This is a genomic window from Pseudomonas sp. GW823-FHT02E01, assembly GCF_058797535.1.
This window is the reverse complement of record NZ_JBXAJS010000008.1, coordinates 1-113518: the sequence shown is the minus strand read 5'-3', so window position 1 is coordinate 113518 and position 113518 is coordinate 1. Positions and strand designations below refer to the sequence as shown.

101 protein-coding genes, 6 tRNA genes and 1 pseudogene (1 of these 108 cut by a window edge) are annotated in these 113518 nt (G+C 57.6%); 52 read left to right on the top strand and 56 right to left on the bottom strand.

Annotated elements, in window-relative coordinates; genetic code table 11:
- The 3 genes in view from AC1RDQ_RS20080 to mfd are tightly spaced (at most 10 nt apart) and all read right to left on the bottom strand, a layout consistent with a single transcriptional unit that may run on beyond the window.
- Window positions 1-1036: the 5' end (the start) of an SNF2-related protein gene (locus AC1RDQ_RS20080; RefSeq protein ID WP_349736682.1), read on the bottom strand. It extends 1658 nt beyond the left edge of the window; only the first 1036 of its 2694 coding nucleotides appear in the window; it begins with the start codon at window positions 1034-1036; the stop codon falls past the left edge of the window.
- A 6-nt stretch (window positions 1037-1042) separates the two neighbouring features.
- Complete coding sequence (locus tag AC1RDQ_RS20075; RefSeq protein WP_492587960.1) at window positions 1043-1621, bottom strand: CsiV family protein; 579 nt, start codon at window positions 1619-1621, stop codon at window positions 1043-1045.
- A 10-nt stretch (window positions 1622-1631) separates the two neighbouring features.
- Window positions 1632-5081, bottom strand: a complete 3450-nt coding sequence (gene mfd / locus AC1RDQ_RS20070; RefSeq protein WP_349736681.1) for a transcription-repair coupling factor — start codon at window positions 5079-5081, stop codon at window positions 1632-1634.
- 363 nt (window positions 5082-5444) lie between these two features.
- Here mfd and AC1RDQ_RS20065 point away from each other — a divergent pair, with 363 nt between their 5' ends.
- From AC1RDQ_RS20065 to sthA, 3 genes are all read left to right on the top strand, one after another.
- Window positions 5445-6908 (top strand): glyceraldehyde-3-phosphate dehydrogenase, encoded by a 1464-nt coding sequence (locus AC1RDQ_RS20065; RefSeq protein ID WP_090454111.1) that lies wholly within the window; start codon window positions 5445-5447, stop codon window positions 6906-6908.
- A 295-nt stretch (window positions 6909-7203) separates the two neighbouring features.
- On the top strand, window positions 7204-8241 hold the full coding sequence (locus tag AC1RDQ_RS20060) for an FAD:protein FMN transferase (protein ID WP_492587959.1): 1038 nt from the start codon (window positions 7204-7206) through the stop codon (window positions 8239-8241).
- 207 nt (window positions 8242-8448) lie between these two features.
- Window positions 8449-9843: a Si-specific NAD(P)(+) transhydrogenase gene (gene sthA, locus AC1RDQ_RS20055; RefSeq protein WP_007984277.1), complete on the top strand. Its 1395-nt coding sequence runs from the start codon at window positions 8449-8451 to the stop codon at window positions 9841-9843.
- A gap of 42 nt (window positions 9844-9885) precedes the next feature.
- Here the strand turns inward: sthA and AC1RDQ_RS20050 are convergent, their stop codons facing one another.
- Both AC1RDQ_RS20050 and AC1RDQ_RS20045 read right to left on the bottom strand, forming a co-directional pair.
- Window positions 9886-10608: a glycerophosphodiester phosphodiesterase gene (locus AC1RDQ_RS20050; protein WP_218496690.1), complete on the bottom strand. Its 723-nt coding sequence runs from the start codon at window positions 10606-10608 to the stop codon at window positions 9886-9888.
- A gap of 14 nt (window positions 10609-10622) precedes the next feature.
- The gene (locus tag AC1RDQ_RS20045; protein ID WP_150812437.1) at window positions 10623-11204 is read right to left on the bottom strand and encodes a PilZ domain-containing protein; all 582 of its coding nucleotides are present in this window, start codon (window positions 11202-11204) and stop codon (window positions 10623-10625) included.
- Window positions 11205-11298: 94 nt separating this feature from the next.
- Between AC1RDQ_RS20045 and AC1RDQ_RS20040 the strand changes: the two genes are divergently transcribed.
- The 3 genes from AC1RDQ_RS20040 to AC1RDQ_RS20030 all read left to right on the top strand — a co-directional run bounded on the left by AC1RDQ_RS20040 (window position 11299) and on the right by AC1RDQ_RS20030 (window position 14551).
- Window positions 11299-12549: a lipoprotein-releasing ABC transporter permease subunit gene (locus tag AC1RDQ_RS20040; protein ID WP_102668916.1), complete on the top strand. Its 1251-nt coding sequence runs from the start codon at window positions 11299-11301 to the stop codon at window positions 12547-12549.
- A gap of 7 nt (window positions 12550-12556) precedes the next feature.
- Window positions 12557-13240, top strand: coding sequence for a lipoprotein-releasing ABC transporter ATP-binding protein LolD (gene lolD, locus AC1RDQ_RS20035; protein ID WP_173677889.1), 684 nt, complete (start codon window positions 12557-12559; stop codon window positions 13238-13240).
- A gap of 66 nt (window positions 13241-13306) precedes the next feature.
- Entirely contained in the window at window positions 13307-14551 is a 1245-nt protein-coding gene (locus AC1RDQ_RS20030; RefSeq protein WP_090454120.1) for a lipoprotein-releasing ABC transporter permease subunit, read from the top strand.
- A 106-nt stretch (window positions 14552-14657) separates the two neighbouring features.
- Here AC1RDQ_RS20030 and AC1RDQ_RS20025 read toward each other — a convergent pair whose 3' ends face one another.
- The gene (locus tag AC1RDQ_RS20025; protein WP_492587957.1) at window positions 14658-16007 is read right to left on the bottom strand and encodes a heavy metal sensor histidine kinase; all 1350 of its coding nucleotides are present in this window, start codon (window positions 16005-16007) and stop codon (window positions 14658-14660) included.
- Window positions 16007-16687, bottom strand: coding sequence for a heavy metal response regulator transcription factor (locus AC1RDQ_RS20020; RefSeq protein WP_057715640.1), 681 nt, complete (start codon window positions 16685-16687; stop codon window positions 16007-16009). The genes AC1RDQ_RS20025 and AC1RDQ_RS20020 overlap by 1 nt, the downstream gene beginning before the upstream one ends.
- 155 nt (window positions 16688-16842) lie before the next feature.
- Between AC1RDQ_RS20020 and copI the strand changes: the two genes are divergently transcribed.
- Complete coding sequence (copI, locus tag AC1RDQ_RS20015; RefSeq protein WP_492587955.1) at window positions 16843-17364, top strand: copper-resistant cuproprotein CopI; 522 nt, start codon at window positions 16843-16845, stop codon at window positions 17362-17364.
- Between the two features lie 61 nt (window positions 17365-17425).
- Window positions 17426-18256 carry an NADPH-dependent 7-cyano-7-deazaguanine reductase QueF gene (queF, locus tag AC1RDQ_RS20010; RefSeq protein WP_090454128.1) on the top strand — a complete coding sequence of 277 codons (831 nt, stop codon included), beginning with the start codon at window positions 17426-17428 and terminating at the stop codon, window positions 18254-18256.
- Between the two features lie 106 nt (window positions 18257-18362).
- Here queF and AC1RDQ_RS20005 read toward each other — a convergent pair whose 3' ends face one another.
- Window positions 18363-18626 carry a DUF4404 family protein gene (locus AC1RDQ_RS20005; RefSeq protein ID WP_057715637.1) on the bottom strand — a complete coding sequence of 88 codons (264 nt, stop codon included), beginning with the start codon at window positions 18624-18626 and terminating at the stop codon, window positions 18363-18365.
- Between the two features lie 112 nt (window positions 18627-18738).
- On the bottom strand, window positions 18739-19359 hold the full coding sequence (gene pcrP / locus AC1RDQ_RS20000; protein ID WP_057715636.1) for an HAD superfamily inactivated hydrolase PcrP: 621 nt from the start codon (window positions 19357-19359) through the stop codon (window positions 18739-18741).
- A gap of 202 nt (window positions 19360-19561) precedes the next feature.
- On the opposite strand from pcrP, the gene AC1RDQ_RS19995 reads away from it, so the two are divergent.
- The 3 genes from AC1RDQ_RS19995 (at window position 19562) to rssC (ending at window position 22304) form a co-directional block, all read left to right on the top strand.
- Window positions 19562-20251, top strand: a complete 690-nt coding sequence (locus tag AC1RDQ_RS19995; RefSeq protein WP_057715635.1) for an MlaA family lipoprotein — start codon at window positions 19562-19564, stop codon at window positions 20249-20251.
- A gap of 389 nt (window positions 20252-20640) precedes the next feature.
- Complete coding sequence (gene rssB, locus AC1RDQ_RS19990) at window positions 20641-21822, top strand: two-component system response regulator RssB (protein WP_057715634.1); 1182 nt, start codon at window positions 20641-20643, stop codon at window positions 21820-21822.
- Window positions 21822-22304 carry an anti-sigma factor antagonist RssC gene (rssC, locus tag AC1RDQ_RS19985; protein ID WP_057715633.1) on the top strand — a complete coding sequence of 161 codons (483 nt, stop codon included), beginning with the start codon at window positions 21822-21824 and terminating at the stop codon, window positions 22302-22304. The genes rssB and rssC overlap by 1 nt, the downstream gene beginning before the upstream one ends.
- 205 nt (window positions 22305-22509) lie before the next feature.
- Here rssC and tal read toward each other — a convergent pair whose 3' ends face one another.
- Window positions 22510-23436 carry a transaldolase gene (gene tal, locus AC1RDQ_RS19980; protein ID WP_492587954.1) on the bottom strand — a complete coding sequence of 309 codons (927 nt, stop codon included), beginning with the start codon at window positions 23434-23436 and terminating at the stop codon, window positions 22510-22512.
- A 472-nt stretch (window positions 23437-23908) separates the two neighbouring features.
- Between tal and AC1RDQ_RS19975 the strand changes: the two genes are divergently transcribed.
- Together AC1RDQ_RS19975 and AC1RDQ_RS19970 are read left to right on the top strand one after the other, a co-directional pair.
- Entirely contained in the window at window positions 23909-24277 is a 369-nt protein-coding gene (locus tag AC1RDQ_RS19975) for a hypothetical protein (protein WP_492587952.1), read from the top strand.
- 116 nt (window positions 24278-24393) lie between these two features.
- Window positions 24394-24978 carry a hypothetical protein gene (locus tag AC1RDQ_RS19970; protein ID WP_057716642.1) on the top strand — a complete coding sequence of 195 codons (585 nt, stop codon included), beginning with the start codon at window positions 24394-24396 and terminating at the stop codon, window positions 24976-24978.
- A 38-nt stretch (window positions 24979-25016) separates the two neighbouring features.
- Here the strand turns inward: AC1RDQ_RS19970 and AC1RDQ_RS19965 are convergent, their stop codons facing one another.
- The 16 genes from AC1RDQ_RS19965 to AC1RDQ_RS19890 all read right to left on the bottom strand — a co-directional run bounded on the left by AC1RDQ_RS19965 (window position 25017) and on the right by AC1RDQ_RS19890 (window position 43157).
- Window positions 25017-25478, bottom strand: a complete 462-nt coding sequence (locus tag AC1RDQ_RS19965; RefSeq protein ID WP_090454133.1) for a phosphohexomutase domain-containing protein — start codon at window positions 25476-25478, stop codon at window positions 25017-25019.
- Between the two features lie 68 nt (window positions 25479-25546).
- Window positions 25547-26380 (bottom strand): UTP--glucose-1-phosphate uridylyltransferase GalU, encoded by an 834-nt coding sequence (gene galU / locus AC1RDQ_RS19960; protein WP_057715631.1) that lies wholly within the window; start codon window positions 26378-26380, stop codon window positions 25547-25549.
- 120 nt (window positions 26381-26500) lie between these two features.
- A complete protein-coding gene (locus tag AC1RDQ_RS19955) occupies window positions 26501-26890 on the bottom strand; it encodes a VanZ family protein (RefSeq protein WP_057715630.1) in 390 nt (129 codons plus the stop codon).
- Window positions 26887-28971: a YjbH domain-containing protein gene (locus AC1RDQ_RS19950; protein WP_492587951.1), complete on the bottom strand. Its 2085-nt coding sequence runs from the start codon at window positions 28969-28971 to the stop codon at window positions 26887-26889. The genes AC1RDQ_RS19955 and AC1RDQ_RS19950 overlap by 4 nt, the downstream gene beginning before the upstream one ends.
- On the bottom strand, window positions 28968-29735 hold the full coding sequence (locus tag AC1RDQ_RS19945) for a capsule biosynthesis GfcC family protein (RefSeq protein ID WP_492587950.1): 768 nt from the start codon (window positions 29733-29735) through the stop codon (window positions 28968-28970). Before AC1RDQ_RS19945 ends, AC1RDQ_RS19950 begins: the two co-directional genes overlap by 4 nt.
- Window positions 29732-30391 (bottom strand): YjbF family lipoprotein, encoded by a 660-nt coding sequence (locus tag AC1RDQ_RS19940; RefSeq protein WP_057715627.1) that lies wholly within the window; start codon window positions 30389-30391, stop codon window positions 29732-29734. The genes AC1RDQ_RS19945 and AC1RDQ_RS19940 overlap by 4 nt, the downstream gene beginning before the upstream one ends.
- Before the next feature lie 13 nt (window positions 30392-30404).
- Entirely contained in the window at window positions 30405-31517 is a 1113-nt protein-coding gene (locus tag AC1RDQ_RS19935) for a polysaccharide biosynthesis/export family protein (RefSeq protein WP_218496867.1), read from the bottom strand.
- Between the two features lie 639 nt (window positions 31518-32156).
- Window positions 32157-32891: a WecB/TagA/CpsF family glycosyltransferase gene (locus AC1RDQ_RS19930; protein ID WP_492587949.1), complete on the bottom strand. Its 735-nt coding sequence runs from the start codon at window positions 32889-32891 to the stop codon at window positions 32157-32159.
- 14 nt (window positions 32892-32905) lie between these two features.
- Entirely contained in the window at window positions 32906-34138 is a 1233-nt protein-coding gene (locus AC1RDQ_RS19925; protein WP_218496646.1) for a DUF6369 family protein, read from the bottom strand.
- Window positions 34135-35265, bottom strand: coding sequence for a glycosyltransferase (locus AC1RDQ_RS19920; RefSeq protein WP_218496644.1), 1131 nt, complete (start codon window positions 35263-35265; stop codon window positions 34135-34137). The genes AC1RDQ_RS19925 and AC1RDQ_RS19920 overlap by 4 nt, the downstream gene beginning before the upstream one ends.
- Window positions 35232-36389 (bottom strand): polysaccharide pyruvyl transferase family protein, encoded by a 1158-nt coding sequence (locus AC1RDQ_RS19915; RefSeq protein WP_492587948.1) that lies wholly within the window; start codon window positions 36387-36389, stop codon window positions 35232-35234. The genes AC1RDQ_RS19920 and AC1RDQ_RS19915 overlap by 34 nt, the downstream gene beginning before the upstream one ends.
- On the bottom strand, window positions 36379-37635 hold the full coding sequence (locus AC1RDQ_RS19910; RefSeq protein WP_492587947.1) for an MATE family efflux transporter: 1257 nt from the start codon (window positions 37633-37635) through the stop codon (window positions 36379-36381). The genes AC1RDQ_RS19915 and AC1RDQ_RS19910 overlap by 11 nt, the downstream gene beginning before the upstream one ends.
- 37 nt (window positions 37636-37672) lie before the next feature.
- The gene (wecC, locus tag AC1RDQ_RS19905; RefSeq protein ID WP_218496638.1) at window positions 37673-38908 is read right to left on the bottom strand and encodes a UDP-N-acetyl-D-mannosamine dehydrogenase; all 1236 of its coding nucleotides are present in this window, start codon (window positions 38906-38908) and stop codon (window positions 37673-37675) included.
- Window positions 38909-38996: 88 nt separating this feature from the next.
- The gene (gene wecB, locus AC1RDQ_RS19900) at window positions 38997-40115 is read right to left on the bottom strand and encodes a non-hydrolyzing UDP-N-acetylglucosamine 2-epimerase (protein WP_492587946.1); all 1119 of its coding nucleotides are present in this window, start codon (window positions 40113-40115) and stop codon (window positions 38997-38999) included.
- Window positions 40116-40454: 339 nt separating this feature from the next.
- Window positions 40455-42680: a polysaccharide biosynthesis tyrosine autokinase gene (locus AC1RDQ_RS19895; protein ID WP_492587945.1), complete on the bottom strand. Its 2226-nt coding sequence runs from the start codon at window positions 42678-42680 to the stop codon at window positions 40455-40457.
- A gap of 36 nt (window positions 42681-42716) precedes the next feature.
- Entirely contained in the window at window positions 42717-43157 is a 441-nt protein-coding gene (locus tag AC1RDQ_RS19890) for a low molecular weight protein-tyrosine-phosphatase (protein ID WP_492587944.1), read from the bottom strand.
- 654 nt (window positions 43158-43811) lie between these two features.
- Between AC1RDQ_RS19890 and rfaH the strand changes: the two genes are divergently transcribed.
- A complete protein-coding gene (rfaH, locus tag AC1RDQ_RS19885) occupies window positions 43812-44318 on the top strand; it encodes a transcription/translation regulatory transformer protein RfaH (RefSeq protein WP_154863131.1) in 507 nt (168 codons plus the stop codon).
- 481 nt (window positions 44319-44799) lie between these two features.
- Here the strand turns inward: rfaH and AC1RDQ_RS19880 are convergent, their stop codons facing one another.
- The 4 genes from AC1RDQ_RS19880 to AC1RDQ_RS19865 form a co-directional block, all read right to left on the bottom strand.
- Window positions 44800-46194, bottom strand: a complete 1395-nt coding sequence (locus tag AC1RDQ_RS19880) for an undecaprenyl-phosphate glucose phosphotransferase (protein ID WP_090454165.1) — start codon at window positions 46192-46194, stop codon at window positions 44800-44802.
- A 352-nt stretch (window positions 46195-46546) separates the two neighbouring features.
- Window positions 46547-47233 carry a winged helix-turn-helix domain-containing protein gene (locus AC1RDQ_RS19875; RefSeq protein ID WP_090454167.1) on the bottom strand — a complete coding sequence of 229 codons (687 nt, stop codon included), beginning with the start codon at window positions 47231-47233 and terminating at the stop codon, window positions 46547-46549.
- Between the two features lie 34 nt (window positions 47234-47267).
- Entirely contained in the window at window positions 47268-48011 is a 744-nt protein-coding gene (locus tag AC1RDQ_RS19870) for an EAL domain-containing protein (RefSeq protein WP_492587943.1), read from the bottom strand.
- A gap of 29 nt (window positions 48012-48040) precedes the next feature.
- Window positions 48041-48781, bottom strand: a complete 741-nt coding sequence (locus AC1RDQ_RS19865) for a winged helix-turn-helix domain-containing protein (protein ID WP_492587942.1) — start codon at window positions 48779-48781, stop codon at window positions 48041-48043.
- 525 nt (window positions 48782-49306) lie between these two features.
- Here AC1RDQ_RS19865 and AC1RDQ_RS19860 point away from each other — a divergent pair.
- Window positions 49307-50140: an undecaprenyl-diphosphate phosphatase gene (locus tag AC1RDQ_RS19860; RefSeq protein ID WP_057715616.1), complete on the top strand. Its 834-nt coding sequence runs from the start codon at window positions 49307-49309 to the stop codon at window positions 50138-50140.
- A gap of 54 nt (window positions 50141-50194) precedes the next feature.
- Here AC1RDQ_RS19860 and dusA read toward each other — a convergent pair whose 3' ends face one another.
- Window positions 50195-51199 (bottom strand): tRNA dihydrouridine(20/20a) synthase DusA, encoded by a 1005-nt coding sequence (gene dusA, locus AC1RDQ_RS19855; protein ID WP_492588006.1) that lies wholly within the window; start codon window positions 51197-51199, stop codon window positions 50195-50197.
- A gap of 53 nt (window positions 51200-51252) precedes the next feature.
- Between dusA and AC1RDQ_RS19850 the strand changes: the two are divergent.
- Window positions 51253-51528, top strand: a pseudogene (locus AC1RDQ_RS19850) (hypothetical protein); the annotation flags it as partial.
- Between the two features lie 55 nt (window positions 51529-51583).
- On the opposite strand, the gene AC1RDQ_RS19845 reads toward AC1RDQ_RS19850, so the two are convergent.
- The 8 genes from AC1RDQ_RS19845 to AC1RDQ_RS19810 form a co-directional block, all read right to left on the bottom strand.
- Window positions 51584-53227 carry a hypothetical protein gene (locus AC1RDQ_RS19845; protein WP_492587941.1) on the bottom strand — a complete coding sequence of 548 codons (1644 nt, stop codon included), beginning with the start codon at window positions 53225-53227 and terminating at the stop codon, window positions 51584-51586.
- Between the two features lie 383 nt (window positions 53228-53610).
- Window positions 53611-54750, bottom strand: coding sequence for a dTDP-4-amino-4,6-dideoxygalactose transaminase (rffA, locus tag AC1RDQ_RS19840; RefSeq protein ID WP_489340121.1), 1140 nt, complete (start codon window positions 54748-54750; stop codon window positions 53611-53613).
- Between the two features lie 14 nt (window positions 54751-54764).
- A complete protein-coding gene (locus AC1RDQ_RS19835) occupies window positions 54765-55517 on the bottom strand; it encodes a class I SAM-dependent methyltransferase (RefSeq protein WP_492587940.1) in 753 nt (250 codons plus the stop codon).
- A 17-nt stretch (window positions 55518-55534) separates the two neighbouring features.
- Window positions 55535-56497 carry a lysylphosphatidylglycerol synthase transmembrane domain-containing protein gene (locus AC1RDQ_RS19830; RefSeq protein ID WP_492587939.1) on the bottom strand — a complete coding sequence of 321 codons (963 nt, stop codon included), beginning with the start codon at window positions 56495-56497 and terminating at the stop codon, window positions 55535-55537.
- 141 nt (window positions 56498-56638) lie between these two features.
- On the bottom strand, window positions 56639-56875 hold the full coding sequence (locus AC1RDQ_RS19825; RefSeq protein WP_057715611.1) for an acyl carrier protein: 237 nt from the start codon (window positions 56873-56875) through the stop codon (window positions 56639-56641).
- A 295-nt stretch (window positions 56876-57170) separates the two neighbouring features.
- On the bottom strand, window positions 57171-57797 hold the full coding sequence (locus tag AC1RDQ_RS19820; protein ID WP_492587938.1) for a hypothetical protein: 627 nt from the start codon (window positions 57795-57797) through the stop codon (window positions 57171-57173).
- A complete protein-coding gene (locus AC1RDQ_RS19815; protein WP_492587937.1) occupies window positions 57797-58693 on the bottom strand; it encodes a DapH/DapD/GlmU-related protein in 897 nt (298 codons plus the stop codon). The genes AC1RDQ_RS19820 and AC1RDQ_RS19815 overlap by 1 nt, the downstream gene beginning before the upstream one ends.
- Before the next feature lie 2 nt (window positions 58694-58695).
- Window positions 58696-59646 carry a glycosyltransferase family 2 protein gene (locus AC1RDQ_RS19810; protein ID WP_157858931.1) on the bottom strand — a complete coding sequence of 317 codons (951 nt, stop codon included), beginning with the start codon at window positions 59644-59646 and terminating at the stop codon, window positions 58696-58698.
- Between the two features lie 412 nt (window positions 59647-60058).
- Between AC1RDQ_RS19810 and AC1RDQ_RS19805 the strand changes: the two genes are divergently transcribed.
- Entirely contained in the window at window positions 60059-60280 is a 222-nt protein-coding gene (locus AC1RDQ_RS19805) for a hypothetical protein (protein WP_349736649.1), read from the top strand.
- A gap of 68 nt (window positions 60281-60348) precedes the next feature.
- On the opposite strand, the gene AC1RDQ_RS19800 is transcribed toward AC1RDQ_RS19805, so the two are convergent.
- From AC1RDQ_RS19800 to AC1RDQ_RS19775, 6 genes are all read right to left on the bottom strand, one after another.
- Window positions 60349-61134 carry a transporter substrate-binding domain-containing protein gene (locus AC1RDQ_RS19800; RefSeq protein ID WP_492587936.1) on the bottom strand — a complete coding sequence of 262 codons (786 nt, stop codon included), beginning with the start codon at window positions 61132-61134 and terminating at the stop codon, window positions 60349-60351.
- 90 nt (window positions 61135-61224) lie between these two features.
- Window positions 61225-62148: a copper homeostasis membrane protein CopD gene (gene copD / locus AC1RDQ_RS19795; RefSeq protein WP_492587935.1), complete on the bottom strand. Its 924-nt coding sequence runs from the start codon at window positions 62146-62148 to the stop codon at window positions 61225-61227.
- 3 nt (window positions 62149-62151) lie between these two features.
- On the bottom strand, window positions 62152-62535 hold the full coding sequence (gene copC, locus AC1RDQ_RS19790) for a copper homeostasis periplasmic binding protein CopC (protein WP_090454177.1): 384 nt from the start codon (window positions 62533-62535) through the stop codon (window positions 62152-62154).
- 52 nt (window positions 62536-62587) lie between these two features.
- A complete protein-coding gene (locus tag AC1RDQ_RS19785) occupies window positions 62588-63451 on the bottom strand; it encodes a copper resistance protein B (protein WP_492587934.1) in 864 nt (287 codons plus the stop codon).
- A 10-nt stretch (window positions 63452-63461) separates the two neighbouring features.
- Window positions 63462-65168 carry a copper resistance system multicopper oxidase gene (locus tag AC1RDQ_RS19780; protein ID WP_492587933.1) on the bottom strand — a complete coding sequence of 569 codons (1707 nt, stop codon included), beginning with the start codon at window positions 65166-65168 and terminating at the stop codon, window positions 63462-63464.
- Window positions 65169-65275: 107 nt separating this feature from the next.
- Window positions 65276-65977 carry a murein L,D-transpeptidase catalytic domain family protein gene (locus tag AC1RDQ_RS19775; RefSeq protein ID WP_057715601.1) on the bottom strand — a complete coding sequence of 234 codons (702 nt, stop codon included), beginning with the start codon at window positions 65975-65977 and terminating at the stop codon, window positions 65276-65278.
- 81 nt (window positions 65978-66058) lie between these two features.
- On the opposite strand from AC1RDQ_RS19775, the gene AC1RDQ_RS19770 reads away from it, so the two are divergent.
- Window positions 66059-67813 (top strand): L,D-transpeptidase family protein, encoded by a 1755-nt coding sequence (locus tag AC1RDQ_RS19770; RefSeq protein ID WP_492587932.1) that lies wholly within the window; start codon window positions 66059-66061, stop codon window positions 67811-67813.
- A 168-nt stretch (window positions 67814-67981) separates the two neighbouring features.
- On the opposite strand, the gene AC1RDQ_RS19765 is transcribed toward AC1RDQ_RS19770, so the two are convergent.
- Window positions 67982-68449, bottom strand: coding sequence for a hypothetical protein (locus tag AC1RDQ_RS19765; protein ID WP_090454186.1), 468 nt, complete (start codon window positions 68447-68449; stop codon window positions 67982-67984).
- A gap of 208 nt (window positions 68450-68657) precedes the next feature.
- Here AC1RDQ_RS19765 and AC1RDQ_RS19760 point away from each other — a divergent pair, with 208 nt between their 5' ends.
- Together AC1RDQ_RS19760 and AC1RDQ_RS19755 are read left to right on the top strand one after the other, a co-directional pair.
- Entirely contained in the window at window positions 68658-70229 is a 1572-nt protein-coding gene (locus tag AC1RDQ_RS19760) for a sensor domain-containing diguanylate cyclase (RefSeq protein ID WP_492587931.1), read from the top strand.
- A gap of 112 nt (window positions 70230-70341) precedes the next feature.
- Window positions 70342-71748, top strand: a complete 1407-nt coding sequence (locus tag AC1RDQ_RS19755; protein ID WP_407515325.1) for a DUF1254 domain-containing protein — start codon at window positions 70342-70344, stop codon at window positions 71746-71748.
- Window positions 71749-71783: 35 nt separating this feature from the next.
- Here the strand turns inward: AC1RDQ_RS19755 and AC1RDQ_RS19750 are convergent, their stop codons facing one another.
- The gene (locus AC1RDQ_RS19750; protein WP_429521225.1) at window positions 71784-72110 is read right to left on the bottom strand and encodes a hypothetical protein; all 327 of its coding nucleotides are present in this window, start codon (window positions 72108-72110) and stop codon (window positions 71784-71786) included.
- A gap of 347 nt (window positions 72111-72457) precedes the next feature.
- Between AC1RDQ_RS19750 and AC1RDQ_RS19745 the strand changes: the two genes are divergently transcribed.
- Together AC1RDQ_RS19745 and AC1RDQ_RS19740 are read left to right on the top strand one after the other, a co-directional pair.
- Window positions 72458-73252 carry an exodeoxyribonuclease III gene (locus tag AC1RDQ_RS19745; protein ID WP_492587930.1) on the top strand — a complete coding sequence of 265 codons (795 nt, stop codon included), beginning with the start codon at window positions 72458-72460 and terminating at the stop codon, window positions 73250-73252.
- A gap of 114 nt (window positions 73253-73366) precedes the next feature.
- On the top strand, window positions 73367-74197 hold the full coding sequence (locus tag AC1RDQ_RS19740) for an arylamine N-acetyltransferase family protein (RefSeq protein WP_489340135.1): 831 nt from the start codon (window positions 73367-73369) through the stop codon (window positions 74195-74197).
- Window positions 74198-74252: 55 nt separating this feature from the next.
- Here AC1RDQ_RS19740 and AC1RDQ_RS19735 read toward each other — a convergent pair whose 3' ends face one another.
- Complete coding sequence (locus AC1RDQ_RS19735; RefSeq protein ID WP_090454198.1) at window positions 74253-74558, bottom strand: BrnA antitoxin family protein; 306 nt, start codon at window positions 74556-74558, stop codon at window positions 74253-74255.
- 3 nt (window positions 74559-74561) lie between these two features.
- A complete protein-coding gene (locus AC1RDQ_RS19730; RefSeq protein ID WP_492588005.1) occupies window positions 74562-74843 on the bottom strand; it encodes a BrnT family toxin in 282 nt (93 codons plus the stop codon).
- Between the two features lie 254 nt (window positions 74844-75097).
- On the opposite strand from AC1RDQ_RS19730, the gene AC1RDQ_RS19725 reads away from it, so the two are divergent.
- Window positions 75098-76615, top strand: a complete 1518-nt coding sequence (locus AC1RDQ_RS19725) for a nucleobase:cation symporter-2 family protein (protein ID WP_090454202.1) — start codon at window positions 75098-75100, stop codon at window positions 76613-76615.
- Window positions 76616-76749: 134 nt separating this feature from the next.
- Here AC1RDQ_RS19725 and AC1RDQ_RS19720 read toward each other — a convergent pair.
- Window positions 76750-76825 (bottom strand) — tRNA-Asn (locus AC1RDQ_RS19720).
- A 227-nt stretch (window positions 76826-77052) separates the two neighbouring features.
- On the opposite strand from AC1RDQ_RS19720, the gene AC1RDQ_RS19715 reads away from it, so the two are divergent.
- Window positions 77053-77283 (top strand): hypothetical protein, encoded by a 231-nt coding sequence (locus AC1RDQ_RS19715; protein WP_057715591.1) that lies wholly within the window; start codon window positions 77053-77055, stop codon window positions 77281-77283.
- Here AC1RDQ_RS19715 and AC1RDQ_RS19710 read toward each other — a convergent pair.
- Together AC1RDQ_RS19710 and AC1RDQ_RS19705 are read right to left on the bottom strand one after the other, a co-directional pair.
- Window positions 77280-77489: a hypothetical protein gene (locus tag AC1RDQ_RS19710; protein WP_057715590.1), complete on the bottom strand. Its 210-nt coding sequence runs from the start codon at window positions 77487-77489 to the stop codon at window positions 77280-77282. The genes AC1RDQ_RS19715 and AC1RDQ_RS19710 overlap by 4 nt on opposite strands.
- A gap of 232 nt (window positions 77490-77721) precedes the next feature.
- Window positions 77722-78918, bottom strand: coding sequence for an amino acid aminotransferase (locus AC1RDQ_RS19705; RefSeq protein WP_057715589.1), 1197 nt, complete (start codon window positions 78916-78918; stop codon window positions 77722-77724).
- Window positions 78919-79253: 335 nt separating this feature from the next.
- Between AC1RDQ_RS19705 and uvrB the strand changes: the two genes are divergently transcribed.
- Window positions 79254-81269: an excinuclease ABC subunit UvrB gene (uvrB, locus tag AC1RDQ_RS19700; protein ID WP_057715588.1), complete on the top strand. Its 2016-nt coding sequence runs from the start codon at window positions 79254-79256 to the stop codon at window positions 81267-81269.
- Window positions 81270-81386: 117 nt separating this feature from the next.
- On the opposite strand, the gene AC1RDQ_RS19695 is transcribed toward uvrB, so the two are convergent.
- Both AC1RDQ_RS19695 and AC1RDQ_RS19690 read right to left on the bottom strand, forming a co-directional pair.
- Window positions 81387-82937, bottom strand: a complete 1551-nt coding sequence (locus AC1RDQ_RS19695) for an MDR family MFS transporter (protein WP_090454206.1) — start codon at window positions 82935-82937, stop codon at window positions 81387-81389.
- The gene (locus tag AC1RDQ_RS19690) at window positions 82927-84015 is read right to left on the bottom strand and encodes an HlyD family secretion protein (RefSeq protein WP_492587929.1); all 1089 of its coding nucleotides are present in this window, start codon (window positions 84013-84015) and stop codon (window positions 82927-82929) included. The genes AC1RDQ_RS19695 and AC1RDQ_RS19690 overlap by 11 nt, the downstream gene beginning before the upstream one ends.
- A gap of 230 nt (window positions 84016-84245) precedes the next feature.
- Here AC1RDQ_RS19690 and gltX point away from each other — a divergent pair, with 230 nt between their 5' ends.
- The 10 genes from gltX to AC1RDQ_RS19640 all read left to right on the top strand — a co-directional run bounded on the left by gltX (window position 84246) and on the right by AC1RDQ_RS19640 (window position 90269).
- The gene (gene gltX / locus AC1RDQ_RS19685) at window positions 84246-85727 is read left to right on the top strand and encodes a glutamate--tRNA ligase (RefSeq protein ID WP_057715585.1); all 1482 of its coding nucleotides are present in this window, start codon (window positions 84246-84248) and stop codon (window positions 85725-85727) included.
- A gap of 203 nt (window positions 85728-85930) precedes the next feature.
- Window positions 85931-86006, top strand: a tRNA-Ala gene (locus AC1RDQ_RS19680).
- Between the two features lie 79 nt (window positions 86007-86085).
- Window positions 86086-86161 (top strand) — tRNA-Glu (locus tag AC1RDQ_RS19675).
- A gap of 53 nt (window positions 86162-86214) precedes the next feature.
- A tRNA-Ala gene (locus AC1RDQ_RS19670) sits at window positions 86215-86290 on the top strand.
- 80 nt (window positions 86291-86370) lie between these two features.
- Window positions 86371-86446 (top strand) — tRNA-Glu (locus AC1RDQ_RS19665).
- A 193-nt stretch (window positions 86447-86639) separates the two neighbouring features.
- On the top strand, window positions 86640-87179 hold the full coding sequence (locus AC1RDQ_RS19660; RefSeq protein WP_057715584.1) for a TetR/AcrR family transcriptional regulator: 540 nt from the start codon (window positions 86640-86642) through the stop codon (window positions 87177-87179).
- 29 nt (window positions 87180-87208) lie between these two features.
- Entirely contained in the window at window positions 87209-88042 is an 834-nt protein-coding gene (locus tag AC1RDQ_RS19655; protein WP_057715583.1) for an alpha/beta fold hydrolase, read from the top strand.
- A gap of 49 nt (window positions 88043-88091) precedes the next feature.
- Entirely contained in the window at window positions 88092-88529 is a 438-nt protein-coding gene (locus AC1RDQ_RS19650; RefSeq protein ID WP_057715582.1) for an acyl-CoA thioesterase, read from the top strand.
- Between the two features lie 201 nt (window positions 88530-88730).
- Entirely contained in the window at window positions 88731-89690 is a 960-nt protein-coding gene (locus AC1RDQ_RS19645; RefSeq protein WP_492587928.1) for a tRNA dihydrouridine synthase, read from the top strand.
- A gap of 132 nt (window positions 89691-89822) precedes the next feature.
- Window positions 89823-90269, top strand: a complete 447-nt coding sequence (locus tag AC1RDQ_RS19640; RefSeq protein WP_057715580.1) for an Hsp20 family protein — start codon at window positions 89823-89825, stop codon at window positions 90267-90269.
- A 46-nt stretch (window positions 90270-90315) separates the two neighbouring features.
- Here the strand turns inward: AC1RDQ_RS19640 and AC1RDQ_RS19635 are convergent, their stop codons facing one another.
- Window positions 90316-93594, bottom strand: coding sequence for a PAS domain S-box protein (locus AC1RDQ_RS19635; RefSeq protein WP_429521221.1), 3279 nt, complete (start codon window positions 93592-93594; stop codon window positions 90316-90318).
- A gap of 65 nt (window positions 93595-93659) precedes the next feature.
- Window positions 93660-94550, bottom strand: coding sequence for a LysR family transcriptional regulator (locus AC1RDQ_RS19630; RefSeq protein WP_057715578.1), 891 nt, complete (start codon window positions 94548-94550; stop codon window positions 93660-93662).
- A gap of 148 nt (window positions 94551-94698) precedes the next feature.
- Between AC1RDQ_RS19630 and leuC the strand changes: the two genes are divergently transcribed.
- The 17 genes from leuC (at window position 94699) to AC1RDQ_RS19545 (ending at window position 113517) form a co-directional block, all read left to right on the top strand.
- On the top strand, window positions 94699-96117 hold the full coding sequence (gene leuC, locus AC1RDQ_RS19625; protein ID WP_057715577.1) for a 3-isopropylmalate dehydratase large subunit: 1419 nt from the start codon (window positions 94699-94701) through the stop codon (window positions 96115-96117).
- Between the two features lie 11 nt (window positions 96118-96128).
- Complete coding sequence (gene leuD / locus AC1RDQ_RS19620) at window positions 96129-96773, top strand: 3-isopropylmalate dehydratase small subunit (RefSeq protein ID WP_015095895.1); 645 nt, start codon at window positions 96129-96131, stop codon at window positions 96771-96773.
- A 144-nt stretch (window positions 96774-96917) separates the two neighbouring features.
- Window positions 96918-97685, top strand: coding sequence for a class I SAM-dependent methyltransferase (locus AC1RDQ_RS19615; RefSeq protein WP_492587926.1), 768 nt, complete (start codon window positions 96918-96920; stop codon window positions 97683-97685).
- Between the two features lie 50 nt (window positions 97686-97735).
- Window positions 97736-98818, top strand: a complete 1083-nt coding sequence (gene leuB, locus AC1RDQ_RS19610; RefSeq protein WP_492587925.1) for a 3-isopropylmalate dehydrogenase — start codon at window positions 97736-97738, stop codon at window positions 98816-98818.
- A gap of 66 nt (window positions 98819-98884) precedes the next feature.
- Window positions 98885-99997 carry an aspartate-semialdehyde dehydrogenase gene (gene asd, locus AC1RDQ_RS19605; protein WP_057715575.1) on the top strand — a complete coding sequence of 371 codons (1113 nt, stop codon included), beginning with the start codon at window positions 98885-98887 and terminating at the stop codon, window positions 99995-99997.
- 254 nt (window positions 99998-100251) lie between these two features.
- The gene (locus AC1RDQ_RS19600; RefSeq protein WP_492587924.1) at window positions 100252-101262 is read left to right on the top strand and encodes an aspartate-semialdehyde dehydrogenase; all 1011 of its coding nucleotides are present in this window, start codon (window positions 100252-100254) and stop codon (window positions 101260-101262) included.
- A 206-nt stretch (window positions 101263-101468) separates the two neighbouring features.
- Entirely contained in the window at window positions 101469-104087 is a 2619-nt protein-coding gene (locus AC1RDQ_RS19595) for a motility hub landmark protein FimV (RefSeq protein WP_492587923.1), read from the top strand.
- 281 nt (window positions 104088-104368) lie between these two features.
- Window positions 104369-105193: a tRNA pseudouridine(38-40) synthase TruA gene (gene truA, locus AC1RDQ_RS19590; RefSeq protein WP_032829430.1), complete on the top strand. Its 825-nt coding sequence runs from the start codon at window positions 104369-104371 to the stop codon at window positions 105191-105193.
- A 63-nt stretch (window positions 105194-105256) separates the two neighbouring features.
- Entirely contained in the window at window positions 105257-105883 is a 627-nt protein-coding gene (locus AC1RDQ_RS19585; RefSeq protein ID WP_492587922.1) for a phosphoribosylanthranilate isomerase, read from the top strand.
- A gap of 191 nt (window positions 105884-106074) precedes the next feature.
- Window positions 106075-106995, top strand: coding sequence for an acetyl-CoA carboxylase, carboxyltransferase subunit beta (accD, locus tag AC1RDQ_RS19580; RefSeq protein WP_492587921.1), 921 nt, complete (start codon window positions 106075-106077; stop codon window positions 106993-106995).
- The gene (gene folC, locus AC1RDQ_RS19575; protein ID WP_492587919.1) at window positions 106992-108299 is read left to right on the top strand and encodes a bifunctional tetrahydrofolate synthase/dihydrofolate synthase; all 1308 of its coding nucleotides are present in this window, start codon (window positions 106992-106994) and stop codon (window positions 108297-108299) included. Before accD ends, folC begins: the two co-directional genes overlap by 4 nt.
- A complete protein-coding gene (locus AC1RDQ_RS19570) occupies window positions 108283-108951 on the top strand; it encodes an SPOR domain-containing protein (protein WP_057715569.1) in 669 nt (222 codons plus the stop codon). The genes folC and AC1RDQ_RS19570 overlap by 17 nt, the downstream gene beginning before the upstream one ends.
- A gap of 98 nt (window positions 108952-109049) precedes the next feature.
- Window positions 109050-109610: a CvpA family protein gene (locus AC1RDQ_RS19565; protein WP_007975669.1), complete on the top strand. Its 561-nt coding sequence runs from the start codon at window positions 109050-109052 to the stop codon at window positions 109608-109610.
- Window positions 109611-109651: 41 nt separating this feature from the next.
- Window positions 109652-111157 carry an amidophosphoribosyltransferase gene (gene purF, locus AC1RDQ_RS19560; protein WP_007975670.1) on the top strand — a complete coding sequence of 502 codons (1506 nt, stop codon included), beginning with the start codon at window positions 109652-109654 and terminating at the stop codon, window positions 111155-111157.
- 81 nt (window positions 111158-111238) lie between these two features.
- Window positions 111239-112450, top strand: coding sequence for an O-succinylhomoserine sulfhydrylase (locus AC1RDQ_RS19555; protein ID WP_057715568.1), 1212 nt, complete (start codon window positions 111239-111241; stop codon window positions 112448-112450).
- A complete protein-coding gene (locus AC1RDQ_RS19550) occupies window positions 112447-113223 on the top strand; it encodes an SDR family oxidoreductase (protein ID WP_090454230.1) in 777 nt (258 codons plus the stop codon). The genes AC1RDQ_RS19555 and AC1RDQ_RS19550 overlap by 4 nt, the downstream gene beginning before the upstream one ends.
- A 218-nt stretch (window positions 113224-113441) precedes the next feature.
- Window positions 113442-113517, top strand: a tRNA-Val gene (locus AC1RDQ_RS19545).
- The last annotated feature ends 1 nt before the right edge of the window (window position 113518 follow it).

Sequence of the window (113518 nt, the reverse complement as noted above, 5' to 3'; positions counted from 1 at the left end):
GCGGGCCGTGTCCGGAGTTCGGGCGATTGGGGATATTGACCAGGATCAGCTCGTCGTCGCGGCGTCGGGCAAGGCGCTCCGGGTTGAGGATTTCGGTGTGGGAGCGCATCAGATTGAGCAGGATCGGCAACAGGCTCAGGCGTTCGCCGTTGACGATGATCCCCAGTTCCAGGTCGAACCAGTCTCGCTCCGGTGCCTGGTCGACCGTGGCGTACCAGTCGTCTACCGCCGTCAGGTCGAAACCGAAGTCCTCGTCGATCTGCAGTTCCCAGCCCTGGGTGCGCAACTTCGGCAGTTCATTGAGGGTAAAGGTCAGCCAGGCGCTGTCATTGACCATCTCGAACAGCTCGCCGGCACTTTCCGGCAGGGCCTTGCTTTGCCGGGTGGCGATTTTGAAACCGAGGATTCGCAGTTGCTCTCGGTAGGACTGTTCCACTTCCGGGTGGCGTTTGATCCGCAGCGTCTGGGTTTCCTGACGAATCAGGATGTCGGTGTTTTTCTGCCCGGAAACGTACTCGTCCAGGTAACTGAAAGACAGCGCCGCGCGATGCTGGATGTAACGCTGCATTCGACCGTTGCGCGGTTCGAACGCGCTGAACTCGATGCTGGCCAGCCACAGGCGCGGAACGGGTTGCACATTGTCCACCAGCACTTGCGGCGGTGCTTTCGGACTGCGGTTTTCCAGGACTGCCTGGAGTTTTTCCAGGAGTTCGGCATCTTTGGCGGCAGCGGGGTAGTCGAGGGTTTCCTGCACTTGCAGGAGCACCGCCGCGCAATGTTTGCAGTTGCTGTGGACCGGGCAGGAGCAGGTGGCGTCGACCATCAGCAGAGTGCCCTTGGCTGACTCGCGCAGGCGAATGGTCTGACGGTAAACGTTACCGCCCGAGCCTTCACACGCGGCGACGATGGTTGCGTCGCCGGCTTCGACGATCCTGACACGATTCTCCAGCGCATAGCGGCGGCCACGCTCCAGGCTCTGTTCCTTGAATCGGCTGACCCAGGACGGTGCCAGGGGTTTGCTCAGGGTCGCGGACATTGGGAATCAGTCCGGAATTTCTTCGGGAGCTGCTCGGGGGGCGGGGGCGGTCAGCGAGGTGATCTTGATCAGCAGGCCGAGGTGGCCGTTGTCGAGGAAGTTCAATTGGCCGTTTTTGGTGTGGCTTTCCTGTTTCAAGCGCTCGCTGGCGGTCACCATGCCATTGGCATCGATCTGGTTGACCCAGAAATCGGCGTCGACGTCGGTAAAGCGCCCCAGTTTCATGTTCAGTGTGCCCTCGATCGGGTACTGACCATACTGTTCCTTGCCGTCGCTGATCGCCACTTTGCTGGCGGTTTCGCCGAGGGGCTGTTGCCAGGCCTTGTGCAGCAACACCGTGTAATCGGCGCTGTTGGTGAGTTTTTCCACCTCGCCATTGAGGCTTGGCGTGCGCAGGCTGTCGGGGCTGACCGGTTGGGCGCCAGCGGCCCAGTCTTCCGGCGCGGCGCGGCTGACGATTGCCGGTACGGCGTTTTGACGGACCAGAATCATTTCGACCTGATACAGGTCATCGGCATATGCCGTGGGTGCGACCAGCGCTGGCATCAGCAGGGTCAACAGGGTCAGTGAGCGAAACAGGCGCATGCGGCGTCCTTCAAGCAGTTTTCGGAACGAGGCGCTCGAAAAGCGCCTCTACAGTATTAAAGCGCTCTTCCGGGCGCTCCATCGGAACCATGAATTTGAACATCGTGGCACCTTCGAATTTGTAGCGTTTTGGCTGGCTCTGGATCAGTTTGATCAGGGTCAACGGGTCGACCGGCGTCTGTGCGGCGAACTCGACGCGACCGCCTTGGGGGCCGCCATCGACTTTCTTGATGCCCAGTTGCTCGGCCTGCAATTTCAATGCAGTGATGCGGATCAGGTTCTTGGTCGGTTCCGGCAGCAGGCCGAAACGGTCGATCATCTCCACCTGCAAATCCTTGAGGCCGTCCTCGTCGGTGGCCGAGGCAATGCGCTTGTAGAGAATCAGGCGAGCGTGGACATCCGGCAGGTAGTCTTCCGGGATCAACGCCGGTACCCGCAAGTTGACTTCCGGACCGCCGCCAAGCGGTTGATCGAGGTTTGGCTGCTCGCCCTTGCGGATCGACTTCACCGCGCGCTCGAGCATTTCCATGTACAGCGTGAAGCCGACGGCCTGAATCTGCCCGCTCTGGCCGTCGCCGAGCAGTTCGCCGGCGCCACGGATTTCCAGGTCGTTGGTGGCAAGCACGAAGCCCGCGCCGAGGTCCTGGGTGTTGGCAATTGCTTCCAGGCGCTTTTCCGCGTCCGGGGTGATTTGCTGGCGTGGCGGCGTCAGCAGGTAGGCGTACGCCTGGTGGTGGCTGCGTCCGACCCGACCGCGCAACTGGTGCAACTGTGCCAGGCCGAACTTGTCGGCACGCTCGATGATAATGGTGTTGGCGCTCGGTACGTCGATGCCGGTCTCGATGATGGTCGAGGCAATCAGCACGTTGAAGCGCTTGTGGTAGAAGTCGCTCATCACCTGTTCGAGTTCGCGTTCGCGCATCTGCCCGTGGCCGATGCCGATCCGTGCTTCCGGCACCAGTTCGGCCAGATCGGCAGCGCATTTCTCGATGGTCTTCACGTCGTTGTGCAGGTAGTAGACCTGGCCGCCACGCAGCAACTCACGCAGCAAGGCCTCTTTGACCGTGCTCTTGTTCTGCTCCATGACGAAGGTGCGTACCGACAGGCGACGGGCCGGCGGCGTGGCGATGATCGACAGGTCGCGCATGCCCGACACCGCCATGTTCAGCGTGCGCGGAATCGGCGTGGCGGTTAGGGTCAGGATGTCGACTTCGCTGCGCAGGGCCTTGAGCTGTTCTTTCTGACGGACACCGAAACGGTGCTCTTCGTCGATGATCACCAGCCCGAGGTTTTTGATCTTCACGTCGTCCTGCAGCAGCTTGTGCGTGCCGATGACGATGTCGATCTTGCCTTCGGCCAGGTCTGCGACCGCTGCATTCACTTCCTTGGCCGACTTGAAGCGGCTCATCACTTCCACGCTCACCGGCCAGTCGGCAAAGCGGTCGCGGAAGCTGTTGTAGTGCTGCTGGGCGAGCAGGGTGGTCGGCACCAGAATCGCCACCTGGCGACCGCCGTGCACCGCAATGAACGCGGCGCGCATTGCCACTTCGGTCTTGCCGAAGCCGACGTCGCCGCACACCAGGCGATCCATCGGCTTGGGCGCAAGCATGTCTTCGCGCACCGCTTCGATGGTGGTTTGCTGGTCCGGGGTTTCTTCGAACGGGAAACCGGCACTGAACGTGGCGTAGTCGGCCTTCGGATCGGCGAAAGCGTAGCCTTCGCGGGCAGCGCGACGTGCATAGATGTCGAGCAACTCGGCGGCCACGTCACGCACCTGTTCGGCGGCTTTGCGCTTGGCTTTCTGCCAGGTCTCAGAGCCCAGGCGATGCAACGGGGCCAGGGCATCGTCGCTGCCGGTGTAGCGGGCGATCAGGTGCAGGTTGGCCACCGGCACATAAAGCTTGGCGCCTTCGGCGTATTCCAGGGCGAGGAATTCAGCGGTCTGGCTGTCGATTTCCAGGGTCGCCAGGCCCAGGTAGCGGCCGACACCGTGGTCGATGTGCACCACCGGCGCACCTTCGCGCAGCTCGGTGAGGTTCTTGATGACGGCATCGTTGTTGGCATCGGCGCGTTTTTCGCGGCGACGGCGCTGCATCACGCGCTGGCCGAACAGCGGGCTTTCGGCGACGAGGGCCAGGGCCGGGTCATCGAGCAGCAAGCCTTCGTCGAGCGGGGCGATGGTGATCGCCAGCCGTTCCTTGCCGGCGACAAAGTCCGGCCAGCTGTCGACGGTTTTCGGTCGCAGCTTCAGGCGTTCCAGCAGCTCCAGCAACACTTCGCGGCGGCCTGCCGATTCGGCGGTAAACAACACGCGACCGGGGAATTCGTCGAGGAAGCCAGCCAGTGCCGCTAATGGCTGGGTGGCCTTGGCTTCGATGGCCAGGTTCGGCAGTTCTCGAGCCGGGAAGCGCTCGCGGCCGCCACCGCTTTCAATGTCCTGTTGGCTGGCCACTACGCGCGGCCAGTTCTTCAGGCGCGCGAAGCAGTCTTCCACTGGAAGGAACAACTCGGCTGGCGGTAATAAAGGACGGGAAGGATCGACACGGCGTTCTTCATAGCGATTGCGCACATCGTTCCAGAAATTCTCGGCGGCCTGTTCGATGCCCGGCAGGGAAAACACTTGCGTGTCCTGTGGCAGGTAATCGAATAGCGTCGAGGTTTCTTCGAAGAACAATGGCAGGTAGTACTCGATACCGGCCGGGGTGATCCCGCTGTTCAAGTCCTGGAAGATAGGGCAGCGACGGAAATCGACATCGAAGCGCTCGCGAAAACGCGCCTTGAAGCGGGTCACGGCTTCTTTCTCCAGCGGGAACTCCTTGGCCGGCAGCAGTTTGACCGAGTCGACCTTGTCGATGGAGCGTTGATTCTCCGGGTCGAAGGTGCGCAGGGTTTCGATTTCGTCGTCGAACAGGTCGATGCGGTATGGAAGTTTGCTGCCCATCGGGAACAGGTCGATCAACGAGCCGCGGACCGTGAACTCGCCATGCTCGTACACGGTATCGACATAGCGATAACCGGTGGCTTCAAGCCGGGTGCGCATTTGCTCGACGTCTAGCTTCTGGCCGACATCCAGCACCAAACTGCTGCCGAGCAGGAATTTGGTGGGCGCCAGGCGGTGCAGGGCCGTGGTGATCGGCACCACCAGCACGCCATGGCTCAGTTCCGGCAACCGGTACAGGCTGGCGATGCGCTGGGAAATGATGTCCTGGTGCGGTGAGAACAGGTCGTAGGGCAGGGTTTCCCAGTCGGGAAAGTGCAGTACGGGCAAATCCGGGGCGAAGAAAGCCAGCTCCTGTTCCAGCCGTTCGGCACTTTGGCTGTCGGCGGTCAGCAGCAGGGTAAAGCGCTTGGCAGCGCTGGCGGCCTCGGCAATGGCCAGGCTCAGGGCGGCACCGGGCAGGTTGCCCCAGTGCTGTTTACCTGCCGCGGCAGGGAGAAGCGGTAGACGCAGAACGGGCACGGAAGGTTGAGCTCCAAGCGTTGCGACAAAGTCGGTAATTGTAGCGGTCTACGATGCCGCCTGTCAGTTGCTGACTGTGTCTAAAGCACGGGTTTGGCGAAATGTAGTGGTAAAGACAAAATTCTGCGCTTTTTTACCTAAAATTAATGAATATGTAGTGGCAAAAACAACGAGTGTTACGGAGGGTTACGGATAACGAGACTTTGGCTCCAAAAAATTGACTGTGCTGAAAGCCCCGGTTTTACTGGGCTGGAGCGAGGCGTAATTTTTTTGAACGACGATTTGTTACGTAAAGCACGACGGGCGCGCATTGCTACGGCCGTCACTCGGCGGCATAATGTAGCCCCTTTTTTCTGCCCCTACATGTGGAAGGTTCCCGTGACTCAGAAGCCCGACCAGTGTCTTGGTGAATGGATCGACCGTGAAGCACTCGCAGAAGCGATGATTCCGCTTATCGGTCAGCTCTACCGCAATAACAACGTGGTGAGCTCGATCTATGGCCGCAGCCTGATCAACCGCTCGGTGATTTCGATCCTCAAAGCGCACCGCTTTGCCCGTCATCGCCAGACCGACGAAACCGAACTCTCCGTCCACGAAACATTCCCGCTACTCAAGGCGATGAGCGAGCTCAAGCTCGGTGCCGCTTCGGTAGACCTGGGCAAGCTGGCGGCCAAATACAAGGCCGAAGGCAATGGCCGTAGTGCCGAGCAGTTCGTCCGTGAAGAGATGGCCGACGTGGTTGGCCAGCAGAACGCTTCCGCCCGCAAAGGCACCGACGTTGTCCTGTACGGCTTCGGTCGTATCGGCCGTCTGCTGGCGCGCATCCTGATCGAGAAAACCGGTGGTGGCGACGGCCTGCGTCTGCGCGCCATCGTGGTCCGCAAGGGCGCCGAGAACGACCTGGTCAAACGTGCCAGCCTGCTGCGCCGTGACTCGGTCCATGGCCCGTTCGATGGCACCATCACCATTGATGAAGCCAACAACACCATCACCGCCAACGGCAACCTGATCCAGGTTATCTACGCCAAGAGCCCGGCCGAAGTCGACTACACCCAGTACGGCATCGAAAACGCTCTGATCGTCGACAACACCGGTGTATGGCGTGACGCCGATGGCCTGGGCCAGCACCTGGCTTGCCCGGGCGCTGCCCGCGTAATCCTCACCGCACCTGGCAAGGGCGCGCTGAAGAACATCGTGCACGGCATCAACCACGGCGAAATCACCCCTGACGACAAGATCATCTCGGCCGCTTCGTGCACCACCAACGCCATCGTGCCGGTGCTCAAGGCTGTGAATGACAAGTACGGCATCGTCAACGGCCACGTCGAAACCGTTCACTCGTTCACCAACGACCAGAACCTGATCGACAACTTCCACAAGGGCAGCCGTCGTGGCCGCGCCGCGCCGCTGAACATGGTAATCACCGAGACCGGTGCCGCCACTGCAGCCGCCAAGGCTCTGCCAGTGTTGAAGGGCAAGCTGACCGGTAACGCGATTCGCGTTCCTACGCCGAACGTGTCGATGGCTATCCTGAACCTGAACCTGGAAAAGGCCACCACTCGCGAAGAGATCAACGAGTACCTGCGCCAGATGGCCATGCACTCGGATCTGCACAAGCAGATCGACTACGTCAGCTCCCAGGAAGTGGTTTCCACCGACTTCGTTGGCTCGCGCCACGCAGGCGTAGTGGACGCTGAAGCGACCATCACCCAGGATAACCGCGTTGTGCTGTACGTCTGGTACGACAACGAGTTCGGTTACAGCTGCCAGGTGGTTCGCGTGATGGAAGATATGGCCGGTGTAAACCCGCCAGCATTCCCGCGCTAAGCCTTAGCTGCACATGAAAACGCCCCGGCCTTGGTCGGGGCGTTTTTGTTTGTGCTGCTTTTGTCTGTTGGGGGATGTGTTGTTCGCACTGGCCTCATCGCGAGCAAGCTCGCTCCCACAGGGTATGGTGGTGTTTGCACGGTAGTGATCACGCCAGCTATCCAATGTGGGAGCGAGCTTGCTCGCGATAGCGGTCTGAGAGAGATATCAATGCTGAATGTGATGGCTTCTTCGCGAGCAAGCCCGCACCCACGGTTCTATCGCATAATGGCTGGCCCTGGCGGTGTGTCAGGGGATGCATTGGGGAGCTCGGAAATTGTTGATCAGGTGGCAGAGGGTGGCATTTTTGCTGCTCGGCGCACTATCAGGCTGCGGCAACGACGACACTCTGGAGAGCTTCGGCGGCCCGACCATGGGCAGCACTTATTCGATCAAGTATGTGCGCCATGCCGACCTTCCGGCGCCGGACGAAGTCCGTGTCCAGGTCGAGCAGATCCTCGCTGACATTGACCGGCAAATGTCGACCTACCGCAGCGACTCGGACATCGAGCGCTTCAATGCATTACCGGCCAACGGCTGTCAGGCAATGCCGGCGTCGATCCTCGAATTGGTCCGCGTGGGCGAGCAACTGTCAGCGCAAAGCGACGGTTCCTACGATTTGACGGTTGAGCCGTTGCTGAATCTCTGGGGATTTGGCCCGCAGGCCCGCGGGGAAAAAGTCCCGACCGCCGAGGCGCTCGCCGAAGCCCGCAAGCGCGTCGGCCATGAACACTTGCGCATCGATGGTGACCGGTTGTGTAAGGACGCCGCCGTGGAGGTCGACTTCAACAGCATCGCCGCCGGTTATGCGGTGGACACGATTTCCGCAAGACTCGAGGCGATGGGCATCCATGACTACCTCGCCGAGGCCACGGGTGAGCTCAAGGCGTCCGGCAAGAAAGCTGACGGCTCGCCGTGGCGCATTGCCCTGGAAGAGCCGCGGGATGACCGGCAGGTGGCGGAACGGGTCATTGTCGTCGACGGCTATGGCCTGTCCACTTCCGGCGACTACCGGAATTATTTCGAGCAGGACGCACAGCGTTTTTCCCACACCTTTGATGCCCGCACCGGTGCGCCAGTCTCACACAGCCTGGCGTCCGTCACAGTGATTCATCCTTCTGCGTTGATGGCCGATGGCTTATCGACGCTGTTGCTGATTCTCGGCCCGGAGCGCGGTTGGGACTACGCAGAAAAACACGATATCGGCGCATTTTTTGTGATTCGTGCCGATACAGGTTTCGTCACACGCAGCAGTCGCGCTTTTGAACGCATCAGTGGCAAAAAAACCGAATGATTTCGGCGATTTGAGCATTGAAAACTGGCGTTGTAGCGCAGGCAAAAGTAGCCTACGACGCGACCAAGGGTTAATGTGCGCGGCGTTGACGCTTCTATAGACTGTGTCCGGGTTCTGCACTGGCCCCAAATTGTTCCTTCATGCCACGCATTGGCGTGATTTAGCCGCAGGTGCCGAGGGTACCGCGGCCTGTTCTGAGGAGTACGCATGGCTGTCTACAACTACGACGTGGTGGTGTTGGGTTCCGGCCCGGCAGGGGAAGGCGCGGCAATGAACGCCGCCAAGGCAGGGCGCAAGGTGGCGATGGTCGATAGCCGTCGCCAGGTCGGCGGCAACTGCACTCACTTGGGCACCATCCCGTCCAAGGCACTGCGTCACTCGGTGCGGCAGATCATGCAATTCAACACCAACCCGATGTTCCGGGCCATTGGTGAGCCGCGCTGGTTCTCGTTCCCGGACGTGTTGAAAAGCGCCGAGAAAGTCATCTCCAAGCAAGTCGCTTCGCGTACCGGCTACTACGCCCGTAACCGCGTCGACGTATTCTTCGGCACCGGCAGCTTCGCCGACGAGCAAACCATCGAAGTGGTCTGCGCCAACGGCGTGGTCGAGAAACTGGTGGCCAAGCACATCATCATCGCCACCGGTTCGCGTCCTTATCGCCCGGCGGACATCGATTTCCACCACCCGCGTATCTACGATAGCGATACCATCCTCAGCCTCGGCCACACCCCGCGTAAACTCATCGTTTACGGCGCCGGCGTGATCGGTTGCGAATACGCCTCGATCTTCAGCGGTCTGGGTGTATTGGTTGAATTGGTGGACAACCGTGGGCAACTGCTGAGCTTCCTCGACTCGGAAATTTCCCAGGCCCTGAGTTATCACTTCAGCAACAACAACATCACGGTTCGCCACAACGAAGACTACGACCGTGTCGAAGGCGTGGACAACGGCGTGATCCTGCACCTCAAGTCTGGCAAGAAGATCAAGGCCGACGCCTTGCTCTGGTGTAACGGTCGTACCGGTAACACCGATCAGTTGGGCCTGGAAAACATCGGCGTGAAGGTCAACAGCCGTGGCCAGATCGAAGTCGACGAGGCGTACCGCACCTGCGTGCCGAACATCTACGGCGCCGGCGACGTGATCGGCTGGCCGAGCCTGGCCAGTGCCGCCCACGACCAGGGCCGTTCGGCCGCTGGCAGCATCGTCGATAACGGTAGCTGGCGCTTTGTGAATGACGTGCCGACCGGCATCTACACCATTCCGGAGATCAGCTCGATCGGCAAGAACGAGCAGGAACTGACCCAGGCCAAGGTGCCGTACGAAGTGGGCAAGGCCTTCTTCAAGAGCATGGCGCGGGCGCAGATCGCCGGCGAGCCGCAAGGCATGCTGAAGATCCTGTTCCACCGTGAAACCCTGGAAGTGCTGGGTGTTCACTGCTTCGGTTATCAGGCGTCGGAGATCGTGCACATCGGTCAGGCGATCATGAACCAGCCGGGCGAACTCAACACGTTGAAGTACTTCGTCAACACCACGTTCAACTACCCGACCATGGCCGAAGCCTATCGGGTAGCCGCGTACGACGGCCTCAACCGGCTTTTTTGACGGGCTCCGGCCGGTGGCCTGAGCCGGCCGGGGAGACCGATTTCAGCAATTCTCGAGCGTGGCGGTGGCCAAACCGGGAAAGTCTGTAATCAGGCTGTCAACGCCGAAGTCGGCGAGTCTGCGCATCAGCGCGGGCTCGTTGACGGTCCATACCGACACATGCAGCCCCTGACGTTGCGCCCTTTGCAGGCGTTCCGGCGTGCACAGGGTCCAGTTCAGCGCCAGAATCTCACAGCCATAGCTGGCGGCGACCTTCAGTGGGTCAAGCCAGGCATACTCGGCCACCAGCCCGCGGGATACGTCCGGCACCAACTCCAGCGCAGCCTTGAGCACTTCACGGGAACTCGAGGTGATGGTCACCTTGTCCATCAGGCCATGACGCTGCACCATTTCACGAATCGCCAGCACAGTGGTCGCGGCACGCATCCTTGATGCGCTTTTGACTTCCAGCTGCCAGTGGTCGAAGTCGCATTGCTCGAACAGCTGTTCCAGCGTCGGAATCGGGCATGGCTTGATCCAGCCCGGGCCACCCTTGCGTGCGTCATACGTCACAAGCTCGGCCGCCGTGTGTTCGACGACCTTGCCGCGACGGTCAGTGGTGCGCTTGAGGCTCGGGTCGTGGATGACCATCAGCTCGCCGTCCATGGACAGGTGCAGGTCCAGTTCGCAGCGACGCACGCCGTGCTTGAGACATTCCTGAAAGCTGGTCAGGGTGTTTTCCGGTGCTTCGCCCTTGGCGCCGCGATGGCCGTAGATGAGGGTCACGGTTCTTCCTTAATTTAATTGCCTGATTCGAGTTGGTCGCGGGCCAGGCGTCGTTCCTGGGCCTGCTTTTGCAAGATGTGGCGGGCCAGCAGTTGGCGTTGGGCGTCGGTCAGGTGTTCGAACTCGGTGCCGACGTCATAGCCGTCGCCCTTGCGGTCGCAATGGGTGACGCGGGCGCGCAGCAGCAGGCCCAGGGCCTGCGGCATCAGCACCAGTTTGACCGACAGGCGTGCGCCGGCGGCAATGGGCGATGGATGCTGAAAGTCGATGCCGCCTTCGGAGATGATCACCGGCTGCGGTTCGCCGATCTGCCCGAGCACGGTGATGGCGATCACCTGGCTCAGCAAGTCGATGCGTTTGTTCTGGGATTTGAGGAACGCCGCGAGGTTCCGGTCGCGTTCGCTGATCTGGCGCAACAGGTGTTGCGACTCGAATTCGCTCAGGTGCAGTTCGCTGAGCAAGTTGAAGAGCGGGGAAGCATCCTGCAACACTTCCTGGCCTGTGGCTTCAGTAGCGGACAGGGGCCGAATTTCCAGTGCGATCGTATCCTCGATACGGTAGTATTCGCGGCGATCTTCTTCATCTAATGTCGACATGGCGAACCCATGGTAGCGGCGGTGGTCTGAGTGTAAAGCTGGTTATCGACCCCCGCCACAAGGACGTTCCTTTTCCCTCCGAACAAGCCCCGACATGTTCAGACCTCTCTTCGTATTTATCGGCACGCGTTACACCCGTGCAAAGCGTCGCAATCATTTTGTGTCATTCATTTCCCTGACTTCGATGATCGGGCTCGCCCTTGGCGTGGTCGTGATGATCGTGGTGCTGTCGGTGATGAACGGCTTCGATCATGAGATGCGCACCCGCGTGCTGGGCATGGTGCCCCACGCGACCATCGAGTCCGGTGAGGCGATCAGCGATTGGCAAGGCCTGGCCGCGAAGGTCAAGCAGAACCCGCAGGTGACGGCCGTGGCGCCGTTTACGCAAATGCAGGGTTTGCTGACCAATAACGGCAAGGTCTCGAAAGTCCTGCTCAATGCCATCGACCCGGCGCAAGAGCGCCAGGTGTCGATCATCGATCAATTCATGACCCAGGGAAAACTCGACGACCTGGTGCCGGGTGAGTTCGGCATCGTCATCGGCGACAAGGCCGCGGCCAAGCTCGGTGCGGCCATCGGCGACAAGCTGACCTTCGTCGCGCCCGAAGTCACGGTGACCCCGGCCGGGATGTTCCCGCGCATGAAGCGCTTTACCGTGGTCGGCATCTTCCATGTCGGCGCCGGTGAGCTCGATGGCTATCTTGGCGTCACCAACCTGCAGGATCTGGCCCGGCTGCACCGCTGGAAACCGGATCAGGTCCAGGGCCTGCGCCTGAAGTTCGACGATCTGTTCCAGGCGCCGCGCACCGCGTGGAGCATCGCCCGCGACCTCGGCGAAGACCGCTACTACGCCCGCGACTGGACCCGCACCCACGGCAACCTGTACCAGGCGATCCGCATGGAAAAAGCCATGATCGGCCTGTTGCTGCTGCTGATCGTTGCCGTCGCTGCGTTCAACATCATTTCCACGCTGGTGATGGTGGTGAATGACAAGAAGGGCGACATCGCGATCCTGCGCACGCTGGGCGCCACACCGGGCACGATCATGCGCACGTTCATGGTGCAAGGCACTGTCATCGGCGTAGTCGGTACCGCGATCGGCGCGGTGGTCGGGATCTTCGCCGCGCTGAACGTCAGCGCCGCGATCTCGGCCCTCGAAGGCCTGATCGGGCACAAGTTCCTCAACGCCGACGTGTACTTCATCGATTACCTGCCGTCGCAGGTGCAGAGCCAGGACGTCGTAATGGTCTGCTCCGCGGCGTTGGTCCTGAGTTTCCTCGCCACCCTGTATCCAGCCTGGCGTGCCGCGCGCACCCAGCCTGCGGAGGCGCTACGTTATGAGTGAGTCGGGCATGAGTGATAAAGCAATCTTGAGCTGCCGCAGCCTGGGCAAATCCTACGAGGAAGGCCCGGAATCGGTGGAAGTGTTGGCCGGCCTGCAACTGGAGTTGCACCCGGGCGAGCGTGTGGCGATTGTCGGTAAGTCGGGCTCGGGCAAAAGTACCTTGCTCAACCTGTTGGGCGGCCTCGATACACCGACCAAGGGCAGCGTCTGGCTCGACGGTGAAGAACTGTCGGCGCTGAGCGAGAAGAAACGCGGCCTGCTGCGTAATCGCGCCCTCGGCTTCGTGTATCAGTTCCACCACCTGCTGCCGGAATTCACCGCCCTGGAAAACGTCTGCATGCCGCTGCTGATCGGCAAGACCGCGATCCCCGAAGCGCGTCAGCGTGCCACGGCGTTGCTGGAGCGGGTAGGGCTGGGTCATCGCCTGGAGCACAAGCCGGCCGAACTGTCCGGTGGTGAGCGTCAGCGCGTGGCCATCGCCCGCGCCCTGGTGAACAACCCGGGCCTGGTGATGCTCGACGAGCCGACCGGCAACCTCGATTCCCACACCGCCCAGGGGATCCAGGACTTGATGCTGGAGCTCAGCACCTCGATGCGCACGGCGTTCCTGGTGGTGACCCACGACATGAACCTCGCCCGCCAGATGGACCGCGTCCTGCACTTGCAGGAAGGTTGCCTGACTCCCATCTAACGGATTGAAACCCGACGCGACCGAAAGGTGCGTCGGGTCTTTTATTTTTATACGGTGCCCCAGCGAATGTTCAGACCGTTATCGATCTTTATCGGCACGCGCTATACCCGCGCCAAGCGCCGCAATCGCTTTGTTTCCTTCATCTCGATGACCTCGATGATCGGCCTCGCCCTCGGCGTGCTGGCGATGATCGTGGTGCTGTCGGTGATGAACGGCTTCCAGCGCGAAATGAGCTCGCGCATCCTTGGCATGGTGCCGCACGCCACCATCGTCGGCGTGAACCCGATTGACGACTGGAAGCCCGTGGCGGCGGCCGCGATGAAAAACCCGGAAGTGACGGCGGCGGTGCCGTTCACCGAGATGGAGGGCATGCTGTCCTACAAGGGCACGATGCAGCCGATCCAGGTCAGCGGTGTCGACCCGGCGCTGGAAGGCCAGGTGTCGATCGTTGCCAAGCACATCGTTCAGGGGAGCCTGGAAGCCCTGAAGCCGGGCGAATTCGGCGTGGTGATCGGGCAGATCACGGCGCGCCGCTTCCGCTTGAACGTGGGCGACAAGATCACCTTGATCGTGCCTGAGGTCAGCAATGCGCCGGGCGGCATTACCCCGCGCATGCAGCGGCTGAATGTGGTCGGCGTGTTCAAGGTCGGTGCGGAACTGGACGGCACCATGGCGCTGATCCACATGGCCGATGCCGCGCAGATGCAGCACTGGGAGCCGAATCAGGTGCAGAGCGTGCGCCTGGCGGTGAAGGACTTGTATGCCGCGCCGCAAGTGTCGAACGACATCGCCACGGGGCTGGGCGCTGCCTACAAGGCTGACGACTGGACCCACACCCAGGGCAGCCTGTTCAGCGCGATGAAGATGGAAAAAACCATGATCGGCCTGCTGTTGCTGATGATCGTCGCGGTGGCGGCGTTCAACATCATCGCGACACTGATCATGGTGGTGAACGACAAGGGTGCGGACATCGCGATCCTGCGCACCATCGGCGCCACGCCACGGCAGATCATGGCGATCTTCGTAGTGCAGGGCACGGTGATCGGCATCGTCGGCACCTTGATTGGCGGTGTATTGGGCGTGATTGCCGCACTGAACGTCAGCCAGATCGTGGGCTGGATCGAGCGGGTCAGCGGGCAGCACATCTTCAGTTCCGACGTGTACTTCGTCAGTAACCTGCCGTCTGAGCTGCAAGGCGCGGATGTGGCGCTGATCTGCACGGCGGGGTTTGTCATGAGCTTCCTGGCCACGGTTTACCCGGCCTGGCGTGCGGCGAAGATCGAGCCGGCTCATGCACTTAGATATTCGTAACCAGTAACACCGCCATCGCGAGCAAGCTCGCTCCCACAGTAGATCTGGGTCAACTCGGTCAACTGTGGGAGCGGGCTTGCTCGCGAAGGGGCCGGAGCTGCTGGCCTCAATCCCCCTTCGGTAACTCAATCACAAACCGCGTCCACCCATTCTCCGATTCGCAACGAATCTGCCCGCCATGGGCACGGATGATCGACTGGGTGATCGCCAGTCCCAGTCCCGCATGTTCGCTACTGCCTTCACGACGCGCAGGATCGGCCCGGTAAAACCGGTCAAACAGGCGCGGCAATAGATCTTTGGAAATCTGTTGGCCCGTGTTTTCAACGGTCAGGCGCAACTCTTTTGGCTGATCGACGATTCGCACCCGAACCTCGCCATCGACCGGCGTGAACCGCAGTGCGTTGTCCAGCAGGTTCGACAGTGCCCTGCGCAACATGCTGCGGTCACCTTCGAGGAGGGCATTGCCGTCACGACTCAGTTTTACCTGCGCGTCTTCCGCCAGCGGCGCAAAAAACTCCAGCAGCAGATCCGTTTCCTGTCCCAGTTCCAGCGGTTCGCGCTTGGGGATTAACAGTCCATGGTCAGCCTTGGCCAGATAGAGCATATCGTTGACCAGTTGCGCCATCCATTGCAGCTCTTCGAGGTTGCTGTGCAGGGCTTCGCGGTAGTCCTCGATGGGGCGAGGGCGGGTGAGGGTGACCTGGGTGTGGGTCAGCAGGTTCGACAATGGCGTGCGCAGTTCATGGGCAATGTCGGCGGAGAAGGCCGACAGGCGCTGAAACGAGTCGTCGAGGCGTCCGAGCATGGCGTTGAAGTTGTGGGCCATTTCCGCCAGTTCCGGCGGCATGTTTTCTTCAGGCAGCCGCGAGTTCAGCGATTGCGCGGAAACACCACTGGCCACCGCGCTGATCCGCCTTAACGGGCGCAAGCCGCTGCGTGCCGCCCAGGCGCCCAGCAGTGCGGTGGCCAGGGCTGACAGGCCGACGGTCAGCCAGATCAAATGCTGCATGCGTTGCAGAAAGTGCTGGTGATGGGTGATGTCCAACAGCAGGGTCAGTTGCGGTGACTCGGGTTTGTCCGCGAAAAGCGGCGCATTGAGGACGCGGTAATCTGTGCCTTCATGGCTCACCGTCGACAATCCGGACCGGCGCGGCAGTGCCTGGGGAATGTTGGTCGAACTGTCATACCAGCGCTGGCCGTCACTGCCGGTGATTCGCAGTGACAGGTCAGCCTGCCGGCTCAATTCCTCCGCCAGTTTCACTTCGCTGTCACTCGACTGTAAGTCGTGCAGGGCCCGACGCAAGCCAATCAGCTTGCCGTCCAGCAGTTGCTGGTCGAGTTCAACGAAGTGCGCCTCGCTGGCGCGGCTGAACAGCACCCCGGCGAACAACGACACCACGGCGGTGCATGCGGCAAACAGCAGCGCCAGGCGGCTGCTCAAGGAGAGACGGCGCATCAGGCGGGACGCTCTTCAAGGACGTAGCCCATGCCGCGTACGGTATGGATCAGCTTGTTGGGGAATTCATCGTCGATCTTCAGGCGCAGGCGACGGATCGCCACCTCGATGACATTGGTGTCGCTGTCGAAATTCATGTCCCAGACCTGGGACGCAATCAGCGACTTGGGCAGGACTTCGCCCTGGCGGCGCAGGAGCATTTCCAGCAGGGCGAATTCCTTGGCGGTCAGGTCGATACGCTGGCCGCTGCGTTCGACCCGGCGCCGGATCAGGTCCAGGCGCAGATCGGCCAGTTGCAGGCTGGTCTCCTGCGGCGTGGTGCTGCCGCGACGCAACAGGCTGCGGACCCGGGCCAGCAGTTCGGAGAAGGCAAACGGCTTGACCAGATAGTCATCGGCGCCCAGTTCGAGGCCGTGAACCCTGTCCTCCACGGCGTCACGGGCGGTCAGAAAAAGTACCGGCGTGTCCAGGCCGGCACTGCGCACCGCTTGCAGAATCTGCCAGCCATCACGACCCGGCAGCATCACATCAAGAATCAGCAGGGCATATTCGCCGCTGAGGGCCAATTGCTGACCGGTGTTGCCGTCGGCCACCAGTTCGGTGTTGAACCCGGCCTCGGTCAGGCCCTGGCGCAGATAATGGCCGGTTTTCGGTTGGTCTTCGACGATCAGCAGTTTCATGGGCGACTCATGGCAAGTGGAACGAAGGCTTTATACCGTGGGCAGCATTCGCACAGGGCAACCTGACAAAGTTGTAATCTGGCTGTCAGGTTACGGGCAGTGGCAGCAGTTTAGAGTTTTGCGCATGCTGAGCCTTAACTTGTTGGAGTATGACGATGTTTTTACGCAAATCCGTGGCGCAAATCCTGTGTTTGCTGGCGCTGAGTTCACCGGTGTGGGCAGACGCCGGGCATACCTACGATTTCGGTCAACCGGCCTCGGCGGCCAAGGCGACCCGCAGCATCGAGATGGTGATGGGGGACATGTCCTTCACGCCGAAGTCCCTCGATATCAAGGCCGGGGAAACCGTGCGCTTCGTGCTGGTCAATAAAGGCCAGTTGCTGCATGAGTTCAACTTGGGGGATGCGGCATTGCACGCCAGGCACCAGCAGGAAATGTTGCAGATGCAACAGAGCGGCATGCTGGCGCCAACCGGTATGAAGGCAATGGCCGGCATGGATCACAGCAAAATGGACCACGGCATGAAGCATGATGACCCCAACAGCGTGCTGGTGGAACCGGGTAAGACCGCCGAGCTGACCTGGACCTTCAGCAAGGCCACCAGCCTTGAGTTTGCCTGCAATATTCCCGGTCATTACCAGGCCGGCATGGTCGGCAAACTGACTGTCAGTCAGTAAGCACTCAAAGGCGGGAGCAAAGGCTGATAGAATCCGCTGATTCTTCAGTCAGGTTTCCGCCATGCATCCCGCAGCCGAACACTCGCCGCTGGGCAAGTCCAGCGAATACATCGCCACCTACACGCCGTCCTTGCTGTTCCCGATCCCGCGCACCGCGAAGTGGGCGGAGCTGGGCCTGACGGCGCAAACCCTGCCGTACAAAGGCGTGGACTTCTGGAACTGCTTCGAGCTGTCCTGGCTGCTGCCGTCGGGCAAGCCGGTGGTGGCGATCGGCGAATTCAGCATTCCGGCGGATTCGCCGAACATCATCGAGTCGAAGTCGTTCAAGCTCTATCTCAACTCCCTGAACCAGACGCCGTTTGCCGATACCGCGAGCCTTGAGGCGACGCTGGCCAAGGACTTGTCGGCGGCTGCGGGCAAGCCGGTGGGTGTGCGCATTCGCAGTCTCAAGGAGGTCGAGAGCGAAGGCGTCGTGGCCTTGCCGGGCGTGTGCATCGATGAACTGGATATCAGCGTCAGCAACTACGAGCATCCACGGCCGGAACTGCTGCGTTGCGATGATTCGCGCATTGTCGAGGAGAGCGTGCACAGCCATTTACTCAAGTCCAACTGCCCGGTCACCAGCCAGCCGGACTGGGGCAGCGTCGCGGTGGAGTACCGTGGCGCGGCGCTGGATCACGCGAGCCTGCTCGAGTACATCGTCAGCTTCCGCCAGCACTCGGACTTCCATGAGCAGTGTGTAGAGCGGATCTTCCTCGACCTGCAGCGGTTGCTCAAGCCAGAGAAACTGACGGTGTATGCGCGTTATGTGCGTCGTGGCGGGCTGGATATCAACCCGTATCGCAGCACTGAAGAGGTGCAGCTGCCGAACCATCGCCTGGTCCGTCAGTAACGAAACCCTGTAGGAGCGAGCCTGCTCGCGATGGTGTGTCAGTAGACGCCAAGGTAGCTGACACTCCATCGCGAGCAAGCTCGCTCCTGCAAAGGCATTGTTGGTTTCAGATCCCCATGTTGGCCAAGGCCTGCCCGATGTTGCGCAGGGTGCCGGCAAGGGTAGGGTGTTCGAGCTCGAAGCGTTCCACGGCCAGGTTGACGCCATCGGCGAGGCTGGAATCCTGGGTTTTGGTTTCGAGTTCAAGCTTCAACTCGATCTGTTGCATCAGTTCGTTCAACTCTGCGCGTTCGGCTTCGGACAATGGAGGATTCTGTTCCAATTGCTCGCGCAGGGCATTGAGCTGTTCTTGCAGTTCGCGGGCAGGCATGGCGTTCTTCCTTCTTTTATCGATAGGCACTGGCATAGACCATGGCGGCAGGCCAAAGGTCGATGTCTGACCTTTAGATTAATCCACTCGCGGCCAACGTGCATGATCTCGATCAGGGCTTTTCGCCCTTGAGCCGACGCAAGCTGATATCGGCCAGGCAGGTGTCGAGTTCACCGAGGTGATCGATCACCGAATGCACGCCCAGACCAAACAGTTGCATCGTCGCCTTGGCGCGTTTGATGTCGCGCTCCTGCGGGGGCAGCGCTTGCCATTGCTCGGGCGCCAGCCCGCACAGCGAGCCGCAGGACGCCAGACCGATGGTCCACAACCCGGCATTGAGCCCCGCTTGCAGCAAACGGGGTTCGCCGCTCACCAGTACGCAGCCGTCGAGTCGCTCGACGTTCAGGGTCATCAAGGCGTGCCAGCAGGCATTCGGGGCGGGCCATGGGTTGTTTGTAGCTGAATGTTGCGAGGGTTTGATCCATTCCGGCAGCGCAGCGGCCAGGGATTGGCTGAGGGCAGGGGGCAGTTCATCGAGCCAGGCGCAGGGGATTTGCTGGCGCTGCAAGCTGCGCAGGCTATCCAGTGCGCCGGGTGTGGCCTCGGCGTGTTCGGCCGAGTGGCTGCCGTGCCGGTGCGTGTGCGCGCCGAAATCCACCAGGCAGCCACTGAGGCCGAACAGTACGGCGGTCAGGCTGGGTGCGGTTTGGGGCAAGGCTTCGGCGAGCGGCATGTGGACGTCCCTGAAATAGCCTGAAGACTAGTGGACGACGGTGACAGTTGAATGACATGGATGTGAAACGCTCACATTTGGCACGATTCCTTCCGTGTGGATCTCGTACAAAGTGCGTTAAACGGCGTTTACGTCTTATACTTGCCAACTTATTGCCTGGGCCAAGTGCCCGAGCCAGTACAAACCAAGGAGTTTTTTTTCTATGCGCTGGAGCAATCATCTAGCCAGGATTTGTGTATGCGCCAGCGTGATGCTGGTTCCGTTCGCTGCCCAGGCCGCCACGGAAGAGGATCCTTGGGAAAGCGTCAACCGCCCGATTTTCAAGTTCAACGACGTGATCGACACCTACGCGCTCAAACCCCTGGCCCAGGGCTACGAGTACGTGACGCCGCAGTTTGTCGAAGACGGCGTTCACAACTTTTTCCGTAATATCGGCGATGTGCGCAACCTGGCCAACGATATCCTGCAGGCCAAACCTCATGCAGCAGGCGTTGATACCGCGCGAATCATTTTCAACACCACCTTCGGCTTGCTGGGCGTCATTGATGTCGGCACGAAAATGGGCCTGCAGCGCAATGACGAAGACTTCGGTCAGACGCTGGGCTACTGGGGTGTCGGCAGCGGCCCTTACGTGATGCTGCCGCTGCTGGGGCCAAGCACCTTGCGTGATGCGCCGTCCAAGTACGTCGATAGCTACACAGGCGCTTATCGTTACATCAACGACGTTCCGGTGCGTAACTCGTTCTACGCCCTGGACATCATCGATACCCGTGCCAACCTGCTGTCGAGCGAGAAGCTGATCACCGGCGACAAGTACACCTTCATCCGTAATGCATACTTGCAGAACCGTGAATTCAAGGTGAAAGACGGTCAGGTCGAAGACGATTTTTGATCTCGACCGGTAAACTGAAAAAGGCGGCCATCAAGGCCGCCTTTTTTGTCTGCGAAAAGCCGCATGCGGATGAAATCGCGGTTTTCACTGTAGTCCCGGCCGGTTTGACTCGCAGGTTCGAACCTTCCATTGGGTTACGGATTTGCCTGTTCTTATAACTCTCGGTGATTTGACAAATAAAGACGTCAGGCGACCATCGGCGTGAGCTTGAAACGCCCCGCGGATGGGAGTACCGTCTGCGCCTTAGAAGGGCACCTCTGGTGAACACGTGTGTAGGGCAATTGCCCGAAAGCGGTGCGACAGAGAGGCTAGAAAGCGAATCCAGTAGTCAGCGCCGGGCCAAAATCCCCGCCTGCTACGCCAACCTAATTCTGGCGCCGTTTGCCCACATGCCAAAAACCAGTGCCACGCTGCTGATAATCGATGATGACGAAGTAGTGCGCGCGAGCCTCGCCGCCTATTTGGAAGACAGTGGTTTCAGCGTCTTGCAGGCCAGCAATGGTCAGCAGGGTCTTCAGGTATTCGAGCAAGACAAGCCCGACTTGGTCATCTGCGATCTGCGCATGCCGCAGATGGGCGGTCTCGAACTCATTCGCCAGGTCACCGAACTGTCGCCGCAAACCCCGGTGATCGTGGTGTCGGGTGCCGGCGTGATGAATGACGCGGTCGAAGCCCTGCGCCTGGGCGCGGCGGACTACCTGATCAAGCCTCTCGAAGATCTGGCTGTGCTCGAGCACTCTGTGCGCCGGGCCCTGGATCGTGCGCGCCTGCTGCTGGAGAACCAGCGCTACCGCGAGAAGCTGGAGAAGGCCAATCGCGAGCTCGAAGCCAGCCTGAACCTGCTCCAGGAGGACCAGAACGCCGGTCGCCAGGTGCAGATGAACATGCTGCCGGTCAGTCCCTGGACCATCGACGAGTTCAAGTTTGCTCACCAGATCATCCCGTCGCTGTACCTGTCGGGTGATTTCGTCGACTACTTCCGGGTCGACGAGCGCCGGGTCGCCTTTTACCTGGCGGACGTTTCCGGTCACGGCGCCTCCTCAGCCTTCGTCACCGTGCTGTTGAAGTTCATGACCACGCGCTTGCTGTTCGAGTCCAAGCGCAGCGGCACCCTGCCGGAATTCAAGCCTTCAGAGGTTCTTGGTCATATCAACCGGGGCCTGATCAGTTGTAAGCTGGGTAAACACGTCACAATGGTCGGTGGAGTCATCGACGAGGAGACCGGTTTGTTGACCTATAGCATCGGCGGTCATTTGCCGTTGCCAGTGTTGTACACGCCAGACAGTGTTCGTTATCTGCAAGGGCGTGGTCTGCCGGTGGGCCTCTTCAACGAAGCCACCTACGAAGACCACGTGCTGGAACTGCCACCGACGTTCAGCCTGACGCTGATGTCTGATGGCATTCTGGATCTTTTGCCAGAACCCACACTCAAAGAGAAAGAAGCGGCGTTGCCCCAACGGGTCAAGGCTGCGGGCGGCACCCTGGATGGGCTGCGGCAGGTTTTTGGATTGGCCACGCTAGGGGAGATGCCGGATGATATCGCCCTGTTGGTGTTGAGCAGGAATCTTTGATGAGTACCGGTAGAATCCAGTTCGCCGAGCAGGATGGCACCTTCGTCCTGAAGTTCGTCGGTGAAGTTCGCCTGACCCTGTGTTCGGCGTTGGATGCGACTATTGAGCGGATCTTCAGCGCGTTGAATTTCAATTCGATCGTGATCGATCTGACCGAAACCCGCAGCATCGACAGCACCACACTTGGCCTGCTGGCCAAGCTGTCGATCCTGTCGCGGCAGAAGGTTGGCCTGCTGCCGACCGTCGTCACCACCCACGAAGACATCACGCGGCTGCTGCAGTCCATGGGCTTCGAGCAGGTGTTCAACATCGTTGACAAGCCGGTGCCGTGCCCGGAATGCCTGGACGACCTGCCAGACCAGGACCAGTCCGAAGAAGTGGTGCGGATCAAGGTGCTCGAAGCGCACAAGATCCTCATGGGCCTGAACGACACCAATCGTGAAGCCTTCCATGACCTGGTGAATGCGCTCGAACGCCATTGATCCCCTGAATTGATGTGGGTCAGCCAGACCCCCATCGCGAGCAAGTTCGCTCCCACAGGTCCTCGTTTAGCACACGACCTCAGTCATCCCGCGAACTCCTGTGGGAGCGAGCTTGCTCGCGATGGCGTCCTGCCAGTCACCAAACACATACAAAAAAAGGGCGAACCCACCAAGGTTCGCCCTTTTTGCATTACACCCACTCAGATCACAGCTTGGCCTGCAACAACGCCTCGAGCTTCTCCTGATCCCGCGCGAACTGACGAATGCCTTCAGCGAGTTTCTCGGTCGCCATCGCATCTTCGTTGGACAGCCAGCGGAACTGCGATTCGTTTAGGCTCAGGCGCGCTTCACCGGCATGGCCAGGCGCCAGTTTGCGCTCCAGCTTGCCGGTGTCCGCGGCCAGCTTGTCGATGAGGTCCGGGCTGATGGTCAGGCGGTCACAGCCGGCCAGTTGCTCGATCTGGCCCAGGTTGCGGAAGCTCGCCCCCATGACCACGGTCCTGTAGTCATTGGCCTTGTAGTAGTTGTAGATGCGCGTCACCGACTGCACACCCGGATCGTCCGCGCCGGTGTAGTCGTTGCCGTTGGCTTTCTTGTACCAGTCGTAGATACGGCCCACGAACGGCGAAATCAGGAACACCCCGGCGTCGGCACAGGCGGCCGCCTGGGCAAAGGAGAACAGCAGGGTCAGGTTGGTCTGGATGCCTTCCTTTTCCAGGATCTCGGCAGCGCGGATGCCTTCCCAGGTGGACGCGATCTTGATCAGCACGCGGTCGCGGCCAATACCGGCCTTGTCGTACAGCTCGATCAGGCGATGCGCACGCTTGAGCATGGCATCAGTGTCGAACGACAGGCGCGCATCCACTTCGGTGGAAATGCGGCCCGGAATCACTTTCAGGATTTCTTGCCCCACGGCCACGCCAAAACGGTCGCTGGCCAGGCCCACATCGCCCTTGCAGTCATTGACGCAGGCGTTCAGCAGCTCGGCATACGCAGGAATGGCCGCGGCTTTGAGCAGCAGGGAAGGGTTGGTGGTGGCGTCCACGGGTTTAACGCGAGCGATAGCTTCGAAGTCGCCGGTGTCGGCAACCACGGTTGTCATTTGTTTGAGTTGTTCCAGCTTGGAAGTCATGGGCGTGCTCTGTCCTATGGGTCTGATGACATTACCCGAGCGCTGACAGCCACTCAAGGGCGTGTACGTGTATCAATGCCCCCTGTGGCAACAACCTGAAAACAGGTGTTTGAAAGGTGGGGGGCGGTATCGATAAATAGGATGCCAGGCGGGCTCACAGGTTCAACTCAGCTGACGGTTATCGCCTTGCAATCAGATCACCTGACACCTGAATCTTCTGATAACGCCCACTGTGCCCTGAGTGTAATGCCGCTAAATTTTTGAATTCTATATAGTTTGGTTGCGCCCTCAGTGATTGTTATAAAAAGTCTACTAAGTTGTCGCAAGGGTTATCTTACTTTTGGTGGGGTGTTATCTAATAAGGTGTGATCGTTAGAATACGTCGAATATATAAAGCGAATAAAGTGTAGTGTGATAATAGCAAGTATTTGCATGGTGGAAATGACTTCACAAAGTGAAGAGGTATATGTTTTTGGATGCGTTTGATGATCTGATGCTCGGCTACGCATTAAAAAAGTTGACCAACGTGTTTGAAGAGATCGTGGAAGTTTCGAAAAGCCCCTCTTCGGACAAGGCAACAGGCGTACAGGATATCAGGCAGACTAAAACAGCAAAAAAACTACCTGTCTGGCTGGGACGTTTGAGGATTAACACTCCTTATCAAGTGACGCATGTTCTGATCGATCAGATGCACGCCTCTCGAAAACTCAACCGCGACCTGCGCTTCGCGGCACAGGCGGCCTTGCTGGACGCGCTGGTAGAGGACGGACTGGCAATGCACATCGCGAGTTATTCGGTGCTTGTCGTAGAGAACCGTCTGAAGTGCTTTTCGGATCGATGAGCGCTGTATCTACTGAACACGCGCCCAGTGTCCATTACACTGGAAAATTGCATCAGGCGTGAGGAAGTAGATTGGAGTCAAAACTGTACATCGCACAATACGCCGGAATCACAGTCATGCTTCCAGCGGCCATGGTCGTCGCGGGTTGGTTATGGTGCACGGCATCCAGAAAACTCGCCCTCTTATGGCTAGGCGTACTGTTCGTAGCCTATCTCGTCGTAGGTTTCAGTAAAGTGCTTTTCAAGGGCTGGGGAATCGGCCTGGAAAGCCTGGATATCGCGGTCATCAGTGGCCACGCAATGAACGCCTGCCTGGTGTCGACCGTTGTACTGAGTTTGCTGTTGCGCCAACTGGATCATCGCCTTCGATGGCTGGCGCTGGGAGCGGGGCTGCTGTCGACCTGGTGGTTCAGCATCCAGTATGTCGGTCAGACGATTCATCCTCTGCCGGAAGCGATTGCCGGGGCGGTTGTGGGATCAGCCGCGGCGTGCGTCTTTCTTTTCAGACTGGAGAGAAGGGAAATCCGCAAGATTCCTTTGCCGGCCCTGGCGCTGGGGCTAGCGGGGATTCTACTGAGTACGAGCATTCCCAAGTACACCGCCGAGGGGGTCTTGAACTCGCTGGCAGTGACTCTGTCGGGGGCAGAAAAGGCTTTTATGCAGCCTCATTGGCGTACTTCTGGCGGGCCGTCACGGTTATAGCGATTGGCTTGATGTCGAGTCCCGGCAAGAGGGTGGAGCTAGGACTCACTACTGCTTTTCTCATCAATCCGGGCCAGCAGCTCTGCAGTTTTCAACTGCATCAGTGCAACATCACCACGACTCTCAACGTTCAGCACGATTTCTGGCTCGGTCTGCGAGAGGTGGATCTTGAAGCGCCATTCAGTGAACGTCAGGCTTAGGCCGTCGCTCTCGTCTACGTCCAGCGCTTTACTGGCGTACAACGAACGAAGATGCGTCAGTACGGCAGTCGGATTACTGACTGCACATCGAATGTCCCCGGAGGAGGGGAAAAGCCCGATGCGTTCCACCAGCAATCTGGGTTGAGGGGAGGTAGAGGAGGGTGCTCTTTCGTACGTCCGCAACCAGGCCATCAATCCACTGTTGCCCTCGGTGAACTCCTGCCCCAAAACCATATTGCCCGGTGCAAAAGGGTCCAGCGATTTATAGACAGAGTCGATCGGTGATCTGGAAGCGTTCATAGTGGTCTGCCTTGCAAAAGGTTTATGGCCGCTCAGAAACGCGGCACCCAAGAGCTGAAAATTACCGGTTACAGGCCTTTCTTATACAAATTCTCATAACAGAAATTGGTCGCGTCGATATAACCTTCCGCTCCGCCGCAGTCAAAGCGGTGACCTTCGAACTTGTATGCCAGGACACAACCGCTTTGTGCCTGCTTCATCAATGCGTCAGTGATCTGGATCTCACCGCCCTTGCCGGGTTCGGTATCAGCAATCAAGTCAAAGATATCGGCCGTCAGAATGTAACGACCAATAATGGCCAGATTGGACGGGGCATCTTCCGGTTTAGGCTTTTCAACCATGCTGTTAACCCGGTAAATACCTTCGCGAATCTGCTCGCCGGCGATGATGCCGTACTTGTGCGTCTGGTCGTTGGGTACTTCCTGAATGGCCACGATCGAGCAACGGAACTGCTTATAGAGCGCGATCATCTGCGACAGCACACCATCGCCTTCCAGGTTCAAGCACAGGTCGTCCGCCAGCACCACCGCAAACGGCTCATCACCAATCAACGGACGGCCAGAGAGAATGGCGTGCCCCAGCCCCTTCATCTCCACCTGACGGGTGTAAGAGAAGGTGCAGGTATCCATCAACTCGCGGGTACCGTTGAGATAGTTCTCCTTGTCGGTACCACGAATCTGATGCTCCAGCTCGTAGCTGATATCGAAATGGTCTTCCAGCGCCCGCTTGCCGCGCCCGGTGACGATCGCCATGTGCTGCAGGCCGGCATCCCGTGCTTCCTCAACGCCGTACTGGATCAGCGGCTTGTTGACGATCGGCAGCATTTCCTTCGGCATCGACTTGGTGGCGGGCAGAAAGCGCGTGCCATAGCCGGCAGCAGGGAATAGACATTTACGGATCATAGAAGCGTCCTTTTTTCCAATGTATAAGAGAAGCCGTCATTTTCTGCGGACAGCACAGATGCCCCCGCCAATGGGCAGAGCCTCCCAATTCTCGCTATGCTCACGGACGAAGCCATGGTCTTAAGTGTCCGGGAGCTCTGCGGACTGTTTGATTGGGTGCTTACAACGCCACACAATCAAGCCGATCAGCACACCGACAGCATTCGCCAGGGCGTCGTAAGGTGATGCTGTGCGCAGCGGCATCAGTCCTTGTGCATACTCGATCAGGATACCCGTCACCAGACAGCCCAAGGCGATCCAGCGCACGTTGACCCGCAGGAAGGCCAGCCGGCAACTAAACGACAAAGCGAAAAAGCCTATCAAGTGATGCAGCTTGTCTTCCTGGACAAAGGCTTCGGGAATGGGTTGCGCTCGCAACCCGGCTGCCAGCAAGACCGCGCCAACGCTGATGAAAATCAGAGTTCGTATCCATTGGGGAAGTTGTGTGACACCCAGGAACAACGAACTCATTCGGTGATTTTCTCAAAGTTCTTATAGAACGCATCTTTGTCGCGGCCATTGGTCATTGTGTACAGCGAATATTGGCGGTTAAGGCGCGCGCCACCATCGCGGGTCAGCGGAGCCCAAACCAGGTTGGCGCGACGCATCGTGGAGACGCTCATCAACTCGTCGAAGGGGACCGAGATGTAGATACCTTTGTCGAAGCTACCCTCGCCGTACTCTTCTTTCGAGGCCGTGGTGCGGGTGACCCAGCCACCGAACTTCACGCCGTTAGTGAACTCATGCGACAGATCGATCGTGGCACCCCAATCGCGCGCCAGGTAACGTCCAACACTGACCGCCGCCTGCAAGTCGAACGGCAGTTCGGTATAGGTGGTGATGTGACCGGTCGTGGTGTTGTAATCGCGCAGACCAAAACCCTGGTCAAAGTCACGCTGGCGTACAAAGTTCAAATCAGCACCCACGGCCCAACGCTCGCCCATGGGGCGGTACAGCAATTCACCACCGACCCCGGCGAACATTGATTCCAGATAACCGCCATACACCATGCCATACAAGTCTTGATCCAGTTGCTTGGCATGGTTGAGTTGAAATGTCGGCATTGTTACATCAGAGGTGATGACGTACTTGCGCAAATCGGTCCGCACTCGGGGCAGATTGCTCGGCGCGTCGTACGTGAACTTATCAAAGTTGTTCAGGAGATTGGTGCTTATGACCCCGCTCGTCCACGTGTTGCGGGTAAAGCGGTATTCTGCGTCCACATCAGCGGTCAACTGGTACAGCAAACCGTCAGGACCACCAATGTTTTGCTTGTAACCCAAGCCGATACCATAGGTAAAAGGCTCGAGTGCCTGGGTGTACAGCGTGTTTTCAATGTGTGGCGTGGCCCGGTTCAATTCGGTGGTGCGGTGCAGGTCTGCAAGGTCCTGTTGGTTGTTCACCACAGCCCGGAAGGTTTCGCGCGGGACACTGGTTTCTTCCACGGGCATGTCGTAACGCTTGTTCACCATCGTGAACCAGTCGATGTCGTCATTCGCGCTGTTGTCCAGAATCCGGCTGGCCCGGCCTACACCTTTGGCTGAGTAGAAATAGCGCGACTGCTCGCCATACACAATCAGCTCGGAATCGCGCTGAGCAATACGCTCGACCTTGTAACCGGCATTGTTTTCCAGTCGTTTGGAAACCCCGGCCCAGTCGACCTGATTGAGGGGCGTAGTCGGCGCGTTTGCCGGAAGCGCTTCGATGGCAGGGTCGTAGCGCTTGGCCGGCGCCTTGCGGCTGACGAAGTTGGTATGAAAAGTGATGCCGAACAGCGCGGTGTTGCCGCGCTCCCAACCGGCGGTCAGATCGACAGAGTCACTTAGCTTGAAGACCGCCCCGATGTTGATGGGCGAGTCCTGCTCCAGGCTACTGTTGAACGGCTCGTGCTTGTAGTCGTTACCGTCGAACTCGAGTTTCAAGCTCAAGGGTGACCAGGGCGTCTGATAGGACACACCGCCAAACAACGCGGGCGAACCGCGAAAATACGAGCCGGTATTGACGTTGCCCGCGTCCGCGCCTGTGTTTACCGGGCGTGTATCAAAACGCTCGTCGATGTACCCCAGCGGGTTATCGAAATCCCCGCGGTTACCGATGTAGCCCCAGGCAACGCCCAGGCTGAAATCCAGGTCGTAGTAACGTTTGTTCGCCACAAAGTATTCGCTGGAAAACAGGCCGGTGCCCCCGACATCCCGAAAACCGAGCGCGACCTCGGGCAACCAGTGGCTTTCTTGCCAGAGGCGGGCTTTGACATCGACCGCCTTGTCTTTATAGCTCTGGTCGCCACTGAATGATTCGGCCCCGTATTTATGGTTGCCGATAGCGGTATAACGGAAACTACCTTCCAGCCAATCAAGGGGCTGTATTGAAATGCTATAGCGCGAATAAGGGTCTGTCCGGTTGGCGTTCAAGCTGAATTCGCCGGCGGGTGCCATCCGTGCGGTGGGGGTTTGCAACAAACCCACACCACCGAAATCATTCTGAGTAAAACGCGGCTCTCCATGAGCCAAGCTGTAGGGCAACAACACTACGGCGGCAAAACGTAACTTCAAGGGGCCACCTCGGGCAGCGGTTGGGTGGCGAGAAACTGAGCAAGCTGCTCGTTCAAGTCGGGTGTGGGCAAATCCAGATCATCGTTGCGCACGGGCACCAAAATTGTGCTGCCGGCGGCGGCAATCACCCCATCTTCGCGGTTCCAGGCGGCGTTGCCGACTCGCTTGACCAGGCCATCGGGCTGAATCAACCACAGGTAATCGGCATCTGCGTCGGTCACCGGCAGGCAGCTTTTGAGATATTCCTGGGCTGGCTGCAGGGCGCGATAGGGCAGCGTGCAGGGCTGTTCAACTGCACCCAGGACAGTGACCGTCGTCGGGCGTAGGGGGTAAATCAGCTGGTCGCCGTCACTGAGCGAGTAATTGCGGGCGAACCCAACCTCCAGCGCCACAGGGTCGAGCACCGCGACTTTTCGGCCGGTAACGGGCAGTCGGCTGACCTCTTCAAACAGACGCGCAGCCAGGGCCGCAAGGCTGCTTTTTTCTTCAAGCAAGGCCCCACGTTGAAGCAACTTCAGATCGAACAGCACGCCGGCCTTAAGGCGGGTTTGCTGCTCCAACAGTGGCTGGTGCAGCCAGGCGGCGGCCAACCAGTAACTTTCGGCGTTCGGGCGTGCCTCGCTGACGGCATCGAGCAAGCGCGTGCCTGGCACGAACGTGAAGGATCCGGCGTTTTGTACATCACCCGTGACCGTGACAGCGGCCTGAGTCATCGTAGAACTTGCCAGCAACAGGCAAGCCGACAGCGTTTTCGAATATCTCACCGAGCCGTCTCCCGGTCAGGGCGCAATTGCACAATCTTCAAGAAAAGTTCCGGCGTGAGATGTTGTTCGCTCTGCAGGATCAAGCCATCGTCAGGCCTGACCCAAAAACGGTTGGTGGCCTTGAATCCCAGCTCGGGGATGTCGACGCGTTCATCTATGCGCTGCAACGCATAGTCCTTGTCCAGGATGGTGACGGTTTCGATGCCCTGTCGACTGAAACGGCTGTTAACAGCCAGTCCGACCCGCGGACCCTGATAGACATCAATCCAGCGGGTACTGCTGTAACCGTCGGGCAATTGCTGCAAGCCACGCTTGAACGGCGACTCACCGTCGAAGCGCGTGCCATCGAGATTGATGCTCAGGCCGACAGTGCGCACGACCAGACCATCGCGCATCAACAGCACTTGCTTGCCGGAGGCGACCCAGAACTCCAGGTCGTCCTGCTGGCGAAGCTTCGCCAGCACACCTTCGCTGACGTCCGTGGTGACCTTGATCTGCGCATAGGGCACGGCCTCCACTTGCGCTGCAGTCACTTGCAGCGGCTGGACGCCCAGTGTGGCGGCTTTAAAGGTATCCAGGGACGCCTGCATCAACGGATTGCAGCCACACAGCAGTAAACCCACCGCCAGGCATGAGCTGTTACGCAAAGTTTTCAAAGCGGCTCAAACCTTATCGACTGCTGGCTTCACTGAGATTGTTTTGAGCGGCCGCTCCGGTACCCAGGATAGTAGCCGAGGGCAGCAACTGACTGATCAAGCGGTTCCAGCGGGTCACGCCTGCAGGGCCGACGTAGACGATGTCCTGGGGTTGCAGATCGAAGCGGCTGGCGAGAGCAAACGCGGTAGGCGATTCGGCGTCCAGCTGAAAGACCTTTGCCGGCTCGGTTTCAAGATTCTCGGCACCTCGAATGACATACAGCGCATTGCCGTTGGAGGTGGTCTGGTTCAGTCCACCGACCGTTCCGATCGCATCCGCCAGGTTCATCCGGTTGATTTTGAACGTGAGCGCCCGAGGCTGGTTGACCTCACCCATGACGTAGATCTTTTTCCGGTCGTTGTAGGGCAGGTACAACTGATCGCCGTCTTTCAAATAGACGTTGTGCAACTGCGAGCCTTTGCTGTTAAGCGAGTCCAGGTCGAGCGGATACTCACGTCCGTCCCGGGTCAGTGTCAGACCGGCAAGGTCGGCATTCAACGGATCGACAGTAGCAGTACCCATGGCTTCGACGACAGTGAGTGGCGAAGTGGTAATGGGTTGTTGACCGGCTTTTAAAATGGCACCGGAAATCACCACTTTTTGACTGGCAAACCGCAAAACACTCAAGTCAACCTGGGGGCTGTCGACAAATTGCGTCAGGCGCTCGGCAATAAAACCGCGTAGCTCCTCGATGGTTTTACCTGCGGCATGAATATTGCCGATATAGGGGTAAAACATGGTGCCGTCCGGGCGTACCAGGCGACCGTTCGCATCGATTTGCTGTTGCGCACCCGATGGTGCAGTCAACTCAGGATGGTCCCACACCGTGATGTACAGCACATCATTGGCGCCAATCCGGTAAGCCTGCGGCTTGAACGCCAACAACTCGGCTGGCACCGAGGCTTGCACTTTTGTCGCCGCGTTCTGGGCAATCAGTTTGGGCGTTATCGGAATCAACTCGATCCGACTGCTTTCTGGTGAGCCATCACGGCCGACCTGACTGGTATCCAAGTGTTGACCGGGTGAGAACATACAGCCTTGCAGGGCTACGCCTGCAAGCACAGCGAGCGACAAACTACGAATCATGATTGAGGACACTTGTGGAGGGAACACATCAGAACTGAACCACCCGGATTGCTCCGGGTGGTGGAAGGCTATCGACCTCGCGGTACGCTTAGCGTGTACCGGTGGTGCCGGTAGTACCAGTAGTGCCGGTAGTGCCGCCGCCATTGCTGCTGCCACCACTGGATGACAGTGCAGCGGCTCCGGCGACAACCACGGCGCCGAGGCCAAGAGCAGCCTCTGTGGACAGGCTGCCCACGAGAGGGGTGGACTGATTCAAAGAAGTGTTTTTTACAGGTGTGCCTGGAGCGGAAGACGCTGCAGGGGGCTCAGCGGCTAAAGCGGAGGCACTTAAAGACAGCAATAGAGCGGAAGCAAGTAGTTTGGTCATAGTAGATTCCTTTTTGATGCATCGTCGGTATTGGCGGTGAAACTAAAAAGCGAGCGTGCAAGGCCAAAAACGCTGAGCGTCCATTAACGTTAAGGATAGTATTGATTCGAACTCGATGAGAGTGGACCTCTGGGTCATTCCTCAGTGAGGTTTATCTTGCGATTATTGCCTTAAGAATACCTGTGTAGGACGCCTGACAGGTCTGACGTTTTATAACGCGCACCCACTGTTTCTAACATTGTCCGCCCACGCCACGAGTACGGCGATGATATTCAAGACCGCTTAAGCTTTTCTTTGATGAGCAACCAGGCGAACTTGCTGTTGGTGGTCAAGTAGCGCTTCCACATCCTGCCGGGTTCCTGGATAACACGGTACAGCCATTCCAGCCCGTAATTCTGCATCCATTGCGGCGCACGTTTTACCTTCCCCGCGACCACATCGAACGTTCCGCCCACCCCCATCACAAAGGTGACCCCCAACTGATCGCGCCAGCGGTTGATAAAGTTTTCTTTCATCGGCGAAGTGATGGCGACGAACAGCAGCTGAGCACCTGAAGCCCGAACCTTCTCGACCAGTGCGGCTTCGTCGTCCCAGAAATAGCCATGGTGATACCCGGCGACTTTCAGCCCAGGGTAAAGCGCTTTCACCTTGCTGGCGGCGGTGGAAACGACCTCGTCCTTGGCGCCCAACAAAAACACCGAAAACTGGTTGGCCGCGCTCATCTCCAGCAATTCATGAAACAGGTCGACACCCGCGACGCGTTCGGGCACTGAGTGGCCGAGAAAGCGGGCACCCAACACCACACCCATACCGTCGATATTGATGATGTCGCAAGAACGAACAGATTCGCTCAACTGAGGGTCGTCACGCATGTTTACAAGCTTGGCGACATTCACCACCACGTGCTGGGTGAACTGGCCGGCAGTAATCGCGCTACGAATTGTCTCGACGGTGTTGTCCATGGAGGCGACATCCATGGGGCAGTCCAAAAAATCGATTCTTTGCATGTTTAATCTCGTGGTCATATTTTTGCCGCGCTGTCCGAATTTGATTGAAGTATCCTAACTATCATGCAGCCTATGATGATTCCCGCTGATGCTGGTTGGTAAGATATTGCGTAAGCAATGAATAGAATAAGTAGATATGCCAAGAGCGAAAGTTTGATCGGCTTTGGTACTAGGGATAGAAGGGATAAAGTGATTGATGTGATGTACAGTATTCCGAGAAGTCCATATTTTGCGAAAAATGTAATGTAGGCGCTGTCAACGAAATTGTTTCTGGTGTCTAGCGATCTGTATTCAAACCATGTTATATCGAATGAAGTGCCAAAGCCGCTTCCAAATAAATAATTATATGGTTTAAAAGAGGATATGACGTCTAAGGCTGGCCCATACCTAGTCGATAATTGCTGTAGTAATCCACTTGCAGTGAGACCTTCAGCTACCCTTGCGGCACCGAAATATTCAGCCAAGTATATAAATATCAGTGAGGAGATGGCCAAAATTATTACGATAGGGATAAGTTTTTTTGGGCTTTTGGCTGCAGCTAAGGCGGCTGCAATAATCGTCGCGAAGGCGAGTATTCTATACCCTGACAAAATGACTGAAAGTAATGAAGCAGTGATTGCGAGGGTCTGTCTCAGATTGAAAGCTAGTTTGCGTTCGGGGTGCCTGTGAGCCTTTGCTTTGGAGAAAAAATATATTATGAATAGTGCGGATATATATGTACTTGCATCAAAGTACTTGAAGTTGTTTGTCGTGTAATACTCGTCCTCTGATGACATTACCCCCGCGATGGAAAGTGCCAGCCAAATGAGATTTGTAGCGCCTGCTAGAGTTGCTATGGTGAGGATGTTGCGACTTGATAATTGTAGTTTTCGTGACCTGAGCAGTAACGATGCCGCGATTAACTCAAGAGCAAAAATTGCGGGCCTATAATCCCGCAAAAAATATACATCCAGGGAGGTCCCAGAGAAGACAGGGATGACTGAATAAGTTGCAATTATTAAAAACGAAATGGTTGCCCATTTGGGAACATTTATAACGTTGGCTTTAGTGGCAATGCCACTGATACTTGTCGAAATCAGTACTCCGAAGAAAAAATAGTCGTAAGAGTACAGTCCGTATTGGTAAAAATAAATGGAGAAAGAGTTTGAGAATGGTAAGCAGGCAATTAACGTCAGGAAAGGTAGTAGGCCTTTTTCCCTCAGAAGGCCTAGGCATAAAAATAGAAGAGAAAGAACGATGTAAGTCATTGTAAGGCTGATCCAAGTGCTTTTAATATTTTTCTTTCTTCTGTTTCCCAGGAATACTTGTCTATCAGTTCATTGAAATGTGATTGGTTTTCGCGGTTGTTGAGAAGCTCATGACATTTTTTACTGATTTCTGTAGCGCTGGTTTCTTTAATCAATTCTCCTATGTTGTTTAATTGTATGATTTTTCTTGAGAGTGGAGAGTTAGTAGTTAGTAGAAGTGTGCGGCAGAAAATTGCGTCAAAAATTTTGTTGGGGCTGTTGAGCCTGTTGTTGAGTGAATCTCGCTTGTAAAAGGCGAATGTTATTTTGGATTCACTCATTATTTTCTTAAGCTGGCTATTGGATATGGATCCTGTAAAGTCAACGCATGAGGCTATTTCTAAGTCACTACTCAATTGCATTAATTCTTGGATGTAAAGTGCATTTCCCCCGCCCGCTATTATTAGTCTGATATTCGGTGTAGATGTTTTTAGTAGGGAAAATGCTCGAATAATTTTATCAATTTCTCTGCCTGGATATACACCGCCACAGTAGCTTAAAATGGTCGGCTGACTTTTGGCTTGCTCTGGTAAAATATGCGCTTGGCTATTGGTGTTGTAGGTATAGGTGATTTTTTCTTTTTTTACTTTTAGTAATCGTCGAAGAAATTTTACTCTGAACTCATCTGTCGTGAACGACTTTAGGCTGTTGTTGATGGTCATCTTCTCTAAGAAGTACCAGATTGGGCGATATTTTTTGCTATAGGGGAAGTAATCTAGTCCGCAAAAAATCTCGAGTGTTTCGTAGATGTACTCAATGGATTTAAATTTTTTAAATACAGCCGCAATCAAACCTGGTATTGGGTTAACTGCGTAAATCAATTGTGGAGGTGTTTTGTTGATCCAGTGGCAAAGTTTTAATATTCCAGTTACAGATTTAAATATTTTCAATGGCTTATTTTTGGCGCTCACCGCTATAACTTTGTGTGGTTCAGTTGATGAGTAGTGATTGGCTGTAATGCCTGCGATTGTTACTTTTTCATATTGTTTTTCAAGTGTGCTCTTTATTAAGGCGATTTTTGGGGTTGTTTCAATTCCAACCCCGAAGTATAGGATTACTGCAGTTCCCGAACGCTTTTTGTTATCCATGAATTTATGTCTTTTAAGAAGTTGTTGGCAACGGTGGTCTGCTTTTTAACATCGCTAAGCAGTTGTTGAGAAAGCTCATTTTGATTATTGAGGCCGATTAAGGTTTTCTCAATAATGTCATCTGGATTCAGCCCGTCACTGTAAAGGGTGCCTTGAGGTAATAAGTTGTGGATGTTTTTCAGTTTGGGTTCTATGCCAACTACTACGCTCGGTAGTCCAACTTGTGCGGGTAGCAAAACCCCGTGGGCCCGAGTGCTGACTAATATGTCGAAGTCTTGTTGTAATTTGCTTATGAATGTGCTTGGTGTGCCCTTTTGAGGATCCCAGATTAGCCATTCAAAATCAGGGTGTTTATCTATAATTGCGCGGTCATGCTCATGATATAGCGAAATGAGTTTAACTACATAACCTCGGGAAATAAGTTGGCGCGCTGCTTCAATAGTGTTTTGTAGTACATTCTCGCCGTGCTGATTTAATTTCCAATCTCGTAATATGACTCCAATAGAATCACTTTTTTCTCTAACTGGTTTCGATGTATCAATATTCCAGTGGCTAAGTAGAAAGGTCGGATCAGTATAGAGAGCAGACGTGTGAAGAAGTTTTTTGAGTATGTCGAGGCTTACAGTGTCCCGTACGGATCTGAAGTCACAGCTGAGAAAAGGACTTATGGCTTGTTCTATTTGAGTGGGCGAAGAAGTCTCAAACGGGCCCACGCCCAAACAGATGGCTGCGCTTCTTTTGTATAAAGGGTGATTTTTTTTTAGCGCTCGCAATAAAAATATCTTCAAAATATCAAAGTGAGTTAGGCCTTGTTTTCTAACTTCCAGATATTTTTTGATAAAGGGCTTTTTGGCCTTGTTCCCATTAAACTCAAAAAACTGTCCTCCACCTCCAAAAAAAAGAAAATCTGTGTTGATGGGGGCAGATATCGGCACGTAATTGCATTTGTATTTATTTAGATAGCCGACGTTATTGGGCTGCTTAACTCCTATGGATATATTTTCTTCTTTAAAGTGCGGGCGCAAGATGTTAATGCACACCTCAAGAAGGACGTCGTCGCCCAGGTTTCCCGGACCATAAGCACCTCGAATATAAGCTTTTAAAGGTTTTTTGTTAGATGGCATAGGTGTACGTTATCCAGGCGATTGGTATTAGGCTGATGTAGAATTTCTTGTCAAAGAAGCTTTTGGGTACTAAGTTGTGTTTCGAAAGTGCTGGGGCCCAAAGAATTAGATGTATAACCTGGGATGCTAAAAAGGCTTTAGCAACTCCGGTGGCTCCTGATTCATTGAAAGCCGTAAAGTAAATTAGAGAGAATATTCCCGCCCATATCATGTTGCTTAGTATGCTTAGTTTTGCAAGTTCAGCAGCTACCATTTCTCGAGATATTGAGCTCTTGAATGAGGTAAGAATGCTCGCAAGCATAAATAACATTATTGTTTGCTGAAGGTCCCCGTTTCTTACAATCGCATCCGGATAAATCATTGATAATTTATTTGTGGATAATGCAAGAAAAATTGCAATGATTACGGCAGGGTAGTAGGTGATCGAAAAGTTTATGTTTTTATTGTGTTGAGTGTCTTTCGGGCTGTTGACGAGTAGCAGAAGTAAATATCCTCCAAAAATCGTGGGCAATATACCTATGGTCATTCTCCACTGATTTGCTGTCGCAAGCAGAAAAGACTCCTGATCTCCAAATCTACTCTGTACATACCCGAGGAGTAACCAAATTACGGGCATGAAAAATAAACCGGTAAAGATGGCAGGGAGAAATGTTCTTTTCACAATGCTTAAAATTGTTGCAGAACATTTTTCTGTTTCAGTTCGGGTGGGGTTTACAAATAGCCATAGCAAGGAGGTGAGAAGAAATGGAACGGTGTATAAGTAAGAGTTTCCTGAATATGCTATAAGCGGTAGTAACGTTAATAATAGTAATAATCCTTGCAGGGTGCCAATCAAAGAGATTAGTTTGAATTTCTTTGATTGGGTTGCTGCGGCTATCTTGAAGCCGCTAGCGCCGTGTGCAATTAGAAGTACTATTGTTAATGCTGCATTGGTGGGTGAGAGAGAGGACGAGTAATATAGGTACATCGAAACAGGTACCGACATCACTCCAATTAAAGCGACTAAGGTTGCTTTGTATTTTTTGTCATGGGTGATCGTATCTCCATTGTATCTAATGTGGGTGGTGCTAATGGCCTGTTGGAATAGTGTTCCAAAGGCTGAGATGGTCGTGATTATTATTGTCAGGGTCTTAGCGTCTTCAATGGTTGCGTAGTGGGAGGCAAAAGCCCCCGCTACGACCATTGCGCCTTTTGAGAAAAGAAAGTTAATCAGGTTGCTTAAGGCGCTGTAGATAATATTTTTCATTTGTTGACGCAGCCTTTTTTGTCTGCGCGTTCACTCGTCACCATATCCCTTTTGTATCTATTACTAGGGCTCTGTCGAGTCTGTTTTTCTCAATAGCTTTGAATTCTTTGTGGTCCACCAAAAGTAAAATGATGTCTGCCTCGCGGAGGGCTTGCTCCTGACTTATTAGTTGTATTTTTTTGCTAAGGGTTTCAGGCAGTTTTTCTATGTTTGGTTCTACTCCAAATACAGCGTCCGGATATAGCTCGGATAGTTCTTTTGTGATTTCGACAGCTGGGCTTTCGCGGAGGTCATCAATGTTGGCTTTAAAAGCTAAACCAAAGCACATGATTTTTGGTTGTTTAAAGCGATCGGCTTCGCGTTTTACCTTTTCAATTACGTATTGTGGTTTTGAGTCGTTAACTTCCCTGGCACTTCTTATTAGTTTTGAAGTTTCAGGAGTTTTGCTGACAATGAACCATGGATCAACAGCGATGCAGTGTCCGCCGACTCCTGGCCCGGGTTGCAGGATATCGACCCTTGGGTGGCGGTTGGCAAGGCGGATCAGTTCCCAGACGTTGATATCCAGCTTGTCGCAAATCATCGAGAGTTCGTTGGCGAAGGCAATGTTCACGTCGCGAAAGCTGTTCTCGGTGAGTTTGCACATTTCTGCAGTGCGGGCGTTGGTGACGATGCATTCGCCCTGGACAAAAACCTTGTAAAGGCTGATGGCTAATTCGGAGCACTTTGGCGTCATGCCGCCGATAACACGGTCGTTTTGCACCAGCTCGCGCAGCACATGGCCGGGCAGTACCCGTTCCGGGCAGTGAGCAATGCGGATGTCGGAGCTTTCACCGTGTGTTTGCGGAAAACTCAGGTCTGGACGGGCTTCGGCTAGCCAGGCGGCCATCTGTTCGGTAGCGCCGACGGGGGAGGTCGATTCAAGAATGACCAGGTCGCCTTTTTTCAACACCGGGGCAATGCTTTTACTGGCCGATTCGATGTAGCCCAGGTCCGGCTCATGGTCGCCCTTGAATGGTGTGGGCACCGCTATCAGAAAAGCATCGGCGGGTTCCGGCCGGGTGGTGGCGCGCAGGTAGCCTTCCGTCACCGCCGCATGCACAACCATGTCTAGGTCTGGCTCAACGATATGAATCTCTCCACGGTTGATGATATCAACCGCGTTTTGATTGACGTCGACACCGATCACTTGTTTTTTGCGCGAAGCGAAGACAGCCGCAGTGGGCAAGCCGATATACCCGAGACCAACGACGGAGATGGTTTTGAAAGGCATGGAACGTCCTTGAATAGTGATGTGTTGATACGTTTTTCAAGCGAGATAACAGCCGCGCAACGCAACGGCTGTTAAGCAAGGGAGGGGGTTATCGGGCGAGCAGCGCCTCGATGATGCGCTGGCAGGCGTTACCGTCGCCGTAGGGGTTATGGGCGTAACTCATGGTGCGGTAGGCGACCGTATCGGTCAGCAAGCGGTTCAACTCGCGGGCGATATCGGCGGTTTCGGTGCCGACCAATTTCACGGTGCCTGCGGCAACAGCCTCTGGCCGTTCTGTGGTATCGCGCATCACCAGCACGGGTTTGCCCAGTGACGGCGCTTCCTCCTGGATGCCTCCGGAGTCGGTCAAAATGATATGCGCACGGCTCATCATGTGAACGAAAGGCAGGTAGTCCAGGGGATCGATCAGGTAGATGTTGTCAATGCCGGTCAGTAGACGATTGACGGGCTCGCGCACATTGGGATTGAGGTGCACGGGATAGACGATATCAACCTCTGGATGTTGCTGGGCAACCTCCATCAATGCCTGACAAATGCGCTCGAAGCCGTCACCGAAACTTTCCCGGCGATGGCCTGTCACGAGGATCAATTTTCGAGCAGGGTTGAGAAAGGCCGCTGGTGCAGAGGCTTGGGCAAGCAGTGCCTGGTCCTGATCGAGACGCTTGACGACATCCAGCAGGGCATCAATCACTGTGTTGCCAGTGACGACGATCGTGTCTCGATCAACGCCCTCGCGCAGCAGATTGGCTTTTGACGTTTCGGTTGGCGCGAAGTGCAGGTTGGCCAACGCCCCCGTGAGTTTACGATTGCCTTCTTCCGGCCACGGAGAATAGAGGTTACCCGTGCGCAAACCGGCTTCCACGTGCGCGACCGGAATCTGCTGGTAGTAGGCTGCGAGGCTGGCAGCAAAAGTGGTGGCGGTATCACCGTGAACCAACACGATATCGGGTTTGAATTCTGCCAGGACTTTTTTCAGCCCCTGCAGGATCGCGCTGGTCACATCGGTCAGGTCCTGACCGGGTTTCATGATGTTCAGGTCGAAGTCTGGCTCAATAGCAAACAACCCCAGCACTTGATCGAGCATTTCACGGTGTTGGCCGGTGACGCAGACTTTTGCCTCAAAGCGTTCATCTGCCGCCAGTGCCAACGCAAGTGGAGCCATTTTAATGGCCTCAGGACGGGTACCAAAAATGCATAGGGTCTTCATAGGGCGATCCATTGCTATGTTCGTAGCTTAAGGTGGAGGAATGTTTGGATGACATAACAAATGTCGTTTCGGACCGATGCTGTATAAAACAACGGCGACCCAACCTTTGTTGATCCAGAGAAATACGCCGAATTAACGGATAGCCATCGATGTGGGGCAGTACGAATTTGATTTTTGCCACGCTACCGCCCCAGGATTAATTGCCAGTCCCTGAGAGCGTCACTATTTATTAATGTGTCTGCATTTTTTTTCAGCTGCAGGTAGCAAGGTGGAGTTGATATGGCTACCGCCATTCATTACTGCTCGACGGTAGCGGGGGTATAGACAGCAGTTAATTAACTAAACGTTCTCTGATTTATATTCGTAGTTGTAATAACCATAGTCGGCATAGCCATATTTGGCCGAGGCTCTTTTTTCAACACCATTGAAAATGGCGCCTTTCAAATCAACACCATTTTGTGCAAAGCGGCGCATGGTCAATTCAATTTCACGAACCGGGTTGAGCGCAAAGCGCGTTACAATCAAACTTGTACCCGACTGGCGACCGACAATCGCCGCATCCGTCACCGCCAGCAACGGTGGTGTATCCAGAATTACCAGGTCGTACTGGGCGCTGACTTGCTCCAGAAAGGCACTGAAGTTTGCATGCATTAGCAGTTCTGAAGGGTTGGGCGGTATTTGTCCGCGACCGATAACGTCAAGGTGCTCGAATTCAGTTTTATTGATCGCGGTTGCCAGGTCGCAGCGCTTGACGAGTAGATCAGAAAGCCCGTTTTCAGCGGGGGTCCCGAATACTTTATGCAAATACCCTTTGCGCATATCCACGTCGACAAGCAATACACGCTGGCCGGTCTGAGCGATGACTGAAGCGAGATTGGCGGAAACGAACGTTTTACCAACCTTGGGGCTCGGGCCGGAGATCATAAGGCGATTATTGCTGGCTTCGAGCATGGCGAAGTGCAGACTGGTGCGCAGGCTGCGCAATCCTTCTATGGCCAAGTCGGTGGGGTGACTGCTGGCCAGTATGGGGGCGGCGTTGTTAGCGCGGCCTCGGCCACTTCGGAAGGTTTTGCTTTCTTCAGTTTTTTGCAGAGTGCTGAAAGGAATGGATGCGTACACCGGTAATCCCAGCTGTTCAATTTGATCCGGATTTTCCACGCCACGATTAAGGGCTCTGCGAAAAAGCACCACTGCAGTCGCCAGGAAAGCCCCGAACAGGGTGGCGATGAGAACGATCAGTGGCTTCCTGGGTTTAACGGGCTTAAGCAGATCCACATCGGCGGTATCGATCAAGCGCACGTTGCCCACGGTGCCGGCACGCATCACATCCAGTTCCTGGGATTTATTCAGGAGCTGGGTATAAATTTCGGTACTGACTTTTACATCGCGGGTGAGGCTAAGCAGTTCTTGCTGTGTTGAAGGCAGGCCCTCGACTTTTTTGGCGAGGCCATCCTGCTTGGCTGTCAGCTCGCCTAATTGGCTGAGCAAGGCCCGATAGGCGGGATGCTGACGGGTAAACTTGCGATCCATTTCCGCTTGCTGCAATTTCAGTTCGGAGATGCTGGTATCAAGCGCCACGATCTGATCGAGAATGGCTTTGGCTTCCAGGCTGATATCGATGGATTTACTGCGAATTTGATACTTGTTCAGGGCGTTTTCGGCTTTCTCCAAGTCTTTGCGGACCTGAGGCAGTTGATCTTTTAGAAACTCCAGGCTTTGAGCGGCTTCGGCCGAAGTCCGCTCGACATTCTGCCGTACGTAGAGCTTGGCGATTTCATTGAGGATTTGAATGGCTTCAGCCGGTTTCTCGCTTTCAAGAGCAAGCCCGATCATGCCGGATTCTTTACCGCGCTCTGATACATCAAGTACCTTTTGGTACTTCAAAATACTGGTCAGACGTGGGTCACGCACAATGCTGAACGTTGTACCAGGATTCGCCTGCAACACTTCGACCTGCAGTTTGATGCCGTTCTGCTCATAGGCTTGGCCTACCTGGCTTTGGATCAGGGCATTGTCGTCTTCATCCATCAACGTGAAGTGACCGTTCTCACCGGTGACCAATGTAAGCGTCTTGCTCAGGAGCTCTTGTGGGAGCTCGAGCTGAAATATTTTCAGGGTTTCGCCACCCCAGGCAAAACTGTTCATGCCAAGCCATGGCGTTGCGACCGTATTAACAGCGTCTGGTTTGAACCGACGAGCAATAAAGTCGCCGATCACCGGAAAATGGTTCGGCTCGACGGTAATATCGAGCGATAGATTGTCGATAACCTTGCCGATGATCGCGCGCGATTTGATTAATTCAATTTCTGTGGCGGAAGGTGACTCTTTACCCAACATGCTGTTGATATCGGAAAAGCCGAGCATGTCATTTTTTTTGGCCTCCACCTGTATCAAGGCAGTTGCCTGATAAACAGGATTGGCCAACACCGCATACGCCGTGCCAACGGCCATGGAGGCAGCAGTGATCCCGGCAATCAACCATTTATGATCGACCAGTGTCCCGAGTAGGCCCATCAAGTCGATTTCATCATCGTCATGTGAGGTTAATGCTGGAGTTTGCTGCATAAGTGAGTTCTTTTTTAACAGGTATCGAGGAATGGTTTAGCGTGCGAGACGCTTTGCCCAGGCGGTTACTGCTTCTTCAATCAACGCGTATGCATGCACAAAAGCAGGTTTGCCTTGACGGTAGGGGTCGCTGATTTCGCGGTTGTTCTGCCACTTGCCCAGCAAGAGGACCTTTCCTCGCGCTTCAGGCGCGATCTTGAGAACACGGTCTATGTGCGACTGCTCCATCACCAGGATCAGATCCGATTCGCTGATGGCGGCAGAGGTCAGTTGATTGGCTTTGTGCTCTTCTGGCAGATGGCCATGCTCTTCCAGTACGATCCGGGCGGTGGGTTCGATCGGGTGATCTTGTAGTGCGCCAAGACCGGCAGAGCTAACTTCGATATCGGACTGCCCCAGTGCTGCTCGCAACAAATGTTCGGCAGTGGGGCTTCGGCAAATGTTGCCAATGCAAACGATTAGAATCTTGTTAAACAAGGCAACCTCCCTGGAAATTCCACACTTGTGGTGATGTGCAATTGGAAAGACTAAAACTATGCTTTTCTTCAATGGCACTTTTGTGACGGCTTGCAGCTATTGGGTGTGTGCCTCTTTCCGTGAGGAGTTACCGTGCTGGATGAAGCTTTTGACTGCGAAGACTCTGGCCTGCTGGAATCCGGACTTGGAGTGTGCTTGACAGTTGCTATGCTAAAAATCATAACTGGCAACCCACGACAACATCAACCATTAAATGCCACGCGAGTATTGAAAGCATATGGCAAAAAAAATTCCATATATAAAGCCAGATATTAAATAACATCGTCGGTTCTTGCCTGACGGTTTTTAACGTTTTTGGCTTTTTTGTGTTGTCCTGTATTGGAGTGTGTTAAACGTCTTGATACGTAATTTGATGCTAATGATGTTCGGGGTTTTGCCTTGGGCGAAGGGTTCACTAGCGTTCCTGTATTGCTAATAAGTTTCGTATGTTTTTGAAGGGTTACGTTTCCATGATCGGCCAACTCCGTTTTTCAGGTGCATTTCCATCCTTGGGAGAAATTCGTCGCAAGATCGATGAGAAAACCACGGAGCTACTTGACCACACAGGTGCAGAAGGGGCTGATTGTGTCCATCCATAGTGCTTCGGCTGTTCAAATGACCTTGCCTGAGAGTCTCACCTCTAGCGCATGGTATTTGGTGCAATGCAAGGCGAGCCAGGACGAGCGTGCAGAGATCAATCTGGTTAACCAGGGGTATACCTGTTTTCGCCCTACGCATCGGCGCGAGCGTGATATGCAGGGGCGCAGGAGGGTTGTTCGCGAATCGCTGTTTCCGGGTTATCTGTTTATCCAGCTCGGCTTAGGTGAGAGTTGGGCGCCTTTGCGTTCTACTCGCGGTGTATTGCGAATTGTCAGTTTTGGAGGCAAACCGGTACCCGTAGGTGATGACTTGATCGCACAACTTCATGAGCACGATAGCGGAGCCCCAGTGGAGGCTCGGTTTGCCTGTGGAGAGCGGGTGCGTATCAATGAGGGGCCTTTTGTCGATGTGGAAGCGATCTTCCTGGCGATGGAGGGCGAGCAGCGAGTGTTGCTCCTGATGACATTGCTGCAACGTGAGCAAAGAATCAGCATGCCCTTGGTTGGTATCAGTAAGCATTGACACGGAGCGTTGCTCCCGGCCTGCCAATCAACAAGCAGATACCGCCTGGCAACAAGGTCAGTTGCCGTCGTCTTAGTCCCCCCCGTAGGCATTAAGCTTTTGTCGCAGCACCAGGAAAGCAGCGGTCTCGGCCAGGGCCGCAGCTTTACGGCATGGCTGACGCTCCCGTTCGCTAATACGGTGTTTGTTGTCACGCGATTACCCGGTATCCACTTTTTAGCGGTCAACTGCTGCCGTTGCGCCTGCCTGAAGGTAAGCCCGGGCGTGCTGATATCGCCCTGAATCTGGTCAAAAAGCCGTACGGTATCGAGCGGAGACTTAAAAGAAGTTGGCGATGAGTATCGCCACGAGAGTCGACAGCGGAACAACCTGCCGGTGTTGGTGCAGTTGCAGGCATGGCTGGGAAAACCCAGCCACTAGTGACGGCGCAAGCGCACTGGGTAAATGGCTTGCGTCCCCTGGTTAGCCTGCAGGCGTCCCCTCAATAAATGTCTTTTGACAGCAAGGTGAACGGCGTCTTCACCAGGATTTTCACATCCAGCCACAACGACCAGTTATTGATGTACTTGAGGTCGATCTCGACGCGCTTCTGCATCTTGTCGATGGTGTCGGTCTCGCCGCGGCAACCGTTGATTTGAGCCAGCCCGGTGATTCCCGGTTTGATTCGATGGCGAGCCATGTAGGCGAGAATCTTGCCGGAGTAGTAGTTGTTGTGCGCAACGGCATGAGGGCGAGGTCCGACCAGCGCCATATGACCTTGCAATACATTGAACAGCTGCGGCAACTCGTCAATGGAAGTGCGACGGATAAAGCGCCCGATCGGGGTAATCCGCGAGTCGTTACGACTGGCTTGCTTCACCTCGTGATCGTCGTGCACGCGCATGGATCGAAACTTCCAGACTTTGATAACCTTTCCGTTCCACCCGTGGCGGTCCTGTTTGAAAAATACCGGACCATGGGAGGTGAATTTGACGGCCAGGCCAATGATCAACAGTAACGGGCTTAGAGCGATAATGGCCATCAACGCTACGCTTTTATCGAACAGGCTTTTACTCAATGCGGCAGTGGGTTGGCTGGAAAGCGGGCATTCAATCAAGTGGATTGCCGGCATGCCATCCACATCACTGACCGAGTGATTGAGCAGTGTCAGGCTGTTCAAGTCCGGGACCCAGACAACATCGACGTGGGCATCCAGCAAGTCGACATACATTTCTTCGATTTGTACCGCTTCGCTCAGGGGGAGCGTGATGTACAGACGTCGGATGTCATGAGTCTTGATCAGTTCGAGCAGTTCCTCTTGCGGGCCTACAACCGGTGGTGCGCCGGTCTCCAGCAAAGGAGTGGTGTCGGAGCTTACCAGGCCGACCAATGGGAAGTGCTCGAGGGCACGAAGCTTGTTAGCCAATCCCAGTGCCAGCTCGCCAGTACCCACAATCAGCGTTCTGCGCTCAACTTGAAGCGCCCGTTGGTAGTACTTCGAAAAACCATGCAGTGGGACGTACAACAGCGCCTGTCCGAGGTAGCTGCAGATAGCCCATATCAGAATGATTTGACGAGAAAACAGTTCATTGGCCTTACAGAGGAAGGCGACAATAGCCAGCGCTGCCAGTGTCATTGACCAACCCATCAGAAGTCTTACCAGACCCTCTAGGTAGTTGTCCTTCTTGGCGTAGACGCCACACCAGGAATAGGCTGGAACCGATGCAAGTACAGTAAGGGTTGCGCATACTCGATAATAGAACTCAACCGTACCCGTCTTGTAATAAACCAGTATTAACAATAGGGCAACAACAAAGCCCAGGCCAAGAGCCCACTGTCCCCAGAAGGTCAGTCCTTTGAGAGTGGTATTTCGATTGATACGAAGATTGTTAACCATACGTTATCCCCAAAATACGTCCATTCGCGTTTCGACAGACAAAAGCCAAAATTAATGAAATAAGAGTTATTGTTCATATTAGATGGCGGAGCATTGATGATCGAAACGCCAAGAGGGCGGCGCCGTCATCAATGGATAGATTAAGTTATTAGGGGGAGCACTGTCTGACGACTTTTAACGAGTGGGCGGTGTATATGGTTGATATATCTGGGCGAGAGCGGCGTTAGAAATAGTCTGGATTCAACTTTATTAACACGGCTTTTTAGAAGGGGGGCGGGTGGAGAGGGGGGGAGATAAATTGGCGTGCTTTTTTATTGTTGTATTGCACTGCCAGAGCGAACGCCTGAATGGTTCAGGCTGATTTTTTTACGCGCACGATTTTTTGTATCAGGCAGTACCCACGATTCCTTACTGCACGGAAAAGACGTTCGCCGTTGCTGGCGTTTTTAAACTTTTCCTGTAGTCGGCTCAGGCACATTTCGAGACCCCGATAGTGTTCAGGTTCTCTGCCGATGCTGCGGATAAGATCGTCCTTGCTGACCACGCGATCTTCATGGTGCAGCATTTTTTTCAGCAGCGTGGCCTCCAGGCCAGTCAAGGCAATCTCCACGCCATCTTTGGTCAGCGCGCCGTTGGCATCGCTCAGTCGCCAGGTTTCAGTCAGTGGAGCGTGCGGTTTGGCCGCCTGGGAGACGCATTCCCTGGTGTCATCTCTGGCGTTGTCCGCAGTTGATGTGAAGTGAGTAAATTTCGTTACGGATTGGACTGCTTGCCATTCGGACTTGAACGTCGAAAGGATGCGCTGGGTATCATGCTTGATAACCGGAGGAACCATCTTGGCTACCTGCGGGGAAATAAATTCCATAAGCTTGGGGGCAGAAGTGGGTGGGGCAACGCCTTCATAAAACATCTTTGCCTGTGACGTGCCGTAACTGTTATATCGCTTGCTGGTCAGTAATGCCTCAAGCTCTAGTTGTAGTGCGGGGTTGTGAGTAACCACGACAAAGTATTTTCTAGGGAGGTTTGTGCTGCTATCCATGGCTCTCTCCTGATTTGCACATCTGGGTGTTGATTTAAAGGTTGTCGGCGGGGGAGTAATGGCTCCCTTGGAAGTAATCAAAGGGCAGCGCACGTGCCAGTATATGGCTGGCAGCATGCTCGACTCTGTCTGCTATAAAGGAGACTTTTGTGTTGTGAGTGAGCATGGTCATGCGTTCGTGGAGGCGATTGAATAATTCTGGATTGCCGCTGAGTTTGAGACTCAAGTCTAGAGAGGAAGTGGAAATCTTTATATAGTCGAATAGATTCAGGGTTGTAAAGATTTCGATACTTTCATCGTCGATGTTGTAATCGTCGAGCGCGATTTCTATGCCGTGATCTTTCAATAGATACACGTTATGAAGGATTTTCTTTTTTTCTGCGAAGCTGACTGCCGAGAGGGGTAGTTCATTGAGCGCGATAACCAGTGTCTGGCCAAATTCGCGCAGAGCAGCGCCGGACTGTATCAACTCTTCCGTGAGCGCAGAGTTGGCGAGGTCCGACTGTTTTACGCAAACAAAACTACGGCTTAAGTACTTGCTCCCGTTAGTGGTGTCGCGATCTTTTAGTGAGAACGCAATCAGCCTGGTTTGCATCAGTACTTCACTGTAGATCCCACTCATCTGATACGCCTCTGACGCGCAGGGCGCGGAAGCAGAATCGTCAAAATGTATTCTGATCTCGCTGGCAAACGGGCAGTCATCCCGAGTGAGGATCAATTGTCGAGACAGGTAATGCTCTGCGTGATCGTAGAATCGCACGCTCCCTGTTGCGTTCATAAAACAGAAACTCCCTTTTACATTAAGAATCAGGTTGTCGAGATCAGACCCCTGATTAAACGATATCCATGCCCACGGATACTTTGAATGGCGTTGGTTCCATACATGCCTTTTATTTTGCCGCGAAGGCGACTGATCGACTTTTCCAAGGCTCTTGGGTCATAAAAATTTATATTCAGCCCCATGATCCTGGCGATTTCATCATGGCTCAATATTTGGTTTTTGGTCTGAGAAAAAGCCTCAAGAATTTTCATTTCTGCAAACGATACATCCAGTTTTTTATACTCGCCAATCAGGCACATGCGAGTGGGGTCCAAAAGCAAATTATGCTTTTTTTGCCATTCTGGACTGTTAAAAAATTCGGACAGTACATCAGACTTTTTGTCTGCAAAAGTATCGCAATTAATACAGTAGTCGGCCCCGGCAAAATAATACTTCATCTTGTTGTAGGTGCCTCTACCGGTGATGGCTACGAAAATTATTGACGCCAGATTTTCGACGCGAATATTTTCTACCGCGGTGAGGCTTTCAACAAATGCTTGAGGGCTGTCGATTACGATAAAAATTGCACGGTATGAATCAGTATTCTTGTTTCTTTTGAATGAGTTGCTATAGCACATTGCATCAACGGCAATATCCTTGCCTACGTGGCTTGCGACTAATTCCCTAAAGCCCTCAGCTAGCGTGTGGGTTCGCCCAACGGTGAGAATACCTTTCTCCTCCTTCGCGTAGCTGTGGTCTGTAGTCGTTATTTTCCCTGTAAGCATCATGCTTTGACTCGGCTGGGTGCTGGCATTTGAATGTTAAAGCACCCATTCTCAGTTGTGACTGACAATTGGTAATATTTCACTCGTTTTTCAAGCGGTCGCTACCTTTTTTTAACGTTGCTGGTGATTCTCACGTGATCGTTTGCTTACCAATGGCTCAAGAGGCCTGATGGCCTATTGGAATCTCGCGGACTGACAAGTCATGTCATTGTGCCATCTTTTGTCCCGATGTCCCGGTTTTTCGCATCAATACGACCGTGGATGCCGCTAAAGTTCCCGCGGCTTGATTTTTTTGATTGGGTGCCATGAGGGCGGTAGGGCTTTGTTGATTCAAGTGCGAGTGATTGCTCTTGTTTGGCTCGGAACTATCCAATATTAACTGTTATATAACGTTCATGTTGGTGGTATTGACCATGGACATTTCATAACATTGAGTTTTATTAATTTGTCTAATGCGCTTTACTTTCGTGTTGGCGTTGAATCAGAGCGAAGTCGACGCATGGGTATTTGTCGTTGAGGGAGGAATTAATGGATCTTTGGACAACCATATCAGTGTTGGTTTTAGGGATGGTCGAAGGTCTGACGGAGTTTTTGCCGATATCAAGTACAGGGCACCAGATTGTTGTCGCGGACTTGCTCAGCTTCGGCGGCGAGCGAGCCATGGCTTTTAACATCATCATTCAATTGGGCGCGATCCTGGCAGTTGTCTGGGAGTTCCGTCGCAAGATTCTCGAGATCGTTACCGGCTTACCGACTCAACGCAATGCACAACGTTTCACCTTGAATCTATTGATCGGTTTTCTTCCGGCAGTGGTCCTGGGGGTGTTGTTCGCCGATAAGATCCATGAGTATCTGTTTAATCCAATCACTGTAGCAGTGGCATTAGTGGTGGGTGGCATCATCATGTTGTGGGCCGAGCAGCGGGAACATGTGGTGTCTGTCGAGCATGTTGACGATATGCGCTGGGCCGACGCCCTCAAGGTCGGTTTCGCGCAATGCCTGGCGATGATCCCGGGCACCTCGCGCTCCGGATCGACGATTATCGGCGGGTTGCTGTTTGGCCTGTCGCGTAAGGCGGCTACGGAGTTTTCGTTCTTTCTGGCGATGCCGACCATGGTTGGTGCCGCCGTGTATTCAGGCTATAAGTATCGGGATCTGTTTCAGGCTGGCGACCTGCCAGTATTTGCGCTGGGTTTCGTGACGGCGTTCTTTTTCGCCATGATCGCCGTGCGTGGTTTGCTCAAGTTCATCGCCAGCCACAGTTACGCCGTGTTCGCCTGGTACCGGATCGGATTCGGTTTGCTGATTCTGGCAACGTGGGTATTCGGTTGGGTTGACTGGACCGAAGCTGCAGCGCTCTGACACTTGCACCAGGCTGCAGGACATGCAGCCTGGTCGCAGGGCAGCGGCTAACCGTTAACGCCCCTCAAGCAACTCCGCCGCTTGATCCAGCAAGGCCAAAGGTTCTTTGGCCTTGTGAATATCCACCGACAATAACTGCCGAAACTTGCGTGCTCCCGGGAACCCGGTTCCCAGTCCGAGCACATGGCGAGTGATGTGGTGCATCGAACCACCTGCTGCGATGTGCGCCGCTATATAAGGACGCAACTGCGCCAGCGTCTCAGCCCGGCTGATCACCGGCGCCGCGCTGCCGAACAGCTGCTGGTCCACCTCGGCCATAACATAAGGGTTGTGATACGCCTCGCGGCCCAACATCACGCCGTCAAACGTCTGCAAATGTTCGTGGCAAGCCTCCAGCGTCTTGATCCCGCCGTTGAGGATAATCTCCAGCTCAGGAAAATCCGCCTTCAACCGCGCTGCCACGTCATAACGCAGGGGCGGGATGTCACGGTTCTCCTTCGGCGACAATCCCTCCAGAATCGCGATCCGCGCATGCACGGTAAAACTGGTGCACCCGGCATCCCGCACCGTGCCGACGAAATCACACAGCTCCTCGTAACTGTCCCGGCCATTGATCCCGATACGGTGCTTGACCGTCACCGGAATCGACACCGCATCACGCATCGCCTTCACACAATCGGCCACCAACTGCGGATGTCCCATCAGGCACGCGCCGATCATATTGTTCTGCACCCGATCACTCGGGCAGCCGACATTCAGGTTCACCTCATCGTAACCATGCTCCTGCGCCATGCGCGCGCAGGCAGCCAGGTCCAGTGGAACACTGCCGCCGAGTTGCAGGGCGAGCGGGTGTTCGGCTTCGTTGTGACGCAGGAAGCGTTCGTGGTCGCCGTTGAGAAGCGCGCCAGTGGTGACCATTTCGGTGTAGAGCAGGGCGTTTTTTGACAAGAGGCGCAGGAAGAAGCGGCAGTGTCTATCAGTCCAATCCATCATGGGTGCAACAGAAAACCTCCTGGATACCGAATCTGCTGGATAGGCCAGGTTTTCTGTGGGTTTCATCGGCATTTAGCTACTTCTCATTTGCTACGGTTTACTACGGTTTTTGCTTAATATTGAGTGAGCCTTGCTGCTATGTATCAACGCAAACCACTCGTGTAGCAAAATCCAAGGGATCGATCACCGTTCGCAAGCGCAAGGATGGCTCTGCAGCGTACACCGCACAGATCCGCATCATGCAAAAGGGTATGACAGTTTATCAGGAAAGCCAGACCTTCGATCGCAAGACCACGACCCAAGCCCGGCTCAAGCGGCGCGAAGCTGAGCTGGCCGAACCTGGTGCAATTGCCAAGGCCCATCGCAAGGGCGTGACGGTCAAGGAAATGATCGAGCCCCCTCGGCCTCCCGTTTCCGGGGTGCCGAGGGCACTAATGCCGGTAACGCTAGTCAGATCTTGCCGAAATTGACACAGCAGTAGCCCATATCGTCCTTCTCCTGGGCCTGCCGGAATTCAGACGGCACCCATTCGCAACGCGTGACCAGGCCTGGGCTATTCAGTCCTTTGAGAAATGGCAGCAGCCTGCCGTTACTCAAGTCGCCACCGTAGCCGATCTCAGACACATAGAGCACGTGGATCGGTTTCTTGTCGCGCAAAAAGGCAAAATATGTCATGTGGTCCACTACGACATTTTCTGCCGACTCCGCAGGAATACCACATGACGCCCCCAGTTTGTTGATTGAATCCAAGTGAAGCTGAGTCCCCAGCACCGGAATCGAAAGTGGCTGCCCGGGCAAGCTCGATTGAGCGAAGGAGGAGTTGCGTGTGATGTCAGGGGTCACGAGGGCTAACAGTGTCACCATCGACGCCATAGACAGCAGCAACAACAGTGAATAGGCGACTAGCGTGGGTATGTTACTCGGCTTCACTGCGCGTCGGGAATGCATCAACAGGGCTGTGATGATGATCGACACAGGCATGAATTGAATGCCTGCATAAAAATTCTGGATGTTGTAAAAAAACGCATTGATCAAATCTGCGCCGACCAACAACAGCGCCAGCACCACAGACGCAGACACTTGGCGGCGAACCACTTGGAACAGAAATACCGGGATGCTTACAACGTGGATTCCGATAATAAACGCGTACAGAAAATAATAAATGGCAAGATTGAGGTACGGCAACTCTTCAAAGCTACCGACCATAGGAGGCAGCCAGCCTGATTGAAAAGTGGCATTAAAGGTCAGATGTATCAACACCCGGTCAGGGAAGCTTATTAAATTATTGTATGCGGCGCTGACAAACTCAGCTGGTGCAGAGAACAGCATACCCGGTAACAATGTGTTGGCCGCCAGCATTTTTTGAATGTTCGGCGCATCCTGACAGCCCGCCAGCGCGCTGAAATAGTGAAAGTTCTGAATGCACAGAACCACGACGAACAGCCACAAGCCATAGCGAATCGCTTTGTGGTACGTTGCCGTCGCGAACCACACGGCCGCTAGCGCGAATGGTGCATAGAACATGCTCTTCGGGTGAGCATAGAAAAATAATGTCAGCAACAATGCAAGCCCAACAGTCATTGCCACCTGCGCGCGCGCAGACTTCTGCTCCTTGAAGAAGAGCGCCAACAAACAAAGCACCAGGATCGGCAGCATCAGAAGTTGTTCAGGGCGCGACAAGACCCACAGATAGGGTAGGACGCCCAGTGAAGCCACCGCCACCAATCCAGCGAAACGCTGAAGAGCCCCTCCAACATCACGCGCCTGCGCCAAGCACCAATACGCGAGCAAGGCAAACCAGATCAGCGATAAAGAAATACCGCTCACTCTCAAGCCAAAAGGACCCAGGTGGGCATAGATCGCCGACAGTAATATACCGGCCGGATAAAATACCCATGAAACTGTCCGCCCTGCAGTTGTTGTGCATTGTGGATAAAGGGTAACCGCATTTCCGTCCTCCAGAAATAGCCGCGCAACCCTGAATTTTGTCATGACTTCATCGGAGTAAACCGGAAGAAATACCCCGCTCAGTAATACAGCAAAGAACAATGCCAGAACAATTATTGGAATTTTATTTGTTAAAACATCTCTCATTCTTCAACACCCAGTCGATTTAAAAATCGATTATTCAAAATTCGTCAGTAAAGGCTTATTAATCGGCGCCAGTGATAGCCCAATCCCAGCATTGAACCTGCATTGTCCCCATTGAACCTGAAAGCTCTCTGGAAACTCCAGGTAAGTCCTCAGATGTGCTGACATGCACTCTGACTACCTGAAGCGAGCCTGTAAAATCACTTCGTTACGCCAGTGCGCCCGGTAATCCCCCATTTTTAGTACTCACCAGAAGTAAAGGTTAGGCCACTAGTGTGCTGAGCGGTTAGTTCATTTATCTATTGGCAACGATATACCGTGCGTCCAATGTCATGGGTGCAGCTACGCAGTGTGCAGATCAGCAATTGCACGCTGCGTGTTCCCCTTCAGGAAACGGCGCGCTGTAGTGAGTCGACGACACCTGCCTGTTCTTCCTCTGTCAGCCCCACCCACAGTGGCAAGCGGATCAAGCGGTCCGACAGGGTGTCTGTATTTGTCATCGCGCCATGTTTTCGGCCATAGCGCAGTCCTGCCGGTGAGGAATGCAGCGGTACGTAATGGAACACCGGGTGGATATTGTCGTGTTTAAGTTTCTCTAGCGTGCGTTGGCGATCGATGCCGGGAGCAAGCAAGACATAGTACATGTGTGCATTGTGTGTGCAATCTGCCGGAATGATCGGGCGGCGTACTGCGCCTGTCGATTCAAGCCCTTCGAGCGCTTGGTGATAGTGGTTCCAGCTGCCCAGGCGATTTTGTGTAATCGACTGTGCCTCTTCCAGCTGCGCCCAAAGAAAAGCGGCGGTCAATTCACCTGGCAGGTAGGAAGAACCGACTTCCTGCCAAGTGTACTTGTCCACTTCACCTCTGAAGAAACGGCTGCGGTCCGTACCTTTCTCCCGAATAACCTCGGCGCGTAATGACAGTGTCGGGTCGTTAACCAGTAGCGCGCCGCCTTCGCCGGATATCACGTTCTTGGTTTCATGGAAGCTATATGCGCCCAGATCACCAATACTGCCCAAGGCTCTTCCTTTATAGGAGGCCATGACCCCCTGCGCAGCATCCTCAACCACGCGGAGACCGTGCCGGCGGGCGATCTCCATAATCGTGTCCATTTCGCATGCGACGCCAGCGTAGTGAACCGGAACGATTGCCTTGGTGCGAGGTGTAATCGCAGCCTCAATCAAGCGTTCGTCCAGATTCAGTGTGTCTTCTCTGATATCGACAAACACCGGTATTCCACCGCGCAATACAAAAGCGTTGGCAGTGGAGACGAAGGTGTAAGAGGGCATGATGATCTCATCCCCAGGTTCAATATTCAGCAATAGGGCTGACATTTCCAGGGCAGCAGTACAAGAGTGCGTCAACAGTGCCTTTTCGCTGGCGGTGTACTGTTCAAGCCACTGATGGCAACGTCGAGTGAAGGGGCCGTCTCCAGCAAGCTTATTAAGGAACTTTGCTTCTGCAATATAGTAAAGTTCCTTTCCCGTCATGAAAGGGCGATTGAAGGGAATTTTAAAGTCGCTCACTGAAGGTCTCCAGATTATTGTTTTTTGGCTAACAGCAAGAGTGAACCGCCGAGGGGAAAGGTGATACCTGCCTTCAAAAGGCCAAACTCTATCTTCATAACGAACTCAAGGAGCCGATTGGTCCGGTCAGAAATATCGAACTCGCTGTTTACTTCCGCATTTTTTTGACCGGGGCGCTGTCGTGCCAGCCACATCAAGGAGACGAGTAGGGTGACAAAGGACGTGACGTATTGAACCTCAAGGCCGGCGCGGCCTATCTTGTCGACAAGCTCGCGTCGCGTGTAGCGGCGCACATGACAGGCGCGTTCATCCGCAGCGGACCACAGCCAGCGGTGCTGGGGAACGGTCAGCAATAGATGACCATCCTTACGCAGTGCGCGGGAAAGATTCGCCAGTACCTGTTCATCTTCATCGATATGTTCGATGACATCAAAAGCGCCAATTACATCAAATCGCTCTGCATCGCTCATGGCGCGCGCGTCCAGCTTTTCAAAGCTTGCGCTGGGCACGCGTCGACGTGCATGCATCAGGCCTTCATCGAAAAACTCGGTGCCGGAGAGTGTCGTTTCGGGAAATTCCTGGTGAATCCCTTCCAGCACAAAGCCGGTACCGCAACCAATCTCCAGGAAATTCCGGATTTTGCCGATGCGAGATTTCAGCACCCAAATGATCACGCGGTTACGGGCGCGAAACCACCAGTGGCGTGCCTCTGCCTGGGCAAGCGCCTCAAAGGCGGACTTGGGGAACGGGGTGCGATCTGGGGGCATCAATCTGGCTCTCTGTTTTAGTTTTTATCTTTCAGGCGATTTTCCCGAAGAGTATCCCACAAGTAAATAAGGCCACCGCAAGCGGCAGGGATCAGGACCATTAGAATGTAGTTTGCCAGGGAGGCGCCCACGGCTATATTGGCTGGTACGTCAAGTAGACCATAAAAATAAACAAAAAAACCTTCGCGTACCCCAAGCCCACCCACTGTTATTGGAACCATGGTCAGGATGGCGATGACCGGATAGAGAGCAAAGTGCTGAATGAAGGGGATGTCATAGCCATAGGCACGAAATACCAAATACACTACCGATATCAGGGATATTTGATAGCAGCAGATAAAAAGCAGGGATGACGTGAGCGCCCGCCGGTAGGGGAAGTTAATCGTGCTGGCATGAAGTTTCTGAATATACCCCAGCAATAGAGAAAGTAACGGGTTTTTTACGGTGCGGCCGCTATAAAGTGTATGGATTTTTTTGCTGGTCAATATTATTTGGGTCACTACGGCTATGCTGCTGACGGCGCCGACGGTCATGATGAGCAGCGCGTAGTTGTCTGATGCGGGTAAGAAGGGCAGGGCAAAAAGGGTAAAGGTACATAACACCAATAGTCCAATCATGCGCTCAATGATTACCGTACTGCCTGCGGTACCCCGCTTTTTCGGGTGGCGTCGTTCGATGTGAAACATACGAAAGGCATCCGCTCCCTGTGATGAGGGTAAAATCAAACCTTGAAATTGAGAAACCAGATTTATTTTCCAGAGGCTTGCTAATGCTTCGTCAATCGAATTGAGCCGCAGGAACACTTGCCAGCGGTTGACAGAAAAAAAAGAACTCAAAGTGATTGGGATAACAGCAGCCAGCGCAAGGTAGTGCCATGCTGTAATGTCGCTGATTAATGCCGTTAGTTTAAGGTCAAATGTGTGTATGAGAAATGCACAGATAAAAAACGCGATCAACAATTTCAAAAACGTCAAAGGCATGCAGGGTGCTCAACGTAGGAGGGTGAGGCTAACGCTATGTAGATAATAGGCTGGTGAACCCTGTCACGGTCGAGAACGGCATGAGGGAGAGTGAACATACTGTCTGCCTCCCTCCCTCCCTTACATGACAAGGGATGTCGGTTATTGCAGTTTTGATTTTATGTAATCGGCCAGGTCATTGATGGATTTAAGGTCTTCAATATCCTCGTCAGGGATCTCGATGGCGTAGTGATCCTGGATAGACAGAATGATGTTGAACATGCCGAGAGAGTCAATGCCCTGGTCGCTCAGGTTGATGTTGTCGCGCAGCGTTGAGGCATCTGCTACAACATCAGCCTGGGAAATAATGTTGATAAGTTGTTCTTTTGTCTGGGGCATGGTTAGTAATTCATCGTATAGGTGTTGAAGTTACCCCGGCCGGTACGTTTGTACTGCGGGAGGGAAGCTTGGTGGCATCGCTGGCAGTTGACGAGGTTGTCTGCAGGCTACTGAGCTGAACGGTGGTCATGTTGCCACACTCCATGCAACAGAGGGGGGCTGCTCTGTTGCCTGCTTCAAAAAGATGCCGCACATTAGCAGCTGTCGAGAGAGGCGTGTAGTGTTGATCGTCGAGCCATAAGCCTCGCTGAACTGGCACCTCGCCTTACTGGAAGGTTCGTGTGCCAGCGGTAGGCTACTCGACCTTGAGGGCGCTGAAGTAGAGCATGCCGATATGTTCTGCATTGAGCTCAATGCGACTACGGGTCAATCGAGTGCCCAGCGTCTGCTCAAGTGTCAGCCCTACCCCGCTCAAGTCAGAACACGGCGGCCACTTTGGGCTTTCCCAGCGACAGAAGACCCACTGGCTGCCACTGGGTATGCTCAATTCCTTGAGATGCAGTGCCTTGTTCATGGATACCAGCACTTCGATCGGAGAGAAGTCATCTGGCATGGTCGTCAGGGTCACTGACCGATGGGCGGGTGTGAAAACACATTGTTTTTCAACCAGCGACTCGTCGTAAGCACGTCGTGTGTCGGCGCAACCTTCGCCTTGAATCAATTTGCCTTCATGATCAATACCATCGAGTTGAAAGGTGAAGGTAGCGACAGCCTCACCCGGCAATGATCGAGGGGTTGATCTAGGCCACCAGTGACAGGTGAGTAGATGTTTGGTCATTCTACTGATTCTGAAGTCCAGCTTTTCGATCCGTGCGTGCGGTGCGTGGCGAGTGATGGCCTGCATCGTGGCATTGAGCATGTCGGACCCTTGTATGTAGGTTCGTTCGCCTTTGAATCCCAGTGATAGCTCGATGAAGTGCATCACTTTTGTTTCCTGAGGTGGGCTGTCATGTTAGCCCTGTGATTGATTGCGAAGTTTCCAGAAACGACGCTGTTTGGCGCGATGTCGCCGATGACAACCGAGCCCATTTTTATTTGTACCGCGTCGCCAATCACAAGGCCCTGTGCGATGGAGCAAGAGGCGCCAACCCATGCGCCGGTCCCCAGGCGTGTGCGTCCTGCAATAACGGTATTGCCAGAAATCACAGAGTTCTTGCCAATCACGGCGCCATGACCAATGTTGGTCATGATGCCGATCTGGCAATTTTCGCTGATGGTTGTCGGCTGCTGGAACAAGGACCTCGCGATTACTGCGCCAGCAAGTATCTGGCAACCCGATTCAATGCGTACACCGCCCTGATGTTTAACCACCATCAGCGTGCCGTTGTCGTTGCGTAGCGTGATCAAGCCTTCGGCGCCTACAACGGCATTTGAACCGATGTAGACATTGTCTCCGATCTCGACAGGGCCTTCGATCACCACATTTGCTGAAATTTCGACATTGTTACCCAGTGTGGCTAGTGGCGAGATAACGGCGCTGGGGTGCAGCGTGCAATTGTCGCCGATGCGCGGTGCTTGCGCAGTTGCGCACTTTGTCTCTTCACTCAAACGGTTGTAGAGGTGGAAAAAAGAGGTGCGTGGGTCGGCACAGAATACAATTGATTTTTCAGTCGCTAATTCTTCATTTTTTAAACTTTCGGGGCACAGGACACACGCGACGTTGGGCGTAGCCAAAGCCTTTTGCAAATAGTGCAAGTTCTGACAGTACACCAGTGCGCCTGGTGTTTGCGCATCGATTTCGTCGAGGTGTGCAAAGACCCCATTGTTTAAAATGTGTTCAGCAGGGAAATAATCCACGACGCGGTAAGCGGATGTCATCTTTACTCCACATGCTCTTCAATAATGGGGAATTGACTAAGGTGGGTTGCATTTTCGACCAGTCTTCCGAGGTACTCGCCTTGCACACCTAGTGCCAGAAGGATGTTACCGGCGAGGAATGACAGCAAGATCGCGAGCGATGCCCAGCCTGGCACTATTTGATCGGTCAGGAGGGTGCGCAGCAGAACATACATAGCGAATAAAATGCTCGACGCGCTGACCAAAAAGCCCCAGATCGACACGTAGCGAAGTGGTAACAGGGAGTAATTGACGATAAGGAACGAAAGCGTTTTGAACATCTTGCCAAGGGTATAAGTGCTCGGGCCGCCATCGGCGCGCGGCGCGTGGCGAATGCTCACGTTCGCCATCATGCTGACGGGCACCGAATTAAAAAGCATCGCGGCGATATGTGGGTGTGAGCCCTGATATCTGGCGAGCTGTCTTGCCACCTGTTGACTCATGGCCCTGTAGCTCGAGAGGCTGAAACCGGTCGGTTTGCCCATGACCTTGCTAACCAGTTTCTGGTTGATGCGCGAAGCCATGTTGCGCCAGGCGCTGTGCTGTTTTTCAGCCATCGGGATCTTTCCGATGACGACATGCTTGCCGGCTTGAAGTTGATCAATAAACAGTGGGAGGTCTTCGGGGAAGCACTGCAGGTCATCGTCGATTGTCACGACACAGCGTTTGCAGGCATAGCCGATGCCGCACAACGTAGCATGTTGTTGCCCCTTGTTCTTCGCGAAGCGAACGACTTTGACTCTGCGGTCTTGTTCGTGCAGTGCCAGAGCGGCAAGCCACGTCTGGTCCGGGCTCGCGTCATCGACAAGAATAATCTCCCAGTCGTCGCAAATCTGATCAAGAGTCGCGCGCGCGCGTTCGTAAAATTGCGGGAGCGTACTTGCGCTTTTATAAACGGGTACCACCAAGCTTACTGAGACGGTTTTATCAATCACCTTGAGCCTCATCCTGATCATTCGATTGTGCGATGACGCATACTGATAACGCGTCCTGCCTGGATTTTACAGGCTTGTAGAGTTGTTGTTTGCTACTTGGCATCACGTGCAGAGGGGGGAGGGTATGCTATATGCCAACCGATTGGTAATCCTCAGGGAACCGGCCACCGAACACATGAACTACATTACTGCTCATGTAAAGTGGGCCATCAGGCTCTACCAGCCGCCAGGCGTCGGACAACTGTGTACAGGGCACCGAACGAAGGCGGCTGTGCGCGGGGCACTTTCGGGTGCGCCGGGCTCCTGAACCAACGCTGTCATCCCACAAAGTTTCACGTTGTCCGGCACAGACGAAGCATAGGCTGACCGCCAAAGGTCACGTCCCCGCGCCTCAACCCTCAGGAATAAAAAAATGATCGCAACCCTCGTCAAAGTCTCGCTGCTTGCCGGTGCTTTGTTGTTGAGCGCCTGTTCGGGTGTGAGCGCCCATCGTGATTATTCGGCCGACTCGGTGCAGCCGGCCGGGTTTGGCCCGGGGCCGACCAGCAGCAATCCCGACAAGATGAATTTCCATGGCAGTGCGCTCGGCAATAGCTTCGGCGAATACGGTTCAGGTTTGCTGCACGATGATTGATACGCGGTCCGCAATGAAAAAGGGCGCTCCTTTGGGGGCGCCCTTTGTTGTGCGTAAAAAACGATCCGTTACTTGGCGTCAGGCACCGCCAGCCATTGGCGCAGAATCTTCTGGTAGTTGCCTGTCGCCTTGGCCAGGTGCAGCCACTGATCGACGTACAGCTTCCAGGTGATGTCGTCGCGGGGCAGCAGGTAGGCTTTTTCGCCGTATTGCATGTAGTGCGTGGGGTTGACCGCGCACAGGCCCGGCTTGAGCTTCTGCTGATACAGCGCCTCGGATGCGTCGGTGATCATCACGTCGGCTTTTTTATCCAGCAGTTCCTGAAAGATGGTCACGTTGTCGTGCAACTTCAATTGCGCCTTGGGCAGGAAGGTGTGGACGAAGGCTTCGTTGGTACCGCCGGCGGGTTCGACCAGGCGAACCGTTGGCCGGTTGATCTGTTCGACGGTCTGGTACAGCGCCTGGTCTTCGCAGCGCACCAGCGGGATTTTGCCGTCGACGTCCAGGATGCTGCTGAAGAAGGCTTTTTTCTGCCGTTCCAGGGTGACCGAGATGCCGCCCATGGCGATGTCGCACTTGCCGGCGAGCATGTCGGGCATCAGGGTTTTCCAGGTGGTGGGCACCCACTCGACCTTGACGCCAAGGCTGTCGGCCAGGGCGCGGGCCATGGCGATGTCGATGCCGGAGTATTCGCCGTCCTCGGCTTTGAGGGTGTAGGGCTTGTAGTCGCCGGTGGTGCAGACGCGCAGTTGTCCCTGTTGCATGACGCTGTCCAGATGCGAAGGTTCTGCCTGGGCGCCAAGGGAGAGTGCGAGCAAGCCGCCGAGCATCATTGCTCTTTTGATTTTCGTCATTGTTATCGGGCTTTTGTGCTGGAGTGGTTTTGAAAGGGGAGTGTAGTGAAACTTTCACCGGTGTGAAAAATCAACGCCCCTGAAGATGACTCACTCCACTTCCGGGCTCAACGTACCCAGCCACGCCACCAACCCCAAAATCAATATCGCCGCGGCCATTTCCACCCACACACTGCGTCGAAGTGCATGGGCTGCCACGCGATACTGGCCCTCTCGCAACGACCGCTCCAGCAAGGGGCCAAGATAAAAGCGGTTCAGCGCCGCCAACACCAGCATCCCGGCAAACAGCAGTACTTTGATCGCCAGCAAAACTCCGTAGTGGCTGAGTAAAACCTCATCGAGTTTCGGCCCGACAATGAAGAGGTAGTTCACCACGCCCGTCACGGTGATGATCACAACGACCAGCGCACCGACAAGCTCAAATCGCCTGACTGCGTGAGCCAGCAACCGTATGTGCGCTTCGGTTTGCAGGGCCCGGGGTTGCGCCATCAACGCAAACGCCAGCAACGCGCCGAGCCAGACACCCGCCACCAACAGGTGCAGGATGTCTGTAGCGAAATGCCAATAACGGCGACTGCCTTCGTCCATGGCGCCATGCCCGCTCCAGGCCAGGCTGGCGAGGGCGATGCCGCCAGCCGTGGCGGCGATCACCAGGCTGATGCCGGGGGCGCGTGGGTTGAGCATCAACGCCAAACCCGCGACCGCTAATGCAATCATCCGCACGGCCCAGGCCAACCCGACGTCCGTCTCGAACAGCATCATTTCGAGGTGAGGGCGCAACTCGGTAACGTCCGATTCACCGCTCATGACGCGGACCATCAGCACCATGCCGGCGATGGACAGCAGCGCGCCGAGCCCGGCTGTTCTCGTCAATAACCGGCGAAAGGGCAAGACTGTCCCGGATTGCCGTTCCTGTCCCTTGAAGCTGTAGAGCCCGAACAGCGCCACGCCAAACAACAACATCAAATCCACATACAACACAAACCGCAGCACGACGTTGGCCGAGTCGCTCATCGATCATTTCACTTTGAAGGTGACGTTGCCGGTGATCGGGTGGGTGTCCGACGACACCGCGCGCCATTCGACCTTGTAGGTGCCGGCAGCCAGGGGCGCTGCCGGGATGATGAACATGGTCTTCGGATCGCTGCCGCCGCTGACTTTGGCCTTGACCGGCATCGGGGCATGGGCCATGCCGGACATTTCGGTCATCAGCAGTTTTGCACCGGAAAACTGGGTGACGAGGTTTTCGGAGAAGTGCAGTTCGATCTTGTCGGGTGATGCACCTTCTACGCCTTCCGCCGGGGTGGAAGAGAGTAGTTTGGGGTGCGCTTGAGCGAGGGTGCTAACAAGCAGGCCGCTGAGCAACGCGACTGCGATAGCGGTGGGTTTGAAGATGCGCATGCAAGGTCCTTTACCGCTCGAAGCGGTTGTTGTTGGTTTTGGGTGAGTCTGTTCAGAACCACATCCGAACACCGAGCACGAGGCGGGTTTCGCTGCGGTCCTCGCCTTCGTCGTTGGCATAGTCGGCGGTGTTGCCGTAGGTGCGGTTCCAGGTCACGCCGAGGTAGGGCGCGAATTCCCGGCGGATTTCGTAGCGTAGGCGCAAGCCAGCCTCGGTGTTGGACAGCCCCGCGCCGATGCCCCGTTGCGGATCGTTTTTGCCGTAGGCGTTGAGCTCGACGGTCGGCTGCAGGATCAGCCGATTGGTAAGCAGGATGTCGTAGTCGCCTTCCAGCCGCACGGCGCTCTGACCGCCTTCGCCGATGAAGGCCGTGGCTTCGGCCTCGAAGTTGTACAGCGCCATGCCTTGCACGCCGAACGCGGCCCAGGTTTGTGGGGCACCGGGTTTGAAGTCCTGGCGCACGCCGCTGACGACGTCCCACCACGGGGATATGGCGTGGCCCCACAGGGCCTGGATTTCCGCGTCCTCGGTCACGCCGTTGGTGCGCTCGCCTTCGGAGCGCAGCCACAGGCGATCAATGTCACCGCCGACCCAACCGGACAAGTCCCAGGCCAGGGTGCTGCCGTCATCGGCGTCCTGCCATTCCAGTTTGTCGGCGAGGAAAAAGGAGTTGAGCGTGCTGTCATGTACGTGGTGGCCGGCGGGATCGGCATACACCGCAGCGCGATCGGCATCGGTCAGCACCGGGATCGGCGTGCGGCTTTCGCTGGGGGCGGCGGGCTGCATCTGGCCCTCGTCCATGCCTTGCATCTGGCCGTGGTCCATCTGGCTGTGATCCATGCCTTGCATGTCATCGCTGGCGGCCATTGCCGTCGAGGTCACGAGTGCGAAAAAAACCGGAGTGAATCGAATCATGGGGCGCACCTCATTCTTCCACGCGAACTTCACGGAACATGCCCATTTCCATGTGGTACAGGAGATGGCAGTGATAGGCCCAGCGGCCGAGCGCATCGGCCGTGACCCGATAGCTGCGCCGGGAGCCCGGTGGCATGTCGATGGTGTGTTTGCGCACCATGAACTGGCCGTTCTCGTCTTCGAGGTCGCTCCACATGCCATGCAGGTGGATGGGGTGCATCATCATCGTGTCGTTGACCAGAACGATCCGCAGCCGCTCGCCGTACTTGAGGCGCAACGGCTCTGCATCAGAGAACTTCACGCCGTTGAACGACCAGGCGAATTTTTCCATGTGGCCGGTCAGGTGCAGCTCAAGGGTGCGGCCAGGCTCGCGGCCGTCCGGGTCTTCGAAGGTGCTGCGCAGGTCGGAGTAGGTGAGTACGCGGCGCCCGTTGTTGCGCAGGCCCATGCCGGGGTCGTCGAGTTTCGGTGAGGTGGACATGGCTTGCATGTCCACCAGCGGGTTGTCGGTTTCCGAGGCCGGGTGGGACTGCATGCCGGGCATATCGCCCATGGCCATGTTGCTGTGATCCATGCCCGCCATGCTGCCGTGGTCCATGCCGCCCATGCCCATGTCATCCATGGTCACCAGGGGGCGCGGGTCCAGTGGCGGCAGCGGCGCAACCAGTCCTGTCTTCACCGCCAGGGTGCCCTGTGCGTATCCGGTGCGATCCATCGCCTGGGCGAACAGGGTGTAGGCCGCTTCGGTCGGTTCGACGATAACGTCGAAGGTTTCCGCCACGGCGATGCGAAACTCGTCGACGCTCACGGGTTTGACGTACAGGCCATCGGCGGCGACCACAGTCATTTTCAGGCCGGGGATGCGCACGTCGAAGTAGGTCATGGCCGAGCCGTTGATGAAGCGCAGCCGCAGCTTTTCCCCAGGGCGGAACACCCCGGTCCAGTTCGAATCCGGCGCCTGGCCGTTCAACAGGTAGGTGTAAGTGGCGCCGCCGACGTCCGCCAGGTCGGTGGGATTCATCTTCATCTCGGCCCACATTTTGCGATCGGCGACGGTCGGCCCCCAACCTTTTTCGCTGACGTCGTGGATGAAATCGCCCACGGTGCGTTTGTTGAAGTTGTAGTAATCGGACTGTTTTTTCAGCGTCTTCATCAGGCCGACCGGGTCTTCGTCGGTCCAGTCGCTGAGCATCACCACATAGTCGCGGTCGTACTGGAACGGCTCCGGATCTTTGGCGTCGATCACCAGCGGGCCGTAGACGCCGGATTGTTCCTGAAACCCCGAATGGCTGTGATACCAGTAGGTGCCGTTCTGGCGCACCGTGAACTGGTAGACGTACATGCCGCCGGGCTCGATGCCCTTGAAGCTCAGCCCCGGCACGCCGTCCATGTTGGCCGGCAGCAAGATGCCGTGCCAGTGGATGGACGTGCTGTCCTTGAGTCTGTTGCGCACCCGCAGCGTCACCGTATCGCCTTCACGCCAGCGCAGCAGCGGGCCGGGGATGCCGCCGTTGATGGTCATCGCGGTGCGTGGGTTGCCGCTGAAGTTGACCGGGGATTCGCCGATGAACAGGTCGAATTCATTACCGGCCAACACCTGCGGTTCGCCGGGACTGCTGATTGCCCAGGCCGGCGTGCGCCATAACCCGAGGCCGCCGAAGAGCCCGCCGATGGCCAGGCCTTTGACGAAGGTGCGTCTTGAGGTGTGGGAGTGCATGCCGTCTGTTCCGCCCGTCAGCCTGTTGAACTTGTCGATGAGGCTAGCAGGCGGTGCCTTTCAGCTGGCTGAGGCGAAGATTACAGTTTTGACAGGTTGGGCGTCGCTTACCGGCGTGAAGTGGACTTTTCCCTTGAGGCCACCGTGTCACCGCTGCAGTTGATGTAGGAAGACGACTTCAGCCAGCGTTGGTCCGGGTAGTAGGAAAACAACAACTGCCCGTCCTTCATCGAATCAATCAGCCGATGGGCAATCGCCGGTCTGACGGCCGGGCAACCCAGGCTGCGGCCGATGCGGCCATTGGCGCGGGCCAGCACCGGGCTGACATAGGGCGCGCCGTGAATGACGATGGCCCGGTCAAAGGCGTTATCGTTGAAGCCGGGCTCCAGGCCTTCCATGCGCAACGAGTAACCGTTCTGGCCGAGGTAGCTTTGTTGGGTGCGGAACAGACCGATGCTGGTGGCGTGGCTTTCGTTGCGGTTGGAGAACAGCGTGGCCATGTTTTCACCGCTGTTGCGGCCATGGGCGACCAGTTCGTGAAACAGCAACTTGCGCCGTTTAAGGTCGAAGACCCACAGGCGTTGTTCGGTCGAGGGCAGGGAGTAATCGATCACCGCCAGTCGTTGGGCGGGGGCGACACCTTGGGCACGGCTGCATTGAGTGGCACGAACGGCCAGGGCAATCACTTTGGCGTCGGCGCCGGGTGCTGCTTTGACCAGCGCGTTTTCAAGCGAATCGGCGTAGGCTGACGTTACTGAAAGGCACGTCAGTAAAATGGCAAATAAAAGGCCAAAGCGGATTAGCGCCATAGTCGGGTCTCATCATGATAATTTCGAGTCTAGCAGCGAGCGGAAAACTAGCCGTTTGAAACGGGGGATTAAGGATTATCCATGGTGCAGTTAACAAGGTCATTCGTCATAAGCCGCATATTTTTTATGGGCTTTCTGATCAGCGGTGCAGCGTTTGGGCAAGTTTCGCCGATTGAGCCGGTATCTGCGGCGAGCAGCACAATCGATGCCGCGGCGCCCGACGACGCGGTCGGCCAAGCGATTCAAGCGACGCTGGAACCGCTGCGATCGGCCTTTCCGCCGTTGCTCACGTCCAGGCGCCATCAGCGTGTGGATGTCAGCCGGGTGGTGCTGGATTTCTATATGCATCGCAACTATCGCGCCGCGTGGACGGATGATCGTGACGTGGCGCAATTACTCAAGAGCCTCGAAGCCACCCGGATCGACGGCCTGAATCCGGCGGATTTCCGCATCACCGAACTGGCTCAGGCCCATGAATCACTGGTGGCTGCCATGCCTTCCACGGCGCAACGGGCGATGTTCGACATGGCGGCGACCCGCACGTTCATCACCGCGCTGCTGCAACTGCGCCGGGGTAAAGTCGATCCGTCGCGGCTGGACATTCACTGGAATTTCGATCCTGCCGGCGGCAATGCCCACGAGGACATGAACAACCTGTTCGCCGCCCTCGATGCCCATGACGTTGCGCGTGCATTCGCCGATGCGCCTCCTCAGGAAGAGATTTACCGCAATTTGCGTGAAGGCCTGGCCCGGTTGCGCCAGGTCCATGATGCGGGCGGCTGGCCGAAAGTCACTGAAGGGCAATCGCTCAAGCCCGGCATGGACGGGGTGGCGGTGGCTCAATTGCGTGCGCGTCTGGTGGCGGGCGGTTACCTGGACGCGCACCTGTCGAAAAAAGCCGGTTACGACGACAAGGTCATCGCCGCGGTGAAGAAGTATCAGACCGAGCAATACCTGGGGGCCGATGGCGTGGCAGGGGCGGCGACGCTGGCGGCGCTGAACGTGCCGGTCGAGGCGCGGATCGATCAGGTGCGGGTCAACATGGAGCGCGCCCGGTGGCTGTTGTACAAACTGCAGGGCACGTTTGTGATCGTCGATATCGCCGGATACAAGGTGGCGATGTACCGTGACGGTCTGCCGATCTGGCGTTCGCGAGTGCAGGTTGGCAAGCCGGTGCGCAGTACGCCGGTATTCCAGGCCGAAATCACCTACATCACGTTCAACCCGACCTGGACCGTGCCGCCGACCATCCTCAAGCAGGACGTGATTCCGAAAGTCCAGAACGATCCGGGTTATCTGGCGGCCAACCGGATTCGCGTGCTGGATCGCGAAGGCAATGTGCTCGATCCGTCGAGTGTCGACTGGAGCAACCCGCGAGGCATCCACCTGCGTCAGGATGCCGGCCCCGACAGTTCGCTGGGGCAGGTGGTGATCCGCTTCCCCAACGACTATGCGATTTACCTGCATGACACGCCGCACCGCGAGCTGTTTGCCAAGACAGTCCGGGCCACCAGTTCAGGCTGCATCCGCGTGGAAAACCCCTTGCAACTGGTCGAGCTGTTGTTTAACGACCCGGTACGCTGGAACAGCGCCGGGATTCAAAAACAGTTGGCCAATGGCAGGACCGAGAACATCCCGCTACCGGTGAAAGTGCCGGTGTTGTTGGCTTACTGGACCGTGGATCTGAGCAATGACGGGCGGGTGACGTTCAAGCCCGACATTTATGATTACGATGCCAGGGTACTGCAGGGCTTGAGTCAGCCTACGAAATTGCCAGCTCTGGACTTGCGTCGCGCAGAGATACCGCTGGTGGTGACGGGGCAGAACAAGCTGTAACGAAAGACTGAAAACGGGCGCTATGGGCTAATGCTAATACTGTAGGAGCGAGCTTGCTCGCGATGGTCGTTAACGATACCGCGTGTTTACTGGCTAAACGCAGCGCCCTTGAGTCCATCGCGAGCAAGCTCGCTCCTACAGGTATTACCAAGCCGTTCGGCAATCACCCTAAAGCGCCAGCCCTTGTTGCACCGCTAAAAGCAGATCGCTTTCCGTCAGCGCCACCGCGTCCAGTTGTACTGTGGCCTGCTCGATCGTTTGTAGCCACCAGTGTGTTTCACCGTGTTCGTCCACGGTGCGCAACAGGGCGAACTCTTTGGGTTGTGAGTGAATTTCGACCCGTCCCTCGCCATCGGCTGTGAAGCGTGCAACCGGGTCAAAGGTAAGGCTGTGGGCGTTGCCGGAGATTACCAACTGGTCGATGGCATAGCGGTAAGTGCCCCGGATCGGGCAAATCTCGATCACATGGGTGGGGTTGCGCCGCAGGACCAGGCCAACTTCGGTCAAGGGCTGCAGCCAGGTCTCTATCCGTTGATACAGTTCGTAGACCTGGCCCGGCCAGGTATCGATCGCCTGATCCGCGCTGGCAAGCCGTGTTTGTTTCAATTTTGCCGCGAGCTCGTCTGCCTTGCTCATGTCGATTCCCTGTATTGAGGTCAATTTAATCGTAGCTCGTTGGCGAGCAGGCAGCGCTGTCCTGGGTCATGTTTGCAGCACCACCGGGCAAGTGTGACCACTGGGCAAGTGGCCACCCATTTGTCCTGGATAACCCCGTAAACTACGCCACCCGAAGACTGAGGGCTTTGGGGCGTTGCCCATGCCTTGCCCCCGACAGGATGAACTTTTGCCCACGCGCTTGAACGACCCGGACCACGCCCCTGGCATCGCATTGAAACGCATACCGCTGCGCAAGGCCGCGGTATTGTTTATTGCCACGGTGTGCCTGTGCCTGTGCGGTTTGCTCTACCTGCAATTGGAACAGTCCCGTCGCCACGACCTGAGCCTGGCGCAAGTGGCGTCTTCGAACCTGACGCGGGCCATGGCGCAGCAAGCCGAAGACACCTTCATGAAGGCCGACCTGGTGTTGACCAGCCTGGTGGACTGGATTCAGGTCGACGGGTTCGGCCCGGACCAACGGCCACGCTTGCAGCAGACCTTCGCTCGGCGCGTGCTGGCGCTGGATCAGTTGCACGGCATCCTGCTGTTCGACCAGAAGGGCCAGTGGGTGGTGACCTCGTTTGAAAATCTGCCTCGGGGGCCCGGCGTCGCCGATCGCGAGTACTTCAAGTATCACCAGCAGAACGTATCGTCGGTGGCGCATATCGGCCCGGCCATTCGCAGTCGGGAAAACGGTGAGTGGATCATTCCGGTTTCCAAACGGGTCAATGACAAGAACGGCCGTTTCCAGGGCGTATTGCTGGCCGGGATCAAGATGTCGTACTTCGACCAGTTCTTCAAAAGCTTCAGCCTCGACGACAACGGCTCGATGTTTCTCGGCCTGACCGATGGCACGCTGTTGGCGCGTCGACCTTTTGTGGAGGCGCAGATTGGCACGTCGTTGGCCCAGAGCGAGATTTTCCAGAAGTCCCTGCCACTGGCCAGCTCCGGCAATGCGATGTTCACATCCATCATCGATGGTGTGACACGCCTTTACGGTTACCGACAGCTGGAGGCGTATCCGCTGGTGGTCACGGCGGCGTCGTCCACGGAATCCATTCTTGCGGGCTGGTACGACACGGCGTTTCGCTCCAGTCTCATTGTTGCCCTGGTATTGCTGGGCGTGGGGCTGTTCGGGTGGGTGTTCCTGCATCAGGTGCGTGTTGGCGAGCGGGTCGAGTCGGATTTGCGCAGGGCACAGCAAGCGCTGGAGCTGATCGCCACCCACGACAGCCTGACCGGATTGGCCAACCGCCGATTGTTCGAGCGGGCGCTGGACGTCGAGTTCGGGCGCGGCGCCCGGCAGGCGAGCCCTTTGAGCCTGATCATGCTCGATATCGATTACTTCAAGCGCTACAACGACACCTACGGCCACGTGGTGGGGGATCACTGTCTGGCCGAAGTGGCACGCGCGCTGAAGAGTTGCTGCCACCGCAAGGCCGATCTGGCGGTGCGTTACGGCGGCGAAGAGTTTGCGGTGCTGCTGCCGGACACCGACATCCACGGCGCCATGACGATTGCCGAGCAGATCCGCCGCAGCGTCATCGACAAGCACATCAGCCACACCGGCTCGCCCAATGGCTACGTGACGGTGAGTCTTGGTTGCTATTCGTTCGTGCCGTCGGGGCGTGACAGCATGGATGTGTTTGTCGAGCGGGCGGATGCGGCGTTGTATCAGGCCAAGCATTCGGGGAGAAACCGCGTGGCAACGTTGTCGATGGCCGGTGGCGTCGAGGCGTTGATGCGCTCCGACCGTTGAGGTGCTGTTGCTGCCGGTGGTCTGTCTCCCGTACCTGGCGGAATTGATCGTCTAGAGTTCCGATTGTTCTGTCGATCCCGGCAGACATCCACTCGCATGGACGATCGCCAACATGTTGATACCTCAAACGTTGACAGCCGTTGCTTTGACCGTCGCAGCCACTGCCATCTTTCCGCTGGCCAGCCACGCGCAATCGAAAATCACCGCCGAAGAAGCTCACTCGATCGGCGTGGATGCCTACATCTATTTTTACCCGCTGCTGAGCATGGACGTCACTCGCAAGCAGTTCACCAACATCGAGCCGGGCAAGGAGTTCGGTAAAGGCCCGATGAACATGTTTGTGAGTGTGCCGCAGTACCCGCCTGCCGATTTCAGAGGGGTGGTGCGCTCTAATTTCGACACGTTGTATTCGATTGCCTGGCTGGACTTGACCAAGGAACCGCTGGTGATCGCCGCGCCCGATACCGATGGGCGTTTCTACCTGTTACCGATGCTGGATATGTGGACCGACGTATTCGCTTCGCCGGGCTGGCGCACCACGGGCACTGAGGCCGGGCAATTTCTGGTGACGCCGCCGGGATGGACCGGGACGGTGCCCGCCGGGATGAGCCACCTGCCGGCGCCAACTCCGTTTGTCTGGGTCATCGGCCGTACCAAGACTGATGGCGCGGCGGATTACGCGGCGGTGCACAAGATCCAGGCCGGTTACACGGTTACGCCGTTGTCCCGGTTGGGCAAGGAGCCTGAAGCCGTCACCGTGAAGGTCGACCCGGCGGTGGACATGAAAACGCCACCGAAGATTCAGGTCGATTCCATGTCGGCTGCCAACTACTTCACTTACGCTGCCGAACTGCTGAAAGTGAATCCGCCGCACAGCACCGACCAGCCCATGCTGGCGCAGATCAAACGGATCGGCATCGAACCCGGCAAGTCGTTCGACATGGACACGCTGGATCCGCAAATCCAGGCCGCGCTGCAAAGCGTGCCCCAGGATGCGCAGGCCTTGATGACCTGGAAAGTGCCGACCCTGGCGCGGGAGGTCAATGGCTGGTCGATGAACACTGACACCATGGGCGTCTACGGCAACTACTACCTCAAGCGCGCCATCGTTACGCAGGTGGGGCTCGGTGCCAACCTGCCCGAGGACGCGATTTATCCGTTGAACATCGGCGACAGCAACGGCAAGCCGCTCGAGGGCGCAAACAAGTATGTGCTGCATTTCAACAAGGGCGAGGCGCCGCCAGTGAATGCCTTCTGGTCGATCACCCTGTATGACCCGGAAGGGTTCCAGGTCGCCAACTCACTCAATCGTTTTGCGGTCAGTAGCTGGATGCCGTTCAAGAACAACGCCGATGGCTCGCTGGATCTCTACTTCCAGAACGAAAGCCCTGGCAAGGATCTGGAGGCCAACTGGCTACCGGCACCCAAAGGGCCGTTCAACCTGACCATGCGTCTGTACGGCCCGAAAGCCGAGGTGCTGAATGGCAAGTGGAACCCGCCAGCGGTCAAGCCGATGTAGGCCTCAGGTGACAAAAAGCGGCCAATGACGGCATGTCATTGGCGGCTTTTGCCTGTCCAGCTACCCGTTCCGCCGCCAGCACCGCCGGTTCCGCCACCGGGCGCACCGGTGCCGCCGCCCGCGCCACTGCCCGGGCCATTGACGCCGGTGCTGCCGCTTGACGAGCCGGGGTTCTGTCCGCGCCCGTTATTACCCGAGGGATCGCTGGGCCTGTTGTTGTCTGGCAGCAGAGTTGAGCTGCGGGTTGCGCCGGGTGCCGTACCGGTCGCGCCAGGACCATCGCCGGACGCCGCAAACGTGGCCAGGGACGTCGCCGACAACCATCCGGCCATGAGCAGCGAAGTCATTCTTATGTTCATCATGGTCGTCTCCCGGGATGAGTCGTTACCTGATGTTAGTGTGAAGGGTCACGCGGTTGGTGCCGACCCGGTTGACGAGTGGCACGGGGCCTCAGGGGGCCACCGATCCATGGCCAAACGAGAACCCTGTGGGAGCGGGCTTGCCCGCGAAAGCGACAGGTCAGGCAAATGGTTGGCCACTGATACGACGCCATCGCGAGCAAGCTCGCTCCCACACAGCTCTCAGCGTCAGCAAGGCCTATGATCGACCAGCGTGCGCTCAAGGTGCTAGCGCCCCGGGATCGCTGACGCAACCTGCGAAACCTGACGGTGTCACACGTCAGGCACCTCGTCCTCAGGAGTGTCCGTTCATGAAAAAGTTGCGGATCGCCACGTTCAACGTCAATGGCCTGCGCGCACGCCTGCCGAATCTGTTGGCCTGGCTTGAGCGGGAAAAACCGGATATCGCCTGCCTGCAGGAATTGAAGGCAGTGGACAGCGCATTCCCGGCGGCTGAGCTTGAAGCGGCCGGCTACGGTGCCATTTGGCAGGGTCAGGCGTCCTGGAACGGCGTGGCGATCCTGGCGCGGGATGCGCAGCCGCTGGAAAGCCGACGCGGGTTGCCCGGCGATGACAGCGACAACCATAGTCGGTATCTGGAAGCCGCTGTCCACGGAGTTCTGGTGGGTTGCCTGTATTTGCCCAACGGCAACCCGCAACCGGGGCCGAAATTCGATTACAAGCTGGCGTGGTTCGAACGGCTTATCCGTTACGCGCAGACGCTTGAAGGCAGCGAACATCCGGTGGTGCTGGCGGGGGACTACAACGTGGTGCCCACCGACCTGGACATCTACAACCCGCGCTCCTGGCTCAAGGACGCCTTGCTGCAACCGGAAAGTCGGGAGTGCTACCAGCGGTTGCTGGACCAGGGCTGGACCGATTCATTGCGGCACTTGCATCCACAGGATCGGCTCTACACGTTCTGGGATTATTTCCGTCAGCACTGGCAGAAAAACTCGGGGCTGCGCATTGACCATCTGCTGCTCAACCCGGCCCTGAGTCCGTATCTGCAAGACGCCGGGGTGGATGCGTGGGTGCGCAACGAGCCCCATGCCAGTGACCACGCGCCCACCTGGATTCAATTGGGCTCGCTCAAGCGGCGTTGAGTTTTTTCATGCCGGGTGATTGGCTAAATCAATTGTCGGCGGCAGTGCTTGATCCCGTATACATAGCGGCCACTGGCGGAGCAATCCGCCGCTTGCGTGCAAAAGGACTGAACGATGAGCGAGCCACGCCTGACCGACCGTGCTTTGTATCTGGAACGCCTGGGCTTCGATGCACCTCCAGCACCGACCCTGGAAACCTTGCGCCAGCTGCAATTGCGCCATACCGGCGTTTTCCCGTTTGAAAACCTCACCACATTATCCGGCGAGCCGGTGCTGATCGACTTGCCGTCCATAGAGCAGAAGGTCTTGCACGAAGGTCGTGGCGGTTACTGCTACGAACTCAACAACCTGTTCCTGGCCTTGCTACAGGAATTGGGTTTCGACGCCCGTGCCATCAGCGGCCGGGTGGTGATGGGGCAGCCGGAGGGCTCCTGGACTGCCCGGACCCACCGCCTGAGCCTGGTCATCATCAATGACGTGCGCTACATCACCGACGTCGGCTTCGGCGGCATGGTACCGACCGCGCCCCTGTTGCTTGATACCCGCGCCGAACAACCAACCCCGCACGAGTCGTATCGCATCGATCTGCACGTCGACGGCTTTACCCTGCGCGCCAACGTTGCGGGTGAATGGCGAGCGATGTACATCTTCGACCTACAACGCCAGGAAGATATCGATTTTGCTGTGGGCAACTGGTACGTCTCGACCCACCCCGAGTCGTCTTTCGTCAAGCAGTTGATGGTGGCACGCACCGGGGAGGGGTGGCGACGCACGCTCAACAATGGCAGCTTCGCGATTCACCGGATTGGCCATGACAGCGAGCGGCGGGAGGTGACGGATGTTCAGGAACTGATTGGCCTGCTGGGCAGCGAGTTCGGCATTCGCGTACCGGAACAGGCGCAATTGGCACGGACTCTGAAACGATTGATCGCAGCACCGCAGTAACAGGCTGATCCTGGACATCGCACAGAGCTGATCCGATTGATCGGCCCTTTGTGTTTCAGGGCCGAACACCCGGCTCCATCACCCGTTGGATTTCGCGCAAGGCCTCTGCCAGTTTCTGCTCCAGCCCCTTGAGTTCGGCAGGGGTGAGGGTTTGTTTCAGGTGTGCGCTCTTGCCTTCGTTGAGCAGGGCTCGGCGCAAGGTATTGTTGATCACCGTCTGGTAGCCGTACCCCTCGTGTTCTGCCAGTGCGCGGGCTGCTTCGATGACTGCGTCATCGAGCATGATGGTAATGCGGGTCTTGCCTTTGGCAGGCGCCACGGCCCCCCGCCTGGCGTTACTGAAATCGTATTCGTCTTTCATCGGTCATGCCTCCAGGTACTGACGACGCTCGCTTTTGGTGGCGATGCGCGCGGAAATGATTCGAACGAAATTCGGATCGCGGTGGGTGTACACGACAACCAGCAACCGGCCTTTGGCGTCCAGCCCCAGGGTGATCCAGCGTTGTTCATCATGGTGGTTGTCCTCGATGGTCAGCGCTCGCTCGTCATGGAATACCGGTTCAGTCTCTGCGAGGCTGATGCCTTGGTGCTTGAGTTTGTTGGCTGCGTTCTTGGCCTTGTGGGACTGAATTTCGAATGACTTTATTATGCATACTTTATATGTATATAGAAGAGGCGGGCCTTACCGATGGTCGCCAGGAATTCAAAAGACTAGTCAGCACGCGGGTGCGGGCGGCGAGGGATGTATTTCAAGGTTTTTGGCGTGGCCAGGAGGGTGGGTGTCAGGCGGAAATGGACAAGTATCCATTTTGTGACTGATAAGTTGTATACAACTCTATAGACATTTGTCCTATGTCTTGCATACAGTGTGCGCATAACAAAAACCAGGGAACCCCCTCCATGAAAACGCCCCATGTTTCACACCAACGGCCCGAGGACGAAAATCTTGGGATCGGCGCGAATATGGCTTATGGCCTGCAACATGTTCTGACCATGTATGGCGGTATCGTCGCGGTGCCATTGATCATCGGCCAGGCGGCCGGGCTCTCGCCGGCGGACATCGGTTTGTTGATTGCTGCTTCATTGTTTGCGGGGGGGCTGGCAACACTGCTGCAAACCCTGGGTTTACCGTTTTTTGGTTGTCAATTGCCGCTGGTGCAGGGCGTATCCTTCTCCGGCGTCGCGACCATGGTGGCGATTGTCAGCAGTGGCGGGGAGGGCGGGTTTCAATCGGTGCTGGGGGCGGTGATAGCGGCGTCCCTGATCGGGTTACTGATAACCCCGGTGTTCTCGCGTATCACCAAGTTCTTCCCGCCGCTGGTGACCGGCATCGTGATTACCACCATTGGCCTGACGCTGATGCCGGTAGCCGCGCGCTGGGCAATGGGCGGCAACAGCCATGCGCCGGACTTCGGCAGCACGGCGAACATCGGTCTGGCGGCGGTAACGCTGGTGCTGGTACTGCTGCTGAGCAAAATCGGCAGTGCGACCATCTCTCGCCTGTCGATTCTGTTGGCCATGGTCATTGGTACGGTGATCGCGGTGTTCCTTGGCATGGCGGATTTCTCGTCCGTAACCCAGGGCCCGATGTTCGGCTTCCCGACGCCGTTCCACTTCGGCATGCCGACCTTTCACTTTGCTGCGATCCTGTCGATGTGCATCGTGGTGATGGTGACGCTGGTGGAGACCTCGGCGGACATTCTGGCCGTCGGCGAGATCATCGGCACCAAGGTTGACTCCAAGCGCCTGGGCAACGGTCTGCGCGCCGACATGCTGTCGAGCATGTTCGCGCCGATCTTCGGTTCCTTCACCCAGAGCGCCTTCGCCCAGAACGTCGGTCTGGTGGCGGTCACCGGCATCAAGAGCCGCTACGTGGTGGCAACCGGCGGTCTGTTCCTGGTGATCCTCGGTCTGCTGCCCTTCATGGGCCGGGTCATCGCCGCCGTACCGACCTCCGTATTGGGTGGCGCTGGCATCGTGCTGTTCGGTACCGTCGCGGCCAGCGGCATTCGGACCTTGTCCAAGGTCGACTACCGCAACAACGTCAACCTGATCATCGTCGCGACCTCGATTGGCTTCGGCATGATCCCGATCGCGGCACCTAGCTTCTACGATCACTTCCCGAGCTGGTTCGCGACCATTTTCCATTCGGGCATCAGTTCTTCGGCAATCATGGCCATCGTGCTGAACCTGACCTTCAACCATCTGACTGCCGGTAACTCCGACCAGCAATCGGTGTTTGCGGCCGGTACCGAGCGGGTGCTGCGTTATCAGGATCTGGCGGCGTTGCGTGAAGGGGACTACTTCAGTGACGGTAAACTGCACGATTGCGACGGCAAGGAGATTCCGGTGCTGGAATCGGAACACGGCGTGGCGGAACCACGGGCGGTCCACACGAAAAGCAGTGAGCATGTCTGACGTTCACGGCAACTGAAAAAAGCCGATCTGTCGAATAGACAGATCGGCTTTTTGCTTTTCAGGCGTTGGCTTTTCAATCGACCACAAAAAAGCCCCTGGATCTTTCGATTCAGGGGCTTTTCGATGTTGCTGTCTGGCTCCACGACCTGGACTCGAACCAGGGACCCAGTGATTAACAGTCACTTGCTCTACCAACTGAGCTATCGCGGAATGGCGCGTATCTTACTGATTCAAAAAGAGAAGTCAAGCATTGAATAACAATTGGAGCGAATCATCGGGACGGACGGTGGTTTGGCGGCGATTGGCGGTTACCAGGATCGCCCCAGAGGTCTACCATGGCCGCCCGGAAGTGGTGACACGCGCTGCCGGCCATTCGCCGAAAAGGTACGCGCCATGAATCATTTGACCCTCACACCTCGACACCACGGGGTGCACCCATGAGCATCTCTCTGATCAGCCTGCCCAAAGGTGTCGGCCCTCACGCCGAAAAGTTGTTCGACGCCATCACTCAGGCCGGCACCGCTGAAGCATTGAACCGTGCTGGCGGCAAGGCCGAAGGTTTTGTCCTGGGCCTGGAAAGCACTAAAGCGATCAAGAGCCAGGTCGCTGAATCGCTATACGTCGCCTACGACGACGCTGCCAGCCAGCGTGCGACCGAACTGGCTTAACCGCCGAAGGTAATCGTGCCAAGCATCAGTTTGGCGTAGAGCGCCGTGGCACCCAATTGCACCAGCCACAGGGCCAGGCCGCCGAGAAACACACCGGCGGCCACTTGCATCACCAGGTTGTTGCCGCGTTTTGCCGGGGCGCGGGGGGTGAAGTGATCCAGGTCATCCAGGTCATCGCGGTCGGCGCGCAGGTCATCGTTTTTCATATGGGTTCTCGGGAATGCTTAGTACATAAATCCTGTGGGAGCGGGCTTGCTCGCGAAAGCGGTGGGTCAGGTTGTACAAGTATTGAATGTACTGCCGTCTTCGCGAGCAAGCCCGCTCCCACATTTTGACTTGTGTGGAGTTTAGAGGGCTGGGTCGTTGCGTTGAGAATTATCTGTGACAAATAAAAAACGGGAAGCCACATGGCTTCCCGTTTTTCATTTCAAGGTGTCATCAGATGACTTGGACGATAGCGTCCGTCACAACCTTGATGTTGCTCTGGTTCAACGCGGCCACGCAGATGCGGCCGGTGTCCAGGGCGTAGATGCCGAACTCGTTGCGCAGGCGGTGAACTTGCTCAACCGTCAGGCCGGAGTAGGAGAACATGCCGCACTGACGACCGACGAAGCTGAAATCGCGCTGAGGCGCTTTTTGTGCCAGCAGGTCGACCATCTGGGTACGCATGCCACGAATGCGCAGGCGCATTTCGGCCAGTTCGGCTTCCCACTGGGCGCGCAGTTCCGGGCTGTTCAGCACTGCAGCGACAACGCTGGCACCGTGGGTCGGCGGGTTGGAGTAGTTGGTGCGGATCACGCGTTTGACTTGCGACAACACGCGCGCGCTTTCTTCTTTCGATTCGCTGACGATCGACAGGGCACCCACGCGCTCGCCGTACAGCGAGAACGACTTGGAGAAGGAGCTGGAGGCGAAGAAAGTCAGGCCCGACTCGGCAAACAGGCGTACGGCAGCGGCGTCTTCGTCGATGCCATCGCCGAAGCCCTGGTAGGCCATGTCGAGGAACGGCACGTGGCCTTTGGCTTTGACCACGTCCAGGACGTTTTTCCAGTCCGCCGGGCTCAGGTCCACGCCGGTCGGGTTGTGGCAGCAGGCGTGCAGCACAATGATCGAGCCGTTTGGCAGCGCGTTCAGGTCTTCCAGCATGCCGGTACGGTTCACGTCGTGGGTCGCGGCGTCGTAGTAACGGTAGTTCTGCACCGGGAAACCGGCGGTTTCGAACAGCGCGCGGTGGTTTTCCCAGCTCGGGTCGCTGATCGCCACAACGGCGTTCGGCAGCAGTTGCTTGAGGAAGTCGGCACCGATTTTCAGTGCGCCAGTACCGCCAACGGCCTGGGTGGTGATTACACGGCCGGCAGCGATCAGCGGCGAGTCATTGCCGAACAGCAGCTTTTGCACGGCCTGGTCGTAGGCGGCGATGCCGTCGATTGGCAGGTAGCCACGGGAAACGTGTTGAGCGGCGCGAATGGTTTCGGCTTCGACAACGGCGCGCAGGAGTGGAATTCGCCCCTCCTCGTTGCAGTAAACACCGACCCCCAGGTTGACTTTGTTGGTCCGGGTATCGGCGTTGAATGCTTCGTTGAGGCCCAGGATTGGATCGCGTGGTGCCATTTCGACAGCGGAGAACAGGCTCATTATTGCGGCGGCTCTGAATGGAGTGTGGAGGGACGTGTCGCGCTCCAGCCGAATGCACTAGAGCGGTGCACAAACGGGGAGCTAGTATAGAGGCCATCCGCGATCAATGGCGACAGGCTATTCGGCTTTTAAGGTAAGTTTTTCCGATTATTTTGCGACCGTTAGTCGAAAGGCGTCGGCAAAGGTTTTGCGCGATGTAGGACGTTTGCCTTGAAAGCGCTGGCAATCGGCTCCACATTGAGCACAATCCAGTTTTTTCCTCGGGCGACATCGGTCGTTTGCGGTCTTTCTCGTTCGTGCCGGTTTTGCCGGCAAGAGTGATCCAGAGGTATTTCATGTCTGAATTCCAGCTAGTCACCCGTTTCGAGCCCGCCGGCGATCAGCCGGAAGCCATCCGCCTGATGGTCGAGGGCATCGAAGCCGGGCTGGCGCACCAGACGCTGCTCGGTGTGACCGGCTCGGGCAAGACCTTCAGCATCGCCAACGTGATCGCCCAGGTGCAGCGCCCGACCCTGGTGCTGGCGCCGAACAAGACCCTGGCGGCGCAGTTGTACGGGGAGTTCAAGGCGTTCTTCCCGAACAACGCGGTGGAGTATTTCGTTTCCTACTACGACTACTACCAGCCGGAAGCCTATGTGCCGTCCTCGGACACCTTCATTGAGAAGGATGCGTCGATCAACGACCACATCGAGCAGATGCGTTTGTCGGCGACCAAGGCATTGCTCGAGCGCAAGGACGCGATCATCGTCACCACGGTGTCGTGCATCTACGGTCTGGGCAGCCCGGAAACCTATTTGAAAATGGTGTTGCACGTGGATCGCGGCGACCGGCTCGACCAGCGCGAATTGCTGCGACGCCTGGCTGACCTGCAATACACCCGCAACGACATGGATTTTGCCCGTGCGACCTTCCGCGTGCGTGGCGATGTGATCGATATCCACCCGGCGGAATCCGACTTCGAGGCGATCCGCATCGAGCTGTTCGACGATGAAGTGGAAAGCCTGTCGGCGTTCGATCCGCTCACCGGCGAAGTCATTCGCAAACTGCCGCGCTTCACCTTCTACCCGAAGAGCCACTACGTGACGCCACGGGAAACCCTGATGGGCGCGGTCGAGGGCATCAAGGTCGAGTTGCAGGAGCGTCTGGAATACCTGCGCTCCAACAACAAACTGGTGGAAGCCCAGCGCCTGGAGCAGCGCACCCGTTTCGACCTGGAGATGATCCTCGAGCTGGGTTACTGCAACGGCATCGAAAACTACTCGCGCTATCTGTCCGGCCGCGAAGCCGGCGCGGCACCTCCAACCCTTTACGATTACCTGCCTGCCGATGCTTTGCTGGTGATCGACGAGTCCCACGTCAGCGTTCCGCAGGTCGGTGCAATGTACAAGGGCGACCGTTCGCGTAAAGAGACGCTGGTGGAATACGGTTTCCGCCTGCCTTCGGCGCTGGATAACCGGCCGATGCGTTTCGATGAGTGGGAAAGCATCAGCCCGCAGACGATTTTCGTCTCGGCGACCCCGGGCAACTACGAGGCCGAACATGCTGGCCGCGTCATTGACATGGTGGTGCGCCCGACCGGGCTGGTGGACCCACAAATCGAGATTCGCCCGGCACTGACCCAGGTCGACGACTTGCTGTCGGAAATCACCAAGCGCGTCGCTCTGGAAGAGCGAGTGCTGGTCACGACGCTGACCAAGCGCATGGCCGAAGACTTGACTGATTATTTGGCCGATCACGGTGTGCGCGTGCGCTATTTGCACTCGGACATCGACACCGTGGAGCGGGTCGAGATCATCCGTGATCTGCGCCTGGGTACTTTCGATGTGCTGGTGGGGATCAACCTGCTGCGCGAAGGCCTGGATATGCCGGAAGTGTCGCTGGTGGCGATCCTCGATGCCGACAAGGAAGGTTTCCTGCGTTCCGAGCGCTCACTGATCCAGACCATCGGGCGTGCGGCACGTAACCTTAATGGCCGGGCGATTCTGTATGCCGACCGGATTACTGGTTCCATGGAGCGCGCGATCGGCGAAACCGAGCGCCGTCGCGACAAGCAGATCGCCTTCAACCTGGCCAACGGCATCACCCCCAAAGGTGTGTTCAAGGACGTCGCCGACATCATGGAAGGCGCCACCGTGCCGGGTTCGCGCAGCAAGAAGCGCAAGGGCATGGCCAAGGCTGCGGAAGAGAACGCCAAATACGAAGCGGAGTTGCGCTCGCCGGGCGAGATCGCCAAGCGTATCAAGGCCCTGGAAGAGAAGATGTATGCGTTGGCGCGCGATCTGGAGTTTGAAGCGGCGGCGCAGATGCGCGATGAGATTGGCAAGTTGCGCGAGCGGTTGATTACTGTTTGATTTGTAGTGTCTGAACTGGCCTCATCGCGAGCAAGCTCGCTCCCACAAGGTTCGGTGTGATCCCTGTGGGAGCGAGCTTGCTCGCGATGAGGCCGGTCAGGGCGCTGCAAGTATCAATTAGTGTGCTTCCCCAGCCTTCAACCCCTCCGGCAACTTCTTGGTCAGCAACACCGCCACCATGCTGATCCCCAACGCAATCCCGACAAAATGAAACGCATCGTTGTAGGCCATGATCGACGCCTGCTGGTGGGCGATTTCGCTGAGTTTGCCCAGGGCTGCCGTTTCATTGCCCAGCCGGTCAGCCAGTGAGGCGATCCGTTCAGCGACCTGCGGATTACTCGGCACGATGGATTCACGCAGGTAATCAAAGTAAACCTTGGTCCGCGCATCCAGCAGCGTGGCGAGCAGGGCGATGCCGATGGCGCCGCCGAGGTTGCGCAGGATGTTGAACAGGCTCGAGGCCGATCCCGCATCCTGGGGCAGGATGTAGGCGGTGGCGATCAGCGAGATGGTGACCATGATCAGTGGTTGGCCCAGGGCGCGGATGATCTGGATCTGGTTGAACTGCGGTCCGGCAAAGTCCGGGTTCAACACGCCCGAAGAGAAACTCGCCAACCCGAATAGCCCGAAGCCCAGTGTGCACAGCCATTTGGGCGAGACGTATTTCATCAACTTGGGCACCAGCGGAATCAGAAACAGCTGTGGCACGCCCATCCACATGATCACTTCGCCGATCTGCAGGGCGTTGTAGTTCTGGATCTGCGCCAGGTACAGCGGCAACAGGTAGATCGAGCCGTACAGCCCGACCCCCATCCCGACACTGGAAATGCTTGATAAGCCAAAGTTGCGATTGCGCAGGATGCCGAGGTTGATCAGCGGATTGGGTTTGGAGGTCTGCACGATCACAAAGCTGATCAGGCTGACCAGTGCGATGCTGCCCAGGGTTACGATCAGGCTCGATTCCAGCCAGTCCTTGCGATGGCCTTCCTCCAGAAACACCTGCAAGCAACCGAGTCCGACGCCGAGGGTGAGAATGCCGGCGTAGTCGGTGCTTTTCAGCAATTCCCAGTGGGCTTCTTTTTTCTCCAGACCGTACATCAGGCCGGCGATCATGATCAGGCCAGGCGGGATGTTGATGTAGAAAATGTATTCCCAGCCCCAGTTTTCCGTCAGCCAGCCGCCGAGGGTCGGGCCGATGGAGGGCGCGAAGGTGGCGGTCATGGCGAACATGGCCATGCCTTTGGCGCGGTGGTGTTCCGGGAGCTTGATCAGGGTCAGAGTGAACGCCAGCGGAATCAGCGCGCCACCGGTAAAGCCTTGCAGGGCGCGGAACACAATCATGCTTTCCAGGCTCCACGCCATGGAGCAGAGCAGGGACGCGACCAGGAATCCGAGGGACACCCAGACCGCCAGGCGCCGGGCTGACAGCAACTGCACGAGCCAGGCGGTGAGCGGGATCATGATGATTTCCGCCACCAGGTACGAGGTGGAAATCCACGAACCTTCTTCCAGGGTCGCCGACAGTGCACCCTGGATGTCCTTGAGCGAGGAGTTGGTGATCTGGATGTCCAGCACCGCCATGAACGCACCGAGCATTACGCTCATCACCGCAATCCAGTCCCGCCGGGTCGGTTCGCCGACCGGGCGGATCAGTTGATCACCGGCCATCGTCAGGGGCGTCTTTGTGGCTCACTTTGGGGGTGATTTCTTCAGGGGCGTCCTTGATGTTCACCTTGGCGGTGACCGACATGCCCGGGCGGATCTTGCCGCGCAGCGGATTGTCCGCGGCGAAGGTCAGTTTGACCGGAATCCGTTGTACGACTTTGGTGAAGTTGCCCGTGGCATTGTCCGGCGGCAACAGGCTGAACTGCGCGCCCGAGGCGGCGAACAGGCTGTCGACCCTGGCTTTGATCGGGGTGTCGCTGTAGGCGTCGAAGGTCAGTTCGGCTTCCTGGCCGGGTTGCATGTGGCCAATCTGGGTTTCCTTGAAATTGGCCTGAATCCAGATGTCTTCGTCCGGCACGATCGACAACAGGTAAGCGCCGGCCTGCACATATTGGCCTTCGCGGGCTGCACGCTGGCCGATCAGGCCGCTGATGGGGGCATGGATTTCGCTGCGGGTCAGGTTCAGTTCGGCCTGGGCCAGGTCGGTTTTGGCGTTGGCGATCTGCGCGTCGAGGCGTTTGATCTCTGCATTCAGCGCATTGACCTGCTGGCGCTGGCTTTGCGCGTCGGCCTGGGCCTTGGCCACTTGCGAGCGTGCGATGTGGTTGTCGGCGGAGAGGGTGGTCACCCGTTCTTCCGAGATATAGCCGGGTTTGCGCAAGGTCTCGGCGCGGGTCAGGTCGATCTGCGAGCGACCCAGGCTGGCCTGGCTGGACGCGACCTGCGCTTCGCTGGCGGCAATCAGGCTGGCCTGCTGGGTCAGTTTACTCTGGGCTTGCAGGCGTTCGGCCTGGCGGGTGGCCAGGACGGCATTGGCGCGGTCGACAGCGAGGCGGAAGTCGTCGCCTTCGAGTTTGACCAGTAACTGGCCTTTCTCGACATGCTGGTTGTCCTGCACCAGCACCTGATCAATACGCGCGCCCAATTGGCTCGACACGCGGGTGATCTCGCCCTGGACATAAGCGTTGTCGGTGCTTTCATAAAAGCGCCCCTTCAAGAGCCAATGGGCAAACAGGCCCCCGGCAATCAACAGGACAATCAGCAGGAACGAGAAGAGGCGACGCTTGAGTTGGGCAGGCATGGGGCAAACTGTAGTCGAGAAATTGTAAGAGAAGTTATCAGCGGGCAAATCTGGCATACAGCCGATAAGCGGTAAATGCTGTCGGCTGATTTTCGGCCATTCACCTCCCTGTACGGGCGTTACAGACGCAACCTTGGCTTAAATGCCCTGTTCACTGGAGCCGGGCGGGTGTCGCCTGTTACCATTCGCGCCTTGTTTGAACTTCGCTTTTATTCTTTTCGAGACATGCCATGACCACCGTCCGCACTCGCATCGCGCCATCGCCTACCGGGGATCCCCACGTAGGTACCGCCTATATCGCCTTGTTCAACTACTGCTTTGCCAAGCAGCACGGCGGTGAGTTCATCCTGCGGATCGAAGACACTGACCAGCTGCGTTCGACCCGCGAGTCCGAACAGCAGATTTTCGACGCCTTGCGCTGGCTCGGGATCGACTGGAGCGAAGGCCCGGATGTCGGCGGCCCGCACGGTCCGTACCGTCAAAGCGAGCGCGGCGACATTTACCAGAAGTATTGCCAGCAACTGGTCGAAATGGGCCATGCCTTCCCGTGCTTCTGCACCGCCGAAGAGCTGGACCAGATGCGTGCCGAGCAGATGGCTCGCGGCGAAACCCCGCGTTATGACGGCCGCGCGCTGCTGCTGTCCAAGGAAGAAGTCGACCGTCGCCTGGCCGCTGGCGAGCCCCACGTTATCCGCATGAAAGTACCGAGCGAAGGCGTTTGCGTGGTGCCGGACATGTTGCGCGGTGACGTTGAAATCCCGTGGGACCGCATGGACATGCAAGTCCTGATGAAGACCGACGGCCTGCCGACCTACTTCCTGGCCAACGTGGTCGACGACCACCTGATGGGCATCACCCACGTATTGCGTGGCGAAGAATGGCTGCCATCGGCACCGAAGCTGATCCTGCTTTACGAATACTTCGGATGGGAACAACCGGAGCTGTGCTATATGCCGCTGCTGCGTAACCCGGACAAGAGCAAGCTGTCCAAGCGCAAGAACCCGACCTCGGTGACGTTCTACGAGCGCATGGGCTTCATGCCGGAAGCGATGCTCAACTACCTGGGTCGCATGGGCTGGTCGATGCCGGACGAGCGCGAGAAGTTCTCGCTGCAGGAAATGGTCGACAACTTCGACCTCAAGCGCGTGTCCCTCGGCGGGCCGATCTTCGACATCGAGAAGCTGTCGTGGCTCAACGGCCAGTGGCTGCGCGACCTGCCGGTGGAAGAGTTCGCCGCGCGCGTGCAGAAGTGGGCGTTCAATTCCGAATACATGATGAAGATCGCACCGCACGTACAGGGCCGGGTCGAAACCTTCAGCCAGGTGGCACCGCTGGCCGGGTTCTTCTTTGCCGGTGGCGTGAACCCGGATGCGAAGTTGTTCGAATCGAAGAAGCTGTCGGGTGATCAGGTTCGTCAGTTGATGCAGTTGATCCTGTGGAAGCTCGAAAGCCTGCGTCAGTGGGAAAAGGACAGCATCACCGCGACCATTCAGGCGGTGGTCGAATCCCTGGAGCTGAAGCTGCGTGATGCCATGCCGCTGATGTTCGCTGCGATCACTGGCCAGGCCAGCTCGGTGTCGGTGCTCGATGCGATGGAAATCCTCGGGCCGGACCTGACCCGTTTCCGTCTGCGCCAGGCCATTGACCTGCTGGGCGGCGTGTCGAAGAAAGAAAACAAGGAGTGGGAAAAGCTGTTGGGCGCGATTGCCTGAAGCGATTGATGAAGGGCTGATGGCCATTGTGTGTGCCCGTCGTTGGGCGCGCAGTGGTCCTCAGACCCCGATTTTTCGGGGGGGAGGGCGGTAAGTGATTGTTATGTCGGCAAAAAATTTTAATTTTTTTGAAAAATAAGTTTGACAGGCTTTCGATACGCCCTTAAGATTCGCCCCGTCCTCAGCGATGACATCAACGATGAGGGGCTATAGCTCAGCTGGGAGAGCGCTTGCATGGCATGCAAGAGGTCGACGGTTCGATCCCGTCTAGCTCCACCAATTTACACTTCAAGGTCTGGCCACACCGGCCTTGAAGCGATCAACACTCAGCGTTGATCAGTTGTATAGAAGGGTTTGCGTCCCCTTCGTCTAGTGGCCTAGGACACCGCCCTTTCACGGCGGTAACAGGGGTTCGAGTCCCCTAGGGGACGCCAGTTTTACAGAAGCGATGTTGCAAGATGTCGCTCCGCCGCGAGGCGAAAAATCCGGGGCTATAGCTCAGCTGGGAGAGCGCCTGCATGGCATGCAGGAGGTCAGCGGTTCGATCCCGCTTAGCTCCACCAATTTTACAGTTCAAGGTCTGGCCACACCGGCCTTGAATCGATCAGCACTCAGCACTGATCAGTTGTATAGAAGGGTTTGTGTCCCCTTCGTCTAGTGGCCTAGGACACCGCCCTTTCACGGCGGTAACAGGGGTTCGAGTCCCCTAGGGGACGCCACGATTACCCGCTCTGCGGGATTTATAAGGGTCATTCAATTATTGAATGGCCCTTTTGTTTGTCTGGCGTTTGGCCAAATTCCTCCATTTCCAAAATTTCCAAAAAAACTGTTCTTCAGACCAGCGGTCACGCCCATGACTTGCTAAAATTTATTATGAGAATAATATTTCAATCGTAATATTCGGAGGCAACGATGAACGATAAAAAAGCCCAAACCCGCGAACGCATCCTCAAGGCTGCCAGCGCAGCGCTGATTCAGCGCGGCCCGGCCGAGCCAAGCGTGGGCGAAGTGATGGGCGCGGCGGGCCTGACGGTCGGCGGCTTCTACGCCCACTTCGAAAGCAAGGACGCGATGATGCTGGAGGCGTTCAGGCAATTGCTCGGTCACCGCCGTGACTTGATTGCCGACATGGACGCGGAGTTGACCGGCGAAGAGCGCCGCGCGCTGGTGGCGGCGTTCTATCTGTCGCGCAAGCACCGTGATTCCTCCGAATCGGCCTGTCCGATCCCGGCATCGGTCGGCGAACTGGGGCGGCTGCCGGAAGCGTTTCGTGTCGCGCTCAATGAACATGTGGAATTGATGGTCGCGCAGTTGGCGGCCAGCCCTGAAGAAACCGAAAAAGCCCTGGCCGACATGGCCTTGATGGTGGGTGGGCTGGCTCTGGCGCGGGCGCTGGGGCCAGGAGAGTTGTCCGATCGATTACTGCGCGCCGCCAAATCGGCGGTGCGTTGACCTGAAGGCTGCGGCCTGAGGAGAATGCGATGAGCACGTTAAAGTGGGTTCGTGGCGTTAATGGCACCTTGGGCTGGTTCGCCCCGAAATTGGTCGCAAGCAAAATGCGACAGGCGTTCATGACGCCACGGGATCTGCCGCTGCGTGACTGGGAGCTGCCACTGTTGGCCAAGTCCGAGCGGGTCACCCTGCGTTTCGGTCTCTCGGCCTTGCGTTGGGGTCAGGGCCCGGCAGTATTGCTGATGCATGGCTGGGAAGGGCGGCCGACGCAGTTTGCCAGCCTCATCACCGCGCTGGTCGATGCCGGTTACTCGGTCGTGGCCCTGGATGGCCCGGCCCACGGCCGCTCACCGGGCAGTGAGGCGAATGTGGTGCTGTTCGCCCGCGCCATGCTGGAAGCGGCCGCCGAACTGCCACCCCTGCAAGCGGTCATCGGCCACTCCATGGGCGGCGCCAGTGCGATGCTCGCGGTCCAGTTGGGCCTGCGCACCGAAACCCTGGTCAGCATTGCGGCCCCGGCGAGGATTCTTGGTGTGTTGCGTGGTTTTGCCCGTTATGTCGGGCTGCCACCGAAGGCCCGCTCGGCGTTCATTCGCCAGGTCGAGCAAGACGTCGGCATGCGAGCCGCGACGCTGGATGTCGCGCACTATCAACTCGACATGCCCGGCCTGATTGTCCACGCCGAAGACGACAACTTTGTCTCTGTGAAGGAATCCCAGCTGATCCATGAAGCCTGGTTCGACAGCCGCTTGTTGCGTTTGAAAGACGGTGGTCATCAGCGAGTGTTGGCCGACCCTCGGGTGATTGATGGCGTGTTATCACTGCTGGCCGGGCGCAGTCTGCAATCACGCCAATCCGCCTGAGCTTCCGTTACACTGCCCCGGTCGAAATTATCTGACCAGGGAGTCGGGCATGGGCTGGGATCGGGAAACGCCGTTCATCATTGATCTGCAAGTGAGCGCCGAGGACATTGACGGGTTGGGGCACGCGAACAACGCGGTCTACGTGACCTGGCTCGAACGCTGTGCCTGGCGCCACTCCCAGCGTCTTGGCCTGGACCTGGTCGAGTATCGGCGGCTGGACCGGGCGATGGCGGTGGTGCGGCACGAGATCGATTACCTGGCGGCAGCCTATGAGGACGATGAGTTGCAATTGGCGACCTGGATCGTCGATTGGGATCAGCGCCTTAAAATGACCCGGCACTTCCAGTTGGTCCGTCCCAGCGACAACACCACGCTATTGCGCGCGCAGACCACCTTCGTCTGCATCGAACTGTCCACGGGCAAGCCCAAGCGCATGCCGGCGGAGTTCATCGAGGGTTATGGCCCGGCGTTGCAAACCCCGGCCTGACACTGGTTCCTGTGGCGAGGGGGCTTGCCCCCGTTCGGCTGCGAAGCAGTCGCAAAACCTGTCGATGCAATTTATCTGACGAAATGCCGGGGCCGCTTCGCGACCCAACGGGGGCAAGCCCCCTCGCCACAAGGGTATGCGTAAGTCTTTCTCTCGATTATCCAGTAAACTGCCGCACGTTTTTCCTCGAGTGTGTTTTTCATGCAAATTGCTTTGGCGCCCATGGAGGGGTTGGTCGACGACATCCTGCGCGACGTGCTGACCCGTGTGGGTGGTATTGACTGGTGCGTGACCGAGTTCATCCGGGTCAACGACCAGTTGCTCACACCTGCCTATTTCCACAAGTTCGGTCCGGAGTTGCTCAACGGTGCCCGGACGGCCTCCGGTGTGCCGCTGCGTGTGCAACTGCTCGGTTCCGATCCTGTGTGCCTGGCGGAAAATGCCGCGCTGGCCTGCGAGCTGGGCTCCGAAGTGATCGACCTGAACTTCGGCTGTCCGGCCAAGACCGTCAATAAATCCCGTGGTGGTGCGGTATTGCTCAAGGAACCCGAGCTGCTCAACCAGATCGTCGAGCACGTCCGTCGTGCCGTCCCCGCGCACATTCCAGTCACCGCCAAGATGCGCCTGGGCTTCGACAGCCCGGACGTCTCGCTGGTGTGTGCCACGGCCCTGGCCGAAGGCGGTGCCGAACATATCGTGGTGCATGCGCGGACCAAGGTCGACGGCTACAAGCCGCCGGCACACTGGGAGTGGATTCCGCGAGTGCAGGACGTGGTCAAGGTGCCGGTGTTCGCCAATGGCGACATCTGGAGCGTCGAAGACTGGCGTCGTTGCCGCGAGATCAGCGGCGTGGAAGACATCATGCTCGGTCGCGGCCTGGTTTCGCGCCCGGATCTCGCCCGGCAGATCGCCGCGGCGCGGGCCGGTGAAGAGGTGGTCGAGATGACCTGGGCCGAGTTGCTGCCGCTGATCCAGGACTTCTGGCTGCAAGCCAAGGCACAAATGACGCCACGCCAGTCGCCGGGCCGTCTGAAGCAATGGCTGGCGATGCTGACCCGCAATTATCCCGAGGCGGTAGAGCTCTTTACCGTGCTGCGTCGTGAGACCGAGCTGGATAACGTCTCGCGTTTGCTGGGGCTGCCGGTGGCGGAAGCGGCCTGAAATTTTTTGTAAAAAAAGCAGAAAACAATCTCTTGAAATGCAATCAGCGGTCCCTATTTAAGGATTACGCGATGCCGAATTCGGGTCGCGGAGACAAAAAACCTTGCTGATTGTTTTCAGGAGATTTGCATCATGGCTACTACATTATCCTTGGCCCCACTGTTCCGTTCCTCGGTAGGTTTCGACCGTTTCAACGACCTGTTCGAGACCGCCCTGCGCAACGAGCCAGGCAGCAGCTATCCACCCTATAACGTGGAGAAACACGGCGACGATCAATACCGCATCGTAATTGCCGCGGCCGGTTTCCAGGAAGAAGATCTGGAGCTCGAAGTCGAGAAAGGTGTGCTGACCATCAGTGGCGGTAAGCGCGACGCGAACGAAGACGTCACTTATCTGTATCAGGGCATTGCCCAGCGTGCGTTCAAGCTGTCCTTCCGTCTGGCGGACCACATCGAGATCAAGGCTGCCGGCCTGAGCAACGGTCTGTTGAGCATCGACCTGCTACGGGTGATTCCGGAAGAGGCGAAAGCCAAGCGCATCCCGATCAACGGGACGCAAAAGCCGGCTCTGCAACACTGAGTCGGAGCAAGAAGAAGGGCGCCATTGGCGCCCTTTTTTGTGCCTGTCACTTCAGCAGTTTTTGAAACTCCTCCACCGGCAACGGCAGGCTGTGCAAATACCCTTGGTAGAAGTGACACTCTAGCCCCTGCAGGAACTCAAGCTGCTCCGCCGTTTCCACCCCTTCGGCTATCACTTTCAAATCCAGGCTGTGGGCCATGGCGACGATGGCGCGGATGATCTCGGCGTCGTTCGGGTCGCTGGTGGCGTCGCGGATGAAAGACTTGTCGATTTTCAGGGTGTCGACCGGCAAGCGCTTGAGGTAGGTCAGCGAGGAGTAGCCAGTGCCGAAGTCGTCCATGGCGAAGCTCACACCGAGTTTTTTCAGGCGGCGCATTTTGCTGATAGTGTCTTCCAGGTTCTGGATCACGATGCCTTCGGTGATTTCCAGTTTCAACAGGGAGCAGGGCAGGCCATAGGTGTTCAGGCTGTTTTCGACACGTTCGACGAAATCGTTCTGGCGGAACTGGCGCGGGCTGATGTTCACGCACAGGCTGAATTTGTACGGATTCACCAGGCCGTCGTCGATCAACCGTTTGAAGGCCTGGCAGGCTTCGTCGAGGATCCAGGTACCGACCTCAAGAATCAGTCCGCTGTCTTCCAGCACCTTGATGAACTCGGTGGGTGACTGCGCGCCGAGCTCTGGATGATTCCAGCGCACCAGGGCCTCGGCGCCGACGATGCGGTCGCCCCGGGCGTCGACCTGGGGTTGGTAATGCACGCGAAACTCGCCCCGGGAAAGGGCCAGGCGCAAGTCGGTTTCCATGCGCAGGCGTTCGCTCGCGGCCTTCTGCATGGTGTTGTGGTACATCTGCGTGGTATTGCGACCCGAGTCCTTGGCGCGATAGAGCGCGATGTCGGCGCGCTTGAGCAGGTCGGTCGGGGTCGAGCCGTGATCGGGGATCAGCGCAATGCCGATGCTGGGTGTCACTTGCAGTCGCTGGCCATCGAGGAACATCGGTTCGGACAGCAGCTCGCGGATGGTGTCGGCCAGTTGGCGAACCTGATCGCTGACCTCGCTGCGCGAGCCTTCGAGACCGCTGAGCAGCACCACGAATTCGTCACCGCCCAGGCGCGCAACGGTATCTTCCATGCGCACGCTGGCCTCCAGGCGTGCGGTGATGATTTTCAGCACGGTATCGCCCACCGGGTGCCCGAGGGAGTCGTTGATGTGCTTGAAGTGGTCGAGGTCGAGGAACATCAGCGCGCCACGCAGGTTATGCCGTTTGAGCAGAGCGATCTGCTGACTCAGGCGGTCCATCAGCAGGGCGCGATTGGGCAGATTGGTCAGTGGGTCGTGGTAGGCCAGGTGGCGAATCTGCGCTTCGGCGTTTTTCAGCAGGCTGACGTCGCGCGCGGTCAGCAGCAGGCAGGCGGTTTCATTGAGGGTGATCGGTTCCACCGAGACTTCGACGGTGAGCAGTTCGCCGCGCTTGTTGCGCCCGAGCATTTCCTGGTGATGAACCCGTCCCTTGATCTGCAATTCGGCCAGCAGCGCCGAGCGTTGTTTTTCTTCGGCCCAAATCCCGACCTGGTACACCGTGCGGCCCACCACCTCCTCGGCGCGGTAGCCGGTCAGGCGGCAGAAGCCGTCGTTGACCTCCAGATAGCGTCCGGTGTCGCGCTCGGTGATGGTGATGGCGTCGGGGCTGGAGTGGAACGCCTTGGCGAATTTCTCTTCACTGGCCTTGAGCGCCGCTTCCGAGCGCTGTTGCTGGGTGATATCGCGCAGGGTGGTGACGATGCAGGGCTGGTCGCCGACGCTGATCTGGCGGCTGGAAATCACACAAGTCAGGGTCTGTCCTTCCTTGTGCTGGACCAGAATGGCCACGTTGTTCAGGCCTTGTTCGCGGATCACTTGTTCGATTCGTCGCAGGCTTTTCGCCGAAGCGTCCCACAGGCCGATTTCGTCGGCGCTGCGGCCGATCACATCGGCGGTGCTCCAGCCGAAGGTCTGGGTGAAGCTGGAGTTGATTTCAATGAACTGGCCGGAGTCCTGGCGGGTGACGCAGATCGGATCGGGGCTGACCTGGAACAGCGTGGCGAATTTCTCTTCGGAGGCCACCAGCCGTTGTTCGCGTTCCACCTGATCAGTGATGTCGAGCAAGGTGCCGGCCATACGCACCGGCACACCGTTGTCATCGCGGTAGAGGCGGGCACGGCTTTCCAGATAGCGCGAGGTGCCGTCGGGCAATTGCACGCGGTAGGTCAATTGATAGTTGCCGGCCGGGCCTTCACGCAGACTGCGGTAAGCGTCGCGCATGGTGTCGCGTTCTTCGCCGGGCACGCCTTCGAAGAACTCGTCGAAGGACTCGTGGAAGGGCTTGGCGTCCAGACCGTGCAGTTGGGCGGCCCGTGCCGATCCGTAGAGCATGCCGCTGGGAATGTGCCAGTCCCAGGTGCCGAGTTGCGCCGAGTCCAGTGCCAGGTCGAGGCGTTCCTGGCTGTCCTTTAGGGCCTGTTCGGCGACTTTGCGCTCGGTGGTGTCAAGGAACGTGCTCAGTAGATAGGGTTGGCCTTCGAGCTCGACCTTTTGCGCACTGAGGATGCCGTCGTGGACCTGGCCATTGCTGGCGCGAAACTGCACTTCCATGCTGACCAGGTCGCCTTTGGCTTTGGTGGCCTTGACCAGTTCGGCCCGTTGTTCGGGATGCACCCACAGGCCCAGTTCCAGGGTGGTGCGGCCGATCGCGTTTTGCACCGGCCAGCCGAACAGGCTTTCGAAATACTGGTTGGCTTCGGTGATCAGGCCGTCTTCCTGGCGGGTCAGCAGGACCATGTTGGGGCACAGGTGGAACAGGGTGGCGAAGCGTTTTTCCGAGCTGCTCAACGCCTGTTCGCGCTGGCGCTGGTGGGTAATCTCGCGGATCACACCGATCATCCGTGGCCGGCCGTGCTTGTCCGGTAACAGGCTGCCGCTGATTTCCAGCCAGTGCAGGCTGCCATCGGGCCAGCGGATGCGGTGATGCATCGCTTGCTCCAGCGGTGCGCCAGCGATGACTGCGTGGAACGCGCGAACGGTTTTCGCACGATCCTCCGGAGGCAGCAAGTCGAGGTATTCCAGATCCGATGGCAACGGTTTGCGGGGATCGAAGCCGAACAGCGCCTGCGTGCCCCGGGACCAACTGATCTTTCCGCGCTCGATGTCCCAATACCACGCACCCAAGCGCGCGCCGTTGAGCGCGGCCAACAATTGCGGGGCACTTTCCCAGCTCTGTTCGGAGCTTTTCGGGTCAAGTGCCTGTATACGCGGCATTGGCGGAATACGGTCAACAGATTTGGGCATTGGCAAGCCTTGGGCTGAATGGGCGTTTGGGGCAGGAATTCGCGGCTCTACAGGATTAGCACAGCTTAGCCTTGAGTCCCTGGCTGATCGAGTTGAGCGTCCAGCAAGGCCATGAAGGCCCGCGCAGCATTCGACAGCGTCCTTTCTGTGTGCAAGATATAGCCTAGCTGGCGAGTGAGCTGTATGCCCGGCAAAGGTATGCGCGCCACCTGGTCATCGAGCATGGTGCGCGGCAAAACGCTCCAGGCCAGCCCGATCGAGACCATCATCTTGATGGTTTCCAGGTAGTTGGTGCTCATGGCGATGTTTGGCGTCAGGCCCTGGGCTTCAAACAACCGCTGCACAATGTGGTGGGTAAAGGTATTGCCACCGGGGAAGACCGCCGGGTGTCGGGCGATGTCCGCCAGGCTGACCTTGCCGTTATTGAGCAACGAATGCTCCGGGGCAACCACGAAATCCAGCGGGTCGTCCCATACCGGGGTGGCCTTGACCAGCGCATGGGGTTCTGGCGCCAGGGTAATGACCGCCAGTTCGGCGCGGCCATGGAGAATTTCCTCGTAGGCCACTTCCGAATCGAGGAACTGAATATCCAGAGCCACTTGTGGGTAGAGTCGGGTGAACTCCCTCAGCAAGGGCGGCAAACGGTGCAAGCCGATGTGGTGGCTGGTGGCCAGGGTCAGACGGCCGGTCACTTCGCCGGTGAGGTTGGTCAGGGCTCGGCGCGTATCATCGAGGACATTGAGAATCTGATAAGCCCGCGGCAGCAGGGCGCGCCCGGCCTCGGTCAGGCCCACTTCACGACCCAGACGGTCGAACAACCGCACCTTCAATTGCTGCTCCAGCCCGGCGATGCGCTTGCTGATGGCCGGCTGGGTCAGGTGCAGCCGTTCCCCGGCGCCGGAGAAGCTTCCGGTCTCGGCGATGGCAATAAAGGCATTGAGGTTAGCCAGGTCCATAGTTGCATTCCAGTTGGTTATCCAAAGCATAAAAAATATGAATTTGAGTTATTTAATGTAACCCCATAGGATCAGCCTCACAAGCCAAGGGGTTATTGAGTCGCTCAAGACCCAGGGCATAGAAACAAGCTGATGAGGAAACCGTCTGATGGCCGGCAAAACGCTCTACGACAAGCTCTGGGATTCGCATTTGGTCAAGCAGCGCGACGATGGCTCTGCGCTGATCTACATCGATCGTCACATCATCCACGAAGTGACCTCTCCGCAAGCCTTCGAAGGCCTGCGTCTGGCCGGGCGCAAGCCATGGCGCATCGATGCCAACATCGCGACCCCGGACCACAACGTACCGACCACGCCGGAGCGCAAGGGCGGCATCGACGCCATCGTTGACCAGGTTTCGCGCCTGCAAGTCCAGACCCTCGATGACAACTGCGATGAATACGGCATCGTCGAGTTCAAGATGAACGACGTTCGCCAGGGCATCGTCCATGTCATCGGCCCGGAGCAAGGCGCAACCTTGCCCGGCATGACCGTGGTCTGCGGCGACTCCCATACCTCGACCCATGGCGCATTCGGCGCATTGGCTCACGGTATCGGCACTTCCGAGGTCGAGCATGTGCTCGCCACCCAGTGCCTGGTCGCCAAGAAAATGAAAAACATGCTGGTGCGCGTCGAAGGCCAATTGCCGTTCGGCGTGACCGCCAAGGACATCGTGCTCGCGGTGATCGGCAAGATCGGCACCGCCGGCGGTAACGGCCACGCCATCGAGTTCGCCGGCAGCGCGATTCGCGACCTGTCCGTCGAAGGCCGCATGACCATCTGCAACATGTCCATCGAGGCCGGCGCTCGCGTAGGCCTGGTGGCTGCGGACGAAAAAACCGTGGCTTACGTCAAGGGCCGTCCATTTGCCCCGAAAGGCGCGGAATGGGACCTGGCCGTTGAAGCCTGGAAAGACCTGGTGTCTGACGCCGATGCCACGTTTGATACGGTTGTCGAGCTCGATGCGACCCAGATCAAGCCGCAAGTCAGCTGGGGTACTTCGCCTGAGATGGTGCTGGCGGTAGACCAGAACGTGCCGGATCCTGCAAAGGAAATGGACCTGGTCAAGCGCGACTCCATCGTCCGTGCCTTGAAGTACATGGGTTTGACCGCCAATCAGGCGATCACCGACATTCAGCTCGACCGCGTGTTCATCGGTTCCTGCACCAACTCGCGGATCGAAGACCTGCGTGCGGCGGCCGTGATCGCCAAGGGCCGTAAAGTGGCCTCGACCATCAAGCAGGCCATCGTGGTGCCGGGCTCGGGCCTGGTTAAAGCCCAGGCTGAATCGGAAGGCCTGGACAAGATTTTCCTCGAAGCCGGTTTCGAATGGCGTGAGCCGGGTTGCTCGATGTGCCTGGCGATGAACCCGGACCGACTGGAGTCCGGTGAGCATTGCGCCTCGACCTCCAACCGTAACTTCGAAGGCCGTCAGGGTGCCGGTGGTCGTACTCACCTCGTCAGCCCGGCCATGGCCGCGGCCGCTGCTATAAACGGTCGTTTCGTCGACGTCCGTGAATTGATCTGAAGGAGCGCAGCATGAAAGCTTTTACCCAGCACACTGGTCTTGTCGCGCCTTTGGATCGTGCCAACGTCGACACCGACCAGATCATCCCGAAACAGTTCTTGAAGTCGATCAAGCGCACGGGCTTTGGCCCGAACCTGTTCGATGAATGGCGCTACCTGGATGTGGGCCAGCCTTACCAGGACAACTCCAAGCGTCCGCTGAACAAGGACTTCGTCCTCAACGCCGAACGTTACCAGGGCGCCAGCGTGTTGCTGGCCCGCGAGAACTTCGGTTGCGGCTCCAGCCGTGAACACGCGCCGTGGGCGCTGGAAGAGTACGGTTTCCGCAGCATCATCGCGCCGAGCTATGCCGACATCTTCTTCAACAACAGCTTCAAGAACGGCTTGCTGCCGATCATCTTGAGCGACGCCGAAGTCGACGAACTGTTCCAGCAGGTCGAGGCCAATCCGGGCTATCAGTTGCAGGTTGACCTGCAGGCCCAGACCGTGACCCGTCCGGATGGCAAGGTGTTGAGCTTTGAGATTGATGCGTTTCGCAAGCATTGCCTGTTGAACGGCCTGGACGATATCGGCCTGACCTTGCAGGACGGCGATGCGATTGCGGCATTTGAGGCCAAACATCGTGCGAGCCAGCCTTGGTTGTTTCGCGACGCTTGAATTTGCGTAAGACGTAATGACGCCATCGCGAGCAAGCTCGCTCCCACATTGGATTTGCAGCGTAAACAAAACCTGTGGGAGCGAGCTTGCTCGCGATGAGGCCAGAACAGACACCCCAAGACTCACCCCAAAAAGGAAGTCCCCATGACCAGCACCGCCCAGCACAGCCAGGTAGTTCAAAAGCAATTCGGTGAACAGGCCTCGGCCTACCTGAGCAGCGCCGTACACGCTCAGGGCACCGAATTCGCGCTGCTACAGGCCGAACTGGCGGGGCAGGGCGAGGCCAGGGTCCTGGATCTGGGGTGCGGCGCCGGTCACGTGAGTTTTCACGTAGCCTCATTGGTGAAAGAGGTGGTGGCCTACGACCTGTCGCAGCAAATGCTCGACGTGGTCGCTGCCGCTGCTGTCGACCGTGGCTTGAGCAACGTAACCACGGTCAACGGTGCCGCCGAGCGCCTGCCGTTCGCCGATGGCGAATTCGATTTCGTCTTCAGCCGCTATTCGGCGCACCATTGGAGCGACCTGGGCGCGGCCCTGCGGGAGGTGCGTCGAGTCCTGAAGCCGGGCGGTGTGGCCGCGTTCGTCGACGTGTTGTCACCGGGTAGCCCGCTGTTCGACACTTACCTGCAAAGCGTCGAAGTGCTGCGCGATACCAGCCATGTGCGCGATTATTCCGCTGGCGAGTGGTTGCGCCAGGTCAGCGAGGCGGGGCTGCACACCCGCAGTACCACCCGTCAGCGCTTGCGCCTGGAATACAACAGCTGGGTCGAGCGCATGCGCACACCGCAAGTGATGCGCGCGGCGATCCGCGAGTTGCAGCAGTCGATGGGCAATGAAGTACGCGAATATTTTGAGATTGAGGCCGATGGTTCGTTCAGTACGGATGTGCTGGTACTGATGGCCGAGCGATAGAATTTTTCCGGGTGCGCCCAAGGCGCACCGACTGATGACATGAGGAAAGCATGAGCAAGCAGATTCTGATTCTCCCAGGTGACGGTATTGGCCCGGAAATCATGGCCGAAGCGGTCAAGGTGCTGGAATTGGCCAGCGACAAGTTCGCATTGGGTTTCGAGCTGAGCTTTGATGTGATCGGTGGCGCTGCCATCGACAAGCACGGCGTGCCGTTGGCCGACGAGACCCTGGAGCGTGCCCGCGCGGCCGACGCCGTGTTGCTGGGCGCCGTTGGCGGCCCGAAATGGGATGCCATCGAACGTGACATCCGCCCTGAACGCGGTCTGCTGAAAATCCGTGCGCAACTGGGCCTGTTCGGCAACCTGCGTCCGGCGATCCTGTACCCGCAACTGGCCGAAGCCTCCAGCCTGAAGCCGGAAATCGTGGCCGGCCTGGACATTCTGATCGTTCGCGAGCTGACCGGCGGCATCTACTTTGGCGCGCCTCGTGGTACCCGTACCCTGGAAAACGGCGAGCGTCAGTCCTATGACACCCTGCCGTACAGCGAAAGCGAAATCCGCCGCATCGCCCGTGTCGGTTTCGACATGGCCATGGTTCGTGGCAAGAAGCTGTGCTCGATGGACAAGGCCAACGTACTGGCCTCCAGCCAACTGTGGCGTGAAGTGGTCGAACAAGTGGCCAAGGATTATCCTGAAGTCGAACTGAGCCACATGTACGTCGACAACGCCGCGATGCAGCTGGTGCGCGCACCGAAGCAGTTCGACGTGATCGTTACCGACAACATGTTCGGCGACATCCTGTCCGACCAGGCCTCGATGCTCACCGGTTCCATCGGCATGCTGCCGTCGGCGTCCCTGGACACCAACAACAAGGGCATGTACGAGCCGTGCCACGGTTCGGCCCCGGACATCGCGGGCAAGGGCATCGCCAACCCGCTGGCGACCATTTTGTCGGTGTCGATGATGTTGCGTTACAGCTTCAACCAGCAGGCCGCGGCCGATGCCATCGAGAAAGCCGTCAGCCTGGTGCTGGATCAGGGCTTGCGCACCGGTGACATCTGGTCGGCCGGTTGCACTAAAGTCGGTACGCAGGAAATGGGTGACGCAGTAGTCGCCGCGCTGCGGAATCTGTAATCTCTCGGGCCCGCTGCCAAATTCAAGACAAGGCAGCGGCCCACATTTCAAGAAGGTGTAGTTGCGATGAAACGTGTAGGTCTGATCGGTTGGCGCGGCATGGTCGGTTCCGTGCTCATGCAGCGGATGCTGGAAGAGCAGGATTTCGATCTTATCGAGCCGGTGTTTTTCACCACTTCCAATGTCGGTGGCCAAGGCCCGTCCGTGGGCAAGGACATTGCTCCGCTCAAGGACGCTTACAGCATTGAAGAGCTGAAAACCCTCGACGTGATTCTGACCTGCCAGGGTGGCGACTACACCAGCGAAGTCTTCCCCAAGCTGCGTGAAGCCGGCTGGCAGGGTTACTGGATCGACGCCGCTTCCAGCCTGCGTATGCAGGATGATGCGGTGATCGTTCTGGATCCGGTCAACCGCAAGGTCATCGACCAGCAACTGGACGCGGGCACCAAGAACTACATCGGCGGCAACTGCACCGTCAGCCTGATGCTGATGGGCCTCGGTGGCCTGTTCGAAGCTGGCCTGGTGGAGTGGATGAGCGCCATGACTTATCAGGCGGCCTCCGGTGCCGGCGCGCAGAACATGCGTGAACTGATCAAGCAAATGGGCGCGACCCATGCCGCTGTTGCCGATCAACTGGCCGATCCGGCCAGCGCGATCCTCGACATCGACCGCCGTGTGGCTGAAGCCATGCGCAGCGACGCTTACCCGACTGAAAACTTCGGCGTACCGTTGGCCGGCAGCCTGATCCCGTGGATCGACAAGGAACTGCCGAACGGTCAGAGCCGCGAAGAGTGGAAGGCCCAGGCCGAGACCAACAAGATCCTCGGTCGCTTCAAGAGCCCGATCCCGGTCGATGGCATCTGCGTGCGCATCGGCGCCATGCGCTGCCACAGCCAGGCGCTGACCATCAAGCTGAACAAAGACGTACCGATCGCTGATATCGAAGGGTTGATCAGCCAGCACAACCCTTGGGTCAAGCTGGTGCCGAACAACCGCGAAACCAGCATTCAGGAGCTGAGCCCGAACAAGGTCACCGGCACCCTGAACATCCCGGTTGGTCGTCTGCGCAAGCTGAACATGGGCTCGCAATTCGTCGGCGCGTTCACCGTCGGCGACCAGTTGCTGTGGGGCGCGGCCGAACCGCTGCGTCGCATGCTGCGGATCCTGCTCGAGCGTTGATCGGTTGATGCAATGAAAGAACCCGCGCCTTGAAAGAGGCGCGGGTTTTTTATTCCCGGCAACCTGATGTTTATGGGTTGCCTGATATTCCGTCATCGCGAGCAAGCTTGCTCCCACATTGGAATGCGTACCCTGTGGGAGTGAGCTTGCTCGCGATGAGGCCAATACAGACACTACAAATCCCCGGCAGAAATTGCCTGTATCCCACCCACCCGGTAAAGTGCCGCTCCCCCCGTTTCGCCAGAGGTCAAACCATGAGCCAGTCCATTGATATTGCCGTGATCGGCGCCACCGGTACTGTCGGCGAAACACTTGTGCAGATTCTCGAAGAGCGTGATTTCCCGATCGGCAACCTGCACCTGTTGGCCAGCAGCGAGTCGGCCGGCAGTTCGGTACCGTTTCGTGGCAAGAACGTGCGGGTGCGGGAAGTCGATCAGTTCGACTTCAGCAAGGTGCAGTTGGCATTCTTTGCCGCCGGCCCGGCGGTTTCGTTGAGTTTCGCTTCCCGCGCGACCGATGCCGGTTGCTCGGTTATCGATCTCTCCGGTGCCCTGCCGGCCGAAAAGGCGCCACAGGTTGTGCCTGAAGCCAATGCCCAGGTGTTGGCCGGCTTGAACAAACCCTTTCAGGTCAGCAGTCCAAGCCCGTCGGCCACCACGCTGGCGGTGGTGCTCGCGCCACTGATGGATTTGCTTGATTTGCAGCGCATCAGCCTGACCGCCAGCCTGGCGGTATCGGCCCAGGGCCGCGAAGCCGTGAGCGAGCTCGCCCGGCAAACCGCCGAACTGCTGAATGTGCGGCCGCTGGAGCCGAAATTCTTTGATCGGCAGATGGCCTTCAACCTGTTGGCCCAGGTCGGTAAACCGGATGAGCAAGGTCATACGCTGCTGGAAAAACGCCTGGTGCGTGAGCTGCGCCAGGTCATGGCGCGGCCTTCATTGAAGATTTCCGTCACTTGCATTCAAGCCCCGGTGTTTTTTGGCGATAGCTATAGCGTGACCCTGCAGTCCGCGAGTGAAATCGACCAGGGGAACGTCAATGCGGCCCTGGAAGACGCTCCCGGCATCGAACTGGTGGAAGCCGGCGACTACCCGACCCCGGTGGGCGATGCGGTAGGCCAGGATGTGGTCTACGTTGGTCGGGTTCGCCATGGTATTGACGACACGTCGGAACTTAATCTGTGGCTGACGTCAGATAACGTACGCAAAGGCGCGGCGCTCAACGCTGTGCAGCTGGCCGAGTTGTTGATAAAAGACCTGCTGTAAAAGATACTTTGCAACAATTTGTCGAATGATTCCGCACGAGCCTATGCTTGCCGGAGTGCTGAAGGCAGAGCCACTCTGCGGGGCTTTGCCGGGCATCAATGAAATGACCGCGCGCGACGACCCTCGCCGTTGCGTGCAATGCCTTACGGCAGCGACTATCAATACCTTCTCGCTGGCCGAGGAATGTTCAAACTAAGGATGAGCTAATGGTTCAAGTTCGCAAACTGGTGTTAGCAATAGCGGCCGCCTCGGCGCTGTCCTCCGGTATGGCGCATGCCCTCGGGCTCGGGGAGTTGACCCTGAAATCCACGCTCAACCAGCCGTTGGTGGCGGAAATCGAGCTGCTCGATGTCAAGGATCTCACCGCCGCCGAAGTGGTACCGAGCCTGGCCTCACCAGACGATTTCGCCAAGGCCGGTGTCGACCGCCAGGCGTTTCTCAACGACTTGACCTTCACCCCGGTGCTCAACGCCAGCGGCAAAAGCATCCTGCGCGTGACCTCCAGCAAGCCACTTTCCGAACCCATGGTGAAGTTCCTGGTTCAGGTCATGTGGCCGAACGGCCGCTTGCTGCGCGACTACAGTGTGCTGCTCGATCCGTCCAAATTCTCGCCGCAAACCACTGAAGCGGCTGCACAGCCGACGTCGACGGTTGCCGCGCCCGTCACCGGTGCGACCAAACCGTCCCAATACACCACCACGCCGCGCGATACCTTGTGGGAAATCGCCGCAAAGGCGCGTAATGGCGGCTCGATCCAGCAAACCATGCTGGCCATCCAGGCGTTGAACCCGGATGCCTTTATCGACGGCAACATCAATCGCCTGAAAACCGGCCAGGTGCTGCGCATGCCGGACCAGGCGCAGAGCACTGGCCTGCCGCAAGCCAAGGCCATTGCCGAAGTGGCCGCACAGAACAAGGCCTGGCGCCAGGGTCGCCGCTATGTGGCAAAACCCGGGGCAGGGCAGCAACAGCTCGACGCCACCAATCGCGCTCGTACCGAGGGTGCTCCGGCGCAAGCGGCCACCGACAAGTTGAGCCTGGTGTCTGCCGAGTCCGGCAAGAACCCTGGCAAAGGGGCTGCCGGAGATGCCAAGGCCCTCAGCAACAAGCTGGCGGTGACCCAGGAAAGCCTCGACACCAGTCGTCGTGATAACGCCGAACTGAAAAGCCGCATGGCCGATCTGCAAAGCCAGGTGGACAAGCTGCAGCGCCTGCTCGAGTTGAAGAACAATCAACTGGCCAAGTTGCAAGCCGAGGGCGCTGCGGCTGCTCCAGCGGCTGCGACCGCGCCGGCAATGTCGGCCGAGCTGGCTGCCAACCCGGCGGCAGCGCCTGCATCGGCAGACGCTGCGCCAATGGTTACACCGCCCGAGGCGACACCGGCGCCGGTCGAGAAGCCCGCTGAGGCGACACCGGCGGCATCTGACGATCAGAAGTTCAATGAATTGCTGACCAATCCGCTACTGCTGGGCCTGGTCGGTGGCGGTGCGGTGATTCTCCTGCTCCTGCTGCTGTTGCTGGCGCGTCGACGCAAAGCCCAGCAAGCAGCCGAGAAACATCTGCGCATGGCCCGTGCCTTGGCCGAAGATCAGCCGTTCTCGGCCGATCTCGACTTGCCGGAAAGCAGCTTCGAAGGTCTGGAAGTTCCGCCGCCGAGCGTGAAACTGGCGACCGCCCCGACGCCTGCTCCCGCGCCAGCGCCGGTGGTTGCTCCGGTGGTGATGACCACGCCGATCGCCGCACCATTGGTGGCGCCGGCTGCCGAGCGTTCCGACGACGTGCTGGGTCAGGCTCAGTCGCACATCAATGCCGGTCGCCTGAATCAGGCCGCCGCGTTGCTGGAGGACGGCGTCAAGCAAGAGCCCAAGCGCAGCGATCTGCGCTTGAAACTGATGGAAGTCTACGGCCAGCAAGGCGACCGCGATGCGTTCGTCGGCCAGGAGCGTCAGTTGGTGGCCAATGGCGACAACTTCGCCCAGGTTGAAAAACTCAAAAGTCGCTTCCCGGCCATGGCGCTGGTGGCTGCCGGTGGCATCGCCGCGGCCGCCGTTGCTGCCGAACTGGATGCGCAATACGTCAAGGAGCTGTTGCTCGATGAGCCGCAAGCACCGGCGCCAGAACCAGAACCAGCACCGTTCGAGGATGACCTCGACAGCGCTTTCGACCTGAGCCTGGATGATCTGGACGCGATTACGCCTTTGGCGCCTGCACCTGCACCTGCAGCGGAGCCTGAAGTGGCGGCGTTGCCAGACCTTGGTGAGTTCCCGCTGGACGACGATCTGAGCTTTGAGTCGGTGTTGCAGCAGCAGACAGAAATCAAGGAAAACCTCGACGATCTGTCGGACTTCGACCTCGACCTGGATCTCGGTGCGCAACCGTCGCCGGCGATGCTGGCTGAAGACGATTTCCTGCTGGATCTGGATGAGGGCGTGAAGGATTTCCCGGTTGCCGAAACCCCGGCTGTTCCTGAGGTCGCGCTGGATGATCTGGAGTTGCCGGCCGATTTCGATCTGTCGCTGGCCGAGGAACTGGACGCGCCGGATGCGTTCGCGGCAGAGCTGGATGATGTCAACGCCGAACTGGAGAGCTTGTCCAACAGCATCGGCGAGCCGACCTTTACCGAAGCTGATGCCGCGCTGGATAGCGATGATGACTTCGACTTCCTCTCGGGCACTGACGAAGCCGCTACCAAGCTCGATCTGGCTCAGGCCTATATCGACATGGGCGACAGCGACGGTGCTCGCGACATCCTCAATGAGGTGGTAAGCGAAGGCAGTGCCGAGCAGAAGAGTGAAGCCGAGGAGATGCTTTCGCGCCTGGCTTGATTGATCGGCAGGATGTAAAAAAAGCGGCAGCCCATTGAGGCTGCCGTTTTTGTTTGGCTCATTAATGGATGTTGTTTGCTCGGGCCTCATCTCGGGCAAGCCCGCTCCCACAGAGATTTATGTCGTTCACAAAACCTGTGGGAGCGGGCTTGCCCGCGATGAGGCCGGGACAGTCAATGGAGAACTCTCTGGCATCCCCGCCCGGCGGCCTTATAATGCCCGCCTTTGGTACATCATCAGGCTGTCCCTCCTTGGCAAATATAGATAACCCGGCCGCCGAAATGGCAGCCGACGGCTTTTTCCGGATCGCGCTGGGCGTCGAATACAAAGGCTCGCGCTACCGCGGCTGGCAGCGCCAGGCGTCCGGGGTGCTCACCGTGCAGGAAACCCTCGAAAACGCCTTGTCCAAAGTCGCCGACTCGCCCGTTTCGCTGATGTGCGCCGGGCGTACCGACGCCGGGGTGCATGCCTGCGGACAGGTGGTGCATTTCGACACTCAGGTCGAGCGCTCGATGAAGGCCTGGACCATGGGCGCCAACATCAACTTGCCCCATGACGTCAGTGTCAGTTGGGCCAAGGTCATGCCGGCGCACTTCCATGCTCGGTTCAAGGCCATTGCCCGGCGTTATCGCTACGTGATCTACAACGATCAGATCCGCCCGGCGCACTTGAACGAAGAGGTGACCTGGAACCACCGTCCGCTGGACGTCGAGCGCATGGCCGAGGCCGCCCAGTACCTGCTCGGCACCCATGATTTCAGTGCTTTTCGCGCCGGTCAGTGCCAGGCCAAGTCGCCGATCAAGGAATTGCATCACCTGCGCGTTACCCGTCACGGCAAGATGATCGTGCTGGATATTCGCGCCAGCGCCTTCCTGCATCATATGGTGCGCAACATTGCCGGTGTGCTGATGACCATTGGCGCCGGAGAGCGTCCGGTGGAGTGGATGAAAGAGGTGCTGGAGAGCCGGATTCGACGGACCGGTGGCGTGACCGCGCATCCATTCGGCTTGTATCTGGTTCAGGTCGAGTACCGTGACGAGTTCGAGTTGCCCGAGCGCTACATCGGTCCGCACTTCCTGACCGGCTTCTCGGAACTTGGCGGCTGACGCCCTCGAACGCTTTTGTTACCATCCGGGACTTTCCCGGATTTGTCTTGGAGTTGTATCGACATGTCAGCCGTTCGCAGCAAGATCTGTGGGATTACCCGCATAGAGGATGCGTTGGCAGCCGTCGAGGCCGGGGCGGATGCCATCGGATTCGTGTTCTACGCCAAAAGCCCCCGTGCGGTGACGGTCCAGCAGGCGCGCTCGATCATCAAGGCGCTGCCGCCGTTCGTGACCACCGTGGGCTTGTTCGTCAATGCCAGCCGTTGCGAGCTGGGGGAAATCCTCGACGCGGTGCCCCTGGACCTGCTGCAGTTTCACGGCGATGAAAGCGCGGCGGAGTGTGAGGGTTGGCACCGCCCGTACATCAAGGCGCTGCGGGTCAAGGCGGGAGATGACATCGCAGCGGCCTGCGATGCTTATGCCAGCGCCAGCGGAATCTTGCTCGATACCTATGTCGAAGGCGTTCCCGGAGGAACCGGGGAGGCGTTTGACTGGTCACTGATACCGCAAGGCCTGAGCAAGCCGGTCATTCTGGCGGGCGGTCTGACGCCGGATAACGTCGCCGAGGCGGTTGCGCGCGTTCGGCCTTATGCCGTGGATGTCAGCGGCGGGGTTGAGGCGAGCAAGGGCATCAAGGATCACGCAAGGATTCAGGCATTTATCAAAGCGGTACGCGGTAGCACCCGTTGATGTGACGGCTGGCAGTCTGCCGCCGTCCACTGCACTGTACAAAACGGCTGAGGGTTATGGAGTGGTACGCAGGTCACGTTTCGCTGACCCGGCCATTCACTGATCATCGCCGCACACATGAATTTAGCGCTAGGGCATACACGGGGCCGCGAACCAGAGCGTTCGGGCCGCCGGTACTGGAGAAAGAAAGCATGAGCAACTGGTTAGTAGACAAACTGATCCCTTCGATCATGCGTTCCGAGGTCAAGAAGAGCTCGGTGCCTGAAGGTCTTTGGCACAAATGCCCGTCTTGCGAGGCTGTGCTGTATCGTCCGGAGCTGGAAAAGACCCTGGACGTTTGCCCCAAGTGCAACCATCACATGCGTATCGGCGCCCGCGCCCGTATCGACATCTTCCTCGATGTTGAAGGCCGTGCCGAGCTGGGTGCAGACCTGGAACCGGTTGACCGTCTGAAATTCCGCGACGGCAAGAAGTACAAGGACCGCCTGACCGCTGCACAAAAGCAGACTGGCGAAAAAGACGCACTGGTTTCCATGAGCGGCACTTTGCTGGGCATGCCGGTCGTGGTTTCGGCGTTCGAATTTTCCTTCATGGGCGGTTCGATGGGCGCCATCGTCGGTGAGCGTTTCGTTCGCGCCGCCAACTTCGCCCTGGAAAAACGTTGCCCGATGATCTGCTTCGCCGCTTCCGGCGGTGCGCGGATGCAGGAAGCGCTGATTTCCCTGATGCAAATGGCCAAGACCTCTGCGGTGCTGGCCCGTCTGCGTGAAGAAGGCATCCCGTTCATCTCCGTGTTGACCGATCCGGTCTACGGCGGCGTTTCCGCCAGTCTGGCGATGCTGGGCGACGTGATTGTCGGCGAGCCGAAGGCGTTGATCGGTTTTGCCGGTCCGCGCGTGATCGAGCAAACCGTGCGCGAAAAACTGCCGGAAGGCTTCCAGCGCAGCGAGTTCCTGCTGGAGCACGGTGCCATCGACATGATCATCGACCGTCAGGAGCTGCGTCCGCGTCTGGGCAACCTGCTGGCGCAAATGATGGGCCTGCCGACGCCGAAGTTCGTTGCTGCCCCTATCGAGCCGATCGTGGTTCCACCGGTACCCGCCAGCCTATGACCCAACGTACCCTTGGCGAATGGCTCGCCTACCTTGAACAGTTGCACCCTTCAGCCATCGACATGGGCCTGGAGCGGTCGCAGCAGGTAGCGTCCCGTATGGGACTGGGCAAGCCGGCGCCTCGGGTGATCACGGTCACCGGGACCAACGGCAAGGGTTCCACCTGTGCGTTCGTGGCGTCCTTGCTGCGGGCCCAGGGCTTGAAAGTGGGGGTGTACAACTCCCCACACCTGCTGCGTTATAACGAGCGGGTAACAGTCAATGGCGTCGAAGCCACGGATGCCGAGCTGTGCGAGGCCTTTGCCGCGGTAGAGGCCGGGCGCGGCGACACGTCCCTGACTTACTTCGAATTGGGCACCCTGGCAGCATTCTGGCTGTTCCAGCGCTCCGGGCTCGATGCAGTGGTGCTGGAAGTCGGTCTGGGCGGTCGTCTGGACACGGTCAACGTGGTGGACGCCGACATGGCGCTGGTCACCAGTATCGGTGTCGATCATGCGGATTACCTCGGTGATACCCGGGAGTCCGTGGCCTTCGAGAAGGCCGGTATTTTCCGTCAGGGCGCGCCTGCGCTCTGCGGCGATCTGAATCCGCCACAACCTCTGCTGGACAAGGCGCGCGAGCTCAATTGCCCGTTTTTCCTGCGTGGGCGCGATTTTGACCTCGGTGTGACCGATCACAACTGGCAATGGCGCGGTGTCGATGGGCAAGGGCGCGTGGTGGAGCTGCGCGACCTGCCACTGCTCGATCTACCGATGGAAAACGCCGCGCTGGCGTTGCAGGCTTACCTGCTGCTCGGCTTGCCTTGGGCGGATGCGCAGATTATCGAGGCGCTACGGGCCACCCGGGTGGTCGGTCGCCTGGATCGCCGTGAGTTCGAGTGGCAAGGCAAGCGCTTGAATCTATTGCTGGATGTGGGGCATAACCCCCATGCGGCGGAGTATCTGGCTCGTCGCCTGGCCAGCCGCCCGCCGGTCGGCAAGCGTCTGGCGGTGTTCGGGTTGCTGGCGGACAAAGACCTGGGTGGTGTTGTCGGCGAATTGAATGCTAGTGTCCAGCACTGGGCTGTCGCACCTCTGGATTCGCCTCGGGCGCGTTCGGTTGCGGATTTGCACGCCGCGTTGCAAGGTCTTGGTGCGTCGGTCACGTCATACGACAGTGTCGCGGCCGCCCTGGAAGGGCAGTGCGCGCAGGCCACGAGCGACGACGAAATCCTGTTGTTCGGATCATTTTATTGTGTCGCCGAGGCCCTTGAATGGCTGGCCCGGCGCTCCACGGAGGAAGCGGCAAATGGCATTGCTGGATAAGGCATACAAGCAGCGCATGGTTGGCGCCCTGGTGTTGGTCGCGCTGGCGGTGATTTTTTTGCCGATGCTGTTTTCCCGCCAGGACGAACAGCGCCAGGTGACGGTCGAAGCGCCCGCGGCTCCGCAGGCGCCGGCGATGCCCCAGGTACAGGTCGAGCCCGTGGCGGTGCCTGAGCCGCAAGCCCTGCCTCAGGAGCCCGTGCCGAGCGATGACGAAATCGCCCAGCAGGAATCGGCGGTGCCAGCTGTTCCGGTGGCTCCAGCGCCTGCGGTTCCAGCGCCAGCAGCCAAGCCGGCTGCACCCGCGCCGGTCCCGGCTTTGGCGGCTAAGCCTGCAACGGCGCCTGCCCAGCCGATCACCGCGGCACCGGGCAAGCCGGACACCACGCAAAGCCGTGTCGATGCCAATGGTTTGTCTGTCAGCTGGTCGGTGCAACTGGCCAGCCTGTCGAACCGCGAAAGCGCGGAAAAACTTCAGAAAACCCTGCGCAGCCAGGGTTACAACGCCTACATCCGTACCGCCGACGGCAAAAACCGGGTGTTTGTCGGGCCGCTGATCGAGCGTGCCGAAGCCGACCGACTGCGTGACTTGCTCAACCGCCAGCAGAACCTCAAGGGGTTTGTGGTGCGCTTTCAACCGGAACGTGGCTAAAACTATCGCCCCGATATGAAATGCACTGACAATCGCAGCTTACCGATAAGCATGGGCTCTGCTAAAATGCGCCGCCTTATCCGTCTGTAGGCTGCACTGTGCCATTTACCTGGGTTGACTGGGCGATCGTTGCAATCGTCGCCATCTCCGCATTGATCAGTCTGAGCCGCGGCTTCGTCAAGGAAGCGCTGTCGCTGCTGACCTGGATCATCGCAGGAGTCGTAGCCTGGATGTTCGGTGGCTCACTGTCCGAGTACCTCGGCGGGTACATTCAAACGCCATCGGCACGTATAATAACGGGCTGTGCCATCATGTTTGTCGCCACTTTAATCGTAGGCGCAATGATCAATTATCTTATCGGCGAACTGGTTCGCGTCACCGGGCTCTCCGGGACCGACCGATTCCTCGGCATGGCCTTCGGCGCCGCGCGTGGCGGGTTGCTGGTGGTTATCGCCGTCGGGCTGTTGAGCCTGGGGCCGGTACAGCAGGACGGGTGGTGGAAAGAGTCACAGCTCGTGCCAAAATTTCTATTGGTTGCAGACTGGTCCAAAAACCTGATCCTCGGGTGGAGCAGTCAGTGGCTTGCCAGCGGAATCAGCGTACCCGCTGATATTCCGTTCAAGGAGCAACTCTTGCCGATGGCCAAAACGCCTCAGTGAGTAGTGCTCAGTTCAGATCCATTAAGTAGGGGTTGCGTCGCATGTGTGGCATCGTCGGTATCGTCGGTAAGTCGAACGTCAATCAGGCGCTGTATGACGCGCTAACCGTCCTCCAGCACCGCGGCCAGGACGCTGCCGGTATCGTGACCAGCCATGATGGCCGGTTATTCCTGCGCAAGGACAACGGCCTGGTGCGTGACGTGTTCCAGCAACGTCACATGCAGCGCCTGGTCGGTCACATGGGTATTGGCCATGTGCGTTATCCAACCGCGGGCAGCTCGACGTCGGCTGAAGCTCAACCGTTTTACGTCAACTCGCCTTACGGCATCACCCTGGCGCACAACGGTAACCTGACCAATGTTGAACAACTGGCCAAGGAGATTTACGAATCTGACCTGCGCCACGTCAACACCAGTTCCGATTCGGAAGTACTGCTCAACGTGTTCGCGCACGAACTGGCCCAGCGCGGCAAGTTGCAGCCGACCGAAGAAGACGTTTTCGCCGCCGTCACCGACGTGCACAACCGTTGCGTCGGTGGTTATGCCGTCGTAGCGATGATCACCGGCTACGGCATCGTCGGTTTCCGCGACCCGCACGGCATCCGCCCGATCGTTTTCGGCCAGCGTCACACCGACGAAGGCGTCGAGTACATGATCGCCTCGGAAAGCGTTTCCCTGGACGTGCTCGGCTTCACCCTGATTCGCGACCTGGCTCCGGGCGAAGCGGTCTACATCACTGAAGAGGGCAAGCTGTACACCCGTCAGTGCGCGACCAACCCGTCCCTGACCCCGTGCATCTTCGAACACGTCTACCTGGCGCGTCCGGACTCGATCATCGACGGTGTTTCGGTCTACAAGGCCCGTCTGCGCATGGGCGAGAAACTCGCCGAGAAGATCCTGCGCGAGCGTCCGGATCACGACATCGACGTGGTCATCCCGATTCCGGACACCAGCCGCACCGCGGCCCTGGAGCTGGCGAACCACCTGGGCGTGAAGTTCCGCGAAGGCTTCGTGAAGAACCGCTACATCGGCCGGACCTTCATCATGCCGGGCCAGGCCGCGCGGAAAAAATCCGTACGCCAGAAGCTCAACGCCATCGAGCTGGAATTCCGCGGCAAGAATGTGATGCTGGTGGACGATTCCATCGTTCGCGGTACCACTTGCAAGCAGATCATCCAGATGGCCCGCGAAGCCGGCGCCAAGAACGTTTACTTCTGCTCCGCGGCGCCAGCGGTTCGCTACCCGAACGTCTACGGCATCGACATGCCGAGCGCTCACGAGCTGATCGCCCACAACCGTTCGACCCAGGACGTGGCAGACCTGATCGGCGCCGACTGGCTGATCTATCAGGACTTGCCTGACTTGATCGAAGCGGTCGGGGGCGGCAAGATCAAGATCGACAAGTTCGATTGCGCGGTGTTCGACGGCCAGTACGTCACCGGCGACGTCGACGAGGCTTATCTGAACAAGATCGAGCAGGCACGCAACGATGCCTCCAAGGTCAAGACGCAGGCAGTCAGTGCGATCATCGATCTGTACAACAACTGAGTAATTACCGGCCCTGAGGGGCCGGTTTTGTATCTGGCAAAAAGACTTTTATCTATCAAGAGCAAGGCAAGGAGTGACAGCATGAGTCAGGATTGGGATGCCGGTCGGCTGGACAGCGACCTCGAAGGCGTAGCGTTCGATACCCTGGCCGTACGTGCCGGTCAGCACCGTACGCCGGAAGGTGAGCACGGTGATCCGATGTTCTTCACTTCCAGCTATGTATTCCGTACCGCCGCCGATGCCGCCGCGCGTTTTGCCGGCGAAGTGCCGGGCAACGTCTACTCGCGCTACACCAACCCGACTGTGCGTGCCTTTGAAGAGCGCATTGCCGCGCTGGAAAGCGCCGAGCAGGCCGTGGCCACCGCGACCGGCATGGCCGCGATCATGGCGGTGGTGATGAGCCTGTGCAGCGCCGGCGATCACGTGCTGGTGTCGCGCAGCGTGTTTGGCTCGACCATCAGCCTGTTCGAGAAGTATTTCAAGCGTTTCGGTATCGAAGTCGATTACGTGCCCTTGGCGGACTTGTCCGGCTGGGACGCGGCAATCAAGGCCAACACCAAATTGCTGTTCGTCGAATCGCCGTCCAACCCGCTGGCCGAACTGGTGGACATTGCCGAACTGGCGAAAATCGCTCACGCCAAAGGCGCGATGCTGGTGGTCGATAACTGCTTCTGCACCCCGGCGCTGCAACAGCCGCTGAAAATGGGCGCGGACATCGTCGTGCACTCGGCCACCAAATTCATCGACGGCCAGGGTCGTTGCATGGGCGGTGTCGTGGCCGGTCGCGGCGAGCAGATGAAAGAGGTGGTTGGTTTCTTGCGCACCGCCGGGCCGACCCTGAGCCCGTTCAACGCCTGGATCTTCCTCAAGGGCCTGGAAACTTTGAACCTGCGGATGAAGGCCCATTGCGCCAACGCCCAACAACTGGCCGAGTGGCTGGAGCAGCAGGACGGTATCGAGAAAGTCCATTACGCCGGCCTCAAGAGCCATCCGCAGCACGAACTGGCGCTGCGCCAGCAGAAGGGCTTCGGTGCGGTCGTCAGTTTTGAGGTCAAGGGCGGCAAAGAGGGCGCCTGGCGCTTTATCGACGCCACGCGCCTGATTTCGATCACCGCCAACCTGGGTGACAGCAAAACCACCATCACCCATCCGAGCACCACCTCCCATGGTCGCCTGGCGCCTCAAGAGCGTGAAGCGGCGGGTATTCGTGACAGCCTGATCCGCGTTGCGGTCGGCCTGGAAGACGTGGCGGACCTGCAAGCCGATCTGGCACGCGGCCTGGCTGCGTTGTGATCGAGTTGTCTGCGCCGACCACTGGCTCAAATGGCCGCGTAGCGCTGGTGACCGGTGCTGCGCGGGGCATTGGCCTGGGGATTTCGGCCTGGCTGATCAGCGAAGGCTGGCAAGTCGTGCTGACGGATCTGGATCGGGAGCGCGGTTCGAAAGTGGCGAAAGTGCTGGGCGACAACGCCTGGTTCATCGCCATGGATGTCTCCAACGAGGGGCAAGTCGCGCTGGGCGTAGCCGAGGTGCTCGGTCAGTTCGGGCGCCTGGATGCGCTGGTATGCAATGCAGCGGTTGCCGATCCGCACAACATCACCCTGGAAAGCCTCGACCTGGCTCACTGGAATCGGGTGTTGGCGGTGAACCTCAGTGGGCCGATGTTGCTGGCCAAGCACTGTGCACCGTACCTGCGCGCTCACAGCGGCGCCATCGTCAATCTGGCCTCGACCCGCGCCGGGCAGTCGGAGCCCGACACAGAGGCCTATGCGGCGAGCAAGGGCGGTTTGTTGGCCCTGACGCATGCGTTGGCCATCAGCCTTGGCCCGGAGATCCGGGTCAATGCCGTCAGTCCTGGCTGGATCGATGCGCGCGACCCCTCGGTGCAACGTGCCGAACCCTTGACCGAGGCCGATCATGCCCAGCATCCGGCGGGCAGGGTGGGGAAGGTCGAGGATGTCGCGGCGATGGTGGCCTGGCTGCTGTCGAGGAATGCCGGATTTGTCACCGGCCAGGAATTCGTGGTCGATGGCGGCATGACCAAGAAGATGATTTACAGCGAGTAAGCTCCGGGATTGATGTTGAATGTGCTGCTTTCGCGAGCAAGTCGAATCGTCGCACCGCCGCTCCCACATTTGGAATGCATTCCCCTGTGGGAGCGGGCTTGCTCGCGAAAGCGCACTTGCTGCACATACATAATTTTGTCTTTTTCAGAAAAACTTCAATCCTGCTATTGACTTAGGTTCGCTACCTGCGTAAATTTCGCGGCCTCGGAGATGCAAACGGGTGATTAGCTCAGCTGGGAGAGCGTCTGCCTTACAAGCAGAATGTCGGCGGTTCGATCCCGTCATCACCCACCAC

What these genes read in the sequence shown, in the direction of transcription:
- AC1RDQ_RS20075 (WP_492587960.1), bottom strand. Translation starts at nt 1,621, where the DNA reads ATGCGCCTGTTTCGCTCACTGACCCTGTTGACCCTGCTGATGCCAGCG.
- AC1RDQ_RS20065 (WP_090454111.1), top strand. Translation starts at nt 5,445, where the DNA reads ATGTGGAAGGTTCCCGTGACTCAGAAGCCCGACCAGTGTCTTGGTGAA.
- AC1RDQ_RS20060 (WP_492587959.1), top strand. Translation starts at nt 7,204, where the DNA reads ATGCATTGGGGAGCTCGGAAATTGTTGATCAGGTGGCAGAGGGTGGCA.
- sthA (WP_007984277.1), top strand. Translation starts at nt 8,449, where the DNA reads ATGGCTGTCTACAACTACGACGTGGTGGTGTTGGGTTCCGGCCCGGCA.
- AC1RDQ_RS20045 (WP_150812437.1), bottom strand. Translation starts at nt 11,204, where the DNA reads ATGTCGACATTAGATGAAGAAGATCGCCGCGAATACTACCGTATCGAG.
- AC1RDQ_RS20040 (WP_102668916.1), top strand. Translation starts at nt 11,299, where the DNA reads ATGTTCAGACCTCTCTTCGTATTTATCGGCACGCGTTACACCCGTGCA.
- lolD (WP_173677889.1), top strand. Translation starts at nt 12,557, where the DNA reads ATGAGTGATAAAGCAATCTTGAGCTGCCGCAGCCTGGGCAAATCCTAC.
- AC1RDQ_RS20030 (WP_090454120.1), top strand. Translation starts at nt 13,307, where the DNA reads ATGTTCAGACCGTTATCGATCTTTATCGGCACGCGCTATACCCGCGCC.
- AC1RDQ_RS20025 (WP_492587957.1), bottom strand. Translation starts at nt 16,007, where the DNA reads ATGCGCCGTCTCTCCTTGAGCAGCCGCCTGGCGCTGCTGTTTGCCGCA.
- AC1RDQ_RS20020 (WP_057715640.1), bottom strand. Translation starts at nt 16,687, where the DNA reads ATGAAACTGCTGATCGTCGAAGACCAACCGAAAACCGGCCATTATCTG.
- copI (WP_492587955.1), top strand. Translation starts at nt 16,843, where the DNA reads ATGTTTTTACGCAAATCCGTGGCGCAAATCCTGTGTTTGCTGGCGCTG.
- queF (WP_090454128.1), top strand. Translation starts at nt 17,426, where the DNA reads ATGCATCCCGCAGCCGAACACTCGCCGCTGGGCAAGTCCAGCGAATAC.
- AC1RDQ_RS20005 (WP_057715637.1), bottom strand. Translation starts at nt 18,626, where the DNA reads ATGCCTGCCCGCGAACTGCAAGAACAGCTCAATGCCCTGCGCGAGCAA.
- pcrP (WP_057715636.1), bottom strand. Translation starts at nt 19,359, where the DNA reads ATGCCGCTCGCCGAAGCCTTGCCCCAAACCGCACCCAGCCTGACCGCC.
- AC1RDQ_RS19995 (WP_057715635.1), top strand. Translation starts at nt 19,562, where the DNA reads ATGCGCTGGAGCAATCATCTAGCCAGGATTTGTGTATGCGCCAGCGTG.
- rssB (WP_057715634.1), top strand. Translation starts at nt 20,641, where the DNA reads ATGCCAAAAACCAGTGCCACGCTGCTGATAATCGATGATGACGAAGTA.
- rssC (WP_057715633.1), top strand. Translation starts at nt 21,822, where the DNA reads ATGAGTACCGGTAGAATCCAGTTCGCCGAGCAGGATGGCACCTTCGTC.
- tal (WP_492587954.1), bottom strand. Translation starts at nt 23,436, where the DNA reads ATGACTTCCAAGCTGGAACAACTCAAACAAATGACAACCGTGGTTGCC.
- AC1RDQ_RS19970 (WP_057716642.1), top strand. Translation starts at nt 24,394, where the DNA reads ATGCTTCCAGCGGCCATGGTCGTCGCGGGTTGGTTATGGTGCACGGCA.
- AC1RDQ_RS19965 (WP_090454133.1), bottom strand. Translation starts at nt 25,478, where the DNA reads ATGAACGCTTCCAGATCACCGATCGACTCTGTCTATAAATCGCTGGAC.
- galU (WP_057715631.1), bottom strand. Translation starts at nt 26,380, where the DNA reads ATGATCCGTAAATGTCTATTCCCTGCTGCCGGCTATGGCACGCGCTTT.
- AC1RDQ_RS19955 (WP_057715630.1), bottom strand. Translation starts at nt 26,890, where the DNA reads ATGAGTTCGTTGTTCCTGGGTGTCACACAACTTCCCCAATGGATACGA.
- AC1RDQ_RS19935 (WP_218496867.1), bottom strand. Translation starts at nt 31,517, where the DNA reads ATGATTCGTAGTTTGTCGCTCGCTGTGCTTGCAGGCGTAGCCCTGCAA.
- AC1RDQ_RS19930 (WP_492587949.1), bottom strand. Translation starts at nt 32,891, where the DNA reads ATGCAAAGAATCGATTTTTTGGACTGCCCCATGGATGTCGCCTCCATG.
- AC1RDQ_RS19925 (WP_218496646.1), bottom strand. Translation starts at nt 34,138, where the DNA reads ATGACTTACATCGTTCTTTCTCTTCTATTTTTATGCCTAGGCCTTCTG.
- AC1RDQ_RS19920 (WP_218496644.1), bottom strand. Translation starts at nt 35,265, where the DNA reads ATGGATAACAAAAAGCGTTCGGGAACTGCAGTAATCCTATACTTCGGG.
- AC1RDQ_RS19915 (WP_492587948.1), bottom strand. Translation starts at nt 36,389, where the DNA reads ATGCCATCTAACAAAAAACCTTTAAAAGCTTATATTCGAGGTGCTTAT.
- AC1RDQ_RS19910 (WP_492587947.1), bottom strand. Translation starts at nt 37,635, where the DNA reads ATGAAAAATATTATCTACAGCGCCTTAAGCAACCTGATTAACTTTCTT.
- wecC (WP_218496638.1), bottom strand. Translation starts at nt 38,908, where the DNA reads ATGCCTTTCAAAACCATCTCCGTCGTTGGTCTCGGGTATATCGGCTTG.
- wecB (WP_492587946.1), bottom strand. Translation starts at nt 40,115, where the DNA reads ATGAAGACCCTATGCATTTTTGGTACCCGTCCTGAGGCCATTAAAATG.
- AC1RDQ_RS19895 (WP_492587945.1), bottom strand. Translation starts at nt 42,680, where the DNA reads ATGCAGCAAACTCCAGCATTAACCTCACATGACGATGATGAAATCGAC.
- rfaH (WP_154863131.1), top strand. Translation starts at nt 43,812, where the DNA reads ATGACCTTGCCTGAGAGTCTCACCTCTAGCGCATGGTATTTGGTGCAA.
- AC1RDQ_RS19880 (WP_090454165.1), bottom strand. Translation starts at nt 46,194, where the DNA reads ATGGTTAACAATCTTCGTATCAATCGAAATACCACTCTCAAAGGACTG.
- AC1RDQ_RS19875 (WP_090454167.1), bottom strand. Translation starts at nt 47,233, where the DNA reads ATGGATAGCAGCACAAACCTCCCTAGAAAATACTTTGTCGTGGTTACT.
- AC1RDQ_RS19870 (WP_492587943.1), bottom strand. Translation starts at nt 48,011, where the DNA reads ATGAACGCAACAGGGAGCGTGCGATTCTACGATCACGCAGAGCATTAC.
- AC1RDQ_RS19865 (WP_492587942.1), bottom strand. Translation starts at nt 48,781, where the DNA reads ATGATGCTTACAGGGAAAATAACGACTACAGACCACAGCTACGCGAAG.
- AC1RDQ_RS19860 (WP_057715616.1), top strand. Translation starts at nt 49,307, where the DNA reads ATGGATCTTTGGACAACCATATCAGTGTTGGTTTTAGGGATGGTCGAA.
- dusA (WP_492588006.1), bottom strand. Translation starts at nt 51,199, where the DNA reads ATGAAACCCACAGAAAACCTGGCCTATCCAGCAGATTCGGTATCCAGG.
- AC1RDQ_RS19845 (WP_492587941.1), bottom strand. Translation starts at nt 53,227, where the DNA reads ATGAGAGATGTTTTAACAAATAAAATTCCAATAATTGTTCTGGCATTG.
- AC1RDQ_RS19835 (WP_492587940.1), bottom strand. Translation starts at nt 55,517, where the DNA reads ATGCCCCCAGATCGCACCCCGTTCCCCAAGTCCGCCTTTGAGGCGCTT.
- AC1RDQ_RS19830 (WP_492587939.1), bottom strand. Translation starts at nt 56,497, where the DNA reads ATGCCTTTGACGTTTTTGAAATTGTTGATCGCGTTTTTTATCTGTGCA.
- AC1RDQ_RS19825 (WP_057715611.1), bottom strand. Translation starts at nt 56,875, where the DNA reads ATGCCCCAGACAAAAGAACAACTTATCAACATTATTTCCCAGGCTGAT.
- AC1RDQ_RS19820 (WP_492587938.1), bottom strand. Translation starts at nt 57,797, where the DNA reads ATGCACTTCATCGAGCTATCACTGGGATTCAAAGGCGAACGAACCTAC.
- AC1RDQ_RS19815 (WP_492587937.1), bottom strand. Translation starts at nt 58,693, where the DNA reads ATGACATCCGCTTACCGCGTCGTGGATTATTTCCCTGCTGAACACATT.
- AC1RDQ_RS19805 (WP_349736649.1), top strand. Translation starts at nt 60,059, where the DNA reads ATGATCGCAACCCTCGTCAAAGTCTCGCTGCTTGCCGGTGCTTTGTTG.
- AC1RDQ_RS19800 (WP_492587936.1), bottom strand. Translation starts at nt 61,134, where the DNA reads ATGACGAAAATCAAAAGAGCAATGATGCTCGGCGGCTTGCTCGCACTC.
- copD (WP_492587935.1), bottom strand. Translation starts at nt 62,148, where the DNA reads ATGAGCGACTCGGCCAACGTCGTGCTGCGGTTTGTGTTGTATGTGGAT.
- copC (WP_090454177.1), bottom strand. Translation starts at nt 62,535, where the DNA reads ATGCGCATCTTCAAACCCACCGCTATCGCAGTCGCGTTGCTCAGCGGC.
- AC1RDQ_RS19785 (WP_492587934.1), bottom strand. Translation starts at nt 63,451, where the DNA reads ATGATTCGATTCACTCCGGTTTTTTTCGCACTCGTGACCTCGACGGCA.
- AC1RDQ_RS19780 (WP_492587933.1), bottom strand. Translation starts at nt 65,168, where the DNA reads ATGCACTCCCACACCTCAAGACGCACCTTCGTCAAAGGCCTGGCCATC.
- AC1RDQ_RS19775 (WP_057715601.1), bottom strand. Translation starts at nt 65,977, where the DNA reads ATGGCGCTAATCCGCTTTGGCCTTTTATTTGCCATTTTACTGACGTGC.
- AC1RDQ_RS19770 (WP_492587932.1), top strand. Translation starts at nt 66,059, where the DNA reads ATGGTGCAGTTAACAAGGTCATTCGTCATAAGCCGCATATTTTTTATG.
- AC1RDQ_RS19765 (WP_090454186.1), bottom strand. Translation starts at nt 68,449, where the DNA reads ATGAGCAAGGCAGACGAGCTCGCGGCAAAATTGAAACAAACACGGCTT.
- AC1RDQ_RS19755 (WP_407515325.1), top strand. Translation starts at nt 70,342, where the DNA reads ATGTTGATACCTCAAACGTTGACAGCCGTTGCTTTGACCGTCGCAGCC.
- AC1RDQ_RS19750 (WP_429521225.1), bottom strand. Translation starts at nt 72,110, where the DNA reads ATGATGAACATAAGAATGACTTCGCTGCTCATGGCCGGATGGTTGTCG.
- AC1RDQ_RS19745 (WP_492587930.1), top strand. Translation starts at nt 72,458, where the DNA reads ATGAAAAAGTTGCGGATCGCCACGTTCAACGTCAATGGCCTGCGCGCA.
- AC1RDQ_RS19740 (WP_489340135.1), top strand. Translation starts at nt 73,367, where the DNA reads ATGAGCGAGCCACGCCTGACCGACCGTGCTTTGTATCTGGAACGCCTG.
- AC1RDQ_RS19735 (WP_090454198.1), bottom strand. Translation starts at nt 74,558, where the DNA reads ATGAAAGACGAATACGATTTCAGTAACGCCAGGCGGGGGGCCGTGGCG.
- AC1RDQ_RS19725 (WP_090454202.1), top strand. Translation starts at nt 75,098, where the DNA reads ATGAAAACGCCCCATGTTTCACACCAACGGCCCGAGGACGAAAATCTT.
- AC1RDQ_RS19715 (WP_057715591.1), top strand. Translation starts at nt 77,053, where the DNA reads ATGAGCATCTCTCTGATCAGCCTGCCCAAAGGTGTCGGCCCTCACGCC.
- AC1RDQ_RS19710 (WP_057715590.1), bottom strand. Translation starts at nt 77,489, where the DNA reads ATGAAAAACGATGACCTGCGCGCCGACCGCGATGACCTGGATGACCTG.
- AC1RDQ_RS19705 (WP_057715589.1), bottom strand. Translation starts at nt 78,918, where the DNA reads ATGAGCCTGTTCTCCGCTGTCGAAATGGCACCACGCGATCCAATCCTG.
- uvrB (WP_057715588.1), top strand. Translation starts at nt 79,254, where the DNA reads ATGTCTGAATTCCAGCTAGTCACCCGTTTCGAGCCCGCCGGCGATCAG.
- AC1RDQ_RS19695 (WP_090454206.1), bottom strand. Translation starts at nt 82,937, where the DNA reads ATGGCCGGTGATCAACTGATCCGCCCGGTCGGCGAACCGACCCGGCGG.
- AC1RDQ_RS19690 (WP_492587929.1), bottom strand. Translation starts at nt 84,015, where the DNA reads ATGCCTGCCCAACTCAAGCGTCGCCTCTTCTCGTTCCTGCTGATTGTC.
- gltX (WP_057715585.1), top strand. Translation starts at nt 84,246, where the DNA reads ATGACCACCGTCCGCACTCGCATCGCGCCATCGCCTACCGGGGATCCC.
- AC1RDQ_RS19660 (WP_057715584.1), top strand. Translation starts at nt 86,640, where the DNA reads ATGAACGATAAAAAAGCCCAAACCCGCGAACGCATCCTCAAGGCTGCC.
- AC1RDQ_RS19655 (WP_057715583.1), top strand. Translation starts at nt 87,209, where the DNA reads ATGAGCACGTTAAAGTGGGTTCGTGGCGTTAATGGCACCTTGGGCTGG.
- AC1RDQ_RS19650 (WP_057715582.1), top strand. Translation starts at nt 88,092, where the DNA reads ATGGGCTGGGATCGGGAAACGCCGTTCATCATTGATCTGCAAGTGAGC.
- AC1RDQ_RS19645 (WP_492587928.1), top strand. Translation starts at nt 88,731, where the DNA reads ATGCAAATTGCTTTGGCGCCCATGGAGGGGTTGGTCGACGACATCCTG.
- AC1RDQ_RS19640 (WP_057715580.1), top strand. Translation starts at nt 89,823, where the DNA reads ATGGCTACTACATTATCCTTGGCCCCACTGTTCCGTTCCTCGGTAGGT.
- AC1RDQ_RS19635 (WP_429521221.1), bottom strand. Translation starts at nt 93,594, where the DNA reads ATGCCCAAATCTGTTGACCGTATTCCGCCAATGCCGCGTATACAGGCA.
- AC1RDQ_RS19630 (WP_057715578.1), bottom strand. Translation starts at nt 94,550, where the DNA reads ATGGACCTGGCTAACCTCAATGCCTTTATTGCCATCGCCGAGACCGGA.
- leuC (WP_057715577.1), top strand. Translation starts at nt 94,699, where the DNA reads ATGGCCGGCAAAACGCTCTACGACAAGCTCTGGGATTCGCATTTGGTC.
- leuD (WP_015095895.1), top strand. Translation starts at nt 96,129, where the DNA reads ATGAAAGCTTTTACCCAGCACACTGGTCTTGTCGCGCCTTTGGATCGT.
- AC1RDQ_RS19615 (WP_492587926.1), top strand. Translation starts at nt 96,918, where the DNA reads ATGACCAGCACCGCCCAGCACAGCCAGGTAGTTCAAAAGCAATTCGGT.
- leuB (WP_492587925.1), top strand. Translation starts at nt 97,736, where the DNA reads ATGAGCAAGCAGATTCTGATTCTCCCAGGTGACGGTATTGGCCCGGAA.
- asd (WP_057715575.1), top strand. Translation starts at nt 98,885, where the DNA reads ATGAAACGTGTAGGTCTGATCGGTTGGCGCGGCATGGTCGGTTCCGTG.
- AC1RDQ_RS19600 (WP_492587924.1), top strand. Translation starts at nt 100,252, where the DNA reads ATGAGCCAGTCCATTGATATTGCCGTGATCGGCGCCACCGGTACTGTC.
- AC1RDQ_RS19595 (WP_492587923.1), top strand. Translation starts at nt 101,469, where the DNA reads ATGGTTCAAGTTCGCAAACTGGTGTTAGCAATAGCGGCCGCCTCGGCG.
- truA (WP_032829430.1), top strand. Translation starts at nt 104,369, where the DNA reads ATGGCAGCCGACGGCTTTTTCCGGATCGCGCTGGGCGTCGAATACAAA.
- AC1RDQ_RS19585 (WP_492587922.1), top strand. Translation starts at nt 105,257, where the DNA reads ATGTCAGCCGTTCGCAGCAAGATCTGTGGGATTACCCGCATAGAGGAT.
- accD (WP_492587921.1), top strand. Translation starts at nt 106,075, where the DNA reads ATGAGCAACTGGTTAGTAGACAAACTGATCCCTTCGATCATGCGTTCC.
- folC (WP_492587919.1), top strand. Translation starts at nt 106,992, where the DNA reads ATGACCCAACGTACCCTTGGCGAATGGCTCGCCTACCTTGAACAGTTG.
- AC1RDQ_RS19570 (WP_057715569.1), top strand. Translation starts at nt 108,283, where the DNA reads ATGGCATTGCTGGATAAGGCATACAAGCAGCGCATGGTTGGCGCCCTG.
- purF (WP_007975670.1), top strand. Translation starts at nt 109,652, where the DNA reads ATGTGTGGCATCGTCGGTATCGTCGGTAAGTCGAACGTCAATCAGGCG.
- AC1RDQ_RS19555 (WP_057715568.1), top strand. Translation starts at nt 111,239, where the DNA reads ATGAGTCAGGATTGGGATGCCGGTCGGCTGGACAGCGACCTCGAAGGC.